Annotated in this window: 106 protein-coding genes and 1 tRNA gene (2 of these 107 only partly in view); 10 read left to right on the top strand and 97 right to left on the bottom strand. The window is 51.9% G+C overall.

All coding sequences use genetic code 11. From position 1 onward, the window contains the following. From MCJ35_RS09695 to MCJ35_RS09895, 41 genes are all read right to left on the bottom strand, one after another. Window positions 1–14 carry the 5' portion of a YggS family pyridoxal phosphate-dependent enzyme gene (locus MCJ35_RS09695; RefSeq protein WP_008725867.1) on the bottom strand. The gene continues 667 nt to the left of window position 1, outside the view, so only the first 14 of its 681 coding nucleotides appear in the window; its start codon is at window positions 12–14; its stop codon lies beyond the left edge, outside the window. 32 nt (window positions 15–46) lie between these two features. Further along, the gene (locus MCJ35_RS09700) at window positions 47–1,447 is read right to left on the bottom strand and encodes a biotin/lipoyl attachment domain-containing protein (RefSeq protein ID WP_008725869.1); all 1,401 of its coding nucleotides are present in this window, start codon (window positions 1,445–1,447) and stop codon (window positions 47–49) included. A 168-nt stretch (window positions 1,448–1,615) separates the two neighbouring features. Further along, window positions 1,616–2,035 carry a hypothetical protein gene (locus MCJ35_RS09705; protein WP_008725872.1) on the bottom strand — a complete coding sequence of 140 codons (420 nt, stop codon included), beginning with the start codon at window positions 2,033–2,035 and terminating at the stop codon, window positions 1,616–1,618. 89 nt (window positions 2,036–2,124) lie between these two features. Next, window positions 2,125–3,090, bottom strand: a complete 966-nt coding sequence (locus MCJ35_RS09710; protein WP_025487282.1) for a D-alanyl-D-alanine carboxypeptidase family protein — start codon at window positions 3,088–3,090, stop codon at window positions 2,125–2,127. Window positions 3,091–3,116: 26 nt separating this feature from the next. Beyond that, window positions 3,117–3,512, bottom strand: coding sequence for a methylglyoxal synthase (gene mgsA / locus MCJ35_RS09715; RefSeq protein WP_007864855.1), 396 nt, complete (start codon window positions 3,510–3,512; stop codon window positions 3,117–3,119). A gap of 20 nt (window positions 3,513–3,532) precedes the next feature. After that, window positions 3,533–4,654, bottom strand: a complete 1,122-nt coding sequence (locus MCJ35_RS09720; RefSeq protein WP_025487281.1) for an FtsW/RodA/SpoVE family cell cycle protein — start codon at window positions 4,652–4,654, stop codon at window positions 3,533–3,535. Further along, entirely contained in the window at window positions 4,655–4,936 is a 282-nt protein-coding gene (gene minE, locus MCJ35_RS09725) for a cell division topological specificity factor MinE (RefSeq protein ID WP_008725880.1), read from the bottom strand. It abuts the gene before it with no gap. Between the two features lie 16 nt (window positions 4,937–4,952). After that, the gene (gene minD, locus MCJ35_RS09730) at window positions 4,953–5,744 is read right to left on the bottom strand and encodes a septum site-determining protein MinD (protein ID WP_025487280.1); all 792 of its coding nucleotides are present in this window, start codon (window positions 5,742–5,744) and stop codon (window positions 4,953–4,955) included. Between the two features lie 77 nt (window positions 5,745–5,821). Next, a complete protein-coding gene (locus MCJ35_RS09735) occupies window positions 5,822–6,490 on the bottom strand; it encodes a septum site-determining protein MinC (protein ID WP_008725885.1) in 669 nt (222 codons plus the stop codon). A 21-nt stretch (window positions 6,491–6,511) separates the two neighbouring features. Then, the gene (locus tag MCJ35_RS09740; protein ID WP_025487279.1) at window positions 6,512–9,430 is read right to left on the bottom strand and encodes a penicillin-binding transpeptidase domain-containing protein; all 2,919 of its coding nucleotides are present in this window, start codon (window positions 9,428–9,430) and stop codon (window positions 6,512–6,514) included. Next, window positions 9,423–9,956, bottom strand: coding sequence for a rod shape-determining protein MreD (gene mreD / locus MCJ35_RS09745; RefSeq protein ID WP_008725889.1), 534 nt, complete (start codon window positions 9,954–9,956; stop codon window positions 9,423–9,425). The genes MCJ35_RS09740 and mreD overlap by 8 nt, the downstream gene beginning before the upstream one ends. Then, the gene (gene mreC / locus MCJ35_RS09750; protein ID WP_008725891.1) at window positions 9,953–10,798 is read right to left on the bottom strand and encodes a rod shape-determining protein MreC; all 846 of its coding nucleotides are present in this window, start codon (window positions 10,796–10,798) and stop codon (window positions 9,953–9,955) included. Before mreC ends, mreD begins: the two co-directional genes overlap by 4 nt. 14 nt (window positions 10,799–10,812) lie before the next feature. Next, window positions 10,813–11,508 (bottom strand): RadC family protein, encoded by a 696-nt coding sequence (gene radC, locus MCJ35_RS09755; RefSeq protein ID WP_008725893.1) that lies wholly within the window; start codon window positions 11,506–11,508, stop codon window positions 10,813–10,815. A gap of 52 nt (window positions 11,509–11,560) precedes the next feature. Continuing rightward, complete coding sequence (locus MCJ35_RS09760) at window positions 11,561–11,812, bottom strand: DUF4321 domain-containing protein (protein WP_008725895.1); 252 nt, start codon at window positions 11,810–11,812, stop codon at window positions 11,561–11,563. Between the two features lie 159 nt (window positions 11,813–11,971). Then, a complete protein-coding gene (locus MCJ35_RS09765) occupies window positions 11,972–13,273 on the bottom strand; it encodes a methionine gamma-lyase family protein (protein ID WP_008725896.1) in 1,302 nt (433 codons plus the stop codon). 506 nt (window positions 13,274–13,779) lie between these two features. Continuing rightward, the gene (miaA, locus tag MCJ35_RS09770; protein ID WP_025487278.1) at window positions 13,780–14,739 is read right to left on the bottom strand and encodes a tRNA (adenosine(37)-N6)-dimethylallyltransferase MiaA; all 960 of its coding nucleotides are present in this window, start codon (window positions 14,737–14,739) and stop codon (window positions 13,780–13,782) included. An 85-nt stretch (window positions 14,740–14,824) separates the two neighbouring features. Further along, a complete protein-coding gene (mutL, locus tag MCJ35_RS09775) occupies window positions 14,825–17,140 on the bottom strand; it encodes a DNA mismatch repair endonuclease MutL (protein WP_240299460.1) in 2,316 nt (771 codons plus the stop codon). A 75-nt stretch (window positions 17,141–17,215) separates the two neighbouring features. After that, window positions 17,216–17,872, bottom strand: coding sequence for a YcxB family protein (locus tag MCJ35_RS09780; RefSeq protein WP_025487277.1), 657 nt, complete (start codon window positions 17,870–17,872; stop codon window positions 17,216–17,218). Between the two features lie 95 nt (window positions 17,873–17,967). Next, window positions 17,968–18,480 carry a ribosome maturation factor RimM gene (rimM, locus tag MCJ35_RS09785; protein WP_025487276.1) on the bottom strand — a complete coding sequence of 171 codons (513 nt, stop codon included), beginning with the start codon at window positions 18,478–18,480 and terminating at the stop codon, window positions 17,968–17,970. Window positions 18,481–18,564: 84 nt separating this feature from the next. Further along, window positions 18,565–18,792 (bottom strand): KH domain-containing protein, encoded by a 228-nt coding sequence (locus tag MCJ35_RS09790; RefSeq protein WP_002567740.1) that lies wholly within the window; start codon window positions 18,790–18,792, stop codon window positions 18,565–18,567. A 20-nt stretch (window positions 18,793–18,812) separates the two neighbouring features. Continuing rightward, on the bottom strand, window positions 18,813–19,055 hold the full coding sequence (gene rpsP / locus MCJ35_RS09795; RefSeq protein WP_008725910.1) for a 30S ribosomal protein S16: 243 nt from the start codon (window positions 19,053–19,055) through the stop codon (window positions 18,813–18,815). A gap of 76 nt (window positions 19,056–19,131) precedes the next feature. Next, window positions 19,132–20,508, bottom strand: a complete 1,377-nt coding sequence (gene ffh, locus MCJ35_RS09800; protein ID WP_008725911.1) for a signal recognition particle protein — start codon at window positions 20,506–20,508, stop codon at window positions 19,132–19,134. 32 nt (window positions 20,509–20,540) lie between these two features. Beyond that, window positions 20,541–20,885 (bottom strand): YlxM family DNA-binding protein, encoded by a 345-nt coding sequence (ylxM, locus tag MCJ35_RS09805; protein ID WP_040382500.1) that lies wholly within the window; start codon window positions 20,883–20,885, stop codon window positions 20,541–20,543. Window positions 20,886–20,975: 90 nt separating this feature from the next. After that, window positions 20,976–21,839 (bottom strand): MerR family transcriptional regulator, encoded by an 864-nt coding sequence (locus MCJ35_RS31635; RefSeq protein WP_025487275.1) that lies wholly within the window; start codon window positions 21,837–21,839, stop codon window positions 20,976–20,978. Between the two features lie 184 nt (window positions 21,840–22,023). Then, complete coding sequence (locus MCJ35_RS09815) at window positions 22,024–23,106, bottom strand: BMP family protein (RefSeq protein ID WP_025487274.1); 1,083 nt, start codon at window positions 23,104–23,106, stop codon at window positions 22,024–22,026. A 28-nt stretch (window positions 23,107–23,134) separates the two neighbouring features. Continuing rightward, window positions 23,135–24,076: an ABC transporter permease gene (locus MCJ35_RS09820; protein ID WP_008725916.1), complete on the bottom strand. Its 942-nt coding sequence runs from the start codon at window positions 24,074–24,076 to the stop codon at window positions 23,135–23,137. Then, window positions 24,073–25,146, bottom strand: a complete 1,074-nt coding sequence (locus tag MCJ35_RS09825) for an ABC transporter permease (RefSeq protein ID WP_025487273.1) — start codon at window positions 25,144–25,146, stop codon at window positions 24,073–24,075. The genes MCJ35_RS09820 and MCJ35_RS09825 overlap by 4 nt, the downstream gene beginning before the upstream one ends. Beyond that, complete coding sequence (locus MCJ35_RS09830; RefSeq protein ID WP_025487272.1) at window positions 25,133–26,665, bottom strand: ABC transporter ATP-binding protein; 1,533 nt, start codon at window positions 26,663–26,665, stop codon at window positions 25,133–25,135. The genes MCJ35_RS09825 and MCJ35_RS09830 overlap by 14 nt, the downstream gene beginning before the upstream one ends. A 14-nt stretch (window positions 26,666–26,679) precedes the next feature. Then, window positions 26,680–27,426: a 5-formyltetrahydrofolate cyclo-ligase gene (locus MCJ35_RS09835; protein ID WP_008725919.1), complete on the bottom strand. Its 747-nt coding sequence runs from the start codon at window positions 27,424–27,426 to the stop codon at window positions 26,680–26,682. A gap of 221 nt (window positions 27,427–27,647) precedes the next feature. Next, entirely contained in the window at window positions 27,648–27,971 is a 324-nt protein-coding gene (locus MCJ35_RS09840; RefSeq protein WP_008725920.1) for a PH domain-containing protein, read from the bottom strand. Between the two features lie 88 nt (window positions 27,972–28,059). Beyond that, the gene (locus MCJ35_RS09845; protein WP_025487271.1) at window positions 28,060–28,266 is read right to left on the bottom strand and encodes a DUF4177 domain-containing protein; all 207 of its coding nucleotides are present in this window, start codon (window positions 28,264–28,266) and stop codon (window positions 28,060–28,062) included. Window positions 28,267–28,532: 266 nt separating this feature from the next. Then, a complete protein-coding gene (locus MCJ35_RS09850; RefSeq protein ID WP_008725922.1) occupies window positions 28,533–29,891 on the bottom strand; it encodes a citrate/2-methylcitrate synthase in 1,359 nt (452 codons plus the stop codon). 95 nt (window positions 29,892–29,986) lie between these two features. Next, window positions 29,987–33,370 (bottom strand): ATP-binding protein, encoded by a 3,384-nt coding sequence (locus tag MCJ35_RS09855; RefSeq protein ID WP_155858528.1) that lies wholly within the window; start codon window positions 33,368–33,370, stop codon window positions 29,987–29,989. Between the two features lie 40 nt (window positions 33,371–33,410). Then, complete coding sequence (locus MCJ35_RS09860) at window positions 33,411–34,217, bottom strand: DUF4194 domain-containing protein (protein WP_008725926.1); 807 nt, start codon at window positions 34,215–34,217, stop codon at window positions 33,411–33,413. Beyond that, window positions 34,217–35,596, bottom strand: a complete 1,380-nt coding sequence (locus MCJ35_RS09865) for a Wadjet anti-phage system protein JetA family protein (RefSeq protein ID WP_025487269.1) — start codon at window positions 35,594–35,596, stop codon at window positions 34,217–34,219. The genes MCJ35_RS09860 and MCJ35_RS09865 overlap by 1 nt, the downstream gene beginning before the upstream one ends. 83 nt (window positions 35,597–35,679) lie before the next feature. Then, window positions 35,680–37,200: a DUF4846 domain-containing protein gene (locus MCJ35_RS09870; RefSeq protein WP_240299461.1), complete on the bottom strand. Its 1,521-nt coding sequence runs from the start codon at window positions 37,198–37,200 to the stop codon at window positions 35,680–35,682. A 262-nt stretch (window positions 37,201–37,462) separates the two neighbouring features. After that, window positions 37,463–39,178 carry a carbon starvation CstA family protein gene (locus MCJ35_RS09875; protein ID WP_025487267.1) on the bottom strand — a complete coding sequence of 572 codons (1,716 nt, stop codon included), beginning with the start codon at window positions 39,176–39,178 and terminating at the stop codon, window positions 37,463–37,465. Between the two features lie 133 nt (window positions 39,179–39,311). Then, window positions 39,312–40,850 (bottom strand): uroporphyrinogen-III C-methyltransferase, encoded by a 1,539-nt coding sequence (gene cobA, locus MCJ35_RS09880; protein ID WP_025487266.1) that lies wholly within the window; start codon window positions 40,848–40,850, stop codon window positions 39,312–39,314. A 1-nt stretch (window position 40,851) separates the two neighbouring features. After that, a complete protein-coding gene (hemC, locus tag MCJ35_RS09885; RefSeq protein WP_008725934.1) occupies window positions 40,852–41,757 on the bottom strand; it encodes a hydroxymethylbilane synthase in 906 nt (301 codons plus the stop codon). Then, window positions 41,750–42,400, bottom strand: coding sequence for a precorrin-2 dehydrogenase/sirohydrochlorin ferrochelatase family protein (locus tag MCJ35_RS09890; RefSeq protein WP_025487265.1), 651 nt, complete (start codon window positions 42,398–42,400; stop codon window positions 41,750–41,752). Before MCJ35_RS09890 ends, hemC begins: the two co-directional genes overlap by 8 nt. Window positions 42,401–42,578: 178 nt before the next feature. After that, window positions 42,579–44,027 (bottom strand): D-alanyl-D-alanine carboxypeptidase family protein, encoded by a 1,449-nt coding sequence (locus MCJ35_RS09895; RefSeq protein WP_240299462.1) that lies wholly within the window; start codon window positions 44,025–44,027, stop codon window positions 42,579–42,581. 212 nt (window positions 44,028–44,239) lie between these two features. On the opposite strand from MCJ35_RS09895, the gene MCJ35_RS09900 reads away from it, so the two are divergent. Then, window positions 44,240–45,148: an AEC family transporter gene (locus MCJ35_RS09900; protein ID WP_025487263.1), complete on the top strand. Its 909-nt coding sequence runs from the start codon at window positions 44,240–44,242 to the stop codon at window positions 45,146–45,148. On the opposite strand, the gene MCJ35_RS09905 is transcribed toward MCJ35_RS09900, so the two are convergent. The 5 genes from MCJ35_RS09905 to MCJ35_RS09925 all read right to left on the bottom strand — a co-directional run bounded on the left by MCJ35_RS09905 (window position 45,117) and on the right by MCJ35_RS09925 (window position 52,337). Further along, window positions 45,117–47,291 (bottom strand): transporter substrate-binding domain-containing diguanylate cyclase, encoded by a 2,175-nt coding sequence (locus MCJ35_RS09905; RefSeq protein WP_240299463.1) that lies wholly within the window; start codon window positions 47,289–47,291, stop codon window positions 45,117–45,119. The two genes, MCJ35_RS09900 and MCJ35_RS09905, sit on opposite strands and share 32 nt — an antisense overlap. 237 nt (window positions 47,292–47,528) lie before the next feature. Continuing rightward, window positions 47,529–48,428 carry a dihydrodipicolinate synthase family protein gene (locus MCJ35_RS09910; protein ID WP_008725945.1) on the bottom strand — a complete coding sequence of 300 codons (900 nt, stop codon included), beginning with the start codon at window positions 48,426–48,428 and terminating at the stop codon, window positions 47,529–47,531. A 23-nt stretch (window positions 48,429–48,451) separates the two neighbouring features. Continuing rightward, window positions 48,452–49,336 (bottom strand): 2-hydroxy-3-oxopropionate reductase, encoded by an 885-nt coding sequence (gene garR / locus MCJ35_RS09915; RefSeq protein WP_008725947.1) that lies wholly within the window; start codon window positions 49,334–49,336, stop codon window positions 48,452–48,454. Between the two features lie 172 nt (window positions 49,337–49,508). Continuing rightward, window positions 49,509–51,431, bottom strand: a complete 1,923-nt coding sequence (locus MCJ35_RS09920) for a sigma-54-dependent Fis family transcriptional regulator (protein ID WP_025487261.1) — start codon at window positions 51,429–51,431, stop codon at window positions 49,509–49,511. 30 nt (window positions 51,432–51,461) lie between these two features. Then, window positions 51,462–52,337 carry a DUF368 domain-containing protein gene (locus MCJ35_RS09925; RefSeq protein WP_329602482.1) on the bottom strand — a complete coding sequence of 292 codons (876 nt, stop codon included), beginning with the start codon at window positions 52,335–52,337 and terminating at the stop codon, window positions 51,462–51,464. A 143-nt stretch (window positions 52,338–52,480) separates the two neighbouring features. On the opposite strand from MCJ35_RS09925, the gene MCJ35_RS09930 reads away from it, so the two are divergent. Beyond that, the gene (locus MCJ35_RS09930; protein WP_025487259.1) at window positions 52,481–53,374 is read left to right on the top strand and encodes an MBL fold metallo-hydrolase; all 894 of its coding nucleotides are present in this window, start codon (window positions 52,481–52,483) and stop codon (window positions 53,372–53,374) included. A gap of 66 nt (window positions 53,375–53,440) precedes the next feature. Here MCJ35_RS09930 and MCJ35_RS09935 read toward each other — a convergent pair whose 3' ends face one another. The 12 genes from MCJ35_RS09935 to MCJ35_RS09990 all read right to left on the bottom strand — a co-directional run bounded on the left by MCJ35_RS09935 (window position 53,441) and on the right by MCJ35_RS09990 (window position 67,206). Then, entirely contained in the window at window positions 53,441–55,135 is a 1,695-nt protein-coding gene (locus tag MCJ35_RS09935) for an ammonium transporter (RefSeq protein ID WP_025487258.1), read from the bottom strand. Window positions 55,136–55,404: 269 nt separating this feature from the next. Further along, a complete protein-coding gene (locus MCJ35_RS09940) occupies window positions 55,405–55,698 on the bottom strand; it encodes a hypothetical protein (RefSeq protein WP_008725957.1) in 294 nt (97 codons plus the stop codon). 32 nt (window positions 55,699–55,730) lie between these two features. Then, complete coding sequence (locus MCJ35_RS09945) at window positions 55,731–56,300, bottom strand: hypothetical protein (RefSeq protein ID WP_025487257.1); 570 nt, start codon at window positions 56,298–56,300, stop codon at window positions 55,731–55,733. A 25-nt stretch (window positions 56,301–56,325) separates the two neighbouring features. Continuing rightward, complete coding sequence (locus tag MCJ35_RS09950; RefSeq protein ID WP_025487256.1) at window positions 56,326–57,906, bottom strand: ClC family H(+)/Cl(-) exchange transporter; 1,581 nt, start codon at window positions 57,904–57,906, stop codon at window positions 56,326–56,328. Between the two features lie 19 nt (window positions 57,907–57,925). After that, entirely contained in the window at window positions 57,926–59,158 is a 1,233-nt protein-coding gene (gene ilvA, locus MCJ35_RS09955; RefSeq protein WP_025487255.1) for a threonine ammonia-lyase, read from the bottom strand. A gap of 77 nt (window positions 59,159–59,235) precedes the next feature. Beyond that, window positions 59,236–60,180: a signal recognition particle-docking protein FtsY gene (ftsY, locus tag MCJ35_RS09960; protein ID WP_008725965.1), complete on the bottom strand. Its 945-nt coding sequence runs from the start codon at window positions 60,178–60,180 to the stop codon at window positions 59,236–59,238. Window positions 60,181–60,236: 56 nt separating this feature from the next. Next, complete coding sequence (gene smc, locus MCJ35_RS09965; protein WP_240299464.1) at window positions 60,237–63,797, bottom strand: chromosome segregation protein SMC; 3,561 nt, start codon at window positions 63,795–63,797, stop codon at window positions 60,237–60,239. A 14-nt stretch (window positions 63,798–63,811) separates the two neighbouring features. Next, window positions 63,812–64,519 carry a ribonuclease III gene (rnc, locus tag MCJ35_RS09970; RefSeq protein ID WP_008725968.1) on the bottom strand — a complete coding sequence of 236 codons (708 nt, stop codon included), beginning with the start codon at window positions 64,517–64,519 and terminating at the stop codon, window positions 63,812–63,814. A gap of 111 nt (window positions 64,520–64,630) precedes the next feature. Then, window positions 64,631–64,861: an acyl carrier protein gene (acpP, locus tag MCJ35_RS09975; RefSeq protein ID WP_008725969.1), complete on the bottom strand. Its 231-nt coding sequence runs from the start codon at window positions 64,859–64,861 to the stop codon at window positions 64,631–64,633. A gap of 49 nt (window positions 64,862–64,910) precedes the next feature. Continuing rightward, the gene (gene plsX / locus MCJ35_RS09980) at window positions 64,911–65,918 is read right to left on the bottom strand and encodes a phosphate acyltransferase PlsX (RefSeq protein ID WP_008725971.1); all 1,008 of its coding nucleotides are present in this window, start codon (window positions 65,916–65,918) and stop codon (window positions 64,911–64,913) included. A 113-nt stretch (window positions 65,919–66,031) separates the two neighbouring features. Then, window positions 66,032–66,625, bottom strand: coding sequence for a nitroreductase family protein (locus MCJ35_RS09985; RefSeq protein ID WP_025487254.1), 594 nt, complete (start codon window positions 66,623–66,625; stop codon window positions 66,032–66,034). Next, on the bottom strand, window positions 66,625–67,206 hold the full coding sequence (locus tag MCJ35_RS09990) for an AAA family ATPase (protein ID WP_025487253.1): 582 nt from the start codon (window positions 67,204–67,206) through the stop codon (window positions 66,625–66,627). The genes MCJ35_RS09985 and MCJ35_RS09990 overlap by 1 nt, the downstream gene beginning before the upstream one ends. A 142-nt stretch (window positions 67,207–67,348) precedes the next feature. Between MCJ35_RS09990 and MCJ35_RS09995 the strand changes: the two genes are divergently transcribed. From MCJ35_RS09995 to MCJ35_RS10005, 3 genes are all read left to right on the top strand, one after another. Next, window positions 67,349–68,125, top strand: a complete 777-nt coding sequence (locus tag MCJ35_RS09995) for a MerR family transcriptional regulator (RefSeq protein WP_025487252.1) — start codon at window positions 67,349–67,351, stop codon at window positions 68,123–68,125. A gap of 113 nt (window positions 68,126–68,238) precedes the next feature. After that, on the top strand, window positions 68,239–68,979 hold the full coding sequence (locus tag MCJ35_RS10000; protein WP_025487251.1) for an ABC transporter ATP-binding protein: 741 nt from the start codon (window positions 68,239–68,241) through the stop codon (window positions 68,977–68,979). After that, window positions 68,954–69,697, top strand: a complete 744-nt coding sequence (locus tag MCJ35_RS10005; RefSeq protein WP_025487250.1) for an ABC transporter permease — start codon at window positions 68,954–68,956, stop codon at window positions 69,695–69,697. Before MCJ35_RS10000 ends, MCJ35_RS10005 begins: the two co-directional genes overlap by 26 nt. Before the next feature lie 45 nt (window positions 69,698–69,742). Here the strand turns inward: MCJ35_RS10005 and MCJ35_RS10010 are convergent, their stop codons facing one another. The 4 genes from MCJ35_RS10010 to MCJ35_RS10025 all read right to left on the bottom strand — a co-directional run bounded on the left by MCJ35_RS10010 (window position 69,743) and on the right by MCJ35_RS10025 (window position 75,800). Next, window positions 69,743–69,931: a hypothetical protein gene (locus MCJ35_RS10010; RefSeq protein ID WP_040382511.1), complete on the bottom strand. Its 189-nt coding sequence runs from the start codon at window positions 69,929–69,931 to the stop codon at window positions 69,743–69,745. Between the two features lie 87 nt (window positions 69,932–70,018). Beyond that, the gene (locus MCJ35_RS10015) at window positions 70,019–72,544 is read right to left on the bottom strand and encodes a heavy metal translocating P-type ATPase (protein WP_240299465.1); all 2,526 of its coding nucleotides are present in this window, start codon (window positions 72,542–72,544) and stop codon (window positions 70,019–70,021) included. A gap of 55 nt (window positions 72,545–72,599) precedes the next feature. Continuing rightward, window positions 72,600–72,902: a metal-sensing transcriptional repressor gene (locus MCJ35_RS10020; protein ID WP_025487249.1), complete on the bottom strand. Its 303-nt coding sequence runs from the start codon at window positions 72,900–72,902 to the stop codon at window positions 72,600–72,602. A 267-nt stretch (window positions 72,903–73,169) separates the two neighbouring features. Next, a complete protein-coding gene (locus MCJ35_RS10025) occupies window positions 73,170–75,800 on the bottom strand; it encodes a PAS domain-containing hybrid sensor histidine kinase/response regulator (protein ID WP_240299466.1) in 2,631 nt (876 codons plus the stop codon). A gap of 200 nt (window positions 75,801–76,000) precedes the next feature. Between MCJ35_RS10025 and MCJ35_RS10030 the strand changes: the two genes are divergently transcribed. Beyond that, complete coding sequence (locus MCJ35_RS10030; protein WP_227794801.1) at window positions 76,001–77,455, top strand: GntR family transcriptional regulator; 1,455 nt, start codon at window positions 76,001–76,003, stop codon at window positions 77,453–77,455. Window positions 77,456–77,489: 34 nt separating this feature from the next. Here the strand turns inward: MCJ35_RS10030 and MCJ35_RS10035 are convergent, their stop codons facing one another. The 19 genes from MCJ35_RS10035 to MCJ35_RS10125 all read right to left on the bottom strand — a co-directional run bounded on the left by MCJ35_RS10035 (window position 77,490) and on the right by MCJ35_RS10125 (window position 99,012). Beyond that, window positions 77,490–80,276 (bottom strand): PAS domain-containing hybrid sensor histidine kinase/response regulator, encoded by a 2,787-nt coding sequence (locus MCJ35_RS10035; protein WP_240299467.1) that lies wholly within the window; start codon window positions 80,274–80,276, stop codon window positions 77,490–77,492. A 161-nt stretch (window positions 80,277–80,437) separates the two neighbouring features. Further along, window positions 80,438–81,199 (bottom strand): hypothetical protein, encoded by a 762-nt coding sequence (locus MCJ35_RS10040; RefSeq protein ID WP_025487248.1) that lies wholly within the window; start codon window positions 81,197–81,199, stop codon window positions 80,438–80,440. A gap of 91 nt (window positions 81,200–81,290) precedes the next feature. Beyond that, the gene (rpmF, locus tag MCJ35_RS10045) at window positions 81,291–81,473 is read right to left on the bottom strand and encodes a 50S ribosomal protein L32 (RefSeq protein ID WP_002564324.1); all 183 of its coding nucleotides are present in this window, start codon (window positions 81,471–81,473) and stop codon (window positions 81,291–81,293) included. Between the two features lie 3 nt (window positions 81,474–81,476). After that, a complete protein-coding gene (locus MCJ35_RS10050) occupies window positions 81,477–82,004 on the bottom strand; it encodes a YceD family protein (RefSeq protein ID WP_008725997.1) in 528 nt (175 codons plus the stop codon). 95 nt (window positions 82,005–82,099) lie between these two features. Then, window positions 82,100–83,296 carry an acetate/propionate family kinase gene (locus MCJ35_RS10055; RefSeq protein WP_008725999.1) on the bottom strand — a complete coding sequence of 399 codons (1,197 nt, stop codon included), beginning with the start codon at window positions 83,294–83,296 and terminating at the stop codon, window positions 82,100–82,102. 24 nt (window positions 83,297–83,320) lie between these two features. Continuing rightward, window positions 83,321–84,316 carry a phosphate acetyltransferase gene (gene pta / locus MCJ35_RS10060; protein WP_025487247.1) on the bottom strand — a complete coding sequence of 332 codons (996 nt, stop codon included), beginning with the start codon at window positions 84,314–84,316 and terminating at the stop codon, window positions 83,321–83,323. A 222-nt stretch (window positions 84,317–84,538) separates the two neighbouring features. Continuing rightward, entirely contained in the window at window positions 84,539–85,597 is a 1,059-nt protein-coding gene (locus MCJ35_RS10065; RefSeq protein WP_025487246.1) for a LacI family DNA-binding transcriptional regulator, read from the bottom strand. 131 nt (window positions 85,598–85,728) lie between these two features. Further along, a complete protein-coding gene (locus MCJ35_RS10070; protein ID WP_025487245.1) occupies window positions 85,729–86,823 on the bottom strand; it encodes a lactonase family protein in 1,095 nt (364 codons plus the stop codon). 14 nt (window positions 86,824–86,837) lie between these two features. Next, a complete protein-coding gene (locus MCJ35_RS10075; protein ID WP_025487244.1) occupies window positions 86,838–87,944 on the bottom strand; it encodes a DUF362 domain-containing protein in 1,107 nt (368 codons plus the stop codon). Between the two features lie 6 nt (window positions 87,945–87,950). Further along, on the bottom strand, window positions 87,951–88,727 hold the full coding sequence (locus MCJ35_RS10080; protein WP_025487243.1) for an SDR family NAD(P)-dependent oxidoreductase: 777 nt from the start codon (window positions 88,725–88,727) through the stop codon (window positions 87,951–87,953). A gap of 8 nt (window positions 88,728–88,735) precedes the next feature. Beyond that, window positions 88,736–89,527: an SDR family NAD(P)-dependent oxidoreductase gene (locus MCJ35_RS10085; RefSeq protein ID WP_025487242.1), complete on the bottom strand. Its 792-nt coding sequence runs from the start codon at window positions 89,525–89,527 to the stop codon at window positions 88,736–88,738. Window positions 89,528–89,545: 18 nt separating this feature from the next. Continuing rightward, window positions 89,546–90,946 (bottom strand): mandelate racemase/muconate lactonizing enzyme family protein, encoded by a 1,401-nt coding sequence (locus MCJ35_RS10090; RefSeq protein ID WP_034578516.1) that lies wholly within the window; start codon window positions 90,944–90,946, stop codon window positions 89,546–89,548. A 19-nt stretch (window positions 90,947–90,965) separates the two neighbouring features. Beyond that, the gene (locus tag MCJ35_RS10095) at window positions 90,966–92,480 is read right to left on the bottom strand and encodes a sugar ABC transporter ATP-binding protein (protein ID WP_008726014.1); all 1,515 of its coding nucleotides are present in this window, start codon (window positions 92,478–92,480) and stop codon (window positions 90,966–90,968) included. Between the two features lie 18 nt (window positions 92,481–92,498). After that, window positions 92,499–93,488 carry an ABC transporter permease gene (locus tag MCJ35_RS10100; RefSeq protein WP_008726016.1) on the bottom strand — a complete coding sequence of 330 codons (990 nt, stop codon included), beginning with the start codon at window positions 93,486–93,488 and terminating at the stop codon, window positions 92,499–92,501. Between the two features lie 37 nt (window positions 93,489–93,525). Beyond that, on the bottom strand, window positions 93,526–94,569 hold the full coding sequence (locus MCJ35_RS10105; RefSeq protein ID WP_025487240.1) for a sugar ABC transporter substrate-binding protein: 1,044 nt from the start codon (window positions 94,567–94,569) through the stop codon (window positions 93,526–93,528). A gap of 61 nt (window positions 94,570–94,630) precedes the next feature. Continuing rightward, the gene (locus tag MCJ35_RS10110; RefSeq protein ID WP_025487239.1) at window positions 94,631–95,416 is read right to left on the bottom strand and encodes an RraA family protein; all 786 of its coding nucleotides are present in this window, start codon (window positions 95,414–95,416) and stop codon (window positions 94,631–94,633) included. A gap of 39 nt (window positions 95,417–95,455) precedes the next feature. Then, window positions 95,456–96,835, bottom strand: coding sequence for a mandelate racemase/muconate lactonizing enzyme family protein (locus MCJ35_RS10115; protein ID WP_040382522.1), 1,380 nt, complete (start codon window positions 96,833–96,835; stop codon window positions 95,456–95,458). 412 nt (window positions 96,836–97,247) lie between these two features. Beyond that, window positions 97,248–97,580 (bottom strand): cyclic-di-AMP receptor, encoded by a 333-nt coding sequence (locus MCJ35_RS10120; protein WP_008716104.1) that lies wholly within the window; start codon window positions 97,578–97,580, stop codon window positions 97,248–97,250. Between the two features lie 73 nt (window positions 97,581–97,653). Next, window positions 97,654–99,012 carry a S1C family serine protease gene (locus MCJ35_RS10125; protein ID WP_420315209.1) on the bottom strand — a complete coding sequence of 453 codons (1,359 nt, stop codon included), beginning with the start codon at window positions 99,010–99,012 and terminating at the stop codon, window positions 97,654–97,656. Window positions 99,013–99,380: 368 nt separating this feature from the next. Here MCJ35_RS10125 and MCJ35_RS10130 point away from each other — a divergent pair, with 368 nt between their 5' ends. After that, a complete protein-coding gene (locus MCJ35_RS10130) occupies window positions 99,381–100,655 on the top strand; it encodes a nucleotidyltransferase (RefSeq protein ID WP_240299468.1) in 1,275 nt (424 codons plus the stop codon). A 44-nt stretch (window positions 100,656–100,699) separates the two neighbouring features. On the opposite strand, the gene MCJ35_RS10135 is transcribed toward MCJ35_RS10130, so the two are convergent. The 10 genes from MCJ35_RS10135 to MCJ35_RS10180 form a co-directional block, all read right to left on the bottom strand. After that, window positions 100,700–101,908 (bottom strand): class I SAM-dependent methyltransferase, encoded by a 1,209-nt coding sequence (locus MCJ35_RS10135; RefSeq protein WP_025487238.1) that lies wholly within the window; start codon window positions 101,906–101,908, stop codon window positions 100,700–100,702. Window positions 101,909–101,918: 10 nt separating this feature from the next. Next, entirely contained in the window at window positions 101,919–102,554 is a 636-nt protein-coding gene (locus MCJ35_RS10140) for an HAD family hydrolase (RefSeq protein ID WP_025487237.1), read from the bottom strand. Between the two features lie 24 nt (window positions 102,555–102,578). Further along, window positions 102,579–103,220, bottom strand: a complete 642-nt coding sequence (locus MCJ35_RS10145; protein ID WP_008716114.1) for a histidine phosphatase family protein — start codon at window positions 103,218–103,220, stop codon at window positions 102,579–102,581. 58 nt (window positions 103,221–103,278) lie between these two features. After that, on the bottom strand, window positions 103,279–104,643 hold the full coding sequence (locus tag MCJ35_RS10150; protein WP_120056006.1) for a PFL family protein: 1,365 nt from the start codon (window positions 104,641–104,643) through the stop codon (window positions 103,279–103,281). A 32-nt stretch (window positions 104,644–104,675) separates the two neighbouring features. Beyond that, window positions 104,676–104,948, bottom strand: a complete 273-nt coding sequence (locus MCJ35_RS10155) for an ACT domain-containing protein (protein ID WP_008716117.1) — start codon at window positions 104,946–104,948, stop codon at window positions 104,676–104,678. Between the two features lie 206 nt (window positions 104,949–105,154). Further along, a complete protein-coding gene (locus MCJ35_RS10160; RefSeq protein ID WP_008716120.1) occupies window positions 105,155–105,952 on the bottom strand; it encodes an MBL fold metallo-hydrolase in 798 nt (265 codons plus the stop codon). Between the two features lie 31 nt (window positions 105,953–105,983). Continuing rightward, on the bottom strand, window positions 105,984–106,595 hold the full coding sequence (gene coaE / locus MCJ35_RS10165) for a dephospho-CoA kinase (protein WP_025487236.1): 612 nt from the start codon (window positions 106,593–106,595) through the stop codon (window positions 105,984–105,986). Between the two features lie 37 nt (window positions 106,596–106,632). Beyond that, the gene (gene polA / locus MCJ35_RS10170; protein WP_025487235.1) at window positions 106,633–109,395 is read right to left on the bottom strand and encodes a DNA polymerase I; all 2,763 of its coding nucleotides are present in this window, start codon (window positions 109,393–109,395) and stop codon (window positions 106,633–106,635) included. A gap of 18 nt (window positions 109,396–109,413) precedes the next feature. Beyond that, window positions 109,414–109,767, bottom strand: a complete 354-nt coding sequence (locus MCJ35_RS10175) for an anti-sigma factor family protein (RefSeq protein WP_008716127.1) — start codon at window positions 109,765–109,767, stop codon at window positions 109,414–109,416. 165 nt (window positions 109,768–109,932) lie between these two features. Continuing rightward, a tRNA-Leu gene (locus MCJ35_RS10180) sits at window positions 109,933–110,015 on the bottom strand. A 99-nt stretch (window positions 110,016–110,114) separates the two neighbouring features. Here MCJ35_RS10180 and MCJ35_RS10185 point away from each other — a divergent pair. Then, window positions 110,115–110,648 carry a DUF3298 and DUF4163 domain-containing protein gene (locus tag MCJ35_RS10185; protein ID WP_025487234.1) on the top strand — a complete coding sequence of 178 codons (534 nt, stop codon included), beginning with the start codon at window positions 110,115–110,117 and terminating at the stop codon, window positions 110,646–110,648. 22 nt (window positions 110,649–110,670) lie between these two features. Here the strand turns inward: MCJ35_RS10185 and MCJ35_RS10190 are convergent, their stop codons facing one another. Continuing rightward, window positions 110,671–111,312 (bottom strand): cell wall hydrolase, encoded by a 642-nt coding sequence (locus MCJ35_RS10190; RefSeq protein WP_025487233.1) that lies wholly within the window; start codon window positions 111,310–111,312, stop codon window positions 110,671–110,673. 207 nt (window positions 111,313–111,519) lie between these two features. Further along, a complete protein-coding gene (locus tag MCJ35_RS10195; RefSeq protein ID WP_008716134.1) occupies window positions 111,520–111,843 on the bottom strand; it encodes a hypothetical protein in 324 nt (107 codons plus the stop codon). A 151-nt stretch (window positions 111,844–111,994) separates the two neighbouring features. Between MCJ35_RS10195 and MCJ35_RS10200 the strand changes: the two genes are divergently transcribed. Next, window positions 111,995–112,351 carry a hypothetical protein gene (locus MCJ35_RS10200; protein ID WP_008716136.1) on the top strand — a complete coding sequence of 119 codons (357 nt, stop codon included), beginning with the start codon at window positions 111,995–111,997 and terminating at the stop codon, window positions 112,349–112,351. A 130-nt stretch (window positions 112,352–112,481) separates the two neighbouring features. Here MCJ35_RS10200 and MCJ35_RS10205 read toward each other — a convergent pair whose 3' ends face one another. The 4 genes from MCJ35_RS10205 to MCJ35_RS10220 form a co-directional block, all read right to left on the bottom strand. Continuing rightward, window positions 112,482–112,640 carry a hypothetical protein gene (locus MCJ35_RS10205; protein ID WP_008716138.1) on the bottom strand — a complete coding sequence of 53 codons (159 nt, stop codon included), beginning with the start codon at window positions 112,638–112,640 and terminating at the stop codon, window positions 112,482–112,484. Window positions 112,641–112,956: 316 nt separating this feature from the next. Next, a complete protein-coding gene (locus tag MCJ35_RS10210) occupies window positions 112,957–113,808 on the bottom strand; it encodes an ATP-grasp domain-containing protein (RefSeq protein WP_025487232.1) in 852 nt (283 codons plus the stop codon). Between the two features lie 94 nt (window positions 113,809–113,902). Next, on the bottom strand, window positions 113,903–114,142 hold the full coding sequence (locus MCJ35_RS10215) for a hypothetical protein (RefSeq protein ID WP_008716142.1): 240 nt from the start codon (window positions 114,140–114,142) through the stop codon (window positions 113,903–113,905). 45 nt (window positions 114,143–114,187) lie between these two features. Continuing rightward, on the bottom strand, window positions 114,188–114,430 hold the full coding sequence (locus MCJ35_RS10220) for a hypothetical protein (protein ID WP_025487231.1): 243 nt from the start codon (window positions 114,428–114,430) through the stop codon (window positions 114,188–114,190). Between the two features lie 283 nt (window positions 114,431–114,713). Here MCJ35_RS10220 and MCJ35_RS10225 point away from each other — a divergent pair, with 283 nt between their 5' ends. Further along, window positions 114,714–115,343, top strand: partial view of a YczE/YyaS/YitT family protein gene (locus tag MCJ35_RS10225; RefSeq protein ID WP_008716146.1) — the 5' portion only. Its footprint extends 15 nt past the window's final position; 630 of the gene's 645 nt are visible here — the first part of the coding sequence; its start codon is at window positions 114,714–114,716; its stop codon lies beyond the right edge, outside the window.

Here is a 115,343-nt window from a genome sequence, read left to right on the forward strand (position 1 = left end):
TGTTCTTTTATCATAATCCTATCCCTCCGTGTAAAGTTCAGTCTTATTATTGGTATAACAGCTGCCCCTCTTCCACCATGGAAGCATCCAGCACAATATGGTCATAAACAGAAAGGCCATAGGTTGAATTGCGGCGCACCGTATAAAATTCATTGTTGGAATCCAGTATCTCAATCCGTTTAAAAACAGTGTATCCCTTATTGATATTATAAACGCCTTTTAAGGATGCGGTACGTCCGATCTGGTAACGGTCCGGTGAGTCGGGTTTCACAATATAGTCCCCTGCCTTGAAGCCATTTTCCTCACCCATGTCCACGTAATAGAATTCCTCGTCAGAAGAATATATATCCGCAGGGACAAATACCACCGAAGGCCCGTTTTCCGTGTAAACCTCCTTATTGAAACCATTTTCCGAGGTATCCCCGCCCTGGGTGAGATACTCCAGCGGCACCAGGTAAAAGCTTTTTTCCGTCACAGCGCTGACCGGTATCTTTAACCCGTCAGACTGCTCCGTCACAATCTCGAAATTGATGAAACGGTCTGATATGAACTGTTCCATATATTTTGTGAAATCCAGCCTGCCATAGGTGGCGCCGTCCTTTCCGGTAAAGGTGGAATAGGCGGCCGGCGTGTTCATGGAATAATCGCTGAACACGACCCTCAGCCTGTCCTTGCCCGCATACAGGCCTGCATCCTCCTCGGTCAGGGGGAATACGATGGACCAGTTCTCCGAGGTTACGATCTTGTAGGCCGGCATGCCGCTGTCAATCAGGTCACCGGACTTTTTAAGTGTCTTGCTGTACGTTTCCCGGTTAAAGCTTTCGGCTTCAATATCAGCCGTGGTCATGTCCTCGTAGGAGTCAAATCCATAGGAGACCACACCTGATACATCCGTGCGCACCTGCTCAAAGACAGCGCCTGATTCCTGGGCCAGCTTGTCTAACTGGTCCAGAGCGCTGAAACTGGAATACTCCATCACCGCTGCCTCCAGGGAATATCTTGCATCATAAATGGAGGAAAAGTCCTGGTCCTTAAATGAAAGCACAAAGGATGTAAGCTGTTTTTTCAGGTCGGACAGGCTCTCATCCGTAAGTCCGTTACCGTCCTCGGCTTTATCTTTTAATAACTCCTCCAGATTACCTGTCTCATCCAGGGAATATATCCTGCTTCCCACGGAGGCCCGTTTTCCTTCCCTCAGATAATAGTTAATATATCCTGAACGGTCCGCTGTCTTTACCTGCTCTTCCCTGAGGATCAGACCGTTATATGTCCTGTTGTTAACAATTCCTCCGTCTACCACTTCATAGAATTGTATCTTCTCCCTTTTCAAATATGTATATACACTGAATATCAGATAGAGGAAAATGATTGCAAAGATAATCATACCCACATTGATATTAAGCGGCCGCCTGTAGCGGACAACCTTCTTGTTCTTTTTTTTAGCCATGGAACAAGGCCTCTCCTTTTACTGAAATGGAACGATAAACCGGCAGATCTTCCTGCAGGTCCAAATAGCAGCCAACAAATAACTGCCCGCCGCGCCAGGCATCCAAATCCCGGCACGGCAGGCAGCCCTATCACTCCTGTCACCTATCTTATCACAAAAAATGTATCATTACAATGAAATAATCACATCGCCCTTCGCGCAGTCCGGAAGCTCGGCGGCATCCATGGAAATACTCAGGACAAAGGTTACATGATACTTTTCACCGATATTTTTCAATGTCATATATGTATCGGAAATCTCTTCGCCTTCCAGGCATGACAGCTTTAAAAAGCTATCCAGGTACATTGTCTCCAGATCGTGATCCTGGGAAATGATACCACAGATAAATCCTAAAAATCCTTCACTGCTTTTAATTGGGAATTCATTGACATTAATGAGACGGATCTTATTATTTAACTCATACATATGCTGGGCACTCTTATCCAGATATACGACAGTGCCGTTGGCCCCCTTGATTGCTGCATTGGCCATATCTAACAGATGTTTGGTCTTGCCCTTACCCTTTTTTCCCGCAATAATCTGAACCATATGAATCTCCTCCTTGAGTTATATATGTTGTATAAAAAATCAATTAAGATTACTCTAATTATAGTATAACTTCATAGAAAGCGCAATCACTATTTGACGATTTTAGAAATTATATTTGTCATATTGTCATAGAGATGGGGACGGCTGTCTGCCTTCAATACAACCGATATATACTCCTTATCAGAGTCATCCCTGGAAGCCATGATCAGACAATAGCCCGCCGCCTTGGTGGTGCCTGTCTTGCCTCCGAATACCTTTAAGCCATCCGGGGTCTCCCTTTCCCCTGTCATGAACCAGTTGCTGCCCTTCCAGGTCTTTGACACCGGTTCACTGTTTTTGTTGTGGTAATTGGCAGTGTACGCCGTTGTCCCCACAATCTGGCGGAATACAGGATACTTAAGGGCCTCATTGAATATAAGGTATAAGTCATAAGCCGTGGTATAATGGTCCGGATCATTCAAACCATGAGGATTCACAAAATGGGTGCCGGTAGCGCCCAGTCTGAGGGCCTCTTCGTTCATCATATCCGCAAACGCGTCAACACTGCCTGCTATATGGACTGCGATGGCAGCCCCCGCATCATTGCCCGAAGGAAGCATGAGACCATAAAGAAGCTGCTCCAGTGTCAGAGTGTCTCCTGGTTCAATGCCGCACAGCGTTGCGCCCGGTTCCGTGATGACAGCATCATCCGTCACAAGGACACGGGACTTAAGGTCCCCTTCCCTGATGGCTACCAGGGCAGTCATTATCTTTGTGATGCTGGCCGGATACATACGCTCAAACGCATCCTTGCTGTAAAGGACTTCCCTGTCATCCAAGTCAAAAAGCGCTGCTGCTTCCGATGTGGCAAAACCAGGGTCAAATGAAGCCTCATCCGTGACAACGCACAGATCAGAGGCAAAGGCATCTGAAAAACGTGTGGTTGCGGCCTCCTCTTCCAGCGCCGGAATCCGCTCCGCGGCAACATAGGCATCCTTAAGACCGCCGGAACAGCCGGTCAGCCCCATGGACGCTGCGATTAAAAGTGCACACAAAAGGGCAGATGCCCGTTTCATGCCCTTCACTCTGCCCCTGACAGCCATTATCTGGCAACCTCCCGCCATTCCATATCGCCTCTGTCCAGAGCCTTGATTAAAAGCTCTGCAGAAGCCAGATTGGTGGCAAGCGGTATATTATAGATATCACACAGACGGACCACATTGTTCACATCCGGCTCATGTGGCTTGGGATTGTTGGGATCCCTTAAGAAGATGACCAGATCCATCTCATTGTGCTCAATCTGGGCAGCCATCTGCTGCATTCCGCCAAGATGGCCGGCCAGATACTTGTGGATGTTCAGGTTGGCAACCTCCTCAATCAGGCGTCCCGTTGTCCCTGTAGCATACAGGGTATTCTTGCTCAGGATTCCCCTGTATGCGATGCAGAAGTTCTGCATCAGCTTTTTCTTTGCGTCATGTGCAATCAAACCAATTGTCATATTATATAACCCTCCTTGGATTAGAAATGTCTTGTCTCTCTTTGAAGTCCTACGTTCAGCACCAGCCCCATCCCAATGAAAATACTGATCAGGGAACTGCTTCCGAAACTGATGAAAGGAAGCGGAAGACCCGTGTTGGGGAAAATACCCGTGGCAACCGCGATATTGGCAAAAGACTGGAACGCTACCAGGGTAGCCATGCCAACACACAGGAGCCTGCCGGACAGATCCCTGGCCCGGGCAGCCATCATAAGACATTCATATACTATCAGTAAAAACAGGGCAATCACCACCACACAGCCGATAAACCCCAACTCCTCGCCAATAACGGCAAAGATGAAATCGGTCTGCTCCTCGGATAGGAAATTACCGTTTTTTACAGAAGCAATCGTAGTGTTGAACAACCCCTTGCCCTTTAACTGGCCGGAGCCAATGGCTATGATGGAGTTATTCTGCTGGTAGCGGGCCTCTCCGTACTGTTCCGGATAAAACCATGCCAGGATACGGCCTGCCTGGTATTCCTTGATAAAAGGAATCATACCATGGAGCAGCAGGTAGACGAATGTGGTAACGACCGGTATTGTAACAGCCAGGGTACCCATGATCCATCTGTAACTGATGCCGCTGGCAAACACGATTCCAAGGACCATTACCATGATGACGAGACAGGTGGACAGATTCGGCTGCTCAAATATCAGGGCGGCCGGAGCTGCGAACAGGGCAGCTGCAATTGCTACCGTGCTGACCTGATTGATTCTTTCCTGATACTTCATGAAATACCAGGAAAAAGTCACAATCAGGCCAATCTTTACAAATTCGGACGGCTGAAGCTGTCCGATTACCGGCACCTCAATCCAGCGTTTCGCATTATTGACCACATTCCCCCATATCAGCACGGCCACCAGACTGGCGATACATACGCCGTATATGACCATGCTGAAGTTAAGGATCCTGTGATAATCAATAAGTGACAACCCTATCGCCACTGCGAGTCCAACTAAAACACCCAAGAGCTGTTTGTTGACTGCATCCGCATTCATGTTGGTGGCGCTTCTGATGACCAGTACACCGATGATGTTGAGTGCAATCATATAAAAAACCAGCCGGAAGTTAAAATGTCTAAAATCATAATCCAAAAACATTTAATATAGCCCCTTGTTCGATATGGAACGAATCGGTATGTTGGCATGAAGCACAGGCAGGGCCCGGCTGTTGCCGGATAAAGGACTGTCTGTTTCCATCTGTATCTGGACCTTGTCCTTTTCTATCTCCATGTATTTTGAAATGGCATGAATCATGTCATCCCTTATCATCAGTATCATCTCCGGTGAGCAGCCTGCCTTGTCGGATACCAGCAAAAGTTTAAGCCGCATCTTAGCTGTCTCTCCGGAACGCCGGGTATGAAACCTTAAAAACCATCTCACCTTGACACCATCCCTTCTAAGCACGCCGTAATATGCTGCGCAGCCTGGCGAACAGAGTCTCAGACTGTCCGGGATTAGCCATGGGAACACTCTCCCCTAACAGCCTCCGGCAGATGTCCAGGTAAGCCTGTCCAGCCGGGGAACCCATACCCACTAACGGTTCACCCTGGTTGGTAGATACGACGATGTACTCGTCATCGGGGACTGCTCCGATAATGTTTACTGCCAGAATGTCCGTGACGTCGCTGAGGGACATCATGTCTCCCCTGCGCACCATGTCGGCCCGGATACGGTTAACGATAAGGTCCACCTCGTCAATCTCCGCATGTTCCAGAAGCCCGATGATACGGTCCGCGTCCCGGATGGCCGAAACCTCAGGTGTGGTAACCACCAAGGCACGGTCTGCCCCGGCAATGGCATTGTAAAATCCCTGTTCAATGCCTGCAGGGCAATCCAGCAGTATGTAGTCAAATTCTTCCCGTAAATCCGCTACCAGCTTCACCATCTGTTCCGGATTCACGGCAGTCTTGTCCCGCGTCTGTGCAGACGGCAGTAAATAAAGGTTCGGATATCTTTTGTCTCTTATCAGGGCCTGCTTCATACGGCAGTTGCCTTCCACCACGTCCACAAGATTGTAGACAATGCGGTTCTCCAGTCCCATGACCACATCCAGGTTGCGCAGGCCGATATCCGTATCAATCAGCACTACACGTTTACCCAGTATAGCCAGTCCTGTTCCCACATTGGCAGAAGTAGTCGTTTTGCCTACCCCGCCTTTTCCAGAAGTAACCACAATGACCTCACTCATAATGAAATCCTCCTGAAAAATACTTTACCTTCCTATTGTACATTAAATTTCGTAAATTTACCAGTATTTTTTTGGCATTAAGCAAAATTTAACATATTGTTTAGGAATGTTTTTTTGAGCGGGCGAACCTGGATTTCTCCATCCTCCACAAAAGCAAGCATGGGACCACGTCCCAGACGCTTGTTCCGCTCATTGAACCGGCTGCTCCTGCTGCCGATCCGGATCTGCAGCGGGGCCATCTCAAAGGCCATGATGACCGCATCCATGTTGCCGGCAACGCCGGCTGTCACGGTCCCCTTAAGGTCCCCCAGTATGATGACATTGCCTTTGGCCGTCACCCTGGCCCCATGCTCCACATCCCCTATGATGATGATACTGGCCTCCGACTCCAGGCAGTCCCCCCGCCGGAGCGTCCCGCGGTAAAACTGCCCTGTCTGGGAGCTTAGTTCCATCAGCTTATCATTCAGTGCTTTTTCACAGCGCTCAATCCGCTCTGCATCCGTGTCAAGGAGACAGAGGATCTCAATCTGTGAGTTCCTCGTAATCGTATCAACAATCTCGAATTCCTCGGCTGCAGTAAGGCTCCGTCCTTCCAAGGTAAGGGTCATCTGTACGGATCCCCAGAACCTGGCGCTTTCACTGAACTTCTTGGCAATGGCCTCCAGGAGTTCTTCAAAGGGAAGCCCAGGGTCCAGGATTACGGTCATTCCCGCTTTACTGCTTTTGATTACTACCGCATTGTGCATACAATCACCTCTTTTGCTGGTTTAATCACCAATAGTTACATTTGATACACCTAAGGCGCCGGAACCCATGATCTGCTCCAGTGTCGTATATCCATAATAATACTCATATACCTTTTTGCCAAGGGTAGCCGCGTTAGTACCCGCATAACCGTAAGGTATGTTCACGGTAACGGCAACCTCCGGATGGCTGTAGGGCGCAAAGGATATGAAAAAGGCATGGTTGGCACGGTTCCTGTTCTCCTGTGCCGTACCTGTCTTGCCTGCCACTTCCACCGGCAGGTCTGAGAAAATCTTTTTGGCCGAGCTGTCTGTAATCACACGGCGCATACCGGTCTGCACCGCATTCCATGTGGTGTCGGCCGCTTCGATATGGGAACTGGCTGCAGGCGAGTAATCGGTTATCAGATTGCCGTCCGAGTCAGTAAGTTTGTCTAAAAGGCTCAGTTCGAATACGGTTCCCCGGTTGGCAAGGGCCGCCACGTAGCGGGAAAGCTGTACATTGGTATAGGAATGGGTACCCTGTCCCATGGCGGAACGCTCCGGGTCCTCCGATGAAATCTGGGGATCGTTTTCAGGAATCTCCACCCCTGAGGTGTGGTCCAGTCCAAACATGGCCGCATATTTGCGAAGGGTGGTAAGACCCTGGTCCGGTGAATAGGTACCGTCAGGCTTGATGCACAGCCTGTGGGCCAGTTCCGCAAAAAAGTAGTTACAGGAATTCTGTATGCCTTCCTCTATGTTCTCGGCGTTATGGCGTCCGGGCCATATCCAGCACTTAATCGGATTGGATACCTGGTCATAGATACCGGTACATTCAATGGTATCCGTAAGGCCGATTACCCCCTCTTCCAGCGCTGCCACGGCAGTGATTGGCTTAAAGGTGGAACCAGGCGCTTTTAATGCCTGGGTGGCATTGTTGTATAACGGTCTTGAAAGGTCATCCTGAAGCTGGGCAAAGTAGGCCGCGTCCACGCTTCCGGACATCTGGTTATTATCATAGCTTGGATAGGTCACAAGGGCTCTTACCTCGCCTGTGCGGATATCTGTCACCACCACGCCTGCCGTACATGGATCCAGGGCCAGCTGCGCAGGTGTCAGTTCCAGGTTGGATATCTTTTCACGGATGAACTGGAACGCATAAGCGCTGCCTCCTGTCCTGAGGGCGGCAATCTCCTGGGGATTATCATCCAGGACCCCCTGGGCAAACAGGGCCAGGCACAGCTGGTTCCCGGTAATGACCTCGTCATTCACCAGATAGCGGAACATACGCTTGGTAAACTTATTGTCATTCTTAAGGGATTCTATCACATAATCCACCAGCTGTCCGAATATATCATCCGCATCCGAATACTTACTGGACACATCCAGCCGTGTGGTATCCACCCAGTTGCCCGCAATCCCGCTGTAAATGTAATCCCTCAGGCTGATGGTACCGTCCCGCCATGCCTGGTACTGGGGGGAGGACTGGTCAATCTTATCCTTCTGGATGATACCAATGGATGATTCTGATAAAAAGCTATAGATATAATTCATATAGGTAGACATATCATCCGGCAGGTCGTTCATGGCCATGGCATGTCCGCTCATAAGTTCGTTGCGGATGGAATTAAGGATCTGTTCCCTGGAGGCCATATAGGTGCCGTATATCTCCTTTTCAATGTCCGAGGCATCCTCCCTGGCCATGTCCGCCAGGGACAGGACATTGTTGTTGATCAGCTGGTAATAGGCGTCCTTGACCGGAATCGGGATTTTGGAGGAGTCATAGGTCTTATCGGGATCCAGGTCGTCTATCTGAAGGTTATAGCTTATGATGCCGGCCAGCTGCTGTTCTATCAGCTTATATATGGCAATCTGCAGGTCATGGTCAATGGTAAGGTACACATCATCCCCTGCCCTGGCATCCGTCTTTTCAATGATTTCACGGGGACGCCCCATATTATCCACATACATCCTGGAATGGCCCTTTTCACCCTGAAGCTCCAGCTCCATGGACTTCTCAATGCCGGTGCGGCCCACGATGTCGTTCAGGTCATATTTCCTGGCATCCTCGGGAAGGCCTGCGGCTTCTTCTGTATCACGCCACTGGTCATTGAGTTCGTCCAGCTGGTCCTCCTGGACCTTGCCCGTATAGCCGATGATGGGGGCAAAATACAGACTGTCCGCATATTCCCGGATATAGGACTGTTCCACGGACACACCCTTCAGATAGGCCAGGTTCTCGTTGATTTCAGTCATGGTCACATCGCTGACATTGGAGGACACCGTAGTGGTTTCATACTTCTGGTATTCGGTCAGCTTCATGGTGAAGATGATATTGACCATGTCAAGGGCAATGTTATCCGGAAGTACAAGGGGATTCCCCTTGTCATCCTTCATCTCATCCAGCTTATAGCTGTGCTTTTTGATTTCAAATGCCTCCCTGGCCGTGATGTTGGTTGGGTATCTGCCCTTGGGGTCATCCAGTTCACTGGAGGAGGAACGGCCGTAAAAGTTCAGGAAAAACCTTGTCCTTGCCGCGTCCGAGGTAAAGGTGTAGAACATTTCCCCATTCTGGTCCATGGCTATCTCAAGCTTGCCTTCCACCTTCTCACCGCGCCGCTCCAGGATGGTGACCAGCCTGTGGAGCATCTGGTTGCGGTCGGCTGTCTTGGGGTAATCCCCGGTATCCTGGATTACCACGGAATAAGCCAGTTTATTGTAGGCCAGTTCAAAACCGTTGCAGTCATATATCTTGCCCCTGGTTCCCGGCGTGTCCACGCTGCGCTCTGTCTTCTGCATGTACTTTTCCTGATAATCACTGCCGTCCAGGATCTGCATGCGGAACAGCTTGCCCACAAGGCCCGCGAACATCAGGGTAAACATGACAGAAAGGGCAAAAAGCCGGGAACTGAACAGTTTTTTGAAAAATTCTCGTACTATCTCTAAAAGCTCATCAAACAAGGTTCTTGTCTCTCCTTTTCCCTATATCCTCCACACGTCTGCTGGCGGATAAGAACAGCCGGTAAATCAGAAGGGTTGTCACTGCCGTAAAAATGATTTCCGGTAGGATGATATTCCTGAAATAGTATGGAAGGTTCAGCCTTCCACGGATCAGGAACCGGAATACATAGACATACAGGCTGTACCACAATCCGTTGACAATGCTCAGGATCAGGGGCAGCGTGATGTAGTCCTCATAGTAATATTTGGTGAATATGCCGTTGACATATCCGATGTATACATAAATCAGGGTATAAAACCCAAAGGGTCCGCTGTAGAACAGGTCCAGCAGCAGCCCGGATAAAATCCCATAAAGCATCCCCGCATTCTTCCCATGGATGAATCCGAAGGAGAACGTAAGGATTAAAAGCAGATTGGGCGTTGCTGACAGGAAGGGCAGTAAAGGGAATACGCAGTTCTGCACCGTAAATGCCAGTACGATGAACAATATATTGATAAGAACCTGTTTTACCTTTGCTTGAATCACTGGGCAGCCGCCTCTCCTGTATCTTTGATATCCGTGATGATGAGTACCTCCTGCAGGTTATCAAAATCCGCAATGGGTATCAGGTACCCGGATTGGGTCAGATGGTCCGGGTCAATGGTCACATCCGACGCATACCCGATTAAAATGCCGGGCAGGAACTTGGTGCTGATGTTGGAGGTGACAATCTGGTCACCGTCCCGTATCTGGGCATCCTTTGAAAAATCAGTAAGCTTAAGCCTTCCCTCCTCATAGAGGGTCAGGTCCCCTGCCACGATGCAGGTGTAGGAAGAATCCAGCTTCATGGCGCCTACACGGTTGGAGTCATCGATGATGGAGCGGACCGTTGCATAGTTGGCGCCCACATCGGTCACGATTCCCACCAGGCCCCCGTCGGCCACCACGTTCATGTCCACAGCCACCCCGTCCGCGGAGCCTTTGTTGATCCGGAATACCTGGAACCACTTTTCAGAGTCCCTGGCAATGACACGGGCCCCAATCTTGTTGTACTGCATATATTCCTGGTCCAGCTCATACAACTGTCTGAGACGGTCCAGTTCAAACTGTTCGGCCTGGAGACGGTTATTATCCTCGGTCAGCTGGGCAATCTGGTCTTTCAGCTCCTCGTTCTGGGCAAGGGCATCCTTCAGGGTGCCGTAATTTTTCATCTCGTTGTAGATACCGGTACCCACCGCGTTGACCCCGGACTGGATTGGAATAAGGAAATATCCCACTCCGGTGCGCAGCGGATCCATGACACCGTCTTTCAGGGAGGTGATGCAGATTAACAGTACGCACAGTACCGTAAGGCCTGTAAGTATATATTTGCTGTGTTTAGATTCCATGGATTGACTTCCTCTTACAATATTTTCTGTTCACGGAAACTGAGATACCGTCTGTCTCCGATGATGATATGGTCGATGAGGGTGATGCCGATAAGCACGCCCGCTTCCTTTACACGTTCCGTGAGCATAAGGTCTGCACGGCTGGGGCTGGGGTCACCGCTGGGGTGGTTGTGCACCAGCACCATGGATACGGCGCAGCACCTGAGGGCCTCTATCAGTATCTCCCTGGGCGTCATCACGGAAGCATTGACCGTTCCTCTGGATATGAGCAGATCCTTTATCAGTCCCTGCTTTGTATTCAGGAACATGACCCGTATCTCCTCCTGCTCCAGATGACGCATATCTTCCATATAATAGTCAGATATCTGGCTGGGATGTTCAAAGGAAATGCGGTTGATGCCTGTCTGCTTCTTCCAGATGCGCCGGGACAGCTCACCGATGCAAAGGAGCTGTACACCTTTCACCTTACCCACCCCTTTGATTTTCATGAAATCATTCAGGGAATGGTGTAAAAGCCCCAGCAGACCGTCACCCGGGCTGCCAAGGGCCAGAAGCTTTCCTGCCAGGTCCAGGGAGGAATGATCCCTGCTGCCTGTACGTATGATGACCGCCAGAAGTTCCGCGTCCGTCAGGACGCCCGGACCAAAACAGAGACACTTCTCATAAGGGCGGTCCACACTTGGTAAATCCTTCATTCTTATTCTTTCCATCTCTCTCCTAACTACGCACCTCTCCAAGCACAAAGTTAAGAAAATCAGGAAATCAGATAAACCGGTAAATAATCAGGGCAATGGCCACTCCGATGATACTGGCCATGGTGATTTTAATCGTAAGCCCAAAGGTGATGACCAGGATACCGAAATTAATGACAAGAGGCGAATCCAGTCCAAAGGATTGTCCAAAATTCAGCCAGCCAAGCCATGAAATCCCCTCAGCCATCTGTCCCATGAAGCCGCCCAGGACAATACCTGCCAGCAGCATGATTAAAAGTATCCAGAAATTCCTGTAATGCATATGCCTTGTCCTCCGGTCCCACCAGCAGGACAGCAGAGTGTACGCACTCCCCTGCCGGATTAGTATATATTACCATAAGTTATCTGAGGTGTCATCTTAAAATTTTCGTAACAATCCAGACTGCGCGAAAATCAGCACACATCCCTTCAGGATGACGCCCTACGGACAGTTATGGATATTCACGACACCGTCATCCAAAAGCTGCTGCAAAGACTTAAGGATTCCAAGCTTTGCATGGTACCAGGTAAGCCCGCCCTGGAAATAAACAGCATACGGCGGCTTAATCGGCCCGTCCGCAGACAGTTCAATGGATGATCCCTGTACAAAAGCCCCTGCCGCCATGATGACCGGGCTGTCATATCCCGGCATGTCCCAAGGCTCCGGCGTCACGAAGCTGTCCACAGGCGCAGCCGCCTGAATCCCCTTACAGAACGCAATCACGCCCTCAGGCGTGCCAAAGGTAATGGCCTGTATGATATCATGGCGTGACTCCCTTCCATCGGGAACAACCCCAAAGCCCAGCCGTTCATAAACATTCGCCGCAAAAATAGCCCCCTTCAACGCTCCAGCCACAACCGTCGGTGAAAGGAACAGCCCCTGATAAAGCTGCTGGTTAATCCCCAGGCTGGCCCCCACCTCCTTGCCAAGGCCCGGCGCGCTAAGCCGGTAGGAAGCCTTATCCACGCACTCCTTCTTCCCCACAATATACCCGCCGATGGGAGCCAGGCCGCCGCCCGGATTCTTAATCAGCGATCCCACAATCATATCCGCGCCAACATCCGTAGGCTCCAGCTTCTCCACAAACTCGCCGTAGCAGTTATCCACCATACAGATAACCTCCGGCTTCCTGCTCTTAATAAAAGCAATCAGCTCCCCAATCCGTTCCACCGAAAGGGTAGGCCGTGTAGCATACCCTTTGGACCGCTGGATTGTAACCAGCCTGGTCCTCTCATTCAGCGCCTTCTCAATCCCCTCAAAATCAAATCCCCCGTCCTCAAGCAGGTCCACCTGCCTGTAAGTCACCCCATACTCCTTAAGTGACCCAACGGAATCCCGGATTCCAATGACTTCCTCCAATGTATCATAAGGCTTCCCCACAGGGGAAAGCAGTTCATCCCCCGGCCTGAGGTTCCCCGACAACGCCACATGCAGCGCATGTGTCCCGCTAATCAGCTGCGGCCTCACAAGGGCGCTCTCCCCGTGAAACACGCTGGCATACACATCCTCCAGCGTATCCCTTCCCAGATCATTATATCCATACCCTGTAGTAGCGGCAAAATGTATATCACTGACCCTGTTAACCTGCATCCCCCGTATAACCTTCATCTGATTATACTCCGCAACCGCATCAATCCCCGCAAACCGTTCCCGAAGCCCCTCTTCTATCTCAGCGCCAAACCCCAGCACCTCATCCCCAATCCCCAATTCCCTATACATATCCTTTAACTCAATATTCTCCATATCCCTTCCGTATCTCCATTCCCATTCATCTACTTAATAACACAAACCTAACATCCCAAACACAAACTATAAATCTAATATCTATATAATCCTTAATATGATTACTAACAAAACACCATGATTAACAAAATATCATTCCCCAACATCCTAATCACTATATCCCAGACATAAACCACCCATATCAAACCATATATCTCCCACCCAAATCAGGGCATGCAGATGGAGGAACTAAATCTGCAAACAGGCCCCGGTACTGCCTTATGCAATTAACGTTGAAAACAGCACCCATTAATTACGCAAGGCAGAACCAGGCCCTTCACGACACATCCATTTCCCCTTGCGAATGCCCAGCGCCGGATGGTCCATACACCCTGTGAAGACCATTTTTGTACGCCGGCACTTAGGCGCGGTCCCTCACGCGCCTTAGTACCGCTGCGTACAAAACCGAGCGCGAGCGTGTCTGAACAGGGTGTATGGACCATCCGGTGCGGACCTTCGCCGACTCACTATTGTAGCACAATCCCCGCCCCAACGCAATCCTCTATTATCCGTTCCACAACCAACGCTGCATCATTCCCAAAATCAGGCAGGTTCAGCCAGCGCACATCCCGTTCCCGTTTAAACCAGGTCAGCTGCCGCTTGGCAAAATGCCGGGTATCCCGTTTGAGGATATAGACCGCCTCATCCAGGGTGCATCTGCCATCCAGGTAATCCAGGATTTCCTTATATCCAAGGCCCTGCATGGAGGTCTGTCCACGATGGCAGCCCATTGCCTTTAAGGCCTGCACTTCCTCCACCAGGCCGTTTTCAATCATCTGGTCCACGCGCCGGTCAATCCGTCCATAGAGGACAGGGCGCTGCGTGTTCACCACGTAATATAGGAAATTATATGGGGATTCCTTTACCCGCTCTTCCTGATTATGGACCGATATCCTCTCACCTGTCAGGCGGTAATATTCAATGGCGCGGATGACCCTTTTTACATTATTGGCATGGATCCGTGCAGCGGATTCCGGGTCGATTTCCTCCAGCATGGCATGCAGCACAGCAGGAGCAGCCTCACCTTCCCTGGCAGCCAGTTCCTCCAGTTCCCGGCGCACAAGGCTCTCATCGTCATTCTCCTTAAAATCAATGTCATAGAGAAGGGCCTGTATATAGAAGCCGGTACCTCCTGCAATGATAGGGATGCGGTGATGGCTGTAAATCTCCTCCAGCGCCTCCTTTGCCATATGCTGGAATGTGACAACATTAAAATCCTGATCCGGTTCCAGCACATCGATGAGATGATGGGGGACTCCCTCCATCTCATGGGCCGTAATCTTGGCCGAACCGATATCCATGTGCCGGTATACCTGCATGGAATCGGCGCTGATGATTTCACCTCCTATGGCCTTGGCCAGTTTGATGGACAAGGATGTTTTTCCGACGGCTGTCGGGCCGGTCAGTACAATAAGCGGCTGCTTCATATGCGGGCTGCTCCTTTCAGTCATATCTTGGTCGTTCCTATTGGGTCATGTCCAGGTCATGTCTTGGTCATGTCTAAACCATGCCTTACACAATCCGTTTGAATTTCTTTTCCAATTCATATTTGCTCATGGAAATGATGGTGGGCCGGCCATGGGGGCAGGCATATGGGTTGTCCAGCCCCAGCAGCTGGTCAATCAGTTCATTGGCCTCCGAGAAGGACATGGAATGATGGCCCTTAACCGCTGCCTTACAGGACATGGAAGCCACCTTCTCATAAATGATATCCGGGTTATGTACCGACATATCATCGGACAGCCCGTCTAACATCTCAATGAGCAGGTCCTTCTTGGCAATGGAAAACAGGTTTGCAGGAACCCCGCGCACCGCATATTCCCTGCCGCCAAAAGGCTCTATCTCGAATCCCATTCCGGTAAAGTATTCCATGTATTTATTTAACAGCAGTTCCTCGTTCATATTCAGGGTAAGGATGATGGGAGGTTCTACCATCTGTGTGTCATACTGCCGTGTCTTCAGGGTTTTGATGGTCTTTTCATATAGTACTTTTTCATGTGCGGCATGCTGGTCAATGATGAACAGCTGCTCATTGTACTCCACCATCCAGTATGTATCAAACAGCTGTCCGATGAGTTTGTGCTTCAGACGGGCTTTGGGGTCCAGCAGTTTACCGTCAAAGAAATCCAACTGCTGAGGATTTTCCTCTATCATCTCAGGAGTACCTAAAGGCGAGTCTGTATCGGAAGTGGAGGAAATTCCTCTTTTAATCGCCCTGGAAGGAATATCGGTGGAGGAAAATTCTCCAGAAACACAGGAATCTGTTGCCGTCGTGGGGCTTGGACCGGTTATTTCCTTCTGTTCATTTTCGATGGAACTTCCCAATCCGGCTGGTCTTTCTGAGGTGGTTGGCCTTCCAAGTCCAGCCGGACTTTCCGTCATCACCGCAGCCCCGGTTCCCTCTTCTGTGGATATTCCTCCATGTTCCGGCTGGCTGCCAGCCTGTCCAGTCCCAGCCTTTGCAGCGGCTTCTGCCTGTTCCCGCCTTCTCTCCTTCAGCCAGTCCGGCATCAGGTCATTTACATAGGACGGTTTTGGCGGCGGGGTCTGGCTGTAGGATACTGCCTGGCTGCCGGATTGTGGTGTCGATGGTACGCCCCCCGGTGCCGCGGCTTGGGATGGCCTGGCTCCCAGCGCCATGGCCTCCGGTGCTGCGGACTGGGATGGCCTGGCTCCCAAGGGCCTGTCCCCCGTCGCTGCATTTTGCAGGGGCCTGTCCCCTGGCGCCATGGCCTGGCGCCTGCGCACTTCGAAGGGTTCCGGTCTGGGGGCCAGACGTTCCGCCAGTTTGGCGGCCTCTTTTTCCCTTTTTTCAGTCAGGCTTACCTCGGGAATCAGTTCCTTATGCGCAAGGGCATCGCCCACCGCCTTTACCACCGATTTATATACGCTTTCCCCGTCGCTGAAACGCAGTTCCATCTTGGTGGGATGGACATTCACGTCCAGGGTATCCGGCTGTATGGTAAAATGCAGCATGGTGAACGGGTATTTGTGCTGCATCATGAATGGCTTGTACGCCTCTTCTATGGCCTTTGATATGATGTTGCTCCTTATATAACGCCCGTTGATGAAATAATTTTCATAATTGCGGTTGGAACGGGCGATTACGGGCTTACCGATGAATCCGGTTACCTGCATGCCCGGCTGTTCAAAGTCCACGGACAGAAGGTTGGCTGCGATTTCCCTTCCGAACACGGTATAGATTAAATCCTTCAGGTTATGGTTGCCTGAGGTGTAAAGCTTATTCTGATTGTTCTGGATAAAGCGGATGGAGATGTCAGGATGGGACAAGGCAATCTTTTCCACCAGCGCAGCCACATGGGCGCCCTCTGTCATGGGCGTTTTGAGGAATTTCTTCCTGGCCGGGGTGTTATAAAACAGATTCCTGGCAATGATGGTGGTGCCTTCCGGGGCGCCAATCTCCTCCAGCCCCTTTTCCATACCGCCTTCTATCTGATACCGGGTGCCGGTGAGGCTGTCCGATGTCTTGGTAATCAGTTCCACCTGGGCAACTGCCGCGATGCTTGCCAGCGCCTCACCCCGGAACCCCAGTGAGGATACGGTGAAAAGGTCTTCCACGGATTTAATCTTACTGGTTGCATGGCGCAGGAATGCCAGGGCAATCTGGTCTTTTGCTATGCCGCTGCCATTATCCGTAACCCTGATCATACTGCAGCCGCCGTCCTTAATCTCAATGGTCACCGCGGTTGCCTGGGCATCGATGGCATTTTCAAGAAGCTCCTTGACAACGGAAGCCGGGCGCTCGATTACCTCCCCTGCTGCTATCTTGTTGATTGTATTCTGGTCTAATACGGTTATATTGGCCATAAATGCTTCCTTTCTGTATGTGGCTTGCCAACTCCAAAAACGCCGGCCCCAAACCTTTGCCAGGGCCGGCTTTTATTAATTGTTCTTCTCTGGGGTAAATTCCCTGACCTGCACCCACTTAACCGTCTTGCCTGAGCGTTCCGTAAGTAAGGTGCGCAGGCCGCTTAAACAGGCTGCGCCTATCTGCTTCTTATCCAGCAGATAGCCTCCATGGTCCCTTGTATAAAGCACAAGGCACTGGTTTGTCTCGCAGATGCGCGATATCTGGCTGTACTCAAGGGTCCCTCGGCCGCCGGAGGTACTGAAATAATTCCGGTAAAACTCATAGGTCACCGTGCGGGGCTCCCCGTTCTTGATGAGGAACCGCCTCCATGCCGTATCCAGCTGCATCCGGTTGGAACGGTCCGAGTTAAAGAGTCCGCTGCGTATGAACCGCGGGCCAAGGGTGCGGATGAAAAAAGTAAGGCTTAGGAATACGGAGGCCGCCATCAGGCTGCCGCGTATCCTGTATTCACCCATGGATACCTTGATAACACACATGATAAGGGCTGCCAGAAAGCATATAAAGCATAGACAAAGCAGAAAACCGAATGTGGTCCACACCCTGAGCGGGGCGGAGGGGTTCAGCTGCTTTTCCACTGATACCATGTGGTACAGTGATTCCTGGGTCATCTTCATGTCAATGGTATAACAGGCCGGATGATTTCTGTCCAGCGTTCCTTCTGCACTCATACAGGCTTCCTTTTCCTTGCCACACAGGCGGCCTTCCGCCTGACAAATCCCCCTTCTTTATATACAACAAAACCACGTAAAAAACAAGCCCTTTTTTAAAGATCCATCAAACCGTCCAGGATGTGCACCGTCATGACCCCCTGCTCCAGGTCCACATTGAGGATGCAGTCGCCGATGGCCGGAAGGAGGAGTTCCTTCCCGTCCTTCATCTGGACCACATACACATCGTTGGCCCCTGTCTCGAGGACATCCTTCATGGTGCCCAGGATTTCCCCGTCCTCCGTGCGTACTTCAAGACCAATCAGGTCCGTGATGAAGTATTCATCCGGCTCCAGCTCCACTGCCTGGTCCCTGGGGATTAACAGGTCTTTGGACTTGTATTTTTCGATGTCATTTATATTATCATAGCCCTTGAATTTAAGGATCACCATGTTCTTAAAGAATTTTACCTGTTGGATTTCAAGGGGCAGATGCTCTTTTCCCGTGTCAAGAATTACCTCTTTTAACTGTTTAAAACGGCCGGGGTCATCGGTGGTGGGGAACACCTTCACTTCTCCACGGACCCCGTGGGTAGATGCGATGACGCCTACTCTCAGCATGTCTTCCATATATTATAACCTTTCCCTGTGAAATGTGTGAAAAAACCTCAAGTAAGAAACAAACCGCCAGCCTTGGGGCCAGCGGTCTATCAATTACTGAATCTCAACAATTACTTTCTTGTCTTCTTTGGATGCAGCGGCCTTGACTACGGAACGGATTGCTTTTGCTATCCTGCCCTGTTTGCCAATGACCTTGCCCATATCGGCAGGAGACACCTTTAGTTCAATCAATGTATCTTCGCCTTTCATTGATTCGGTAACGACAACTTCTTCCGGGTTATCGACCAGTGCTTTTGCAATCACTTCGACTAATTCCTTCATCTCTCCACCTCATTTGCGTCTTACTGAATGCCGGCGATCTTTAAGAGCTTTCCAACAGTCTCAGTGGGCTGTGCGCCTGTTGCTAACCACTTCTTAGCTGCTTCCTCGTCGAATTTGATTACGCTTGGTTCCCTGGTGGGGTCATAGTAACCAACTTCTTCGATGAATCTTCCATCTCTTGGGGATTTGGAATCAGCAACTACGATTCTATAGAAAGGAGCCTTCTTCTGTCCCATTCTTCTTAATCTCATCTTTACTGCCATGTAATTTTCACCTCCTTGTGATTGTTCTTATATTAGACATACAGGATAACCTGTTTGACTAGCTTAACCATACCGGCTAGAATGGCAGTTTCATCTTGCCGCCCATAAGGCCGCCCAGACCGCCGAATCCGCCCCGCTTCTTGCCGCCGCCCATAAGTCCGGGCATCTGCTTCATCATTTTCTTCATCTGGTCAAACTGCTTGACCAGACGGTTTACCTCGCTGATTTCCACGCCTGCGCCCCTGGCAATGCGCTGCTTCCTGGAGGGGTTCATCAGGTTGGGATTGGCCCGTTCCTCCTTGGTCATGGAAAGGATGATGGATTCCACCCTGTGCATGGACTTCTCGCCCTCATCCATATCCACGCCGGAGAGCTGGCTGCCCATCCCCGGCATCATGGAGAGAATGCTTCCCATGCCGCCCATCTTCTTAATCTGCTGCATCTGGGTCAGGAAATCGTTGTAGTCGAATTCCGCCTTGCGCAGCTTCTGGCTCAGTTCCCTGGCCTGTTCCTCATCCACTTCAGCCGCGGCCTTCTCAATCAGGGACTGGATATCCCCCATCCCCAAGATCCTGGAAGCCATACGGTCCGGATAGAACTGTTCCAAATCGGACAATTTCTCGCCCATACCAACATATAGAATCGGTTTGCCTGTGACTGCACGGATGGAAAGGGCTGCGCCGCCACGGGTATCGCCATCCAGTTTTGTAAGGATGACACCGTCAATACCAACTTTATCATTAAATGAACCGGATACATTAACCGCATCCTGGCCCGTCATGGCATCAACCACAAGAATGGTCTGATGCACATCCACATTGCTCTTAATCTCAATCAGCTCTTCCATCATATCTTCATCAATATGAAGGCGGCCGGCCGTATCAAGGATAACCACGTTCATGCCGTTCTTGGCCGCATGTTCCACCGCTGCCTTGGCAATGTCCACTGGTTTGTTCTTATCACCCATGGAGAAAACCGGGATTCCTACCTTTTCCCCGTTGACCTGCAGCTGTTTAATGGCTGCGGGACGGTATACGTCACAGGCTGCCAGCAGTGGTTTCCTGCCTTTGGCCTTAAGCTTGGCTGCAATCTTGGCAGTGGTCGTGGTCTTACCGGCGCCCTGAAGACCAGCCATCATGATGATGGTAATCTCATTACCTGGCTTAAGGGCAATCTCTGTTGTCTCGGACCCCATAAGCTTGACCAGTTCCTCGGTTACAATCTTGACCACGGTCTGTCCCGGTGTCAGGCTGCCGAACACGTCCTCGCCAACCGCCCGCTTCTGAAGGTCGCTGATGAACTGTTTCACCACACGGAAGCTTACGTCCGCTTCCAGAAGGGCCATCTTGACTTCCTTCAGGGCTGCCTTGACATCTGCCTCGGTCAGCCTTCCCTTGCTGCGCAGGTTCTTAAATACATTCTGTAATTTATCGGATAAGCTTTCAAAAGCCATGGATAACCTCCTAAGGGCGCACCTCTGTCAACTTACAGGGTGCCGGTGATTTTTCCCGCCAGGCCATGAATCTGCTCTATAAGAGCCATATCCCTGGTCCGGGCGCATTCGTCTGCCAGCTGCTCTACTTCCCTGGCCATATCACGGATTTTCACAAACTTGGCCACCAGATGAAGCTTGGCCTCGTACTCTTCCAGTATCTTGTCGCACCGTTTCATCAGATCATGGACACCCTGACGGCTGATTCCCAGCTCCCCGGCTATCTCGCTGGGGGAAAGGTCATTGAACACCACGTCTTCATATACCTTGCGCTGGTGCGCTGTCAGCAGTTCCCCATAAAAATCATACAACAAACCTTGTTCCACAATCTTTTCCATTTCAACCACCTGTGATATCATACACGATGACGGGATGAATGTCAAGCATTTTTACTTGACAATAAAAAATATTTGTATGATGGTACTGCTTTAATCGTGGTAACGGATATTCCTGCTGCTGGAAACCAGGAAGAAGGAACCCACGAAGCAGGCCATGGGCACGAACTGGTACAGGTGCGGATGTCCTGGGAAATATGTGTTCCCAAAGATATTGAATGCAATCCCGCCCATGATAAGCAGCAGGGGCAGGATACTTAAAAAGATGAACTTCCCCAGGGAAACCCGTTCCTTTGGCGGCTTGCACCTGGTCAGCTTCACCATGGGTATCTTGGCAAAGCGGAAACGGATGCATGTATAGGATGCCAGATATTGGATTCCCTCCAGCTTTACAATGGCATACGTCTGGTCCAGGCGCACCGTTTCATAGGCCATATGGTGTTTCTGGGCATAAATTGCAGTCTCCCTCGCAAAATCATGGGGGTTCAGCAGCTCTCCCTCCGCTTCAATATAAATGAAGGTCTCATGGAGTTCCTTATTATAATTGGTCCAGTCCCTCCGGATGTTCTGGAACAGGGACCCCTTTTTCTCCTCTTCACTGATTTCCTTCAGGCATTGCTCCACATTGCCGGGATCCAGTTCCGGCTCATCCTCCAGGCGGAGGCACAGCTGTCCCATTTTCCTCAACTGTTCCAATTCCTGGTCAATCTGGGACCGCCGTCTGGCCATGATTTCCCTCAATCCAAGGGAACCTTCAAAATATTCCCGTATGTCCCTGATGGGGACACCCAGCTGCCGTAACAGCTTTATCTTCAGGAGGCGGCTTATATCTTCCTCGCTGTAATTGCGGTATCGGTTCCCCTCTTCACGTCCAGGCGTCAGAAGTTCCTCGCTTTCATAGTACCGGATGTTTTTCCGGACCAGCCCGGTACGGGCTTCCACTTCCTTTATCTTCATAAGGAATACCTCCTATCTCTTTCTGTACCTCCATTTTAAACCATACAGGAACTGGACAGTCAAGGAAATCCCGGGATATTAAGAAAAATGTCAGCAAAAAAGCAGTCCCGGGGAGGTAAATACCTTCCGGGACCGCGTCTGTGTCCGGCATGCCTTTTTGGCAGCGTCCGGTTTTATCTGACTGCTAGTTGCTGTTATAGTTCGGTGTCAGGACAATCTCACCGCTTATGATTTTTTCCCTGGCCTCATCCGCAGCCGCGGCGGCTTCTTCCGTTACCTTGCTGCTGTATGGCGCGATGCTGATGACGCCTTCCTTTAAACCGGGATTCTCAAGTCCGCCGAATTCACCGGATTTGATGATGTCAATCTGGGAGGTGATCATGGTTGGGATGCTGACCATAAGGGAGGTCAGGCAAAGGTCATCCTTTACAAGGGATGCCTGGTCGGAGGTATATCCGATACAGAATACACCCTTTTCCTCACATGCCTCAAACGCGCCCAGCCCGGTTTCATCACAGGTCTGGAGGATTACATCCACACCCTGTTCAATCATTGCCAGGGCAGTCTCCTTGCCCTTGGATGAGTCGTTAAAGGTTCCGGTTATGACTGTCTTCACCTCCACGTCAGGCCTTGCTGCCTTGGCTCCCTCGACAAATGCGTTCTTGTCAGATGCCTGGGTGGTATTGTCACCGCCGCCGATATAGCCGATGACCCCGCTCTCACTCTGGATGGCTGCCAGGACGCCGCACACATATGCGCCTTCATATTCCTTATAGTCATAGAATGCAATGTTTCCAGGGGTCTCCTCGCCCTCCGGCGGGTTGCCTGTGATGAAGAAATATTTCTCAGGATAATCTTCCGCCACCCGGACGCATGCATCCCCGTACTGCACACCGTGACCAATCACGAAATCATAGTCCTCCTCACAGTAGCTTCTGAAGGTGGATTCCATGTCGGCGGCCTGTACGTCCTCGGTATATGCAATCCCATAGCCCTGGGCCTCCAGTTCCTTTAATCCCTCATAAGCGCCCTGGTTCCAGGACTTGTCCGTGATAAAGCCCGGAAGGAGGATGGCAATCCTGGACACTTCCCCTGCAGGAGCCTTTTCCCCTGTGGTGTCAGCGCCGGCACCGGCTGCCTCTGATTGCTCTGTTTTGGCAGCGTCCGCCGCCTTGGTCCCCTCTGTCTTGGAACCGCAGCCTGTCATGGCGGATACGGTCATGGCTGCGCACAGAAGGAATGATAATACGCGTGTAGACTTTTTCATAACTGTTTTCTCCTTTTAGAATATATTGTTATCTGCTCTCCTTATTGTATATCTGGCCCAGATATCCGGGGGCGTGGATGTTGCGCCCGAATATGACGAGGCTGAGCAGGGTTACTGCATAGGGCAGGGCCACGAAAAACTGGTATGGAAGGGTTGAACCAAGGGCCTGAAGCCGCAGCTGCAGGGCTTCCACTGTTCCGAACATAAAGGCCGCACACACGGCAAACACAGGATTCCATCTGGCAAGGATGGTAATGGCCAGGCAGATGAAGCCGCGGCCCGAGGACATGTTTTCCGTAAATGTTCCCACAATGCCGCAGGACAGGAAGGCGCCGCCGATGCCGGCCATGAAGCCGCTGAACATATATGTCTTATACCTGATTTTCACAACATCAATACCTGCTGCCGCGGCTGCTTTGGGATTCTCCCCTGCCGCGTCCACCTTTAATCCCAGGTTGGTATACTTTAACAGGAACCATACCACGGCGGCAGCTATGAGGGCACAGTACACAAGGGCATTGTGCTTAAAGAAAATATCGCCGATGAACGGTATTTTTGAAAGCACGGGGATTTCTATGTTCTTAAGGATATCCACCTTGATCTTATCCGTGCTGACGCCGTACACGGCGCGGTACAGGAAGTTGGTGAAACCAAGGGCAAATATGTTGAACATGATTCCCACCACGGACTGGTCCTGCTTCCTGCTGACACCCCAGAACGCAATGAGAAGGGCGCCTGCAAGCCCGGCCATGCCTCCGGCCAGGATACCGAGGAAAAGGCTGCCCGTGTGATAGGCTGCCATGAAGGATATAAGGGCGCTGACTAACATTTCCCCTTCCAGTCCGATGTTCATGACGCCGGAACGCTCAGACACCACATCTCCCACCGAGCCGAATATCAGGGGTACGCTCATGCGCACGCCTGCCGTAAAAAGAGGAACTAAAAATGCGGCTGTTAAAATCTCACTCATTTTTTCACCTCTCTTTTGTCAGGGCGTTTCTTTTTGCCTGCGGTTCCGAAAAAGCTGAAGCCCAGCAGGATGAACAGCACGATCAGGGCCTGCAGGACGTTGAGGAACAGGGAGGACACACCTGTCTTCACCTGCATGGTCTCGGCTCCCGAGGACAGGGCCGCCAAAAGGATGGAGGACACCAGGACACCAACGGGATGGAGCATGCCGAGAAGGGCTGCCACCACACCGTCAAAACCATAGGAACCCGCCAGGCCCTCCAGAAGACGTGTCTGGGTGCCTGCAATCTCCACCGCCCCTGCAATGCCTGCAAACGCGCCGCTGACAAGCATGGCGGACAGATAGTATTTCTTTTCACTGATGCCGCCAAAGGCCGCTGCCCGGATGCTGCCGCCAAGGACCCGGAGACGGTACCCGAAGCTGGTCTTACGGATGACGATCCAGTAGATGAGGAGTCCGGCCAGGGCAATCAGGATGCCTGCGTTCATACGGGAACCTTCAAACAGCTTGGGAAGGGTGGACGCCACCTTTGCGGACTGCGGGATGTTGCCTTTGGAGTCCCGCAGGGGATAATAAACACAGTAACTCAGGAACTGGACCGCTATGTAGTTTAAAAGCAGTGTGGTGATGATCTCGCTGGCCTTGAACTGTGTTTTAAAAAAGCCTGCAATCCCGGCCCACAATGCGCCGGACAAGGCTGCCACAAGAAGCCCCGGGAAAATCCACGCCGGACCCATGGCCCTGGCAAAGGGCGAGATGCCCACAACGGTCATTCCGATGGCGCCCAGGCATATCTGCCCCTCTCCGCCCAGGTTGCTGAGCTTTGCCTGGAAGGTAAAGGATACTCCCAGGCCCACAATCAGGATGGGCACCAGTTTTACGGATATTTCCCCAATGCTCCGGAAGGAACGGAAGGGGCGGATCAGAAGGTAATAATAGGCTTCCAGGGGATTGACATGGAGGATGCTGATGAAGATGCCTCCTATTAAAAGGGCTGCCGCCACGGCAATCAGTGTAATGAGGCATTTAGCAGCCGCCCCTGCTTCATGGATGGAATCAAGTAGTTTCATTGGCAGTCACCCCCATCATCATCATTCCCACTTCACGCACCGTTGTTTCCTCGGGAAGGACCTCCCCCACGATCCTGCCCCGGTAGAGCACCACAATCCGGTCGGAAAGGGCGAACAGTTCTTCAAAATCACCGGACAGCAGGAGCAGTCCCATTCCTTCATCCCTGGCCTTAATGATTTTTTCACGTATGAACCAGGTGGCCTTGATATCCAGTCCCCTGGTGGGATAGGCGCATATCATGGCCTTTGGATGTTTGCTCAGCGCCCTGGCCAGTATGAACTTCTGGAGGTTACCGCCGGAAAGGTTGGCGCTTCTGTCCGTGATTCCCCTGGCCCTTACGTCAAAGTCAAACATGGCCTTTGCTGCCTGGGTCTTAATAAAACGGTAATCCAGGAAACATCCCTTTTTCGGCGGCCTGCGGTTGCGCAGTATCCAGTTTTCATAAAGAGGGAAGTCCGGCACGCTGCCAACGTGATTCCGGTCCGCAGGCACGTAGGAAATCCCCCGGTCAATGAAATCCTTGGCATTCCTGGTGGAAACCTTAGCGCCGTCAATCAGGACCCGGCCCCCGGCCGCCCTTCTTACCCCGGCCAGTACTTCGGCCAGCTCCATCTGTCCATTTCCTTCCACGCTGGCAATCCCGACCACTTCGCCGGGATACACGGACAGGGACACGCCGTTTAAGGTCATGACCCTGCGGTCGTCCTCCGCCTTCAGGTCCTGGGCGCAGAGCACGGGCACCCTGTCCCTGTGGTCACCGCGGATTTTGTCAAATTCCGGCGGCGTTACTTCCTCCCCCACCATCATCCTTACAATGGTGGACTTGTCCGCATCCTTTGTGTCAATCTGGCCCGTTACCCTTCCTTTGGTAAGGACCGTGATGCGGCGGCTGATTTTCAGCACCTCATCCAGCTTATGGCTGATGAAGATGACGCCTTTGCCTTCACTGACCAGATTGGCTATGATTTCAAACAGGCCGTCGCATTCCTGGGGAAGCAGGACCGCTGTGGGTTCGTCAAAAATCAGCACATCCGCGCCGGTATACAGAAGCTTTAATATCTCCACCTTCTGCTGCATGCCGATGCTCAGCTGTTCCACCGGGCTGTGCAGGTCCACGTCAATGCCGTATTTCTGCTTCAGCTGTTCCAGCGTGTCCTCAATCTTCCTGCGGTTTGTGATGGAAAATGTCTTCACATCCCCCATCAGGCCGATATTCTCAATGGCCGAGAACACATCCACCAGCATGAAGTGCTGGTGGACCATACCGATGCCATGGCGGAGGGCATCCTTGGGAGAGTGGATCCGGACCGGTTTCCCGGAAAGGAATACCTCTCCCCTGTCCGGCTTATAGATACCGTAGATTACATTCATCAGCGTGCTTTTACCGGCGCCGTTCTCCCCCAGCAGGGCATGGACTTCTCCAGGATACACGGTAAGGTTGATATCCTCATTGGCAGTAAAGCTGCCGAAGGTCTTTGTTATTCCTTTTAATTCAAGTAACGGAGTCTGGTTGTCCATGTATGCCCTCCTGCTTATTTGCAATGTACCTTACACCACAGTTCCTGTACCGGAGGAATCTGCTCCCTCATGCCTGGGGCAAGGCGGCACCAGATGATTCCCTTGGTGGGCCTTGGGAACTCATGGCGCGTCTCGATGATGCGCGTAGGTGTCACGATGTAGTCAATGGCGGTGTCATACTCTTCCACCGTAACGTCCACGTCAGCCACCTGGCAGTCATGGCCGGCCCCCACAATCACAGAGGTTTCATCCACAATGCCCATGGTATATAACATGGCCCACTCCAGATCAAAGTACCCATGTCCCTTGCCGAAACGGATGCCGCTGGGCGTGATGGCAGATGCGCCGGTCACCAGCATATCGATGTGGCCCACGGACTCTTTTAACTGCTCCAGGGTCTGGTGCTTCCAGTAACGGGAGACCCCGTCAAGCAGGGAGGCAACCTCTTCCTTCCCTTCCGGGATGTACTCAGGACGGATGAGGAAAAATCCCCTGGTAATCCCGTAGTTGGTCATGACAACTGTCTTCCTGTCACGGAATGCTGTTTCACGCAGCGTTTCCAGGTTATTGTCCGGCGTTATGAAAATCACCTTGGCGTTCTTATACATATCCGTGGACGCCAGCAGTGCGGCGCCCTTGTCACTGCCTTCATAATCCGCGATAAACTCTGAAAACTGCCAGCTGAATTTGGAATCCGGCCTTGCCACCTTAAGTAACTCTTCCCAGATTTTTACCCTTGCTGTTTTTGCATCCATTTTCATGCCCCTCTCTTCTCCTTTGTGTACTTATTCTTTTTCCTCATATTTTTCACGTTTATTATTAACACAGCTAATATTAGTATGTTTTTTATTGTTTGTCAATCATTAATTAAGAGGATTGCAAAATGTCCCTGGGAGGGGGAGATATGGTCCCATGGGAAATAAAAAACGGAGTCCCCGGACATATACAGGACCCCGTCAATAAATGCGGCTTATTCTTATTCTTAAAGTTTGGACTGAATCAGTTCAAGTACTTCCTTCCTCTTAAGGACAGACAGCTTATATGTTTTCCCGTCCTTCATGGAAACCTTGATTCCGGTGGGAAGGAACTGAAGAAGCGGTCCGACCTTGCAAAGGCCTGCGGATTCCATCTCTGAATATGGAAGGTCCAGGGCCGCCACAAACCCGCCCCTAAAGATGATCCGTTCATTCGTGAACCAATATTTACCGGATTTCTGGCTGTAAAAACAAAGGGTTTTTTCCCAATAATCACCTTTCAGTTCTTTTTCAATCTGTTCACCTTCATGTAAATCCAATGCATCTGCCATGATTCGGCCTCCTTTGTATGTTGTGATAACGCTAATCCATTATACACTAGGTATACCGGAAATGGAATACAAAAAAAGGAAAACCTCCTCAGTTTTCCTTTTCCAATACAATTTCATAACTGCCGCCGCTTATCATCCTGCGCTCGCCGGCCGGGCTGATGATCTGTATCAGCCGCCATCCCTGGGCAGCCTCGCTCATGATGATTTCCTTACACCGCTCCAGAGTCTCCATATTGCCATTTTTCAAGTTTCCGTCTAAGGGAACTTCCACGAATTTATAATCAAATTTTCCCATAACAACAACTCTTTCTCTTATGATATTTGCCTTCATTATAATGGTATTGCTCATAAAGATACCATTGGAATTTGCAGGGCGGGTATAAAGATTGTATATAGATTCAGGAATGATTCCTGTTTTTATGTAAAAAAATGGGGATATGGAACGTCCGGCGCCCAAATCCCCATCCATGACCCGTTCCGCCCACAGGGCAGACGGACCTCTTCTTATTTACTTTTTACAACGGATAACCGCACCCTATTACAGAGCATGATATACTATGCTCACCGCTCTGACAATGGCTTATAAACTTCTTCCTGCATTACGCTGGTATATGCGGGACGGATAATCTTATCCATATTGATTAACTCTTCGATGCGGTGTGCGCTCCAGCCCACAATCCTTGCAATTGCAAAGATAGGTGTGAACATCTCTTCCGGGATATCCAGCATGCTGTAAACAAAACCGCTATAGAAATCAACGTTGGCGCTGACGCCTTTGTAGATTTTACGCTCTTCGGTGATGACCTTTGGACCCAGCTCCTCAATCATGGAGTACAGTTCAAAATCATCCTCACGGCCTTTTTCCTCTGAGAGCTGCCTTACGAAGCGTTTGAAGATTTCAGCTCTTGGGTCCGACTTGGAGTATACGGCGTGGCCCATTCCGTAGATAAGGCCTTTTTTATCAAATGCCTCCTTGTGGAGAAGCTTCTTCAGGTAATCTTCCACTTCCTCCCTGTCCTTTAAATCCTTTACATTCTTCCTTAAGTCAGCCATCATCTCCACTACCTTGATGTTGGCGCCGCCGTGCTTTGGTCCCTTTAAGGAGGCCAGGGCCGCGGAGACAACGGAATATGTATCGGTTCCGGAAGAGGTGACCACGTGGGTGGTGAAGGTGGAGTTATTACCGCCGCCATGCTCCATATGAAGGATCAGTGCAAGATCCAGCACATGTGCCTCCACTTCGGAGTACTTCATATCCGGGCGCAGCAGCCTTAACAGGTTCTCTGCCGTGGACAGGTTCTCGTCCGGACGGTGGATATACATGCTGGCATCCCTCTCATAGTGGTTGTAAGCATGGTAGCCGTAAACGGCCAGCATGGGCATGACACTGATTAACATCATGCTCTGCCTGAGCACATTGGGGATGGAGATATCCCATGCCTTGTCATCATAGCTTGCCAGGGTCAGGATACTCTTGCTTAAGGATATCATCATATCCCTGGATGGGGCCTTCATCACAACGTCCCTGACAAAATTCGTGGGAAGGGTGCGGCTGAATGCCAGGCTTTCCCTGAACTTTGTGAGCTGGCTGTCACCGGGCAACTCACCAAAAAGAAGCAGATACGCAATCTCTTCAAACCCATACCGGTTGTCTCTCACCACTCCGCCTATTAAATCATAAATGTTATAACCCCGGTAGAATAGTTTTCCTTCACAGGGCACCTTTACCCCGTCCACAACCTTGTTGGACTCAATTTTGGACACTTTCGTCAGTCCTGCCACAACACCGTTACCATTCTTGTCGCGGAGCCCCCGTTTCACCTCGTACTTCTCGTAGAGCCCCAAATCAATCCTCTCATCATTCAGGCAGATATCTGCCCACTGACTTACATTGTCCATAAATTCCTTTGTCTGAATCATGCAAATCTCTCCTTTCCGTTTTCGATATAGTTTCCTCCTATGAAATCAGTAATGGTACTATTTTAATATATTTTACCGATTATTGCAATACTTTCCTATTCTTCTTCCAAATCTTTTACCAGTTCCTGGAAACGGTCCCGTTCAAATTCCTGAATGGAAATGGACTTTTTATTGGGATTTGCAAACACGAATGTCTTGTCCACGTTCTCCACATAGTTCTGTATCTTATCATTGGTGGCGCTGATGATGGCCTGGAACCCAAGGCCCCGGATCAGCTCGATGCAGCTTGCCACCTTTTCGGCATCCATTTTGGAAAATGCCTCGTCCAGCACCACCAGGCGGATGGTGGGATTGCGCTCCATCCTGGGGGATAGGTTGATGCGGTATGCCTGGGCGAAGCTGGCCAAAAGGGCCACATACAGGGGATTCTGGCCCTCCCCTCCTGAATTTTTCTTAATCATCCGGCTCAGGCGGATTTTAATCACCTCATCCTCATTCCGGATCAGCTGCTGCATGTCAAAGGACAGATAGGTGCGGTAATCCGCATATTTATCCATATTGCGCTTCGCCTCCTCCAGCTCCTGGGGCGTGGCGTTTTCCGGCGGTATGAAGATGCCGATCAGGTCATTGATTAAAACCCCGTACTGGTTTTCGTGCTGGGTGGTGAAAAGGTCCAGCTGGTTGTCAAAGGAATCCGTCAGCTGGGACGGGTTTACCTCCAGGGATTCGTCCATGAACATATCATAGTACCTGCCGTCCGCGCCCTTGTTGCGCCCGATGACAAACTGGTATTTGTCCTTTCCGAAATCCAGGCGGCTGATGATGCGGTTCAGCTCATCCCCGCGGAGCATGGCTTCCCGTATGGCGCTGCGGATTTTATACATGAAGTCATTTTTAAAATGCTCCACGGCGGCCCGGGCCTGGTCCGCTGCCTTCTGCCTGTATTCCTCCAGATGGTCGCAGGACAGGCTTTTAAGGAGGTGGTCATATGCCTGGTTATCCTTATGGTTCACCGGGAAATTCCGGTTGGGATAACGGCGCAGGTAGTCGGTCCTTGCGGTCATCAGGTCCTGGAAGGCCGTGTCACGGCTTTCTGAAATCCGGCTGCACCTTGTGCTGTAGCTTTCCTTTTCCCGGTCATACCTTGGATGGTCCTTGGCCGACAGGTATCCGGCCAGTTCCGTGTCCAGCCCGCTGTTGCTTACCCAGCCCCGTTCCTGATCCGTCAGGGCCGCATTCAGGCTGATGGCTGTATTCTGGTACCGGCTGATTTCATTTTCCTTGTCCCGGATCAGGTTCATCAGCCCGTCCCGCTCCCGCTTCTTGCCGTCGCAAAGGCTTACCACCGCCTTCCTCTCCTGCTCCAGCTGGTCCACGTCCTGGGTCTTCAGCTTCTCAAGCTTTGACAGAAGCTGCTTCTTTTCACGCTGCTTTTCATTCCAGGCGCCCATATCCCTTAACCATTCCAGATATTCCTCCGGCTCACCGCCAAGGCGCTCAAGGCTGAGGATGCGCTGGCACTCACGTACGATTTCCTCCAGAGGTTTTTTCTGTTCCTCCATGGACTTAAGCTCCTGCTCCAGAAGCCGGATGCGCTTCCTCACACTGTCCTTGCCGATGTAAGCAAACTTACTGTAGTTTTCAGGATTGATGTGCTGGAGCCGGAAGCTGTGGTAGAGCAGGCAGCTGTCGGTGATGCCGATCCGGCACTGGCGGAGTTCCTGGGTGGTGGCGCATTTGATTACTTTTCCCAGCAAAAGGTCGATGTAGGGCTGGATATAGGACTCACGCACCGACACCTCCTCGGACAGGGCGCCCTCAAGGACCGTGGGCTGGCTTTGGGACAGTTTTTCCGTGTCCAGGACAGCTGCGTTATAATACTCTTTTTTATCCAGTTCCCCATATATTTCCAGGGCAATACGGGCATATTTAGGAGGGACCACAAGGCTCAGCTTCTGGCTGCCAAGATACCCCTCCACCGCATTGCGCCACTGGTCCTTTTTGATGTCCAGCAGGTCTGCAAGGATATGGACGTCCACACCCTTTCCGGTTTCTTCCAGCAGGCGGCGCTGCAGGAAGCTTCTGGCATGCTCCAGGTATTTAGGATATGCCTTGTTGCCGGAACGCAGCTTTTCCAGTTCGTCTTTTGTCTGTTTTTCCCTGTTTTTCAGGTCCCTAATCTCAGCGGCAGCCTCCTGGCGCTGCTTTTCCGTGTCCGCGCACATGGAGGCAATGGATTCCTTCAGGCGGCAAAGGGTTTTATTGTCAATGGTGCGGTTTTCAAATTCCTCAATATCCCAGAGGGTCTGGTTGGAGGTGATATCCTCGTCTTCCCATGCCTTGAGGGACTGGGTGGTCTGCTGCCACCTGGCCTCGCTTTTGCCCAGGCGCTCCAGAAGCTGGTTCAGGGCCTCCGCCTGCTTTTTCAGGTCCTCATAGCCGGTTGAGGCAATGCGGCGCAGCAGATCGTCCCCCTGTTCGGTCAGGTCCGCAATCTGGGTTTCCACTGCTGTTCGCGTATCCTCCTGGCGTTTCAGGTCCTCCTTTGCCAAGGACAGCCGGTCGGCCAGTGTCCTGACCTGGGACTGAAGGTCCAGGATTTCCAGCTTTTTCACGAAGTAGGCATATTTCTCCAGCTGCTGTTCCTTTTCCTGGTAAACACCGTATGCCTGCCGGATACGGTTCAGTTCCTCTATCTCCGCGCAGGTGTCCTCTATCTTTTTGCGCATGCGTCCATACTGCATGACGCTTTCCTGCATGTCCTCAATGTGGATGTCCTGCTCCATGCAGATGTATTCTTTTACAAAATCTTCCAGTTTTATGTTCATGCGGAAGGGGATGGCCCGTTTGAACAGTAAGGGGAATTTCTCAGGATCCAGTCCGCCCAGGTATGTGTCATACAGCACCCTGCGGAACCGTTCATTGTGGGAGGTGGCAAAGCATTCCTCCTTGTTGAAATGTTCCTGGAGGTAGGATTCCACCTCCGCTATGGACATGGTGCGCTTCCCTGTGCGGTATGCATTGTCCCACATAGGGCCTTTGTGCCAGAAAAAGCGGCGGGAAATGTCGTTGGCGGATGTCTCCACGTCAAACACGATTCCCACGCACTGGCATTCCCCTGTGTCGCTGCGCTTCAGTTCCAGGACAATGGTGGAGGAAAAATTCTGGTTCCTGAGATAGGAAAATTCGTTATTCTCCCCAATGTTCACCATGCCCCGCAGGTATTCAATCAGGCTCCGGTCCGAGTCATCGGCCGCTGCCTTGTTAAAGAATCCCCTGCCGTCCGTGTTGGCGTACAGAAGGATCTGCATGGCGTCAATCACAGTGGATTTCCCGCTGCCGGAATGTCCGGTAAAGAAATTGATGTCCTCATTAAACGAAAGGATACGTTTATTGATATAGTGCCAGTTGTTCAGGCAGATCCTGGAGAGGGCCAGAAAACGGCCTTTATTCTCCGTCCGCTTCTGCGGTATTTCCATCTGGGGCATTTCCATCTGATTCATCTTCGTCTGGTTCAGTTCAATCTGGTTCATTTTCGTCTGGTTCATTTTCATCTGGCTCATTTCCGCCTGGTTCGGTTCCAACTGATTCATATTCATCTGACCCATATTCATCTGTTCCATCGTCCTCATCTCCTCTGTCGTCCAGTCCGGGGGGCTGTATCAGGCGTTCCCGGTCCACCTCATCCAAATCCGCCTTTACCTGTACGCCTTCATCCTCCGCGCTTTCGTCAAAGAAAGCCAGCAGCTGCCGGGCGTCATCGCCCATCAGGACCACGTTGATGCAGGGATAGATAATCATGCGGCTCTCGCTGTTTAAATCCTCCAGCAGATCCAGGGGTTCCAGTATCTGGTACTTTTTCAGCAGTGTCACGGCCCGCCTGATATCCGTGGGCGAGGGCTGCTTCTTAAAAAGACGGTAATTCCCCAGCTTTTCGTGTATCTCCCTGAGGGTGGTATACACATTCACACTGGTGGACACACTTTCCATCTGTTCATCATAAATCAGCTTCAATACCAGCAGGTACAGGGTTGCCAGCTTGGGCAGCTTATCCCCCATCAGGTTCCCGCCCTGGATATAGATGATTCCTGTCTGGGTATTTTCCATGACCTCAATCCCGCTGACAGCAAAGTAACTGCGGATGAATTCCAGATGCTTGTTGCAGTCCCTGAAATCCGGGTTATACTGGAACCGCCCCGAACGGCGGTCAAATTTGTGTTCCAGGATAAAGGTCTGGTGAAGCAGGAGGCGTATGGACGCGGTGAGCCGCGCCTGTTCCTCCTGCAGCAACGTATCATAATAGGCAATGCCTTCTTCAAGGGCCATTATCTCTTCCTCCTTGCAAATACAAACCTGGGATAGCTGTACCTGCCGTTATGTATCATCTCAGGCTCCGGATTTTCCACCGTGTACGGGCTTTTCTGCCTGGTGGAATAATCATAGGCCAGGATCAGCTTCTCAAACTCCTCATCGCTGCGCGCCGTGTCCTTGTCAACTTCCATGATCCCGTTTTCCATCCTGCCCTCGATGAAGTCCTCGATTTCCTTTTTGCTGTAACGGTTCCTTACCTTGTTCAGGTTCAGCACCTCTTCCATGGACAGTTCCTCAGACACGTCCTCGTCCTTTAGCTGTTCCTTAAAATCTGATTTTGTCCTGCGTTTCTTATACAGGGATTTCTCCGACAGGATGTTTAGCTGGGACAGGTTCATTTTCCCGCCTATTACCTGTACATCCTGGTCCGTGCAGTCATATTCAGAAAGGTGGTTCAGCAGCTGGATCACAAGGCCCTTCATGTTGTCCTCCTGGTTCAGGAGGTAATTAAGCCGTGTGACCGTGGCGCGCACATACCGGGTATGCTCTTTGTCCATATTGGCAATGCGGTGTTCAATATCATCAAAGCCCCGCTCCAGCTGGTCCAGCTTCTCCATGACCTGGGCCTCCGTCACATCGGGCGGCCTGCGGCCAAAGAAGCCCGTGGCCCTGGAACACATGTGCCTGGTCCATTCCTCGTCCTGGCGCATGGCGGTGATCCAGCGCTTAATATCTGTTTTGTACAGATAGAAATTGTCCGAGGTTTTCAGGATGTGGTATTTTTTATTGACGATTTCCTCCACATAACGGTCCAGATGCTCCTTTAACAGACTGCTGTAATTCTTCTGCTCCAGCAGGCTTCCAAAGAACTTATCCATATTGTGCAGCATGTCCTGAAGGGATTTGTTCAGCTTCTTGGTATTGACAAGGGCTGTATTCAGGAGGGTTATACTGGAACGGGGGTCATTTTTAAGAGAAAAAAGAATGGCATAGACATTCTGGATGTATACTTCAGTCTCATCTTCCTCATCGCTTGCCAGCCTTGCAAATGCTTCAATCATCACGGCCGCGTAATCGGGTATGACGATGTTCACGGTCATATTGGCATAATCGTCCACCTTCCTGAGCCAGCCGTTCCTCAAAAGCCAGTTGAGGACGCGTGTGGCGGGCGGTTCCAGGGTGTCCCAGTCATCCTCTGTCTCGTCCTGCCAGAGCACATACTTCTTCCTGGAAAAATATTCGCCCAGAAGCTGGATACACATTTCCCTGCTCAGGAAATAGTTGCTGTACTCGTATTCCTCGTTGATTTTCAACAGTGCCTCAATATAAGTAGACCGGTTAATGGAGCGGAATAAGCTCCAAAACCGGTCCGGTATCTCATTCATAAGTATCATCCTAAGCCTCCGGAAACAACCTGCTTTTGGCAGCGGTTTTCCGTACTATTATAACAGGAATCAGGAAATGTGACAATCAGAAATCAAAATCCTCCCCAGCGTTTCAGGCTTCCCTCCTGGAACACGTATTCCGGGGTGAGGAAGGGGTAGGATAGGTCTTTGGTAAAATACCAGGGATTCCCCTCGCTGTCCGGGTTCTTCAGGACATGGAATTCCTGGGCAGGCATATAGCCCTGGGCCAGAAGGAAGCAGGTCTCCCCGTCCCCGTTCACGGCCACATCCGCAACCATGACGCAGTGCCCGGGGCTGCCGCCTTTGATGAACATGTCGCCTGCCTTTAGCTGGTCCGGGGATATGGGTGAACCCTCCTCATCCAGGGAGAGGGTTCCCGCATACATCATCACATATTTCAGATACAGGAGGAAGGTTTCATAGGAATCATCATAGGACGCCTTCTTTACCCACGACACCTGGTTCCCGTCCACCTGAAGCCGGTTCCCTTCCCTCCATGAGGGATAATCCATCAGAAAACCATTGGTCAGGTGGAACGCAATCCTGTCCTGGTTCCCTGTGGACCAGAAATATTCCGCATAAACGCGGATGATGCTGTCCGCGCATTGCTGAAGGTCGCTGTCAAAGACAGGCAGGTCAAATACGGCTTCGTGGGCGCCCTGATTCCCCTTCTCGCTGCCGTCATAAAGCAGGACAGGGCTTTTATCCGCTTTCAGGGGAAACCTTCTCAGATACTGCTGGAAGCTTCCTTCCGGCGCAGCCTCCCTTGTGTATCCGGCAGGGGCGGGAAAACGTTCCTCCAGGCAGGTTCCGTCCGGATTGATGGCTATGCTATCCGTACCGCTGCCAGGATTGTTGTATGATCCATCCGTTGGTTGATGGCCGGAATCACCGCCCGTATCACCACCAGCAGCACCAGCATCATCTGCTTCCCCTGCAGATGCCTGTCCTATACCCTTTTCTGCGGATACAATCCTGACCCCGTAAATCAGATTGGAGTAGTCGCTCAGATGGACGTATCCGTCAATGGGGTCCATGGCCGTGATGTCAAAACCATCCTCCTCCGTGCCGGTCAGCATGATCCAGTGCACTGCCCCGCTTTTGCGTTTCACTTTGACAATGGGATACCTTCCTTCCCTTATCATGCGGTTGACGGACGCGGCGGATGTATCGTCAGACAGATCCACATAGACCCCTGGCAGGGCTTCCTCAAGGGCCGCCCACAGGATGGCGCCGTTTTCATTGTAAACCCCGTTTTCATTGAATATCCGGTTCAGTTCACCAGGCGTATGGTCATATATCCCCTGGGCTTTTAAAGACGCTGCGATACAGCAGGTCAGGCAGCCGGAGGACGCCATGGTATCCCCGGACCCGCCCAGGGTATTGCCGGCCCAGTCATCGTCCCTCTGGCTGTAGTCAAAATATGCCTCCAGAGGGAACCGGCCCGCATAATAGGCGTCCCCTGTGACCTGGCTTGCCCCCTTCCCTCTTCTGGTCAGCCAGACAGCTGCCGCTGTCAGTATGCAGGCCAGCACCAAAACACCCACCAGGATTCCCTGCCTCACCGTATGGTTTCTTTTTACATCTCCCAAGACCCTGCCTCCCTGTTCTTAATTGTTTGCTTACTATTTTAGCAGATGTTCCTTAGGAAAATATTTCATTTGTTTAACGATTGTTTTAATCTAGTGCTCCATCCAGCCAGAAACCGTACTTCCAGCACTGCCTATTTTGCCATCTGCCGCGTTGTCGTCAGTCAGCGGAGGACCCACTCCGCTTCCCTCCTCCGCCTTGCAGGCTGACAAAATATCCAGCACTGGCAGTACGGTTTCTGACTGGATGGAGCACTAGGCCGTGTTAAGCGGTCACCTCTTTACCGGACGCACCATCTGCTGCCTCCGTATCCTTTTCCAGAAGTTTCCTGATTCCCTCAAAGGCCACAATCACACCAAGGACCAGAAGGAGGACTGCAAATACAAGCTGGAGCGCATTGCCGAACACAAACTGGCTGGAAAGGGCGGATACCAGGTCCCGTATCTTAAGGGCCAGGGCCGTAAAGGTAACGCCCAGCATGATGACCATGGGTCCCCAGAGCATCACGCCCTGTCTGTGGGTCCTCTTTAAGAACACGGCGCATGCAATCAGCGCCAGTGCGGACAGCAGCTGGTTGGCAGAGCCGAACAGGGGCCAGATGCTTGCATAGCCTGCCCTTGACAGCGCATAGCACAGGGCCAGGGTCAGTATGGTGGAAAAGTACTTGTTGGTCAGCACCCGGTTTAAGGAACCCTGGTTTTCAGGAGCAACATCATCGTTTGTAAAGAATTCCTGGAAAGCAATGCGTCCCACACGTGCCACTGAGTCAAGGCTGGTCAGGGCAAAGGCGGAAATGGACAGCGTGATCAGGGTGTAGCTGACGGAATCCGGCAGGCCCAGGGAGGTAAGGAACATGGCAATGGCCTTGGCAAATACCTGGGGAGGCGTGCCGGTTGGCAGCGTCCCGCCCGTGGCCAGGGCACCCACTGCAATCAGCGCGGTGATGGCCAGCAGGCTCTCCAGCAGCATGGCGCCGAATGAAACCGGAAGCATGTTCTTTTCATTCTTAATCTGCTTGCTGGCCGTTCCCGAGGAAACCAGTGAATGGAACCCGGATACAGCGCCGCAGGCAATGGTCACGAACAGGGTTGGGAACAGATAGGAAATGTTGCCGTTCCCGTCCATGAACGCAAAGGATGTAAAGGAGGGCAGGTTCATGGATGGATTGTAGACACAGATTCCAAGGACCGAACCGATGATCATGGCCAGCAGCAGGTAGCTGTTTAAGTAGTCCCTTGGCTGGAGCAGCGCCCAGACCGGGGTGACACATGCCACGATCACATACAGGAATACAAAGATAAGCCAGCTGCCCTGGGGAACATATACCGGGAATGCCAGCCCCAGCGCAACAGCGAGGACTAAAAGCCCGATGGCCGCCAGTGTATTCATGAGTTTGCCGCATTTCCCGAACTTCAGGAAAAAGCCAAGGGCCACTGCAAACAGGATGAACAGCAGGGATGTGGACGCCACTGCGCCGTTGGCAGCGATGCGCCCTCCTGTGGCGGCATCGAATCCATTAAAGGTACCGGCCACGATATCTGCAAAGGCGGCTACCACCAGGATGGAAAACAGCCAGGTGAATAGCAGGAACAGCCGTTTTCCCAGCTTGCCGATATAGAGTTCAATGATATAGCCGATGGAACGCCCCTTGTTCTTGACAGAAGCATACATGGATGCAAAATCCTGTACCGCTCCAAAGAACACGCCTCCCAACAGGATCCACAGCATCACGGGAAGCCAGCCGAACATGGCTGCCTGGATGGGACCGTTAATGGGACCGGCTCCTGCAATGGATGCGAACTGGTGTCCAAACACAACATTGGTATCAGCAGGGACATAGTCCACCCCGTCCTCCATCTCATAGGCAGGCGTCTTTGCATCGGGATCCACGCCCCATTTCCTGGCAAGGTATCTGCCGTAAATCAGATAAGCGCCGCCTAAAACCACTACAGCTAACAACATCATCAATAAACCGTTCATATTCAGGTCTCCTCACATTAAGTATTTATCATCAAGTCTTGATGACAAGGAGTTTATCACTTCAGCGTGAAGATGGCAATGGAAAATTAACGATTTGTTTATACTTTATTTATATATTTTTAATAACTTCAGGTTATACAAATGAATCCTTTATGATTGCCTTAACAAGACCTTCAATATGATACTGTGCTGCGGTGATGTCCGCCTTATATCCCTGGCGCTCCAGTTCGCGGGCAGTGACCGCTCCGATGCAGACCAGTTTCGGATTCTTTGGATGTACTGCAGGCCCCTGTATCCCAACCGCCTTATCCCCGGTTCCCCCTTGGGGCAGACAGTCGAAAAATGCCCTGACCCCGGACGCGCTGGCAAATGTAATGTAGTCAAATCCCATTACCTCCTCCGGGATAAAGGAAGCGGACGGCTGGCCCGTCACTTCATAGAGGACAATGTCGTCAAAGTGGATCCCCGCATTGAGGAGTGTCTGCGCAAGTATGGGGGAACCGCCTGCGGACCTGGCAATCAGCAGCCTGTCCCCCGGGCTTACCGCATGGACCAGGCCGTCTGCCAGGGCTTTCGCACAGTATGTGTCCGGCATATAGTCCGCGTTGAATCCATACCCGGACAGTTCCCTGCCCGTACCGTCCCCGATTACCGCAAACTTCACATGCCCCAGGCAGCGGCAATCCCTTCCGTCTTTGAACAGCCCCTGGAAAAAAAGCCTTACACCGTTGGCGCTTGTAAACACAAGCCAGGTATAGGAAGGGAGGTTCCGGTACGCGGCCTGCATGGGGGCTTCCTCTATGTGGTCCTCCACCTTCATGTTTACCAGCCAGGAAACCTGCGCCCCCTGTTCCGAAAGGGCTGCTGCCAGTTTCCCGGCAAACTGCTCTGTTCCGGTAATCCCCACCCGCCTGCCCGCAAGGGGGCCTGCGGTCCTGTACTTCATCTCATATGCGGCCGTATCCCCGACCACGATGATGGCCGGGGTCCCAAGCCCGGCTTCCCTGACACGGCTGCTTATCTGGGACAATGGGGCCCGTACAACCCGCTCGCCCGGCAGCGTCCCGTTCTCTATGACAGCCGCCGGTGTGTCAGGAGACTTTCCGCTGTCAATCAGCTGCTTTGCAATCAGTGGAAGCTGCCCCAGCCCCATAAGGAAGACCAAGGTGCCGGGTAATGTCCCATATACCCCAAAATCAGGCGGAAGGCATTCCATTCCGGCCTGGGTATGTCCTGTGATGACATGGAAGCTTCGGCTGACAGCCCGGTGGGTCACCGGTATCCCGGCGCATTCCGGTACGGCAACTGCGGAGGTCACGCCGGGCACTGTCTCGTAAGGAATGCCGTGTTTTTCCAAGGCCAGGATTTCCTCCCCTCCGCGTCCGAACACAAAGGGGTCCCCGCCCTTCAGCCTTACAACCGTATGGCCGGATAAGGCCAGCTCCACCAGGACGTCGTTAATCTCCTCCTGTTTCATGGAGTGATGCCCTGCCTGTTTTCCCACATAGATTTTCCTGCAGGTTTCAGGAACCCAGTCCAGAAACCGCTTCGACGCCAGATGGTCGTAAACCACCACGTCGCAGGAGGACAGAAGTTCCCTGCCCTTTATCGTCATCAGCCCGGGGTCTCCCGGGCCTGCTCCTACCAGATACACACATCCCAATCTATCCATCTTACATCAGTCCCCTTCCTGCCTGCAGGGCAAGCGCTTCCAGTTCTTTTTCCGTGACCGCTCCCTCCAGGCTGATCCGTCTCGTGACACGGTCCGGCCTGCTGATTCCCCATACCTCCATCTTTCCATCCATGATATTGGAATAGATGCCGATGGGTTCATGGCAGCCCGCGTCCAGAAGCTTCAGCACCATGCGCTCCAGGGTCAGGCACAGACGCCCCTCCCGGCTGTCAATGGCCTGGCAGAGCCTGGCGGCGTCACTGCCCTCCCGGGCCTCCACCGCCATGATTCCCTGGCCCCCGGCGGGAATGAACACCGTGGGGTCCAGATATTTAAAATCATAGGAAGGGTTTCCTAGAAGGTCCAGACGTTCCAATCCGGCCGCGGCCAGGATGATACCGTCATAAAGCCCCTCCTCCAGCTTCCTGAGCCGTGTGTGGACATTTCCCCGCAGGGTGGCACAGGTTAGACTGGCGGCCCCCGGCCACAGCTGCCCGCGGTATTCCACTGCTTCCAGCTGTCTTCTGGGACTGGAGGTGCCGATTACAATATGTTCCCTGTCCTTAGGGGAGCCTTTCATGGTCACCAGCACATCCCTGGGGTCCCCGCGCCCGGATACGGCTGCAATCACCAGTCCCTCACCCAGTTCCATGGGCAGGTCCTTGGCGCTGTGCACGGCCAGGTCAATGGCGCCTTCCTTCATGGCCTGTTCAAATTCAGAGACAAATACCCCCTTACCTCCGAATTCCTGCAGCGGTTTATCCAGGATTTTATCTCCCAGTGTCTCCTTGGTGACCAGTTCCACCTCTATGTCAGGCCATGCCCGTTTCAGTCCGTCTGCAATCAGATGGGTCTGGATCAGGGCCAGGGCGCTTTTCCTTGTGCCGATACGGATGATATTACTCATGTTCTTGTTCCCGCTTTCTGTTTATGATAGTCTCTGCCTGGGTGTCCGTGAGATGGCAGCCATGTTGAAGGCCTTCTTGTGCCAGCTCATAGAAAACAGCAGAACGTATGGCAGGGGAATGGGGAAACCGTTCCTTGACCTGCGCCCTGTATCCGCCCAGCCTGGCGGCCAGACCTCCCAGCCCCTCAGGCATTGCCGCCTTTATCCTGTCCTTTAAGTACCTGGCTATGACAGGACTCATCCCTCCTGTGGATATGCCCACCACCACAGGATCATCCCTGACAATGGAGGGAAAGATAAAGGAACATTCCTCCTTCACATCCACCACATTGACCGGGATTTTCTTAATCTGGCAAAGGCTGGATATGTGGCTGTTTAATGCAGTGTCGCTGGTTGCTGCAATCACAAAATCAGCGTCCTCAATATCACTGTCTTCGAACCCCCGCCGTGCCACGGACAGGGCATCCCCGTAAACGCCGCCCTGCACCATATCCAAAAGTCCCTCACAAAGGCAGGGCGATACCACCTGGATAAGTGGACCGTAGGGAATCAGGTCGCGCACCTTGCGGCAGGCCACCTCCCCTCCGCCTGCAATCAGCCACTTCCTTCCCTCAATATCTGCAAAAAACGGAAAATAAGCCAAATCCATACCTCCTTCAATTCATGCCTGTACCCGGTCTGTCAGGCCAAAGACACTGAATGAGACGCAGACAGACATTTTCATCTGCCCGCGTCTCATTCCAGCATATTATCCAGTATCCTGTCTTTTCATCCGTGCCTTTTGGCATGACTGCGCACCCATTCTTTGGACGCTGCTTCAGTCAGCGCATGTCGCGCTGCTGTCTGCGCTCTTCCAGGATCCGTTCAAAATCCTCTTCCGTGAACCCGATATCAGCCAGCCTCTGTCTGCGTTTCTCGCGCAGCTGGCGCTGGCGCTCACGCTCTGCGTCCCGGCGCTTTTTAAGCCAGAGCCAGCTCCCTGCAATGACCGCTGCCAGGCAGAGGACTCCAATCCCAGCCATGAGAAGGGGGGTGGGCAGTTTGAAGCCAGGGGCCTCCTGGCCCGTTCCATCCCCGGACGGTTCTGTTCCCGCAGGGGACTCCCCTTCCGAAGGAGGGGCAGCCGCGTCCACGGACTGGGCCCTTGTGGTGAACAGCCATCCCTCGCCTATCTTCCTTTCGTTATAGGTATAGACCAGTTTTGCCACGGCCTCCTTGGGATGGTCCTTTGGCAGTTCCGTCACCAGTTCCCTTTCAGCATCCGTGAACCCGGCCTCATTGGGAATGGTGATGACGGCCGTCTTATCGATATAAAGCTCAGACGGCTGATATGTCTCACCGCCAATGGTGACCGGCGTATCACCTGTCACGTATTCTGTCTCATTATCAGCTATGTTGACATTCTGGAACCGGGCAAAGCCGAAATCCAGAATGGTCTTTGTGTCTGAGTAATGGGTTTTCTGGGTGCTTCTTAAGGTGACTGCAATCTCTCCCCTGCCGCCGCGTCTGGCATAGGTCACAAGGGTCTGGCCTGCCTGGGAGGTCCAGCCCGTCTTTCCAGCCACGGCGTCCGGATAATACTCCACGCTGTTCTCGTCTTCCGTGATCAGAAGCTTATGTTCCATGGAAAATGTCCTTCCATCCGGATTGTTGATGGTAGCCGGGATGGATGCCTTCCTTGTGGAACTGATTTCTAAAAGCTGCTGGTTCTGGAACGCGGCCCTGGCAATCAGGGCCATGTCATAGGCGGACGTGCGCTGGGTGTCGTCATTCAGCCCGGAAGGGTTGGCAAAATGGCTTTCCTGGCATCCCAGGTCCGCCACCTTCCGGTTCATCATGTCCACGAACCCGGAGCGGCTGCCCCCGATGTATTCCGCCAGGGCATTGGCCGCCTGGTTGGAGGACTGGAGAAGCATCACATAGAGGCATTCGCGGACGCTCAGCACGTCCCCTTCCTCCAGGGCCAGCTTGTTGCCGCTTCCAGACTCCACGTTGTATACTGCATCATGGGAGAAGGTAACCTTATCGTCCAGATCATCACAGTTCTCAATGACCACAAGGGCGGTCAGCAGCTTGGTGATGCTGGCGGGGATCTTCTGCTCATGTATGTTCTGGGCAAAGAGCACAGCCCCCGAATCCATATCCATGACAATGCCTGCTTCCGACTGCACCCCTGTGTCCGTGGGCCAGTCAGGCCTTGCAAAAGCGGTTATGGAAGACATGGTTAAGACCATGATTAAACTTACTATGATGTATGATAAGCGACGCATATGTACCTCTTCTATATTTTAAGAATCAAACAGCCTACCCATGATTATATTTTAATCCGGGTCCCCTGTCAATCAATTAAAGGTCCTATTAAAATTTCTTATCCTATCTCTCAAAAAAACTTATTGGCTTTCCTGCATGAACTGAGGTATACTCTTATACGGTATGCAATGACAGAGCATGCCGATGAATGATACCGCGGAGGACCCACATCATGGATAGTTTCACAAAAATGCTGAATGCCCAGCTCATCCTTTTAGTTTATATGGCAGTAGGAATGTACTGCATGAAAATACATCTCATTGACCAGGATACCAAGAAGAAACTGGTGGACCTGATTCTTAAGATAACCCTTCCCTGTATGATCTTCAATTCCTTTAACAAGCCCCTGACCCCCCAGATCCTGGTCCAGACCGCCATGATCCTGGCAGTGGCGTTCTGCATCTCCATCCTCTCCTATCTGCTGGGAAAGGTAATCTACAACAGATATCCCCAGGACAAGAAAAGCATCCTCCAGTACTGCACCCTGGTGAATAATTCAGGTTTCCTGGGAATGCCCATGGTATCCTCCGTATACGGGGCAGACGGATTGTTTGCAGCGTCCATTTTCATCATCCCGAACCGTATCTTCATGTGGACCGCAGGACTTGCCGTGTTCACCACCGCCGACTTTAAGACAAAATGCAGGAATATCCTGCTGAATCCATGTATCATCACCGTATTCCTGGGCCTGGCGCGCAGGATCAGCGGTTTCCCTGTCCCCGGTTTCCTGGACACTGCCATCGGCAACATAGGCGCTGTCACTTCCCCGCTGTCCATGATGGTGATCGGCACCATGATGATTGGCGTCCCATGGAAAAAGTTACTGGAGCCCAGCCTCTTCTACCTGGCCTTCATCCGTCTCATAGCCCTGCCCATGGTGGCGCTTCTCATCCTTAACAGCATCCGCGTGGAACCAATGCTGGCAGGCGTCTCACTGATCCTTACCGGTATGCCGGCAGGCAGCACCAGCGCGCTTCTGGCAGCCAAATACGGGGCCGATGAGGACTACGCATCCCGGTGCATCGTGACGACTACCATCCTGTCCCTGGTCACGATTCCCCTTCTGATGCTGTTTCTGTGATGTGATACCAGTTCTTACCGCTGTCCTTTGCAGCATACAGGGCAGCGTCTGCTTTCCGGAACATTTCCTCATAAGGCATCTGACCGCCTTTGGCAAGTACGATTCCCATGCTGCAGGTGGCATTAAAGTCAGGATTCTCCTTAAGGGCCGTGTAAATCCGTTCTGCCGACCTTGCCACCTGCTCCTTATCCTTTACCCCTGACATGAACAGCATGAATTCATCGCCGCCGATCCGGCCCGCTATATCGTCCTGGCGGATGCAGCCCTGAAGGGTGGCGCCGAAGGCTTTCAGCACGGTATCGCCTGCCTGGTGTCCCCGTTCATCGTTAATATGCTTAAAGTCATCCAGGTCCAGGATGAAGAGGGCAAGGTTCTTTCCATCTGCATCCTCAATGCAGGCACGGCAAAGTTCCTCTGTGGTGGTTTTATTTGTAAGGCCTGTCAGCTGGTCTGTCTGGGCTTTGCGGCGCAGGAGCTTCTGCATGGCAATGGCTGCCTTCAGTTCCTCATTCTTTTTCTGCAGGATCAGGTTCTGCAGCTTCTGGTGCCTGCTGTCATAGCTTATGAAAATGATTCCCATGACCATAAGCGATATGGCTATGACCGTGACCGCGAACTGTACCGGATAGGTGCGCACAAAGTAACTGAACCCTTTGCGTTCCCCGGCGGACAGGACGGTCCTGTAAACCGCCTCATCAACGGGACTGGAACCGGCCTTGGCAATGGTCTTTGAGAGGACATGGACTAACAGCGGGTCCGCCTGTTCCGTCACTGCCATATATACCGAGGCACTGGCCGTGCTTCCATCCACCACCAATAGCCTGGCGCCCAGCATGTTCCTGTCCGCTGAAATCTTGATTGAGGAAACCATGGCACAGTCCGCTGTCCCGTCCTCCACTGCCTTCAGGCAGTCCTCCGGAGTCCCAAAGGTCAGTACCTCCCACAGTGGGTATTTCTTCTTCAGCAGTTCCATCAGGCCTTCCGCCTGTCTGACCACGGCAATCCGCTGATGGGCGGAAAGGTTCAGCGCCTCATCCCGCTTGCCCACCAGACTGAAGCTGCAGCTGTAAAAAGGCGAGGTATAGGACAGGCCTTCATCATCACTGTCCAGACGGTTCCTGAATATACTCATGATTACCTGGGCATCTTCATCGGCAATGTCATCCTTAAGGGAACTGCCTGAACTGCCTGGAACGAAATCAAACCGAAGGCCGCTTATCTTCCCAAGGTATCTCATATAATCCACAAATGCGCCCCTGCACGTTTTAGAAGGCCTGTCATACCATTCAAAGGGATAATCGTCAGGCGAAATAAGCACGGTCACCGGGCCGCTGCCTTTGATGAATTGGATTTCCTCACGGGTGAACTCCGCAAACTGGCCTTCCATGTCCCCGTAATATTTGTCATAGAGGGAGGCTGAGTAGTAGGGATTTTCAATAAAAACCTGTTTCAGCGCCTGGTCCAGCTGTTCCATCAGGTCCGGCCGTTTCACCGAGGTTATGAAATAAGCCGGCATATAGTCAATCTTGGCCAGCAGCTTCTGATTGACATTGAACTCCATGTTGCCGTTTATGATGGCATCTACTTCTTCCCTGTCCAAGGCATTGAGAAGCTTTGTACCGGTGTCATACAATACGGTTTCATAGGTAAAACCGTGGCTTCCCGCATATTCCTCAAACAGGCCGTTGAGATAATTGCCCTTTATCATGCCCACACGCATACCGTCAAATCCGGCGTAATCATCATAATACAGACGGTTGTCCGTCCTGCGCCCCACAAGTGCAACGAAATCAAAGCAGCATTCGTAGCTGCTGAACAGATAATCCCTGGCCCGCTCCTCACTGTACTCGGCCGGAAGGAGAAGTTCAATCTCCCCTGTCTTAAGCATCTTAAGGCACTCTTCCCATGAGGCCTGTACATACTCGTATTCCCATCCCGCATATTCCGCTATCTTATCCAGGTACTCTGCCCCATAGCCATAGGCACGGCCGTCCGGATTCATCTGGATAAAGTTCCCAATATCCACACAGCCCACACGTACCTTGTCAGCGGCCCTGGCCGGAAACAGGAACAAGGCACTGATGGACAGTGCCAAAAAGACAGTTAACCATATATATTTGATGTATCTCCCACACTCCCTCATACCGCCCACCCAGCATGTTATAATTTTTTCTCTAAATCATTAAATAGATTATAACATGACACCAGGGGGGATGCCAGTATTTCATACAAAAAGGCATAAAATAACAGTCTGTCAAAGTGAACAGGGACAGCAGACAGGCCGTCAGCTATGTAACCAGCGCTGACGGCCTGTCTGCATTTAAACTATGGAGTAATCAAATCCGCACCAGGCGGTGGTAAATAATCAGTAAATAGCCGGTCAGATAAGGCCTGCACCCTTCATCTCAGCCTTAATCCTGTCCAATACAGGACCTTCGGGAGTTGCCAGGTTGGGCGTATAGGGAAGCCCGATGTTCCTGCCCCTTAAGTTAGCCATATCCTTGGCTGCCACAGGGAAGCTTGCGCCGTCCATGGAAAGCCTTACGGGATTCAGCTTGAACTGGGCTTCCAGGGAACCGGCAAGGTCACCTGCAACATACTTGTTGTACACATCCACTATCAGCTCAGGCATGAAGTTGGCTGCGGTACAAACCCCGCCCACGGCGCCGTGGCACATAGATGCATATAACAGGGTATCCTTTCCGCCAAATACCTTGAAGCCTGTGTCACGCGTCCTGCGGATGAATTCAGATGTCTGGGTGATATCGCCGCTGGTATCCTTCATTCCCACGATATTGGGGATTTCGCGGGCAAGACGCTCTACCAGCCTGGCGGACATGGTATAATTGACACGGCCCGGATTATTGTAAAGCAGCACAGGGGTCTCCGGCACAGCCTCCGCAATGGTCTTAAAGTGGAGGAACAGCTCGTCTTCCGTGGGCTTTAAGAACATGGGCTGGAGTATGGAGATACCGGCAGCGCCATTGGCGGCAGCCATTTTCGCAAGCCTGCAGCATTTCTTAGTGCTGATTGCACCGATGCCGAAGTATACGGGAACCCGTCCGCCGGCCTGGTCAATCATGATCTTCAAGCCGCGCTCCATCTCATCTTCTTCAATCATATAGAACTCGCCGTTGCTGCCAAATGCCAGGATGCCCAGCACGCCGCCGTCAATCACATAATTAACCTGGTCTCTTAACTTAGCCTCATCAATGAATTCGTTCTCATTGATCGGGGTGAGGATGGGGACAATGACACCCTTGATAAAATCTGTATTCATGACGCTTCTCCTTTTAGGCCTGATTATGACTCTACTGTGGTATTGGCAATCTTCTCATAATACTTGACAATGCTGGAATGGTCTTCTTTCTCATAGCCGTCTGCTTTTAATCCCTGCATGATTTCCATCAGCTGTCCTGTTAATGGAACCGGTGAACTGATTGCATGCGCAGCGTTCAGGGCATTGTTCAGGTCCTTGATATGCAGTTCGATGCGGAATCCCGGCTTAAAGTTCCTGCTAAGCATCATGGGAGCCTTTGCATCCATGACAGTGGAGCCGGCCAGTCCGCCCCTGATGGCCTGGTATACCAGTTCCGGGTCAGTGCCTGCCTTCTTGGCAAATGTAAGCGCTTCAGATACAGCCGCAATGTTGACGGCAACCACGATCTGGTTCGCCAGCTTGGCCACATTGCCGCTTCCCAGCTCGCCCACGTATACAACTGAGCCTGCCATTACCATCAGCATGTCATAGTACTTGTCAAACAGTTCCTTTTTGCCGCCTACCATGACGGACAGTGTTCCGTCGATTGCCTTTGGCTCCCCGCCGGATACAGGGGCGTCCAGCATGTCAATGCCCTTCTTGGCCAGCTCAGCGCCAATGGCCTTGCTCTCGGTTGGGTCGATGGAACTCATATCAATTACAACCGTGCCTGGCTTTGCGCCGTCGGCAACGCCGTTCTCACCTAATACAGCCGCACGCACATGTGGGGAGTTGGGAACCATTGTGATGACGACCTCACACTGCTCTGCAACCTCCTTACCGCTGTTCACTGCAGCAGCGCCGCATCCAACTACTTCGTTCACAGCGTCCTTATTAAAATCAAAAACAACCAGTTCATAACCAGCTTTTAATAAATTCTTGCTCATTGGCTTTCCCATGATGCCTAATCCGATAAAACCTACTTTCATCTCGTTACCTCACCTTTCAGATTCAATTATTAGTGACTTGTCATTGTGAATGACCTATGACCACATTATAGCGGAGCCTGCCCTTTCCCACAATTGGCATTGTCAATGAAAAAGGCGGCTTTTTTTATACAAGCCGCCCATTGTTTCAAATATGATTTCATAATTGAAATATTTATTTCATTTTTGTCTCAAAAGAATCAATACCATACTTCTTCATCTTCCTCCAAAGGGTTGCCTTGCTGATGTTAAGGCTGTCAGCGGTCCGTTCCCGGTTCCCGTTAAACCTTCCAAGGGCCTGGCGTATGAGCCGTTCCTCTTCCCCGCGGATGGGTCCTGACAGGCCTGAAGCAGCATCACCATCCTGTGTCTGTCCGCGGTCCGGGTACAGCTGGTCATGGAGCCTGCGTACCATTATCTCGTCGATACTTCTCTTTTCCGCTGTCAGCACCAGCCGGTTCATATAGGTTTCCAGCTGCAGGCGGTTGCCTGGCCAGTCATATTCCATGAGGCATTGAATGGCGCCCCTGGTCAGCACATGGTATCTTGCATATTTGTCACAGCATTCTTTTAATAATGCCTCTGTCAGGAATTCCATGTCTTCCGGGCGTTTCCTTAAGGGCGGGACACACAGCATCAGCCCGCTGATCAGATACAGCAGATCCTTCCTGAACCCGCCTGCCCCGGCCAGGTCCCATAATCCCTTAAGGTCCATTGTAGTGGATGCCATGATTCGGACATCAAAGCGTACGGTCCTGGCAAAATCCCTGCTGCTGCCGGTTTTATACCGTATGAGCTGGTACAGGCCGAACTGGTTGGACAGGGACATCTGTTCCACGTCTTCTATATAGATGGTGCCCTGGTTGGCCAGGAATACGGCGCCCTTGTCCCCGAAGATTATGCTGTGCTGTTCTGTTTCCGAAAGCCCGTTGCAGGAAAGGGAGAAAAATGCCCCGTCATTATATAACCCTGCATTGTGCATACTCTCTGCCAGCAGTCGCTGTTCCGTTCCGGTCTCCCCGAGAATCAGTACAGGCAGTCCTGACTGGGAATACAGCCTGGCCAGATGTACACAGTCCTGCATTGCTTTTGATTGCTGCAGGACGGACTGGAAACATCCCCTGGCAATCAGGCCGTGGTGCTTCAACTGCCCCTCCGCCACGGCGCCCTGCCGGTCCCTGGTCTGTCCCTGGCGCTTGACTTTATGGCAGGTCAGGATTGCGCCTTCTGTCTCATCCCCCACCCTGACCGGTGCCAGGATTGCAAAAACAGCAGTGCTGCCCGCCTGCATGAAGGAGGAATAACTCTCCTGCTTTCCCTCCAGTACCTCTGTCAGCTTGCCGTGGTCAATGTCCTTAAATACATCCTCCATCTTCCTGCCGGCCACCTGTCCCCCGTCCGGTCCCAGGATATCCTTCATCACAGGATTCACGGCAGTGATCACGCCATCCTTGTCCATGTTGACCACGCCGTTAAAGGAGTAATCCAACAGCGCCTCAATCTGGGCATTGCTCCTTTTCTCTGCCCCCATGGCAAAGTCCATGCTCTCCGCCATGGCAAAGGCGGTGCGCAGGGAATCCTCTGTCATGGACAGGAACAGGGACGGGCATCCGGCTTCCTTCGCAGTCCCCACAGCCACATCCCCGCCAATCACCAGGTCAGCCCCCTCCTCAATGGCCAGCCTGGACTGTTCCTTAAGCCCTGCGCCGTTGGAGGCAAAGTAGGTCCTCAGCCTGATATCATAGATGCTTTCAAAGTATGACATGTCACAGAACATGTTCTTCACGCCCACCACCGCGATGACCGGCATGTCCCTTCCCACAATCTGTTTTGCCTTCACCACAAGAAGGGCCATCTCCTGGGCCGTGACAACAATCTCAACCACGGGTATGTCCGTGTACTGCTTGATGACGGAGGCCTGAAGGCCCCTGGCAATCAGGATGGAGGCCCCTGCCGCAATGGCTTTCCTGGCCTCCACCACGGCATTTTCAGTCTGGATGACGCGCATGTCGCTGATGGCATACTTTTTTTCCTGAAGAATATTATGGGCCTGGTAAAGCATTTCTTCCCTTGGCACCAGAAGGACAATCTTTCCCATGCATCCCCCTCCCGTCTGATGGATATCTGTTTACTTCTCCAACCTTGTCTTTAACAACTCCAGCCCGGCCAGGATCAGGCCGCCAAGCAGGAAAAACAGTATGCTGAAGGTCTGAAGCCCCAAAGGCTCCATGGGTACATCCAGGGTAGTCGGCCCCTTGGTAATGGCATACAGCGAACCGATCATCAGACCCAGGATGGCGTAGATGGTCTGGGAACGGTAACGCTCCAGGCACATTTTAATGATTTTGATGATTCCCACAATCCCGGTGATGACACCCATGCCAAACACGAACAGGATGGGTACGTAATTCAGGTTCATGTGAAGCAATTCCTTCACAGCCCCGATAATGGGCACATAAATGCCGAATATGAGAAGCAGCGTGGAACCGGATATGCCGGGCAGCACCATGGCGGTGATGGCCACCATGGCAGTGAGGAACACATAGGCCACCAGACCCATCGACAGATGTTCCACCGAGACATTAATGCCCTGTCCTCCCGCCGGATTAAAATAGGAGATGCAGAACACCAGCCCAATGCCGAGAACCGTGAACACCAGGTTCCCATATCTTCCCCGGATGGAATCCTTCTCCTCCCGTATGACCATGGGCACAGCAAAAAAGGTAAGTCCCATGAACACGGAACTGATTTCATATATATGTTCCTGGAACAGTCCCGACAATACAAGCACGGACAGGCAGAATCCGGCCACCCATCCCACGCCTAATTTAAAAAGAAAGAAGAATGCCTGTTTCCTTCTGGCATTGTCCTTTCCCATCAAATCATTTAACGAGTTAATGAACTCATCATAAAATCCAAGTAGAAAAGCAATGGTTCCGCCTGACACGCCCGGCACGCTGTCCGCCATGGCCATACAGAACCCTCTGATTCCGTTTAAAAGCACACAAATTCCCTCCTGTCGATTTCTCCCCACAATTATACATGAAATATGGGGAATTTCAAGTAAAATATAAACCTGTATTTCATTTTTCCCTTTTATGTGATATCATAGTGCTAATTTAACTCATAAAAGCAAGGAGGTATAGTATGTATGAACTGATACAGACAGGCGCCAGGAGCTTCTATATTAACTGCCCTGCCAAAATCGGCGTATTTAAGATTGATGATACCCGGATATGTCTGATTGACAGCGGCAGTGATAAGGATGCCGGAAGGAAAGTACGCCAGATCATGGACCGGGAAGGATGGAGCCTGCACGCCATCGTCAACACCCACTCCAATGCAGACCACATCGGCGGCAATAAATACCTGCAGCAGCAGACCGGCTGTAAGATTTACGCCAAAGGCGTGGAGGCGGCATTTACAAGCCATCCCCAGCTGGAACCCGCTTTCCTGTACGGCGGCTATCCCTTCAAAGACCTGCGGCACAAATTCCTCATGGCCCCGGAAAGCCAGGTATGTGACATAAGCGCCATGGAGGAGGATACGGCGCTTTCGGAACTGGAAATCATCCCGCTGCCGGGCCACTTTTTTGAGATGATCGGAGTGCGGACCCCGGACAGAACCGTTTTTCTGGCAGATTGTCTCAGCAGCCGGGCAACCCTTGACAAATACAAGGTATCATTCATCTATGATGTGTCCTCCTACCTCCAAACCCTGGACCGGGTCATGGAAATGGAAGCCCCGCTTTTTGTCCCGGCCCACGCCGAAGCCACGGACAGCATCAGGGACCTTGCCATATACAATAAACAATGTGTCCATGAAATTGCCCTTAAGCTGCTGGACATCTGTACCATTCCACAGACCTTTGAATCCATCCTTAAGATGGTTTTTGATGATTATGGCCTGACCATGAGCTTCCAGCAGCATGTCCTGGTAGGTTCCACCATCCGTTCCTACCTTTCCTGGCTGAAGGACGAAGGCAGGCTTACTGCATATGTGGAAGGAAACCGGATGTTCTGGTCGGTATCCGAGGAGTGAGAAGGCGCAAAACAGGCAGGGGCTGCACAACCCAAGGTCATACAGTCCCTGCCTGAATGCAATCCCCTATTCGCCCTGGAGCGCATCAAAACCCTGCTCTCCCGTCCGCACCTTAATCACGTTCTCAACATCATATACGAAAATCTTCCCATCTCCGATATTTCCCGTATAAAGGACTTTTCTGGCAGTTTCAATCACCTCGGACACAGGAACCTTGCTTACGACCACCTCCAGCTTCATCTTTGGCAGGAAGGCCACTTCCTCCACCTTAATGCCCCTGTAGTAATTGACATGGCCCTTCTGGGTGCCGCAGCCCATGACCTGGGTAACCGTCATCCCGGTCACGCCCAGCCCCGACAGGGCATCCTTAAGCGGGACGAACCTGGCCTGGTTAAACACCATGACAATCTTGGTCAGCTTTGTTGTACCGGACACTGGTACGGAGGCTGGGAAATGTTCCACTGCAACAGCCTTCTCAACGGACATATCACGTGTATCTTCTTCCGTTTCCTTACCCGTGAATACCATTGGCATGAAGTCCGCATAAGAACTGGAAAGGTTGTGTTCGGTTGCATCCAGCCCCTTTGTCTCCTCTTCCCTGCTGGCGCGCAGTCCGATTGTCTTCTTCAGCACGGTAAAGGTAATGGTCATGGTTACCGCGACCCAGACAATCACTGCCGCCACGCCGATTAGCTGTATACCCAGGAAATGAAAGCCTCCCCCGTACACCAGTCCGCCATCCGCTGCAAACACTCCGGTCAGCAGGGTGCCTGCGGCGCCGCACATCCCATGGACCCCGATGGCGCCCACCGGGTCGTCAATCCTGCACACCTTATCAATGAACTCAATGCCGAATACAACCACAAAAGCAGCGATCAGACCAATGAAGAATGCGCCGGCCGGCGTTACCAGGTCACAGCCGGCCGTAATGGCTACCAGACCTGCCAGGGAACCGTTCAGTGTCATGGATATGTCCGGCTTCTTATAACGCAGCCAGGTGATGATCATGGTTGCAACCGTTGCGGTTGCGGCAGCCAGATTGGTTGTCACGAAAATATTTCCGGCTGAATAAACAGATGCGTCATTATCCATGGATACCGTGGAACAGCCGTTAAACCCAAACCAGCAGAACCAGAGGATGAATACGCCCAAGGCCCCGAGCGTGAGGCTATGGCCCAGGATGGCGTTGGGTTTTCCGTCCTTATCATACTTTCCGATACGGGGACCAAGGATTTTGGCTCCCACCAGCGCAGCCACGCCCCCGCACATATGTACTGCGGTTGAACCTGCGAAATCATGGAAGCCCATCTGGGCCAGCCAGCCGCCGCCCCAGATCCAATGCCCGGATATAGGATATACAACCGCGCTGATGACAGCGCTGTAGATGCAGTATGATATGAATTTCGTGCGCTCCGCCATTGCTCCTGAAACAATGGTTGCTGCTGTTGCACAGAAAACCGTCTGGAAAATCAGGAAAGCCGGAAGGGGAACACCGGAAGGAAGGATACTGCTGTAATCACCCCTTACCAGGGGGTCAAATCCTCCAATCAAGGCGCCTGCCCCGCCAAACATGATGCCAAATCCGGTAAGCCAGAACAGCGGGGTGCCGATGGCAAAATCCATCAGGTTCTTCATGATGATGTTGCCTGCATTCTTAGCTCTTGTAAAACCGGTCTCCACCATGGCAAAGCCTGCCTGCATGAAGAAGACAAGGGCTGCGCCCAGCAAGACCCAGATTGTGTTTACTGCTGAAAATTCCATAGAATGTTCCTCCTTGAGTTTTGTAATGGGGATGTCTGAAATACAAAAGGGTGTATTGCCGCCGGTACCTGACGATTGCAATACACCCCTTTGTGTACTCTGTTACTCACGTAAGAACAGGAAAAGCGCCGGGTGTTAAGCACCAGCGCTTTTCTTTATGTGGCTTATTATAGTGTCCCATGTTTTAAAAGTCAACCACAAATAAATATTTCGTTAATAAATTATAAAAAAACCATAAAATATATCCTATTTTCAGCAAAACGCAGAAATCATCTTCTGCTTGCAGCTTTCCAGCGGCTGGCCTGGGCCACAAACTGTTCATTCAGCCAGTCCACGCCTTTGGCGATTCCATCCGCGTCAAATTCCAGGAGGATTTTTTCTTTCTCCTCTTTTGGGGTAGCATCGTATCCATATGGCTCCGGCCACACGCAGACACCCAGCTTAGGCTTTTCCTCACCTTCCACCTCTGTCTTTTCCATCCGGAAACGCATTCCCTGATGGCTGCCCGTAAACTTTTCCTTCTTCAGGAAATTAACAGGCATGAAATCTTTTAATTCCAGCATAATACACACCTGCCTGTCTGAAGTAATCGGGATTATTTCTCGTTCTCACCCAGTTCTGCCAGGGTGAGTGCAAGGCTGCTGATATCCCCGTCCTCCACCTGGCTGGCCGTGTAAAGGGTGTATTTCGTACTGCCCCATTCCCAGGCAGCCAGACGTCCGCCGCTTTCCGTGGTCTTGATCTGTATCTCAGCCGTCTGTCCGCCGCTTCCGGCTGTTTCGGTCAGGACGCCGTCCTTAAAACGCTCAAATATTCCAGCAAAATCCTCTGCCGTATCCGATGCCCGGTAGGTATACCCTATATCATTGAAGGTGAAATGGATATCAGCCACCTCTCCGTTAATAATAAAATAGGACGGCTCCACTGCTTCCTTTGGCAGCACCATATGAACCCCGATTTTCTCAAAGGCCAGGACATTGTCCACCTCCTCCATGGGGTTGGGTATGCCCGCATTCCCAGTGGATTCCTCCGCCCTGGCAGACGTCTCAGCCGGCGTGGCTTCGGTTGGCGCAGGTTCCTTGCCTGCACACCCGCCAATTATGCATGATGCCAGCACTGCAGTGAGCAGGACTGCCCTTTTACCGGTCTTCATATAAAAATCCATATACATTCCTCCCTTCGATGCAATCTTAATTGCGCTCCAGCCCAACTGTCTCACAATACTCCTGGAGGGTCCGGTGCAGCTGGCCTTCTGAAGTCTCATCGCACAGTACGACAATCTTATCCCCGGCACGCAGGACCGTATCCCCCCTGGGTACGAACTCGGCGTCGCCCCGCATCAGCGAAACCACCAGGCAGGTCCTGGGCCATGCAATGGCAGCCACCTTCTGTCCTTCGGCGGCGCTTCCGTGATAAATCATTCCCTCCACCAGGACCTTTTCCCCTGTGAGCGTGGCCTTCTTATCCGGGTTCTGTTTGGCCAGCAGACGGTGTAACAGCTGGTCATATACCGGCGCACAGCGCAGGATATCAGGCACCAGATAGGCTGCCAGGGACACCATGGACAGGGTCAGCAGGTGTGAGAAAGAACCTGACATCTCGCTGATCAGGATGATTCCTGTAATGGGCGCCCTCACAATGGCTGAAAAGTACCCGGCCATGCCAAGGATGATGAAGTTGACCAAAAGCCCTGAAAGCGACGGGCTTAAGGGTTCCGCCAGACGGTAATAGATGCTTCCGATGATGGCCCCCAGCACCAGCAATGGCAGGAATATGCCTCCCGGCGCCCCGGAGCCGAAGCTGACCATGGAGAAGCAGAATTTGACCACCAGCAGAAGACAGAGGGAACCAAGGACAAAATCACCGGCAGACATCTCTTCCACCAGCGCATGCCCGCCGCCCAGAACGCCGCGGTACAGAAAGCCGAACACGCCTGCAAGAAGGAAGGGTATCAGTACCCGCACCAGGCGCCAGGGAATCCTCTCGTACAGGTCCTGGGTCTTTGACAGGACCGTGTTGTAGACCACTCCCATGGCCCCAATCAGCACACCGAGAAGTAGCACATGCCCGTAAGTGTTCAGGGGCATCATGTGGGTGATGGTAAAGGTAAATACAGGTTTCAGGCCAAATACGTTCCTGGATACAAAGTCGGATGTGATGGAGGCCGCCATGGAGGATAACAGCAGTTCCGGTGAAATGTGCTTATGTACCTCCTCCAGGGAGAACAGGATACCTGCAATGGGTGCGTTAAAGGCAGCTGAAAGGCCCGCGCTGGCCCCACAGGTGATGAGCAGCTTCTCTTCTGTCCTGACCCTTTTTGTCAGTCTTGAGAATCCTTTGGCGGCCATGGCCCCCAGCTGGATGCTGGGGCCTTCACGGCCAAGGGACAGGCCGCATCCAAGGGACAGTATCCCGCCGCCCAGCTTGGCAAGCAGGACCCGCCACCAGCATTCGTCAATCTCGCCTATGATCTCGCCTTCCACCTGGGGTATGCCGCTTCCCGAGATCAGGGATTCCCATTTAAGCAGCCCGGCCACCACAAAGGCTGCCGCTGCCAGGATAAGGAACCAAACCGGGATGAACCAGGTGTTGGCCTTCCCGTAATCCAATATGGCATTTAAAAGTGTATCCGCATATCCGATCAGATACCTGAAAGCCACCACCACCGCGCCTGCAATGGCACCCACTGCCACTCCTTCCAAAATCAGTTCATAGCGAAAACTCCGGTACCTGTTGATTGTATGGGTAACCGTATGTTGTTCCGGCTGCATGATATTTCCCCCCTGTATCTTACATCTCGCTGTATGTGCCTTTGAACTTAACCAGCTTTGGACGGTAGCCTGCGCCTGTCAGCGCGGCAACAATCTGATTCTTGTGTTCGGTGCCGAACGCCTCCATGGTGATGCGCAGTTCCACGGCAGCGTTCCGGTTGATGCTGATGAACTGGTTGTGTTCCAGCTTGATGATGTTGCCCTGTTCCCTGGCAAGCAGGGAGGAAACCCTGGCCAGTTCGCCCGGCTTATCAGGAAGCAGCACGGAGACAGTGAATACCCGGTCCCTCTGAATCAGGCCGTGCTGTACAATGGAGGACATGGTGATGACATCCATGTTGCCTCCGCTTAAGATGGAAACAATCTTCTTTTTCTGCACATCCATGTGCTTCAGCGCGGCCACGGTGAGCAGCCCTGAATTCTCAACTATCATCTTGTGGTTCTCTACCATGTCGAGGAAGGCCACAATCAGCTCGCTGTCATCAATGGTGATGATATCGTCCACATTTTCCTGGATATAGCAAAACAGCTTCTCACCCGGCCGTTTGACCGCGGTGCCGTCCGCAATGGTATTGACCTCGGGAAGGGTGGTCACCTGGCCCTGGCGCAGGGATTCCTGCATGCAGTTGGCTCCTGCCGGTTCCACGCCGATGATCTTAATCTTGGGATTGAGAAGCTTGGCCAGGGTGGAGACGCCCGTACACAGGCCGCCTCCGCCGATGGGGACTAATATGTAATCCACGGTCGGGAGTTCTTTGATGATCTCCATGGCAATGGTGCCCTGTCCCGTGGCAACGGCCAGGTCGTCAAATGGATGGACAAAGGTCAGGCCCTGCTCATCCGCCAGTTTATAGGCATAATCACAGGCCTCATCAAACACATCCCCCTCCAGGACCACCTCGGCGCCGTAGCTCTTGGTACGGTTCACCTTCATGAGGGGGGTCGTGGTCGGCATCACCACCGTTGCCTTGACGCCGGCCAGCTTGGCTGCATATGCAACGCCCTGGGCATGGTTGCCGGCTGAGGCGGTAATCAGGCCCTTTGCCTTCTCCTCCTCATTCAGGGTACTGATTTTATAATAAGCGCCCCTTACCTTGTATGCGCCTGTATACTGCATGTTCTCCGGCTTAAAGTATACCTTGTTGCCGGTCTGGGATGAAAAATATTCGCTGTATACAAGTTTTGTTTCTGTCGTCACTTCCCTTACAAGGTCGGACGCCTCCTCAAATTTCTCCAGTGTCAGTTCTTCCATAATCAGTCCTTCTTTCCCTTTAATATCCTTTACTATATCACGTCAATTCATTAAATTCAAGGATGGATTGGGCGCCATTACTCTGCTGTCTTCCTCTGTACGTTGAAAAGTGCATTGACAAAATCGTCTGCATTGAACTTCTGTAAATCATCAATCTGCTCGCCGATCCCAATGTATTTGACCGGAAGCCCCAGTTCAGACTGGATGGCAACCGCGATGCCGCCCTTGGCCGTGCCGTCAAGCTTGGTCAGTATGATGCCTGTGATATCAGCCACCTCCATGAACTGGCGGGCCTGTGCCAGGGCGTTCTGTCCCGTGGTGCCGTCCAGGACCACCAGAGTCTCCCTGTATGCATCCGGATATTCCTTGTCAATGATCCGGTTGATTTTCCTGAGTTCCTCCATCAGGTTCTTCTTATTGTGGAGCCGTCCCGCCGTGTCACAGATCAGCACATCCGCCTTCCTGGACTTGGCGGCAGCCACCGCGTCATAGATGACGGCCGCAGGGTCAGAGCCTTCCTGCTGGGCAATGATGTCCACCCCGGCCCGGCCCGCCCATTCGGTCAGCTGCTCGATGGCAGCCGCACGGAAGGTATCCGCCGCCGCCAGGATCACCTTGTGTCCTGAATCCTTAAGCTGTCCGGCCAGCTTGCCCACGGACGTGGTCTTGCCCACGCCGTTGACGCCGATGACCAGGACCACGGACTTCCTGTGTTCAAACTCATAGGCGTTCTCGCCCAGGTCCATCTGCTCCTTGATGCTGTTTATCAGAAGCTCCTTGCATTCCTCCGGCTCCTTGATGTGCTGCTCCTTTACCTTGGCCCTTAAATCCTCCACGATGGACATGGTGGTCTGGATGCCCAGGTCGCCCATGATCAGGGTTTCCTCTATCTCCTCATAAAAGTCGTCATCAATGGCGGAAAATCCGCTGAAGATAGAGTCAATTCCAGATACGATATTGTTGCGGGTCTTGGCAAGTCCTTCTACCAGACGTCCGAAAAAACCCTTTTTTCCCTCAGCCATAACCTTTACTCCTTATCTGTCATATCAATTTATCAATCATCATATCATATTCCGTTTTAATTTTCCAGGTCATCTGCAATCAGGTTCACGGAAACCAGGGTGGACACGCCCTTTTCCTGCATGGTGATACCGTACAGGCGGTCGGCCGCCATCATGGTTCCCCTTCTGTGGGTGATGACAATGAACTGTGTATTCTTAATCAGCTTATGCAGGTATCCGGCAAACCGGTCCACGTTGGAGTCATCCAGCGCCGCCTCAATCTCGTCCAAAAGACAGAAGGGCGAGGGCTTCAGGTTCTGGATGGCAAACAGCAGGGATATGGCTGTCAGGGCCTTCTCGCCGCCGGACAGCTGCATCATGTTCTGCAGTTTCTTGCCCGGGGGCTGCGCGATGATCTGGATGCCTGCTTCCAGTATATCCTCATCCTCCATCAGTTCCAGTGTTCCCCGGCCGCCGCCGAACAATTCCCTGAATACCTTGTCGAATTCAGCCCGGATTTCAGCAAATTTCTCCTGGAACTGGCGGCGCATGCCCATATCCAGCTCCTCGATAATCTTCTCCAGCTCGGCCTGGGCCTGGATCAGGTCATCATACTGTGTCTTCATGAATCCATACCGCTCAGACACTTCCTTATAGTCCTCAATGGAATTGACATTGATGTTGCCAAGGCCTTTAATCCTGGACTTCAGTTCATCAATCCGCTTCCTGACCTCGGAGGCTGACTGGTATTCTTCCTTCTTAAGTTCCAGCGCAGTGGAGAAGGTCATCTCATATTCGGTCCACATGTAGCTGGTGGATGCCTCCAGTTTCTCCTCCAGCTTTTCCTGGCTGGCCTGTACGCGGAACATATCCTTATCCAGTTCGGCAAGACGGGCGGTCAGTTCCTCACGCTTGGCAAAGAACCCCTTCTGCTCCGCCGCCATCGCATCCTTCCTGGCTGTATGTCCTGCAATCACTGTCTCCAGTTCTTCCATCCTGGCCTGGGCGCCTGCAATCTGTTCCCGGATCCGTTCAATCTCCTGCTTCTTCCCAAGGATGATCTGTTCCGAACTGCCGCTGCCAGCTTCCAGGGACTGGAATTCTTCCTCCAGCTTGCGGATTTCCCCGCGCACACGGATTGTATTCTCCTTGATGAAATCCTGTTTCTGGGTCAGGTTGGCTGTTTCCATCTGAACCGCGGACAGGGACGTGGCGGCTGTCTCCCGCTCCTTCCTCGCATCCTCCAGGAGAAGGCTCTTCTCCTCAATCTCCTCATTGGCCTGGATGTTCTTAAGCTCCAGCCCGCGGGTATCGTCCTCCAGGGTGGAACGGCTCTGGGCAATCTCCTTTACCTGTTCCTCCAGCTGTCCATGTTCCCTGACAAGGTCGCTGGAAGAATCCGCAATCTCAGCTTTCTTGTCCTCCAGCTGGGAAATGTTCATGCGGATCGTATTTTCCTGTAATGCCAGCTTCTGTATCCGGGCTTTTAACTGCTCCAGCTCGCCCTTCTTCTCCTGGGCAAGGCTTTCCTTTAATGCCAGTTCATTCTGGATCTTCTCTATCTGAACCAGGGCCTTGCTGCAGGTTTCCTCCAGCTCCTCAATCTCCCTGCGGCGTCCCAGCAGGTTACTGCTGTTCTTAAAGGCGCCGCCTGTCATGGAACCTCCGGCGCTTAAAAGCTCACCCTCCAGGGTGACGATGCGCAGGCTGTACCTGTACTTCCTGGCAAGGGCAATGGCGTTGTCAATGGTATCCACAACAACCACCCGCCCCAGAAGATACCGGGCCAGCCCCTTATACTGTCCGTCCACCTGGACCAGGTCGTGGGCCAGTCCCAGGACGCCCTTTTCCTTAAGGGCCGCCGGCTGTGAAAAGTTCTGGCTGCCGTTGATGCTGGTCAGGGGCAGGAAGGTGGCCCTTCCGTACCGGTTCTTTTTCAGGTATTCAATCAGCTGCTTGGCGGTTGCCTCTGAATCCGTGACAATGTTCTGTATACTTCCGCCCAGGGCTGTCTCGATGGCAATCTCGTATTTCTGTTCCGTGGAAATGATGTCGGCCACCACCCCGTGGATTCCGTGGACCCGGTCCCTGACCTCCATGACGCGCCGGATGCTGTTGCCGTATCCGTCATACCGTTCCGCCAGGTTTTTTAAGGACTCCAGCTTGGTATAGGCCATATGGTATTCCTGCTGGGTGTCGTTCTGGTTGCGGTTTAACCGTTTGGCATCGGCTTCCGCCTCCATCATGGCGTCTTCCGCCTCCTGGGCCTTAAACTGCCTGTCTTCCAGCTGCTGCCTCACCTCATCCAGGGCCGCCTGCTCCCTGGCAATCAGTTCGTCCTGGACCGATTCATCGCTTTTATATTTAAGCAGCTTCTGGGTCACTTCACTGCGCCTCAGGTTTACCTGCTCCAGCATGGTTTCATAGCGCTGCTGGCGCGCTGTCAGGGATGCCTTCTCGTTGAGGGACTGGATGATGATGCCCTTTGCCGCCTCAATCGACTCATCCAGGCTCCGTATAAGCCCATCCTTGCTGTTCAGCTGTTCCTGAGCCTGTTCCTGGCGCTGCCTGGCATCGGTTACCTGTGTTTCCATCCTGGCATATTCTTCCTCATAGGAGGAAAGCTGCCCTCTCCTGGACTCCAACTCCCCGGTGATGACGGTCCTGCGGCTTTCCAGGTGTTCCTCATTCATCTCCTCGGTATGTATCTGTTCGTTCAGGACATTAATCTGGCCTTCCAGGCTGCCCTTTGACACGGTCGCCTGGTTCAGCTCCTGGCGGTCTGATGTAATCTGTCCTTCCAGACCAGCAAGTCCCTGCTCCAGCTTCTCATATTCGTTCTTAAGACGTTCGGATTCCTTTTTGGTATCCTCCATGTCCCCTGACAAAAGGCTGCGCCGCCTGCCCACCTCTTCCAGCTGTCTGCTGATGTTATCTGTATCCATAAGGAACAGGTTGGCGTCGCAGACCTTCAGTTCCTCTTTTAACTGAAGGTATTCCCTGGCAGCCTTGGACTGGCGCTCCAGGGGGCCTACCTGCTTCTCCAGTTCCGACAGGATGTCGCTTACACGGACCAGGTTGGCCTGCTCGTCCTCCAGCTTTTTCTGGGCAATGTTCTTCCTGCGCTTGAATTTAACAATACCGGCAGCCTCGTCAAACAGCTCGCGCCGTTCCTCCGGCTTGCCGCTTAAGATCTTATCAATCTGACCCTGGCCGATGATGGAATATCCCTCTTTACCGATACCCGTGTCATAGAACAGTTCGTTGATATCCTTAAGGCGGCATGCGCTTCCGTTAATCATGTATTCACTTTCCCCGGAACGGTACAGGCGCCGGGATACGGTGACCTCGTCATAGTCAATGGACAGCTGATGGTCGCTGTTGTCCAGGGTAATGGCCACATAGGCAAAGCCCTGGGGCTTCCTCATCTCTGTCCCGGCAAATATGACGTCCTGCATGCTGGCGCCGCGCAGCTGCTTAATCCTCTGTTCGCCCAGCACCCAGCGCACCGCGTCCGCCACATTGCTCTTGCCGCTTCCGTTAGGGCCTACAATACCCGTGATGCCGTTGTGGAACTCAAACAACAGCTTATTGGCAAAAGATTTGAACCCCTGGATCTCAATACTTTTTAAATACATACTTCACCTGCTTATTATTTTGCGTCTGTCTCAATGTCCTCAGCCCTGAGTTTCAGGATACCGTTATAGGCAGCCACCTGTTCCGCGGCCTTCTTGGTGCGTCCCATGCCGCGGCCGATCTCCGCATCGCCGATTTTCGCGCAGACCTCAAATGACTTGTTGTGGTCCGGTCCTTCCTCCCTGAGGATTTCATAGGACAGGGCTTCTGCCTGCCGGCTCTGCACCATTTCCTGTAAGATAGTCTTGCTATCATAAAAGAGCTGCTTATGTTCAATATCGTTCAGGATGAAACGATGAATGAACTCTTTTGCATTAGCAAAACCACCGTCCAGGTAGATGGCCCCAATCAGGGCTTCCATTGCGTCGCTTACCACGGAATTGCGTCCCCGCCCGCCGGTGGCATCCTCGCCCTTGCCCAGGAACAGATACTCCCCCAGCCGGATATCCCCTGCGCAGTATGCCAGTGTGGGTTCACACACAATGCTGGCGCGGATTTTCGTCAGGTCGCCTTCAGGCAGCGTGGCATACTTGTGGTACAGGAAATCGCTGGTCACGATTTCAAGGACAGCATCCCCCAGGAATTCCAGACGCTCATTGCACCTGCTGTGGTCCAGGCGGTGCTCATTGGCATAGGAGCTGTGGGTCAGGGCCTGGGAAAACAGGCTCTGGTCCTTGAACTGATAATCAATCCTTTCTTCCAATTCTTTCAAATGGCCGTTCATACTATCCCTTCTTTCTTACATGATAGGCAAAATGCCAGAACCGGATTGGTCCCATGCCCTGGCTGTAAAACGCACAAAAAGGGCTGTGCTCACACAGCCCCTGTGCCATCATTAATTTAATGCGTTCTTAATCTGCTCTACTGCGTCGCCAACACTCACAATCTGTTCTGCAGCTTCATTTGGAATCTCAATGTCAAACTCCTCTTCAATTCCCATGATAATCTGGAAAATGTCCAGTGAGTCCGCACCCAGGTCATCTACGAATGTAGCTGCCATTGTCACTTCCTCCGGTTCAATGTTCAACACTTCTGCGATAATACCCTGTAATTTCTCAAATTCCATCTCTTAGCTCCTCTTTCTTAAATCTTGTTTTTATATTCGTCCTTCGGACTTATTCCACGCGGTCCGTACCTAAGGATCCACGGATCTTGTCGTTAATCCCCTGTTCCTTAAACGTCACGCACTGAATAATGGAATTGCGCACCTCTGTGCGCTTTGAGTTGCCATGGGTCTTGACCACCAGGCCGTTAAGGCCCAGAAGCGGCGCACCCCCATACTGGCTGGCGTCAAAGGCCTTCAGCGTCTCCTTCAGGGCGGGCTTAACAAGCAGCGCCCCGATCTTACTTCTTAAGGTGGACATCATGCCGCCCTTGACCATGCCGATTAAAGTGGCCCCAACCCCCTCATAGAGCTTCAGGATCACATTGCCCACAAATGCTTCACAGACAATGACATCCGCCGCGCCATGGGGAATCTCCCTGGCTTCAATGCTGCCGATGAAATTGATACCCGGACATTCCTTTAACAGAGGGAATGTCTCCTTCACCAGCGCATTGCCCTTTTCTTCCTCCGCACCGATATTGACGATTGCGACCCGTGGATTGCGGATTCCCATCACATGTTCCATATAGATGGAACCCATCTGTGCAAACTGTACCAGATGGGATGGCCTGGCATCCACATTGGCTCCGCAGTCAATCAAAAGTGATACGCCTTTTTCCGTTGGGATCAAGGGAGCCAGCGGCGGTCGTTCCACCCCTTTTATGCGTCCCACGATCACCTGTCCGCCCACCAGGATGGCCCCGGAGCTTCCGGCGGAAACAAAGGCATCAGCCTCCCCCTTTTTTACAAGGTTCATACCTACCACTATAGAAGAGTCCTTCTTCTTCCTGATTGCATTAACCGGCGGTTCATCCGTGGCAATTACCTCGGTGGCGTTTACCACCTGGATCTGTTCCTTATTGTAGGTGGATTTGCTTAATTCAGCAGTTACTGCCTGCTCCTGCCCCACAAGAAGCACCTGGATTCCTGGTTTTGCGTTCACGGCGTCTACGGCACCGGCCACCATTTCGCCCGGCGCATAATCCCCGCCCATGGCGTCTACGGCTACTTTAATCATAATGACTCTCCTTTCGGTCCTGCATACAACTTATAATATACTAGATATCATTCTATAAATCAATATGTTTTTTATCCGGTTTTCTGAAAAGAAGGGGGTGTTAAAAAAAGGCCCTAAGACCTCCACACCGCCAGTTCCTCCATGGATTTTCTCGGCCTTGGCCCAGGGGCTTCATCCGCATATCCCAATGCCATGGCTGCCGCCAGGGTCCCCTTAACGCCCAGCCACCTGTTCAGTTCCTCATAAGCAAAGAAGGTGTCGCATATCCACAGGCTGCCCAGCCCCAGTTCCGTTGCCGCCAGCGTCATGTTCTCCATGGCGGCGCCGATTGACTGTGCATTGCAGATTTCGTAGATGCGCTGTTCCGGCGTGGCTGGTGAATCCAGGTCCAGGCCCAGGGGATTGATGACGAACAGGGTCACGGGCGCCTGTTCCATGATGCGCAGGGTGTACCCTGCGCCGCCTATGTGCTGCCTGCTTTCAGGAAGCAGGGCATCCCTTCCCTCCTTTTCCCGCAAAAGGCCCTGGCCCATGGCTTTTAGCATTCCCTTTTTTGCTTCCCCTGAAACCACGATGAACTTCCAGGGCTGGCGGTTCTTGGAGGAGGGCGCAAGGCTTCCGGCATAAAGGATTTCCCCGATGGCTTCCCTGGGAACCGGCGTATCTTTGTATTTCCTTATACTGCGTCTGTTTAAAATGGATGGTATCAAGTGTTTTTCCTCCTATGTTCCATGTTTGTGCCGCATGCCCCTGCTTCAGCTTCCAGCCGGCTGACCAGCGCGTCTGTATTCCGGATATAGTCATCGTTGATTAAGGTATAAGGGCAGCCGGATTTCCTGCACTGTTCCAGGTACCTGCTGTTTTCCTTAAGAAGCCGTTCCATTGTACAGTATGAATCATCCATCCGCTGTTCGATGATTCCGGCATATGACAGGATATCCTTAAAATGGCTGCGGATATAGGTACTGGTCATGATAAGGCAGCCGTACAGGATTTCCTTCTGATACTCCGGTCCAAAGCCTTCTTTCCAGTCAAAAGGGATGTAACAGCCTTCCACAATCAGGTTCTGGCGGTTTTCTATGGCGGTCTTGATGATTTCCCTGACCATTGGCCAGAGATACGAAACCAGCCCTTCGTCATCCGCCGGCGTAAGGTTTGTCATGCCGCTTCGGATCAGGCCCATTTTCAGATGGTCCATGGACAGATAGGGATATCCAAGCCTTTCCAACAGCCGCTGTGCCAGGAATGTCTTCCCTGTATGGGAACAGCCTGCAATTAATATTATCATGGTTCCGTTACCTCCTGTCCTCCCATTATATACGCATTCATGGCGCCCGTCCAGGGCGATTGGACGGTTTTGGCAATCCAGATGCATGAAAAATCCATCTGTGTCATACTCTGTGCTATACTATACCCAGGAGGACATGCCCATGGAACGGACTTATACAACATCAGAGCTGGCGGGTATCATAGGAATCCATCCCAATACAGTGCGCCTGTATGAAGAACTGCACCTGATAACAGCGCCAGAGAGAAAACCAAATGGCTACAGGATTTTCACGGACCTTCACCTGGACCAGTTCATCAATGCCAGGCTGGCATTTCAGGTGGAAATCCTCCAGAATGGCCTGCGCCGTCTGGCGGTCGATATTGTCAGGGCCACGGCTGAATGTGATTTTGACAAGGCAATCCATCTCTCCCAAACATATTGCCGCCAGATTGAAACCGAGACAGGTCATGCGGAAGAAGCCATTGGAATTGTGAAGGACATGCTGGCCGGAAGGGATGAGGGGACCGGAAGGGATGAGGGGGCCGGGACACTCTGCCTGGGCAGAAGTGAAACAGCCGCATATCTGGGAATCACCATTGATACCCTTCGCAATTGGGAGCTTAACGGACTATTAAGGATTAAGCGGAAGAAAAACGGTTACCGCATCTATACGGATGCTGACATCAGACGGCTGAAGATCATCCGCTCCCTGCGGTGCGCCAACTACTCCCTTACCGCCATCCTGCGGATGCTGACCGCCCTGTCCGCTGACCCGGATACGGATATCCGCGCCGTTATCGATGCGGCCGATGAAACGGTCATAACTGCCTGTGACAATCTGCTTTCCTCACTTTCACGCGCAGCGGCAAATGCGGACCGGATTCACCATAACCTGTGCAGGATGAAAGAAAAATATCATTTAAACCCTCCACTTTAACACCAGGCTTTGTCCTGGTGTTATTCTTTTGTAGAAAAAATCAAGGAGGTCATGTCATGAAAACAGACATTGGTTCAACGAATATGAATCCGGCCCAAACGGATCCGGCCCATATGGATTCAGCCATCCATGTGGAAAAACTCTCAAAATACTATGACGGGATAGCTGCCCTTCTAAACCTGTCCCTGGATGTAAGGAAAGGGGAAGCCTTTGGGCTTCTGGGGGCTAACGGGGCAGGAAAAAGCACATCCATCGAGTGTATCCTTGGAACAAGAAAGGCTGACAGCGGTTCCGTATCCATCCTCAGGATGGACCCAATCATGAACCGCAGGGAGCTGTTCCAAAGGGTAGGCGTCCAGTTCCAGGAATCCAGTTATCCCGACCGCATCCGGGTCCGTGAACTGTGTGAGGAAATAATGTCCCTCTACAGGCATCCGATTCCCTATGGGAACCTGCTGCGCCGGTTCGGCCTGGAGGAAAAATCAGGGAGCATGATAAACGATTTATCCGGCGGGCAGAAACAGCGCCTGTCCGTTGTCCTTGCGCTTATGATGGACCCGGAAGTGGTTTTCCTGGACGAGCTTACAACCGGCCTGGATGTAAAGGCTCGGCGTGATGTATGGGAACACCTGCTGGAACTGAAACAGAATGGCACCACCATTTTCCTGACATCCCATTTCATGGATGAGGTGGAGGCGCTGTGCGACCGCATCGCCATCCTGGCACATGGCCGTGTCATCTTTCAGGGCACGGTAAAAGAAGCAATTGATGCAAGTCCATACAGGACCATGGAGGACGCCTATATCTGGTTTACGGAGGAGGAAGAAAATGAACACATTCAGAACAATGCTTAAAACAGAATTAAAGCTGTCTGTCCGCGGTATGGACATGGTCATCTTCGGGCTGTGCCTGCCCGTGGTCATGGTTGTGATCTTTGGCGCGGTATTTGGGAACAGGCCGGCCTTTGAGGGCGCTTCCCATACCTTCCTTGAGCAGTCCTTTGGCGCACTGTCCGCCATTGCCATCTGCGCAGGCGGTGTAATGGGGCTTCCACTCCTGATTTCCGAATACAGGCAGAAAAAGATACTGAAACGTTTCCGGGTTACCCCGGTAAGCCCTGCCCTGATCCTGGCGGTCCATGTTGTCATCTATGCCATCTATGCCCTGGTCTCCCTGATCCTGGTCTATGGGACGGCGGCTGTATTCTTTGGTTTCCGGATGCAGGGTCCTGTCCCGGCTTTCATCCTCAGCTATCTGCTGGTGATGCTGTCCATGTTCAGCATAGGCCTGGTGGCAGGCGGTCTTGCGCCTGATACAAAGACAGCAGGTATCATTGCCAGTATCCTCTACTTTCCCATGCTCCTGTTTTCCGGCGCCACGCTGCCTTATGAAATCATGCCCGGCCCCATGCAAAGGGCAGCCGGCCTGATGCCACTTACCCAGGGAATCAAGCTGCTTAAGGCAGCCTCCCTGGGACAGCCCCTGGACCAGGTGTGGTTTCCTGTCCTGATACTGGGGGCCGTCTTCGTCCTTTGCAGCGGCGTTGCGCTCCGGTTCTTCCGGTGGGGGTAAGGCGGGGGCATGGCATGACACTTCCCCACCCCCATCCCCTGCGTCTCACCCGCCCATGAAATCCATAAGGCTTAACTGCTCCCCTTCCCTCTTGTCCTCAAATTCATGGATGTAGGAAAACAGCGGGCTGATATCTGTCTTCAGCCCGCTGTCCCTGCACGCGTCCTTGAACAGCTTCATCAGTTCCTTCCTGTGGGGAGTGCCCACCGCATAGGCATTTCCATAGGTATCCATGTACTTTTTCTTAAGTCCAGGGAAATGCGCATCCAGCTGCTGATAAAAATACTGCCTGTCGCCTTATCTGTATTTCATCCGTCCGGTTTACTGGATGGAAATCACCTTGTAATCCTGGTCCTCAACGGTTTTCTTCAGTACCGAATCATCCACCGGCGCATTCAGTGTGACCACCGCGCTTCCTGATTCATGGCTGACAGCGGCGGCAGTTACTTCGGGAAGTTCCTCCAGGCACTTTTTAACCCTTGCCTCGCAGTGGCCGCACATCATACCTTCAACTTTCATTGTCTTTTCCATCTTTTTTCCTTCCTTTCTCTTTCCTTTGATTTTCTTATCCCTTTTAGCATCATACATCTTAAAAAGATTCAGCCGGAGCGCATTGGTCACCACACAGAAGCTGGATAAGCTCATGGCCGCCGCCCCGAACATGGGATTCAGTTTCCATCCAAAGACAGGATACCACAGTCCTGCTGCCAGGGGAATACCCACGGCGTTGTAAAAAAATGCCCAGAACAGGTTCTCGTGTATGTTCCGTAAGGTGGCGCGGCTTAAGCGGATGGCGGCCGGGACATCGCTAAGGCAGCTCTTCATAAGGACCACATCCGCCGCATCGATGGCAATATCAGTTCCTGCTCCGATGGCAATGCCGATATCAGCCCTGGTAAGCGCAGGCGCATCGTTAATCCCATCCCCCACCATGGCTACCCTGCCCTTTTGTTTCAGGCTGCGGATCACGCTTTCCTTTCCATCCGGAAGCACGCCGGCAATCACTTCGTCCACACCGGCCAGCTGTCCCACGGCCCTGGCCGTCCTCTCATTATCGCCTGTAAGCATGACCACATGGATTCCCATGTCCTTAAGTTCCTTAACCGCCTGTGGGCTGTCTTCCTTTATAGTATCGGCAACTGCGATGATTCCAATCATCCGGCTGTCCATACTGAAGAACAGCGGTGTCTTTCCATCTTCCGCCAGCCGTTCGGACTGGGCTTTCATCTCAGGCGTTACCGGCGCCTGGCTTCTGATGAAGTTGAAGTTGCCGCCGCACAGCACGACGCCATCCATGACAGCGGATAATCCATTGCCGGGCAGCGCCTTAAAATCAGATAGTTCCCCGGCTTCCAGCTTCTCCTCCTCCGCCCTGACCATAACCGCCCTTGCCAGTGGATGCTCACTTCTCTTCTCCAGGGTAAATGCAAGTTCCAGAAGACGTGTCTCCGAGATACCCTCAGCCGGTATGATGTCGGTCACCCTTGGCTCTCCGTTTGTGATGGTCCCTGTCTTATCCAGGGCCACAATCTCCATTTTGCCTGCTTCCTCCAGGGAAACAGCGGTCTTAAACATGATGCCGTGTCTGGCGCCCATGCCGTTGCCTACCATGATTGCCACCGGCGTGGCAAGGCCCAGGGCACAGGGGCAGCTGATGACCAGCACGGAAATCCCGCGCGCCAGGGCAAACCCGATGCCCTGCCCTGCAATCAGCCATCCAATGATGGTGACCGCCGATATGGCAATCACAGCCGGAACAAACACACCCGATACCTTATCCGCAACCTTGGCAATGGGGGCCTTTGTAGCCGCCGCATCGCTGACCATCTGGATGATCTGGGACAGAGTGGTGTCTTCCCCCACCCTTGAGGCCTGGCACTTAATGAAGCCTGACTGGTTAAGGGTTGCCGCCGACACGTGGTCCCCCTCCCCCTTATCCACCGGGATGCTCTCCCCGGTGAGGGCTGATTCATTCACCGCGCTGCTGCCTTCCAGAACAATACCATCCACGGGTATGTTCTCCCCTGGGCGGACCACAAAAACATCCCCCTTTTTCACCTGGTCAATGGAAACCTCTGTCTCCACCCCGTCCCTTAACAGGGTGGCTGTCTTCGGAGCCAGCTTCATCAGGCTCTTCAGGGCGTCCGTGGTCTTTCCCTTGGAACGCGCCTCCAGCATCTTGCCCACGGTAATCAGGGTCAGGATCATTGCCGCGGATTCAAAATAGAACTCATGCATATACCCCATGACCCCGGCCATATCCCCGCGCGCCTGGGCGCCAGTCATGGCGAACAGGGCATATACGCTGTAGACAAGGGAAGCTCCCGACCCCAGGGCCACCAGCGTATCCATGTTGGGCGCCCTGTGTATCAGCCCTTTGAAACCGTTGATGAAAAACTTCTGGTTAATCACCATGACAATGGCTGTCAGGATCAGCTGCAGCAATCCCATGGCCACATGATTATCAGCGAAAAATGCCGGGACCGGCCAGCCCCACATCATATGTCCCATGGAAAAATACATGAGTACAATCAAGAATCCCAGGGATGCATACAATCTCTGCTTTAAAACAGGCGTTTCCCTGTCCTTTAACATATCCTCCGTATCATGGGCCGCCACATTCCCGGCTGCCGTGCCTTTGGGTTCCTCTCCTTTGGCCGCTGCCCCGTATCCTGCGTCCTCAACCGCCTTTACAATGTCCTGGGGGGACGCGGTCCCTTCCACTCCCATGGAGTTGGTCAGCAGGCTGACGGAACACGAGGTAACCCCCGGTACCTTGGATACCGCTTTCTCCACACGGGCGCTGCAGGCAGCGCAGCTCATGCCTGTCACTGTATATTGTTCCATATATCTTCTCTCCTTCCTCTTTGTCCATAAAGCATTCTCCGGATGGATGCCTGCATCAGCGCATCAGCTTCTGGATAGTGGCCACCAGTTCGTCAATGGTTTCATCCTTTCCTGCGCGGATATCATCCACCACACAGGTGCGCATGTGATTGGCCAGCAGTACTTTGCTGAAACTGTTCAGCGCGGCATTGGCCGCAGCTACCTGTACCAGGATATCCGTACAGTAGGCATCCTTTTCCACCATGTTCCTGATTCCGCGGATCTGTCCTTCAATACGGTTCAGGCGGTTCAGCAGATTTTTATATTCTTCTTGGGAACGCTCCTTTGTCTTATGGCAGCAGCATTGTTCTTTTTCCATATCCATCCTCCTCATATACCCATATGGGGTATATCTGATGGGTTTATTATATACCCCATACGGGTATATTGCAAGGACTTTTTATTCGTTTCATTCTTTTTTAGGATTGGGCAAATAAAATACATCTGCAAAAATCCCGGCTCCCCATCATATCGGTTAATGCTCCTGATGATGGCGGCGGATTCCTGTAGATGTATCCTTATTTATAGTACGTATAGGTCTTTCATCCCTGAACCGGCATATGGATGTCCAGGTGTTCTCTTAATTTCAGGCATCCTGTTTGCGGATGCAGTCCACAAGGGTCTTACAGAGCTGGGTGATATCCAGAGGTTTGCTGACATGGGTGTCCATCCCGGCTGCCAGGGCCGCGGAGATATCATCATTAAAGGCATTGGCTGTTGTCGCAATGATGGGGATCGTGAGGGCCAGCGGATGGCCCGAGGCACGGATACGCCTGGCTGCCTCATGCCCGTCCATGACCGGCATCTGCACATCCATCAGGATGGCATCATAATCACCTGGTTTTGAAGCGAGGAAGGAATCCAGCGCCTGCTGTCCATCCTCCACGCAGTCCACGTCAGCCCCATTCATGCGCAGCAGTGTTGCCGCGATTTCCTGATTGAGCGCATTGTCCTCGGCCATCAGCAGATGGAAACCATCCAGCGGCTTTCCGCCGTTTTTTCCTTCCCCGTCACAGGATGTCCCTCCCTTACCCCCCAAAGCCGACTTGATGGCATTATAGACAGAGGTACGGTAAAGGGGTTTGGGAAGGAAACCATTCACTCCGGCCGCCCGTGCCTCTTCTTCCACTTCTGAAATATCGTATGCCGAAATCATCACGATAGGAATGTCATTGCCCACTTCCCGCCGGATGCGGCGGGTCACCTCAACGCCATCCATGTCCGGCATTTTCCAGTCGATAAGGCATAGGTCGATATCCCGGCCTTCCCGGTGCATTTTTTTAACATGGTCAACGGCGTCCGCGCCGGACAGGCTCCACTTTGCGCTGATTTTTATTTTTTCCAGCAGAACCGCAGTCTGTTCACAGACCTGCTGCTCATCGTCCACAATGAGCGCCTGGAGGCCCTGTTGCGCAAAATCAGGCTCCGGCAGGCAGCTCCCTTCCCCTTTCTTAAACGGAATATCCACAATACAGGTTGTTCCAACGCCGGATTCGCTTTCTATCTGGATCTGGCCGCCCATCAGCGTTATCAGGTTCCTGGTAATGGACATCCCCAGTCCCGTGCCTCCGTAACGCTTCGAGATGGTGGCATCGGCCTGTTCAAACGGTTGGAAGATTCTTTCCATTGCATCTTTTGTCATACCGATTCCGGTATCGGAGAGGATGAAGCGGAGCACATCCGCCGCATTCCCGTTCCTGTGGCGGGAAACCTCCAAACGGATACAGCCCCCGGGCGCGGTGAACTTCACTGCGTTGGAACTGAGGTTTAAAAGAATCTGGTTAAGCCGCAGCGAATCGCCGATAAAGACGGTATCCTCCCCGAATCCCTCCATCGTTTCCCTGAACTCAATGCCTTTTTCCTTTGCCTGGGCGTATACCGTGGATACGAACCCATTGACAAGCTCAAATATATCAAATGGTTCGTCCTGCAGAACCATTTTGCTGCTCTCAATCTTTGACATATCCAGCACATCATTAATCAGCATCAGCAGATGCTTGGATGAGAAGGTGATTTTGGCAAGACAGTCTTCCGCTTTGGCTGTATCCCTGATTGAGGCCGCCGCAATGGTGGTCAGGCCGATGATGGCATTTAACGGCGTGCGGATTTCATGGCTCATCCTGGAGAGGAATTCGCTTTTCGCCATATTGGCCCTCTCGGCGGACATCATGGCCTCCTGCAGGGCCTGGCGTGAGCGTACCTCTTCCGTACGGTCGGAAAATACGGTAATCAGCTGCGGCGTGTTCAGGTCATCCGCCCGGTAGACCCGGACCAGCATCCAGAATTTTTCCTTATTCGGTTTTGTATATTCCACCAGTCTTTCATAAGGGGAACTGAAGCCGGGATTCCTGATTCCCTCCCGGATTGCCAGGGCATCCTCCTCTTTCAGGCCTTTATAAAAGTTTTCTACTTCCGCCATGCTGATTCCCAGTATCCGTTCCAGGTTCAGCCCGCGGTAGCTGATATATCCGGTATCGGCATCCCGGATGATGAACGCGTCATCGATGCTCAGCGATAGCTTATCAAAAAGCTTACTGCGGTAAACCAGTTCCCTGCGCTGCCGGTGCAGCACATACTGGGATACCAGGAGCACGGCAAGCATCATTCCCATCAGTACAATGGAACCGGTCAGGCTGGTAACCCTCAGCCTTTCAGCGGTGACGCCATATCCCACTTTCTTGGCCTGGGCAATGCTTATGATCTTCCCGGTCTGTTGAAGGGCCTGGTCATAGAGGGGTTCAAGATGTTCCTGATCGTAAGCCTCGATTTCCTTTTCCGTTATATGCCGGTTTGTGCAAAAAGCCAGGTAACCGTCCTGCTCCGCCTGTAAATGTACCAGGGTATCCTTAAGCGCCTGCACATCTTCTGCATCCCCTAGATACAGTTCCTCCATCCGCGCAACCGGTTCTTCCAGGGAGAGGACCAGTTCCTTCAGCTTGGCGCCTGCAATCTCCACATCCTCGCTGTCATGGTGGCGCTTCAGGCGTTCGGTGCGCAGGCCCATTTCCGATACATAAAGTTTAATATCGCCAGCAGCAATCACCACCTCAAACGGGTGGGTTGATATGACCTCTGTCTGATCTGCCAGCTTGGTGGAATTCACGATGGTCATGGCCAGATAACAAAACATCAGCAGAATCAGGATTACCGTGCTGACAACACTCATCTGCAGGCTGCGCCCTACAAAATTCTTCCGTTTCTTCTTCATCCTACGCATCGGTCCTGGCTCCTCGCTTTTCCGTCTTTACTGGGTAACCCCTAATTGTCCACATACATATGTATGCTAAGTATAGCAAAGAAAGATGAAAATAGCAATCTCTTGCTGAAAGCCGGAAAAAATCGTGGAAACGCAGTCCCAGAAATGGTATACTACCTATATAGGAAATTTTACATTAACATTACAATGGAGGAAAAAGTTTGGAAAACAGCACAGAATTGCGTACGGTCGTTTACAATGTCCTGCTTACCCAGATACAGTTTGGAGTCTATCATTTCCGTGAAAAGCTCCCCACCATAGAAGAAACCAGCGCACGGCTTTGCGTATCCGTGGATACGGCGCGGTCCGCATACCTTAAACTCAAAGAAAAAGGATATATCACCCTGTCGAAAAACGTGGGCGCCACGGTTAAAGTGGATTATAATGCCCAAGAGACAGAGGAATATATCCAAACTTTTTTTTCTACACGTAAACATGCAATCATTGATTTAGGCCGCTCCATACAGCCTCTGTTTTGCAATGCCCAGTACCTTGGGCTGAAAAATGCTTCCCCGGAGATGCTGACGGCCATGGAAGGGATTTTTGGAGGGATAAATCAGATGGCGCCTTATGCCATACTGAAACACCTCAACCAGAAATATGATGCCCTTGGAAATAACCTTCTCATGCGCCTTGTCTGGCAGTCCTTCATGTTTTTACATAATCCCTTTTTCAGCATTGCGGAAAACAGGCAGTACTTTGACCACTCTCTTGATTATCTGCCGAATATCCTGCGTATCTGCCAAAACAGGGACTGGAAGGCGTTGCGCGCCGCAGTGGAACAGCCGGTTGAAAACCTGTCTACTGCCATTTCACGGTTTTACAGGGACAGGATTACCATGCCAGCCCCGGAAGAGGAGATGGCTTTTGCCTGGAGTTCCTACAAAAAAAGCCAGCAGATGTGCTACTCCTTTGCCATGGAACTGCTTATCTCAATCAGCAGGGGAATATATCCTGCCGGAAGCATTCTCCCTTCCCAGAAGGAGCTTGCCAATCAAAAGGGGATTTCGCTGAGCACGGTCCGCAGGGCACTTGAACTGCTGGCCAGCGTGGGGGCAATCAAGGCTTCCAGATATGTGGGCACGCAGGTACTTCCGTTTGAAAACGCCACGGAGAACAGCGATTTTACCAAACCGGTCCTCCAGCGCAGGCTTTTGGATACGGCTGACAGCCTCCAGATGCTTGCATTATCCTGCAAAGACGTATCCACGCTCACCCTCTCCTCCCTCTCCCCTGATTCAATCGAACGGATGTGCCAGGAACTGAAGGCACAGAAAAAGGCAGGGCACGGGGAGACCCTGTCTTATTTCATACTGAATCTGATTGCGCAACACGCTCCCTATCAGACCATACGTACCGTTTATTCAGAACTGCTCCGTCAGTTTTTCTGGGCTTACGCGCTCCGGGGCATGATGGAGAAAAACCAGGAATCCATCAATGCCATATACGCCCCGTATCAGGAAGCATTGACCGCGTCTTTGGAAAAACGGGATTTTGTCCGGTTCTCCGCCCTTCTGGAAGAGTTTATCATTGATGAATTCCACAGGACCATGGAGTCCATGTCCCAGCTTCATATTCCGGGAACAAGGAACATCCTGCTTCCAGACTGCCCCTGATTCCGGACTGCTTCGGGAATCCCCATTCCATCCCCTATCGGATCCATCTTTGCAGGGTCTCCATAAGCAGTTTGACTTCAATGGGTTTTGCCACATGGTCATTCATGCCCGCGCTGTGGGCCTTTCCAATATCCGTGGCAAATGCATTGGCTGTCAGCGCAAGGATGGGAACCGTTTTGGCATCTTCCCTCTTCAGCGCCCGTATGGCCTCGGTTGCCTCATAGCCATCCATGACCGGCATCTGGATGTCCATCAGGATGCAGTCGTATTCACCTGACGCGGATGCCTCGAATTTCTCCACTGCAGACTTCCCGTTCTCTGCCTCATCGAGAACAAGGCCAAACATTATCAGCAGTTCCGATGCGATTTCCCGGTTAAGCCGGTTGTCCTCCACCAGCAGGATTTTCTTCCCTTCCAGACTGGAACCTGCTTCCGCGGCAGGGTATGCCGCTGCGTCAGAGCGCCCGCTCTGGCAGAACTGGTGGAAGGTGTGGGATATCTTGGACTTAAACAGTGGTTTTGTAATAAAGGCGTCTGCACCTGCCCGCCGGAACTCGTCTTCAATATCGGAGTAATCGTAAGCCGAAATGACAATGACAGGAATATCCATCCCCAGCTTCTTCCTGATTATCTTAAGGGTTTCAAGGCCATCCATTTCCGGCATCTTCCAGTCCAGGATTACAGAAAAGAAGTCCTCTTTTGCCTCGTGGGCTTCCACCACGCGGCACACAGCTTCCCTTCCGCTCAGCACCCAGCTGCTATGCATGCCCAGCTCGTCCAGGATTTCTGCTGCACTCTCACAGATGATCTGGTCATCGTCCACCACCAGCACTGGCAGGCCGGTCAACTCCCCCAGGTCATCCTCCGCCTCTTCACACAGTTCAAAAGAAACAGCCACAATGAAACGGCTCCCCTGTCCAGGATTGCTCCTGACCTCAATGGTGCCATTCATCATCCGCACGATATTCTGTGTGATTGCCATGCCAAGCCCTGTACCCTGTACCTGATTGATTGTAGGATCCTTTGCACGGGCAAAGGGTTCAAAAACATGAGGAAGGAACTCTTCAGACATCCCGATACCATTGTCAGTGACAATGAATTCATACTGTCCCCGTCCTTTGGCAAAAGACGGCACTTCCCGGATCCATAATCCCACACATCCGCCATCAGGAGTATATTTAACTGCATTGGAGAGAAGGTTAACCAGCACCTGACGCAGGCGGTTCTGATCTGTTATCACGTTCTCATGCCGCACATGGTCGGCGTTAACCTGCAGCTCCTGATGCTTTTCCGCAGCCAGGGGACGGAATACATCCATAACATCTTCAATCAGTTCCGGCAGTGAGATTGTCTCGGAGATAAGATCAATCTTCCCGCTTTCGATTTTCGACATATCCAGGACCTCATTGATGAGGCTCAGGAGATGCCGGCTGGAAACATTAATCTTGTTCAGGCAGTCCTGTATCTTTTCCGGGGACTTAAGGTTTGCCTGGGCAATGACCGACATACCGATGATGGCGTTCATGGGCGTACGGATATCGTGGGACATGGAGGAAAGGAAGTTGGTCTTGGCATCATTGGCAATCTGCGCAGTCTTGCATGCATCTTCAAGGGCCTGCTTCTGCCGGGCCTGCTCCCTGCGCTCCGCCGTCACATCAACGCCTACACTGTAATAGGAAGGAACCCCATCCCAGCTCTTGTCTTCGCTGACATAGCTGTAGGTTACCATCAGGATCTTAACGGTACCGTCATGGGTCACGATACGGATTTCCGCAGCCGTGGCCCCGCCTGTTATCCTGGACTGCTCCATGACACCGGCTATGCGCTCAATGTCATCCGGGTGAATGTAGTCACATTGGGAACACAGCTCCTCCTCAAATTGTTCTTCTGTATAACCGATCAGTTCCAGGAAACCGCCGCTGTACCACAGGACGGTCTGCATATCGCGGCCATCTATCCTGGCCAATCCGCCCGGGATGCTGCGAATCAGCGCCTCTCTTTCCTGATCCTTTTTGGCCAGCTTATATTCCGTACTGTACATGTCATGGGAAAGTTCAAGCCGCGCCCTGTGCCCCTTCCAATCGATGATCCGGTTCTTAATCCAGAACGTCTGTTCCAGGACCGGGTTTTGAAATTCCCACTCGTAGAAGTCATCCTCAGTCAGTCTGTTATTGGTACAGAAGGGGCAGGGAGTTGTCCTGCCCTGTATCACCTCATAGCACTTCCGTCCAACCAGCTTAACGGCAGGCATTCCCAGCACATCACAGGAATGCTGGTTCACATACAGCAACTCATAGTCATCCATATCGCTTACATAAACATTACCCTCGTATGTATCCAGCATCCAATGGAAATACTGCAGTTTCTGCCGGTAAAGCCGTTCCTGCTCCTCTTTCACGGCAACCAGCGTATCCACGCCCGCAAACTCGGCCTGCAGCACCGGCGCTCCTGTTGCAGGGTCTATCCGGATGGTTCCGCTAAGATTGGCCCAGGCATGTCCCCCCTCTCTCTGAGGCAGACGTACGGTCATCCCGATATCGCATCTTCCACCCTCATCCGCCTTCGTCAATTCACTGCGAATCAACTCAAACTCATCCGGCAGCGCCGCATAGTATTGCCGCAGGCTGCAAAAACTGCTGTGGAAACTTTCCCTGGAATGACCGATACTGCTGAAAAAACCGGAATTCCCCCACTGGAATGTCATGTCCTTATCCAGAAAACAACAGATAATACCAGTTTTCAGCATATCCAGCGCGGCCGGACAGCTCCCCCCTGCATCCTGAAACAATAAATCCCCGCTTTGCCCTGCCAAGTTTACCATGATTCAACCACCTATTCCTGATCTGATATATCGAATTGCTTTTTACTATCCCTATACCTATATCCAAACACTGCCAATTGACAAAGCAGTTAATTGTTCACATACATATATGTTCTTCAGTATAACAAAAGCAGTCGAAAATAGCAATAGCGCGGCCCGATTTACAAGGGATGTTCCCAAAAAACCGGAACAGAAGCCATTTCAGCGCCGTCAAGCCGCATCACATAAGGCTGGTTCCAGTAAAACGCCGCGCCATGGAACTTCAGCGTTACTTCAGTGTCGCCTTCGTCATAATAAATATGGAAGCCGCTGAGATTACCCTTCCCGTCAAAGTCATACTGCTCACGCTCCCATCCTCCCCTGCTTAACTTCCGTTGGCAGAGCAGGCCTTTTAATGTAAGGTCCCTGTCTTCATGCACTGCCGTCACATTGATGTATACCTCCGGTCTGCCCACCGCTTTAACTTCATCTCTTTCACCCCCTGTTTCCGCCGGACGGGGTTCCTTCAACCTTGCAATGCCAAGGATACGCACAGAACCGTCCTGCCAGGGAATGAGTTCGTTTAATCCTTCCCGGTCCTCCGGGATAGGCAGCGTGACAGGCGCGGATTCCTCACGGTTCAAGAACGTGATTCCGGGAATATTAATCTGGAAAGACCCATCCTGCTCTTCCTGTGGAACATCGAACAGGCATCTGGTACGCCGTCCATATTGTCTCACATCTGACAGCCGGTAGTGGCCAAGATTGTCCCAATAGGGATTGGCAGACAATTCCCTGATTGCATACTGTTTCCCGTTGCCGGATATGGTTGGCAGGTCCATATCCAGGGAAGGCGGTTTATATGCAATGCTTATGGGCGTTTCCCCAGCTTCACTGTATACATACCAGGATATGAGGATTCCCTCCCTTACCTTTTCCCCCATGCTTATGATAGAAAAAAATATGCGGTCCCGGGGGAATCCCCCAAAGACCGCATATTGACTGGCTTTTCACAGAATTTTAATTTGTCTGGAATTAATCCTCAACGCTTACAATTTCTCTCTTGTTATAAGAACCACAAGCCTTGCAAACTCTGTGAGGCATCATCAGGGCGCCACACTTGCTGCACTTTACCAGATTTGGAGCGCTCATCTTCCAGTTTGCCCTGCGGCTGTCTCTTCTTGCTTTAGAAGATTTATTCTTTGGACAGATAGACATGGTTTACACCTCCTTCAACTGTTTAAAAATATCCTGGATAACTGACATTCTTGGGTCCAGTGGGCCGTCTTCACAGTCACCTTCCCCAGAGCCCGGATTTGTACCATATCTATTAGAAATTCCCTTACAGTCTTCACTGCAGAGAACCTTCATAGGCAGGTTCAAGGTTAACTCGTTACCAACCAGCTGGTCGACATCCAGATTATAACCATTAATATAGAACTGTTCATCCAAATCAGCTGCCCTTTCCTCATCCGTCTGCTTCATGTCCACTTTCTGGTCAATCTCCAGATGGAATGGAACCTTTACCGGCTCAAGGCATCGGCTGCACGGCATCTCAAGACACACATCAGCTTCACCTGTCACGGTCAGCACCTTATCCCCCTGGTTGGTAATCACCAGGGTAACGGGATGCTTCTCCACAACCTCATAAACACCATCCGATGCATGAAACTGCGTCATCTCCAATTCCAGGGTATATGTTTTAGATTTTCCCTCAACGGGAAACAGTTCCGATAAATTAATCAGCATATCATACTCCTTGATATGCACCTATGCTATTATACATAGGCGCAAGGGGTTTGTCAATAAAAAGTTTCCAAAATTACGCAAATTTATATGGAAATTTACTGAACAAGTTCCAGGGTCTCTCTTGCAATTGCCAGCTCTTCGTTGGTCGGAATCAGCATTACCTTTACCTTGGAATCAGCAGCGGAAATCACCCTCTCCTCGCCGCGTACATTATTGGCCTCATCGTCAATCTTAACGCCCATGTAAGCCAGGTTGGAGCAGATTGCCTTTCTTCCGGTCTTGTCATTCTCACCAACACCTGCTGTAAATGCAATTGCATCCACGCCGTTCATTGCAGCAGCATATGCACCGATGTACTTGGTCACACGGTAGATGAATGCATCCAGCGCAACCTCTGCCAGATGGTTCCCGTCAGCCTTGGCGTTTTCAATGTCGCGGAAGTCGCTGGAGATTCCGTTGGTCATGCCGTAAACGCCGGACTTCTTATTTAAGATATCCAGCATCTCGTTGATATCGATGCCTTCCTTGTTCATGATGAACTGAAGCACAGCCGGGTCCACATCACCGCTTCTGGTTCCCATGATCAGACCTTCAAGAGGTGTTAAGCCCATGCTGGTGTCCACGCACTTGCCGCCGATGGAAGCAGATACGCTGGCGCCGTTGCCCAGGTGGCATACAATGACTTTTGCAGTCTCAGGATCCAGGCCGCCGAACCTGATTGCCTCGCCGGACACGAACTTATGGCTGGTTCCGTGGAAGCCATAGCGGCGGATGCCGTACTTCTCAAAGTACTCGTGGGGAATTGCATACATATAAGCCTTCTCTGGCATGGACATACCAAATGCAGTATCAAACACAGCAACGTTAGGCGTTCCGGGCATGGCTGCCTCGCAGGCCTCGATACCCATCAGGTTGGCTGGATTGTGCAGGGGGCCCAGGTCGAAGCATTCACGGATGACCCTCTTCACATCTTCATTGACAACGATGGAATCACTGTAAACAGTACCGCCGTGAAGTACACGGTGTCCAATGGCGGAAATCTCGCTTGTATCCTTAATCACGCCATGGTCCGCATCCTGAAGGGCTTCCATGACCATCTCAATTGCCGTCTTATGGGTAGGCATCGGTTTCTCAATAATGAACTTGTCCTTCCCGGCCGGCTGATGTGTCAGCTTGGAGCCTTCAATCCCAATCCTCTCGCAGAGGCCCTTTGCCACTACGCTTTCATTCTCCATATCGATTAACTGATACTTTAAGGAAGAGCTGCCGCAGTTAATAACTAAAATCTTCATATTTGTAATTTCTCCTTAATATTATTAATTATTCTGGCACTGTACAGCGGTAATGGCCACAACGCCTACGATATCATCTGCAGAGCAGCCTCTGGACAGATCGTTAACAGGCTTTGCAATGCCCTGGCACATGGGACCGTAGGCCTCTGCCTTGCCAAGCCTCTGCACCAGCTTGTAGCCGATGTTGCCTGCATCCAGGTCCGGGAATACCAGTACATTGGCATGTCCGGCCACCTTGCTGCCCGGTGCCTTGGACTCGCCGATTTCAGGAACAATGGCTGCATCCAGCTGGAGTTCGCCGTCCAGTTCCAGCTCAGGAGCCATCTCCTTGGCCAGTCTGGTTGCCTCAACCACCTTGTCCACGTCCGCGTGGCTTGCGCTGCCCTTGGAGGAATGGGAAAGCATCGCAACCTTGGCATCCCTTCCCGTAAGCAGCTTAAAGCTCTCAGCAGAGGATACTGCAATGGCAGCCAGCTCTTCCGGGTTCGGGTTCTGGTTCAGACCGCAGTCAGCAAATACAAAGGTTCCGTTGTCCCCGAACTGGCAGTCGGGAACTTCCATAAGGAAGAATGCGGATACCAGCTTGGTGCCTGGCTTGGTCTTGATGACCTGGAGGCAGGGGCGCAGTGTATTGGCAGTGGAGTGGCAGGCGCCGGATACCATGCCGTCGGCATCGCCCTTCTTAATCATCAGGCAGCCGTAGTATGCATAATCGTTCAGGATGGTTTCCCTGGCCTTTTCCTCGGTCATTCCTTTGGCTTTCCTCAGTTCCACGAATAAATCAATATATTCCTGTGTCTTCTCATATGTCTGCGGATTGATGATGGTTGCTCCGGACACATCCAGTCCCTTGCTGTGCTCGCCGATATCCTCCGGTGTTCCGATAATGACCAGATTTGCCAGATCCTCTTTTAAAATCTTTTCAGCAGCAACCCATGTCCTGCGGTCCATAGACTCCGGAAGAACAATGGTCTTCTTATCTGCTCTTGCTTTTTCTTTAATAACATCAATAAATCCCATGGTATACCCCTTTCCTTATTGTAAATAATGCATATAGGCTTATTATATACGTTGTGAATGGGGGAAACAAGTTGTATTTCACAAATTCTTGCATTTTTTTAAGTACCCTGCATAAGTATATTTATTGGATTATCTATATTATATCCAAATAAAAAGAGATGACACCTGCCATCTCCTTTCTTTTAACCGCTATCCTGCCCGGTAAACCTTATTCCATCTTTATCAGCCGTCCGTCTCAAGGTGCCCGGGTCCTGCCGTTGTCTCGCCTTCCACAAAGTCCAGCTGCACCAGCTGGGATTTAAAATGCTGCTTGGGGTTATCGATATTCCGGAGAAGCTTTTTGAAGGCAACGCCCACCACATCGGCTATCTGCGTGGGGCTGTTGGTATACTTAAGACCCAGCGTGCCGTTATTCTGGTAGTTCAGGACAATGACGGATAACTCTTCCGGTATCCTTATATGGAACTTGGGAACCGCACGCTCTATGATTCCCAGCGCTGACTGTACCACGATGACAGCCGTTGGGCGCCGCGGGCTGTTCCAGAGATGTTCAAACCTCCGGCTGTCAGCTTCCCTTCCCTCTTCTGTTATATAATCGCTTTCCATGATGTAATCCGGTTCAAAAGGAAGCCCTGCCTCCCTTACCGCCTCCTCGTACGCTGACAGGCGGACATCGTACACGATATTACCCAGGCCCTCTGCTATGAGGAGTATTTTCCTGTGTCCCAGGCCGGCCAGATACATGACTGCTTCTTTTGTCACCTTTCCATGGTCGGAAGCCACGTAGTGGTAGTCCTCCATATTACGGTATTTGCCGATACAGACATATGGGATCTGTTCTGCTTCAAAACACTGGAAGTAAGGGTCTGATTCCCTTAAGTCATAACAGATGAACCCATCGATGATGGAGGCCGACATGCCTCTGATAAAATCAATTTCTTTCTGTATGTCATGCATGGTACGGACGTATACCAGGATATGGTACTCCTTTTTCATTGCCAGGCTGCTCAGGGCATGGATCATGGCCCCATAACCATTGTCATACAATCCATTATTAAATAACAGGGTCGGCACTATGACACAGACCGTCTGCCCCTTCCCTTTTGAGGAAAGCCTCCTGGCGCTTAAGGACGGGACATAATCAAGTCTGGCAATGGCCTGTTCAATCTTTTCTTTCGTGGGGCCGGACATTGTATGGAAACGGCCATTCAGATAATTCGATACGGTTGATGTGGAAACGCCTGCTGCCTCTGCGACATCGGCTATTTTAGCTTTTTTCACATGAACTCCTTTCTGGCACCGGCAGCCCATCCTGCCGGGTAAATTACATTATTTCTTATTATATAATGTCCTGCGCCGGAATTCAACGTTTCAAATCATATTCCCACATCCATTTTCCAATCCCGGATGCTTTAAAGAAGACTGTCCCGGTCAGCCATCCTGGCGCAGACCGGCGACGGTATCCTGATTTCCTCCACGACTTCCCCTAAAAGCCCGTCCTGCGCATTCCTCCTGAAGATTACCAGATTACCGGAATCCTGGTTCGCTGCCACGATATACCGCCCGCAGGGTGAAAGGCAGAAATTCCTTGGACTCTTTCCCCCGCACAGCTGGAACCTGCATGTTCCCAGAAGTCCTGTCTCCCTGTCCACCTGAAACACGCTGATGATATCCGCGCCCCGCTCCGAGACATACAGATACCTGCCATCGGATGACATATGGATGTCGGCCGCAAGATTGAACCCCGTGTAGGAAGCCGGCAGGGACGGGACCTTCTGGACAAAGGTAAGGTTCCCGTCCTCACTGTTATATTGATAGCAGAAAACACTGCCCTTCAGCTCCGTGACCAGGTACAGGTACCTTCCATCCGGTGAAAAACACATATGGCGGGGTCCTTCCCCCGGACCGACATAGGTTTCAGGACAGGCTTCACAGGGAACCGGTCCCTGGCTGGCTTCATCCCATCTGTAATGATACAGCCGGTCCGTCCCCAGGTCCGCCACAAAGAGGGTCTTCCCATCCGGCGACAGGATGGACGAGTGGGCATGGGGACCCTCCTGGCGCACAGGGTCCTCCCCCCTTCCTTCATATTGGAAAAAACCGTTCCTGGCTCCGATGAATCCGTCCGGCAGCAGCGCATGGTTTACCATGCTCCCGGACAGGTAATTGGTTATTACAAGGCAGTTCTTTTCCTTCCAGATAAGGACATGGCAGGCAGCCGAACCCGGGATGGGCATCTCATTGACATAGGTAAACCTGCCCTGGCCCGCATCATACCGGAGGGCCGTGACGCAGCCGCCCTCCGCCATCTCGCTGACAGCATACAGCATATTGCCGGATACGGCCAGGAAGGAAGGGTTGCGGCACCCTTCATAGATGGAACACAGCCTGGCCCTTTGGGTTTCATCGTCAAATTCAAAGGCATAAATCCCCTGCCCGTCCGTGCCGCGTCTTTCACCAGACTCCACATCACATGTATAAGTCCCCACCCATAAACAAGTCTTCATCGATGCCTTACCTCCTAAACCGTAATGAGTTCATATTCCCTGCTTCCCAGGCCCAGCTTAACCGCATGGTCAATGGCAACCTTCCAGTTGGTATCGGGATGGGTATCCGTAAAATGGTCCCCATGGCAATGGTTTCTGCCGGACAGCACGCTGCCCTCTATTACGGGCTGACGGTTTACCGCGTCGGCACACGCCAGGTCCAGGGCTACCGGGTCAAAGGAAGCGAACATGCCCACGTTTGGGACAATGGGGATATCATTTTCCGAGTGGCAGTCACAGTATGGCGACACATCAACCACAAGGCTTACATGGAAATGCGGACGGCCCTGAAGCACGGCCAGCGCATATTCCGCTATCTTCTTGTTCAGGATGTCATTGGCCTCATTGTTATCCGCAGCCACCGCGTCCATGGGACAGGTTCCGATGCATCTGCCGCATCCGGCGCACACTGCGGTGTCAATGGAAGCTTTACCGGATTCCAGGGTTATTGCACCATGGGCGCACTGCCGGACGCAGGCCCCGCATCCGACGCAGAGTCCCGCATCCACATGGGGCTTGCCGGAGTTATGCATCTCCATCTTGCCTGCCCTGGAGCCGCAGCCCATTCCGATGTTCTTAAGGGCGCCGCCAAAGCCTGCCGCCTCATGGCCCTTGAAATGGGTCAGGGATATGATGATATCCGCGTCCATGACAGCCCTTCCTATCTTGGCTTCCCGGACATACTCCCCATCCACGGGCACAAGGATATCGTCCGTACCTTTTAACCCGTCGCCGATGATTACATGGCAGCCCGTGGCAAATGGATTATAGCCATCCTCATACGCACTGTCCAGATGGTCCAGGGCATTTTTCCTCCGGCCCACATACAGGGTATTACAGTCCGTGAGGAAAACCCTGCCGCCCTGTGAACGGATCAGGTCCACCAGCACCTTTGAATAGTTGGGACGGAGATAGGCCAGATTTCCCGGCTCCCCGAAATGAAGCTTAATGGCAGTGTATTTATTGGAAAAATCAATCTGCTCCAGCATTCCCGCCTGTTTCACAAGTCTTGCCAGCTTCTGCAGCAGGTTCTCGCTCAGCGTTGTATGCATATTGGTATAATAAACTTTAGACATCCATATATCCTCCTATGCCAGAATTGTTCCTGAATCAGCCCTTATGGCTGTGCCGTGGATCATTTCCGCCTCGTCGGAGGCAAGAAATGCCACAACATGGGCCGCGTCCTTTGGCTCGTTGATACGGTCAGCCAGGCTCAGCTTTGAAAACGGAAACAGACGCTCCTCATCAGCCAGGCCGCTTTCCACCACGTCCCTGGGCTTGCCGGATTTAACCCCGATATCGACATAACCATATTCCACGGAATTAACATTAATGTGGTAATCCGCCAGTTCCAGGGCGCTTTCCCTGGTCAGCATCTTGATGGCCCCTTTTGTCATGCTGTAGCCCGGGTCAAAGTTGGTGGGCCGTTTCGCATGGACCGAGGAAATGTTAATGATCTTGCCATATCTCTTTTCCTTCATATAAGGCAGCACGCCCTGCATACACAGGATATAGCCGTACAGGTTCGTATGGAAAATCCTGGAAAGATGCTGGTCATCATACTCATCAAAGGGGATATTACACTGGTATGCCGCATTGTTGACCAGGATGTCAATACCGCCGAATGCATCCATTCCCTGCGCAATCATGGAATCCACCTGCGCTTTATCCGTCACGTCCGCCTGCACCGCAATGCACTTTGCCCCCAGGCTGTTCAGTTTTTCACATATGGCCTTTCCGTCAGACGATGTATGATAATTGACAATCACGTTAGCGCCGCATCTGGCCAGTTCCATGGAGATTCCTTCCCCGATTCCTTTGGCCCCTCCTGTTACCAGCGCTGTTTTACCCTTTAAATCAAACATACGTATCCCTACCCTCTCATCAATCCCCTGTGGTTTGCTTTTTCGTCAATATAATGCAGCAGCAGTCCGCCGTCCATGCGTATTTCCGTGCCATTTACATACCGGCAGCGGCTATCCAACAGAAAGCCGCACAGCTGGGCGGTATCGGACGCGCTCCCCACCGTACCGGACGGTATCTTGTACTGGTATCCCTCATATAAGGTGGTGTAACTGCTTTTGGGGGCAAATACCGCCTCTTTAATGGGGCCAAGTTCAATGAATACTGAGGATACATTTTTCACCCCCAGGCCCAGGGCCGCTTCCCTGGACAGGTTCTTCACCGCTCCCATTGCCATGGAGAAAAGCGGATAGGCCCCAGACGGCTTATCATCATGGATGGAGCCGATGAAGATGAGCTTACCGTTCATCTCCCGGTCCATGGCAGCGCCGAATACCTGGGCAGCCGTCATGGGGGATTGGATGTTTTCCTTATAGTTTTTCTCAAACTGTTCCTCTGTAAGATTTGAAACCGAACCTTCCACCACTGTAAAATAATTATAAATCACCCCATAGGCCGGCCCAAGGGCCTCCTCCGCCTCCCTGACAGCCTGTTTTAAGGCCTCCCTGTCAGAAAGCCCTGCATCCGTAACCATATAGGCTGCATGGCAGGTGTCCAGCTCTTCTTTTAAAGCCTGGTCCATGGGTTCCCCGTGCATGAATATAAGGATACCGGCCTTCTCCCTGCAGAGCATGGTGATGCATTCCCTGCCAACGGCCGTCCTTCCATCAGTCACAGCAACCATTTTATGTTCTAATCCCATAACACACTCCTCTTTTCATCAGCTCCACAGCCTGTCGCTGGAATATTCACGGTCCCACTGCCCGGTAGGCGCCCAGATTTCAGGATGCCCGGGCCATGTATGCTGGCGGATTACCTCGTCATTAAAGCCTTCGGCCCCAAGACCGGGAGCTTCCGGCACATGCAGATACCCGTCCCGGATTAACGGCTCAGGAAGGCCTGTCACCAGGTCCTGCCAGTAATCGTCATCCGGCGCATTGAACTCCATGGCAATGAAGTTCTCTGTTGCCAGTCCCACATGCCCGGTTGCCAGGGCCGCCACCGGCGTCTCACACATGTGCATCGCCATAGCCGTATGGTACTTCTGGGCCATATTCCCAATCTGCTTGCATTCCAGGATCCCGCCTGCGGAACAGATGTCCGGATGGATGACGGCCACGCCGCCCGGTGCGCACAGTGCCTCATAATTTTCCACATAGGTAAGGTCCTCCCCGCATGCCAGCGGGGTTGATGTGTAATCACGGAGCGCCCTGTATTCCTGTGCCATGGTGCATGGAAGGACGTCCTCGCACCACATCAGGTTGTATTTCTCAAGGCGTCTTAACAGCCGTTTGGCGTCATCCAGTCCCAGATGACCCAGATGGTCGATGGCGATTGGCACCCTGTATCCCAGTTCTTCCCTTATCTGGGCCACATGTTCCTCGTAGCGGTCAAGGCCCCGTTCCGTTGGACGTATGAAGGTATAGGGATGCTGCACCATGCCGTAATCCTCCATCCTCCGCTTAAACGGCTTATCATCTATGTCCGCCAGTCCTGTCACCGGATCCTCCTTCAGCAGGTTCTCATGGCCTGCCAGGATCTGGTCAATGTAATCCTGAGGCCCTGACAGAAGTTCTTCGTCCGGGTACAGGTACTGGATTTCTTCCATGCCCACGATTACTTTACACATCTTCATCCCGAACCGGTCCATGCGCTCCCTGATGGCCCTGGCTTTCAGGGTTCCGTTCACCCTTTGGGAAGGCGGGGTCCGGCCAAGGTCGCAGTACACCCTGACCTGTTCCCTGAACCGTCCTCCCAGCATCCTGTACACCGGGACACCGTATGCCTTGCCGGCCAGGTCCCATAAGGCCATCTCAATCCCACTGACGCCCCCGCCCTGCCTGGAAGGACCGCCGAACTGTTTTATCTTGCGGAACAGACGGTCCACATCACACGGGTTTTCGCCTATGAGCCTGCTTTTTAACATGGCGGCATAGGTGGCGCTGGCCCCGTCCCGCACCTCCCCCATTCCCACCAGGCCCTGGTCCGTGTCTATCTTCACCAGGATGCAGTGCATGGATGAGGCTTTTACATGGGCAAACCTGATATCCGTTATCTTCAGTCCGCCTGGGGCGGAGCAGGTATTGATGCGGCCCTGCAGGCATTCGTTCATACTCTCCATTTTAATTCCAATCCCCTTTCTATTCTGCAAGCGCTGCCTGCATCACACGGTCCTGGGTAATCTCCTCGTTGTTGAATTCACCTGTAATCCGGCCATTGCTGAGCACGATACAGCGGTCGCTCATGGATATCAGCTCCGGCATGTCGGAGCTGACCATGACGATTGCAACGCCCTGTTCCGTCAGTTCATTCATGATTTTATAGATTTCCGTCTTGGCGCCCACATCGATTCCCTTGGTAGGCTCGTCGATGAATAATATCTGCGGTTCCTCCAAAAGCCATTTTCCCAGCACCACCTTCTGCTGGTTGCCGCCTGAAAGGTTCACGATTACGGTCTCAATGGACGGGGCTTTTACGCGGAGCCGGTCAAACATCTTCTTGACCCATTGTTTTTCGTACTTTTTATCGATAAAGCAGCCTTTTGATATATTCTTAAGGCTGGCCAGGGACAGGTTTTCCCTGATGGTGAATACCCAGACAAAACCGGATTTCTTCCTCTCCTCCGTCACAAAACCGATTCCATTGCGGATGGCGTCGCCGGGGCAGTTGATTTCAACCTTCTTTCCGCCGATGTACACCTGTTTCTTCACGCCTTTTGTGATCTGCCCAAAGACAGCGCCCAGCATCTCGCTTCTCCCCGCTCCCACCAGGCCGCCGATTCCAAGGATTTCGCCTTTCCTCACATGAAAGCCTACATTTTCAACTATGTTCTTATTCTTCATCGTCGGATGGGGGACGGACAGGTTCTCCACGCGCAGGATTTCCTCGCCGATTCTTGCCTTTTCTTTGGGATACATGTTTTCGATGGTACGGCCCACCATCTCCTCAACCAGCTGCTTCTCACAGACACTTCCTATCTCGCGGCAGGATATGAAGGCCCCGTCACGCATGACCACCACCCGGTCCGCTATCCGGAAGACCTCGTCCAGACGATGGGAAATGAACAGGCAGGAAACGCCACGTTTCCTCAGATCGTCCATCAGCTTCATCAACAGCTCGGTTTCCTGGTCCGTAAGCGCGCTGGTGGGTTCGTCCAGCACCATGATCCTGGGATTCCTGCTGAGGGCCCTCATGATGGACAGCATCTGCATCTGGCCGCTGTTCAGGCTTCTGGCCTTTGTGTCCGGTTCAATATCCAGTCCGATATCATCCAGTATCTTCCTGGTGTCCGCATAGAGCCTGCGGTAATTGACAAAGCCGTTTTTGCCGGGAAGGTTTCCCACAAAAACATTTTCCGCTATGGTGGCATCCAGCATCATGTTCATCTCCTGGTAGACCATCTCAATCCCATAGCGCTCGGCTGAGGCCACAGAGGTCATCTCCGCCGGTTTGCCGTCGATGAGGATTTCCCCTTCATACTCCCCGGCCACGTAGCTTCCGCTCAGGACCTTCATAAGGGTGGATTTCCCTGCGCCGTTTTCCCCGCACACTGCCAGGATTTCCCCTTTCCTCAGCTCGATGGATACATCTTTCAGCGCGATTACACCGGGAAAACGCTTTGTAACCTTACGCATCTCCAATATCGTTTCGCCCATATGTATGCCTCCTTTCCCTTACTCTGCGCCTCCTGCTTTCCTGCGGTACTTGTCAATGAATATGGCGGCAAGAAGAATCACGCCGAATATCAGGTTCTGCCAGAACGTGGATACCTTCATTACAATCAGGGCATTGGTGATGGTGGCCAGCAGGATACAGCCAAGGGCCGACCCCAGGACGGTCCCGGTACCGCCAAACATGCTTGTGCCGCCAATGATGACCGAAGCCATGATTGTCAGCTCGGTGCCTGTTCCGGCTGCCGGCTGTGCGCTGGCAAAACGGGAAGCCATCAGCACGCCGGATAAGGCTGCAAGCATGGAGGTGGCGATGAAAACCGTCAGGCACTTGGCGCGTACGTTGATGCCTGCAAGATAGGCAGTCTCCCTGTTTCCGCCGATGGCCAGGATGGCGCGGCCGTACTTGGTCTTTACCAGTATGATATGTCCGATGATACCGATGATCAGCGCATAGACAACAGGCAGAGGGACCATCCCGAACAGTTTATTCTGTCCTATCATCTTAAAACTGCTGGAAAAACCGGATATTGCCAGGTTTTCCGTGGTGATTGCGATGATTCCGTTAAACGCATACTGGGTACCCAAGGTGGCGATGAATGGAGGCAGGTCAAAATACACGATTACAATGCCGTTGATGACCCCCACCACTGCGCCGGCCCCAAGGGCCAGCACAATGGAAACCGGGATCGGCATTCCTGCCTTCAGTGCAAAGGCGCAGACAACACCTCCGAAACTGGTGGCGGCGCCTATGGAAAGATCCATTCCGCCGGAAGCCATCAGAAATGTGATAGGTACGGCGACAATAAACGAAAAGCTGGATGTCTTCAGTATATCAAGGATGTTGTTCATTGCAAAGAAGTTGGGATTCACACAGCCCACCACAATCAGCAGAAGACACAGAGGCAGGATTGTCCCTAATTCGTTTTTGTTTAAAAGCGCATGTAGGACCGCACTTTTCTTAACCTGGGCATTATCCGGTTGTTTTTCCATTTTCCTTCTCCTTTCCGGCGCAGCCGCCGCAGCCAGCCTACTCACCCATGTCAATGCCGCGTTCTTTTACCCAGCCGTCAATATCGTCGATGAACAGGGTTGTTGTTCCTGAGTCATTGCCGCGCTCGTACTGCCCGCCGTCACGGACCGCCTTGGCCAGATATGCCCCGTCATATCCCACGTTGTACCAGTGCTGTGCTACCGTACATACCATGCTGCCGTCCTGCACGCATCTTAAGATTTCAGGCGCATCATCAATCCCCACCACGCAGAAGCTGTCCTGAAGCCCGTTCTCCTGTACGAAGGCAGCGCCTCCAAGGCCTGCATAGCTGTCAAAGGAAACCATGCAGTTGATATCCGGGTCCGCCAGATAGGAGGCAGATATCTTATCCTGTGCCGTGGCTGCATTGGACATACACTCCGTCTTATCCGCCACAATGGCATCCGGCCTCAGTTCCTTCAGTTTTTCCTCAAATGCAGCCACCTGGTCATTCTGCTGTTCCATGGTCAGGTTGCTCTGCATGGTGAGCACCTTAATGGGTTTGTCGCCCATGGCCTGGATCAGGGCCTCTGCAACGGAGTATCCCAGGTTAACCGGGTCAGTGCCTATGTATGCCGCGGGAATATCATTATCCGTGGCAATACCGATCAGGGTTACGCCCTGCTCTACCGCGCGGTTCATGACATCCTCTGCAGCGTCCTCCTGGGTCAGCACGATCAATATGATGTCCGCCCCATTGGTCAGGGCTGTTTCCGTATTATTGACCATGTCCTGGGTATTACCCGGTGTCTGGGGCGCCAGGTAGTGGCCCTCCCACCCAAGCTCGGCACACGCGTCATTGAATCCTTTTTCCGCCTGGCCCCATGCAGCTCCCCCTGCCATCCCGCTGCTGAAATATACAACCAGCTTATCCTCACCGCTGCTTTCAGCCTGTGCTGCGGATGTGCCTGTCTGTTCTGCCGCCGTTGTATCTGCTTTTGTGGTTCCCTGACATCCGGTAAGCATGGCTGCCGCTGTCATGGTTGCTGCCAATAATAATGTACCTATCTGTTTTCTGTAAACCTTATTTCCCCGCTTCATGTTATTCCTCCTCATATACAATCTGCTAACATGTACCTTCCATTATAAACGGTATTTCTTTTTACAGCACCCCAAATTCTGCATATACCTGGTCAATGGGCATTCCGTCCGCCAGCATCTGACGCTGCTTATTCTCTTTTTCATAGATTGCCTCCACCCTGAGAAGCACTTCATCCACGATATCCTTCGGGATTACCTGCACGCCGTCATTATCCCCAAATATGAAATCCCCCGGATAAATGGTTACGTAATGAGTGACATGGCCGGGCAGCATGGCCGGGACATTGACATCGGTGACAATCCATCCGCCGAACGCGTTAGGCGCAGTCCCAAAGGAATACATTGGGAAATCCTGCATTTTCAGCACATACTGCGTATCCCTGCAGTTCCCTGCAAGAAGCATTCCGCGGCATCCGTGGGCATAGGCCAGCTGGCAGCTCATTTCCCCAAAATGAGCGGGCTGCATATCCCCTCCGCAGTCAAAACATAAGATGCTCCCATCCGGCTCAGAGGCAACCGTGCGCATCATGATTTTCTGTGGATGCTCCCGGCCGTCCAGATAGTCCTCATAGAACTTATCCAGTGATTCGCCCGGAAGGTAGGAAGTGTCAATGGACAGGGTATGGAGTTTGACCGGCAGGGCGCGGCCCACCAGCTGCATTCCCTGGCGAAGCGCCTTAAAACGCTGCGACAGGACTGTGTCGCACACGCCAAGGGACCAGAGTGAGTCGGAAACATTGCCGCCGTACCCGGCTTTCTTAAAACGTTCAATGCGCTCCAGGTCCGTGATGTCCAGATGGCGGATTTCCTCTCTTGGTATGGTGTACTCCCTGTTTTCTGGTAACATAATCGTATTCCTCCTTTATATTTTTATTTGATATGATGCTCAGCTCCACAGACGGTCGTGGCTGTAGCTGTTATTCCAGTCATCGGTAGCCTCCCAAAGGCCGGGGATTTTCTCATTGTCAATATGTTCCCGTATCACATCGTCCACCAGTCCTTCAATTCCCAATCCGGGGGCATCCGGTACTTTGATATATCCGTTCTGTATCAGGGGTTTCCTGGTTCCGATGACCAAATCATCCCACCATGGAACATCGTTGGAATGGAACTCCAGGGCCAGGAAGTTCTCTGTGGCGGCTACGCTGTGCACGGCAGCCAGACAGGCCACAGGACTCTCCGCCATATGTACGGCCATGGCCACCCCGTATTCTTGGGCCATGTCGCCGATTTTCTTGTTCTCCAGGATCCCGCCGGATGTGAGCAGGTCCGGATGTATGACAGAAACGCCGCCTGCCTCCAGAAGGGGACGGAAGCCTTCCTTCAGATAGATATCCTCGCCCGTGCATATGGGGACATTGACGGACTGCTTTAAGATGGCGTACTGTTTCGTATAATGCCAGGGCAGCGCGTCCTCCAGCCAGGCAATATTGTATTTCTCCAGCATCCTGCCCAGCTTGATGCACTCGGTCAGGCCGATATGTCCGATATGGTCGATTGCCAGGGGAATCTCATAGCCGATGACAGAGCGCACATCCGACATGTACTGGTCCAGATATTCCAGGCCCTTCTGCGTAATCTGCACAGCGGTCATCCCATGTTCGATGTTCTGGACTTCCCTGACACGGTTCATGTGATACCGCTCATCCAGGGTCCCCTGCTTCCACATGATTTCATCACAGTCCTCTGCTTCCCTGAGCTTATCAATGAATCCCAGGGGAGCGCTGAGGGCGCCCGGCACGTCGTACAAAAGGCTGATGCTCAGGTCCATCTTAAGCATGGTAAAGCCTTTTTCCATCCTTTTTTTTAGGGCCTCACCCATCTTCTTCCCGCTGTTTTTCCCTTCCACATCCGTGTCACAGTAGCAGCGGATCTCATCCCTGAATTTGCCGCCCAGCATCTGGTACACCGGTACCCCATATGCCTTGCCGGCCAGATCCCACAGGGCAAGCTCGATTCCGCAGACCCCGCCTGCCTGGCGTGACAGTCCTCCGAACTGTTTCATCTTGCGGAAGATGCGGTCCACATTACAGGGGTTCTCGCCAATCAGCTTGCTTTTCAGCATCAGCGCATAGCGCTTATCCGCAAAGTCCCTGACCTCCCCGTATCCCACCAGTCCCTGGTTGGTGAACACCTTAACCAGGATACAGTGCATGGGGGCATTCCAGATATCTGCAAAGCGGATATCCGTAATCCTCAGTTCCGACGGCGAGGAGCATGTCTTTACATTGTTTAAGACCTCGCCTGCTTCCATTCTCTCTTTCATTGCTGTCCCTCCTAGATTATATGATTTTTGTATTTACTGTTAATTTTTTCCTATTGATTGTTAATTATTTAGTGTTTTATTATAATAAATCGGTTTAGTAAATCGGTTTGTATTATATATAGCACCTAATGTCAGTTATGTCAATACCTCTTTGAACATTTTCACTAAGAAACCTCTTTTTAATTCCTTTTTATTGTCTGAAAATGCATTTAGAGGGCGCGAATGATATTATAAACAGGAATCCTTGTGTTTCTGCATCAAAAAAAGGCATCTGCAATTGATACGATATGCCCCTTGTCTGCAGGACAAGGGGCATATCGTATAGCGCAGATACCTCTTTCATACCGTTAAGTTTGTTTTTGGCAATTCATCTCACCACCTTAGAGGATGGGAGAAACCTTGCTAATTTTTGTTAAATTTTCTCGTACCGGTCCACATCAATTACAAAGATTGTGGCGCCGCCCACTTCCACGTTCATGGGCATGGTTGCGTAGTTCACCATGGTGGTTCCGGAAATATATGGCATATTCACCGTAAGCTTCTGGTGCTGCCCGCACTCCTGCTTAATGATATCAATCACTTCCTGTACCTTATCATCCTCCGCACCGATCATCAGTGTGGTATTGCCCTTTTTCAGGAATCCGCCGGTGGTGGACAGCCTGGTTACGCTGTAGTGCTGTTGGGTTAACTGGCTTACTACGTCATCTTCGTTGTCGTTCCTTACGATTGCATATACTAATTTCATAAGCTGAACCTCCTTAATTGATTGTCTATTAGGTCCAGTATATCATATTTTCCATAAAATAGGTGTTAATATTTTATGAATTAGCTGCCGGCTTTGTTCCCAGGGTTATCTGTATATCATGCTCCACGTAAGCGCCGTTGACCAGGGACTGGACGGTCAGGGTAATGGTGGATCCGCCCTCATAATACGTAAGCATCTGTTTTAATTCTTCCATGTTCGTAACAGACTGTCCGTCAAACTTAGTAATGATATCCTTTTCCTTTAAATCAGAGGATGCGGCTGCCCCGCCTTCCACGATCTTATAGACATAGATGCCTACCGGCATGCCGAATTCCTGTGCCGCGGATGCGTCAATGTTGGTTCCCTGGATACCCAGATACCCCTGGGCGCCCTCAGATACGGCCACACGGGTCTTCTTGGTCATCAGGCTGTTTAAGATATCCTGCGCCTTGGAGATGGGGATTGCAAAGCCCATGCCCTCAACCTCCGTGGAAGCTGTCTTGGCCGCATTGATACCGATTACATTGCCGTTTAAGTCAATCAGGGCGCCGCCGCTGTTGCCTGGGTTGATGGCTGCATCGGTCTGGATGAAGGTCCTTGTGATTCCGCTGCCGTCCGTGATTTCCCTGTCAAGTGCGCTGACATAGCCGACAGTTACGGACTGTCCATATCCAAGTGCGTTTCCGATTGCCACCACCTGCTGGCCTACCTTTATGTTGTCGGAATCTCCCAGGGAAGCCACCTTAATCTTGCTCATGGTGTCGGACGGGATATCCTTTAACTGGACTGCGATGATTGCCAGGTCAGAGGCGGAATCCGTACCCTTGACAGCAGCGCTTACGTCGTTGTTGTCAACAAATGTAACCTTCAAATCCTGCGCCCCGTCAACCACATGATTGTTGGTGGCAATCAGCAGCTCCGTATCGCTCTGGTTGATGATGATGCCTGAACCGCTGCTCTGGGCCTGGTAGGTCTGTGGCATTCCGAAGAAGTCCCGCTGCTGAACGGTCATGGTATCATTGATGGCCACAATGGACGGCATCACTGTTTCCACGATTCCTGACACATCGGTGACCGCGGTCACCGTGGTCGCTCCCTGTCCGCCGTTCTGCGTGGTCACGGCGGGCGCCACCTGCTGGATCTGCGGCTGGACCTGTGCCTGTGCCTGGGCGCCTGCATTGCCGTACATGCCTGTCATCCTGGCTCCCAGATAATTAACGCCTGTCATCACCCCGCCGGATACGGCGCCGAACAGGACCGCCGCTGCCGTGATTCCGGCTGCCCGTTTCATCCACATGCCTTTCTTTGGTTCCCGGTTCCCGCCGCTGCCGCTGTTCCCGGACTGCTGTGAATACACATTGTATCCCTGCTGGCGGCTGCCTTCATGGGATGGATTGAATCCGCTGTTCCTGTTTCCCTGGCCCTCATCCATATTGGGGGTGGTCCAGTTAACGGTTGTCTCCGGTATGTTCCTTTCCGGTATGTTCCTCTCTGTGCTGTTATCTCCATTTAAATTCCTGTTTTCATTCCCGTACATAAAAAAGTCTCCTTTCATACAATTCTCTATGTTTTGGATATTTCATCTATTTCCTTTTGACAGTTATAAATATACCCTTGATTTATGGTGGAATTGTGAAGCGATTGTGGAGAAATTGTGTTCGAAATATTATAGATTTATAAACTGGAAATAAACGGATCCAGGGCAGGCGGGGCCGGACCGGACGATTCAGGCTGGACGGATTGACTGATTCCCGATATAATGGACATGATAATTTGCAGAGAGAAAGAACGAGGTATTCCATGAGACTGACCGGAATCATAGCAGAATATAATCCCTTCCACAGCGGACATGAATTTCATATTAAAAAAGCAAAGGAACTGACAGACTCCGGCTTCTGCGTGGTTGTCATGAGCGGCGACTTTGTGCAGCGCGGGGAACCTGCGCTTTATAGCAAATATCTGCGGACCCGCATGGCCCTGTGCTGCGGCGCGGACCTGGTGGTGGAACTGCCCTCCGCCTTTGCCGTCAGCAGCGCTGAGGATTTTGCGGCCTGCGGCGTGTCCCTCCTTACTGCCCTTGGCGCCGTGGATACCATATGCTTTGGCAGTGAGGACGGGCAGGTCCGGCCAATCCTGACAGCCGCCTCCCTGCTGGCCGAGGAAAGCCCGGCCTTCTCCGGACTCCTGGACCAGGGGCTGAGACAGGGCTTAAGCTGGCCCCAGGCCAGGAACCATGCCCTGATCCAGATGGCAGGGACCGTGCCGGACTTTCCCCTGCAGCCTGAAAGCCTGGACCGTCTTCTTGGCTCCCCCAACAACCTGCTGGGGATTGAATACTGCAAAGCCATCATCCGCAGTAACAGCAACCTGAAGCCTGTGACCATCAAACGCATGGGCCAGGGCTACCACGACAGGGAACTGGACCAGGGCCAGGCTTCTGCGTCCGCCCTGAGGCGCCTGCTGACAGAAGGCAATGCACACACGGACCCGTTATCCAGCCTTTCCTCCCGTCTCTCAGCCCATGTGCCCCCGGCTGTCCTGTCCATGTATGGTACGGAACCGGCCGTGGGGGTGAATGACCTTTCAGGGCTGCTGAACTACACACTGCTTACCATGGCCAGCCAGGAGATTGATTTTTCCTCTTATGCGGATGTGTCAAAGGAGATGGCTTCCAGGCTGAGGACGCGGCTTCTTGAATACGAAAACTGGGAAGGACGGATCCGTCAGCTCAAGACGCGCCAGTATACCTATACAAGGATCAGCCGCGCCCTGCTCCACATCCTTTTAGGCATGACAGACCAGGATATGGCCCAATATAAAAGCGCAGGGTATGCACCCTACGCCCGTATACTCGGTTTTAAAAAGGATTCAGCAGGGCTGCTCTCCATGATAAAGAAGCAGTCCTCCATCCCGCTGATCACAAAGACGGCCGACGCCCCGCGCATCCTCACGGGCACCTCCCTCAGCATGCTGAAAAAGGATATCTATGCCACCCATATCCGCCAGGCCATCCTGGCCCACGCCTATGGGTACAGGTGCCGCAATGAATACACCCAGCCCGTATGCATCATCTAGTGCATCATTTAATACATCATCTGGTGCATCATCTGGTGCATCCTCTAATGCTCCATCCAAAGTTCCGGAGCCAGCAGCTTCACAATGGCAGGCGTCACCCCCAGGAACCCCAGCAGTTCTTTTAACTGCCCTTCATTCCCGGCCTTCTTCCCCTGGCGGATGCCCCTGATAAGGATATTCTTAGGCGTGTGTTCCATATCGATAAATTCCAGTATCTGGGTCCTGTATCCGCAGCGTTCCAGCACCTGCGCACGTATGGCGTCGGTGTACAGGGCCGCCATCCTTTCCTTAATCAGACCATACTGCAGTACCGGCTTCTGTATGTCACAGCTTATCTGCTTTGCCAGTTCATGCTGGCAGCAGGGCACGGACAGGATTACCTTCGCACCCCAGTTCACTGCCTTTGCCAGCGCATGGTCAGTGGCCGTGTCACAGGCGTGCAGGGTCACCACCATATCCACATGGTCCACGCCCTCATAGGAAGCGATATCCCCGTGATAGAAATCCAGCCTGTCATATCCGTACTGCCTGGCAAGACGGTTGCAGTGGTCTATCACATCCTGCTTCAGGTCCAGCCCGATGATGCGCACCGGGTATTCCTTCAGCACCTTCAGGTAATAGTACATGGCAAAGGTAAGATAGGACTTGCCGCATCCAAAGTCAATGATGGTTGTCTCCTCTTCCTGATTTAAATTGGGGAGGATGTCCTCAATGAACTCCAGGAAACGGTTAATCTGGCGGTACTTATCATACCGGCTGTTAACAATCTTCCCTTCCCTTGTCATGACCCCCAGGTCCACCAGGAACGGGACGGCACAGCCCTCCTTAAGGATATAGCGTTTCTGGCGGTTATGGGACATAAGCCCGGATGCAGGCTGTATACGGGCGGGCTGGGCCTCCGCTCCCCCGCTGTGCGCCTTCCTCTTTACCTTGACCGTGACCTTTCCCTTCCTGCTCACAAGAATCAGCCCGGTCCCATGGCCTGACACAATCTCTGCCTGCCTGAAGCTTCCGTCCAGCAGTTCCCTGATATAGGACAGGGCCTCCTCCCGGGACAGGTTGCGGTGGAATGCCTGTCTGCCCACCTGCTCCTCTGCCTGGAACACCAGGCTGCCTTTCATGAGCAGCGGACGCAGCCTGGATTTAGCAATCCGTTCCCGGTCCACCGGGTTGCTGAAAAGTATCCGCTCCAGGGCCTCGTCCAGGAACAGGTCCAAAGCCTGTCCTAATTCCCTGCATTCTTCCTGATCCATATATCCACTCCTAACCTAACATCTGCCTTGCGGTTCCGGGCAGCTGTTCCATTGATTCAATGATGCCTTCCGGCGCATCCGCGGTGCCATAGCCATATGCGGCATGGACAAAGGGAACCCCTGCCATGGCTGCCGCTTCCTGGTCCATGGACGTATCCCCCACATAGATACACTTATCCAGATGGTTCCTCTGGACCACCATCCGTATATTGTCGCCCTTGGGCAGGCCCGTATTGCCGAAGCATTCCGTATCCCTTATGTATTCCCCAAGGCCGCAGCTTTTAAGAAGCACCTCAATATAACCGCACTGGCAGTTGCTTACAATGAACAGTTCATAGTCCCGGGCCAGCCGGATGATTGTCTCCTTTACCCCCGGATACAAGATTCCGGGATGTGTCTCAAGATACCGGTTCTCGTACTCCATGCACTCTTTCATGAACCTGGTCCGCTCCTCATGGGAAAAGGAAGGGAAGAAAGCCCGGCCCAGCTCATCCATGGTCTTTCCCATGTTATTGTTCATGTCCTCTACCGTTATGGTCACATTCAGTCCCGGATGCATGGACAATACCTCATTCCAGGAATCCACCACCTGGACCGCCGCATCCCACAGTGTCCCATCCACATCAAATATGATACCCTTTTTCATTCCTGCCCCTCTCTCATCACAGCATTAATTTTCAGTACCCACCCATGCCCTTCTGAGAAGGTCGGGGCAGGCTTCCAAATGCGCGTAATCATTAAACCGTTCCAGTAAAAAACGGCTGTTCTCCTCATCCCAGTCCAGCTGGGTTATACTGCAGTTCTCAAGGCTGGCGCCCAGAATCCTCCACCTAGCCATGGGTATGCCCAGGTAATGGGCAACCATGGAGCGGATGACGCCGCCGTGGGTCACCACGGCAATCCTGTCGTATCCGCTGTGGACCATTTCCATAAAAACAGGTTCTGCCCGGCGCACCACATCCGCAGCGCATTCGCCGCCCGGGTACGGCAGGTCCTCCTCCATCCGGCCCTGCTGCGCCTTAAAGTCCTTATAGGCCGCTGCAATTTCCTCATCTGACATTCCTTCCATGTCCCCAAAGGAAATCTCTCCCAGTTCAGGCCGGATAAAATGCTCCACATTCCAATACAGATTGGCTGCCTGGGCTGTTTCCACCGCCCGCAGGAGACTGCTGGAATACACTGCCTGTATCTTTTCACGAAACAGGCGTTCTCCTAAGAGAGACGCCTGCCTGTATCCTTCTTCACTTAAATCCACGTCCACATTGCAGAGCCTGCTGCACTGGCGTCCGTGGCGGATCAGATAAAGCTTCATCCATCCTCCTCCGGTTCCAACACGCCGTAAGTCCGGTTGAAACCTTCCTTCCCATCCCTTAGTTCTTGAAGCTGTGGATCGGCGCAGGAATCCTTCCGCCTCTTGTCACGAACTTCTCACAGGAAAATGTATTCACAGGGATAATGGGCGCGTATCCCAAAAGTCCGCCAAATTCCGCCGAATCGCCCACCTTCTTGCCGATAACCGGAATCAGGCGGACCGCGGTGGTCTTCTGGTTAATCATTCCGATTGCCGCTTCATCCGCAATGATGCCCGCAATGGTGGTGGAAGGCGTATCCCCGGGAATGGCAATCATATCCAGCCCAACGGAGCAGACGCAGGTCATGGCTTCCAGCTTCTCGATGGTCAGCGCGCCAAGGCTTACCGCATCAATCATCCCCTGGTCCTCACTGACCGGGATGAATGCGCCGCTAAGCCCTCCCACATAGGAGGAGGCCATGACGCCGCCCTTCTTGACCTGGTCGTTGAGCATGGCAAGGGCTGCCGTTGTTCCCGGCGCGCCTACGCGCTCCAGGCCGATTTCCTCCAGTATCTCGGCCACGCTGTCCCCAACCGAAGGAGTGGGGGCCAGGGAAAGGTCGATGATGCCGAACGGGATTCCCATGCGTTTGGATGCCTCCTGGGCAACAAGCTGGCCCACGCGGGTAATCTTAAACGCAGTCTTCTTGATGGTTTCACAGAGCACCTCGAAGTTTGCCCCCCGCACCTTCTCCAGGGCCACCTTCACAACGCCCGGGCCGCTGACCCCTACGTTGATGATGGCATCCGCCTCCGTGACGCCGTGGAACGCGCCGGCCATGAATGGATTGTCGTCCGGCGCATTGCAGAACACCACCAGCTTTGCACAGCCCAGGGAGTCGTTATCCCTGGTGGCCTCTGCCGTCTCCTTTACAATCCTTCCCATCAGCTCCACCGCATCCATGTTAAGGCCTGTCTTGGTGGAACCTACATTGATGGAACTGCAGATACGCTCGGTCTGTGCCAGCGCCTGGGGAATGGAAAGGATCAGGTTCTTATCCGCAGCCGTCATCCCCTTGCTTACAAGGGCAGAATAACCGCCGATGAAGTTCACGCCTACTTCCTTCGCAGCCTTGTCCAGGGTCTTTGCAATGGTCACAAAATCTTCCGGGGACTTGCAGGCAGCGCCGCCCACCAGGGAGATAGGTGTCACGGAAATACGTTTATTGACAATGGGAATCCCGAAATCGCGCTCAATATCCCGGCCCGTGGCCACCAGGTTGCTGGCAAGGGTGGTGATTTTATTATAAATCTTATCATTGAGGGCGTCCAGATTGCTGTCCACACAGTCCAGGAGGCTGATGCCCAGGGTGATGGTACGCACATCCAGTTTCTCATGCTCAATCATATTATTGGTTTCATTTACTTCATATATATTAATCATGTCCGCTTGTCCCTTTCTTATGTGGTGCTGTATTAGATTCTGTGCATCTTGATGAAGATATCCTCGCGCTGGATCTTAACCCTTACGCCGATTTCCTCTCCTGCCTGCTCCAGTTCTTCCGACACCTGTCCAAAGGACTTGGTCATGCTGCTGACATCCACAATCATCATCATATTGAAATATCCCTGTACGATGGTCTGGGAAATATCCAGGATGTTAATCTGGTTCTCAGCCAGATATGTACATACTTTTGCGATGATTCCTACTGTGTCTTTTCCTACTACAGTGATAATTGCTTTGCTCATTTTCATTCTCCTCATACCATTGTTTTCCCGGAAATACATGGGTGTAAATTTATCTTTCGTACATTGTAGCATATGTTCCCCAAAATGTCTGCATTGGTTTTGAGATTTTTTATTTTAAAACACTGACCTTAAAGCACAGACATAAAAATACCGGCCAGGTATATTACCCGGCCGATATGATTAAAACATATCTTATCCTTCATCCTTTACAGATACACGACCTCGCTCATACAGTCCCTGCCAGCTACCGATATGGAAAAATCAGAAGCCCCGTAAGGACAGTCGCCCTCGTCAATCTCAAGCCTTACTGTTTCATAGGCCAGTTCCTCGTAGTTGTTCTCCTTGCTGAGATGGCCCAGGAAAATCTTCTTAAGCTTGTCGTGCAGTACGCAGTTTAACAGCCTGCCTGCATTTTCATTGGACAGGTGGCCGTGGTCGCCCAGAATCCTGCGCTTCAGGTAATATGGATAAGGACCTGTCTCCAGCATGCGGACATCATGGTTGGATTCCAGCAAAAGCGCATCCAGCCCCTGCAGGTTGTCAATTATGTACTGGTCAAAATGACCCATATCCGTGGCAACCGCAACCGACTTGCTGCCGCATCTTACCCTGTATGCAACCGGGTTGGCGGCGTCATGGTCAATGCTGAAGGGCTTCACATGCAGGTCGCCCAGCATGAAATCCACGTCCGGGCAGACAGGCGTAAGCAGTTCCCTGTCAAACTCCCCAAGACTGCTTGAGCATGCAATCTCATCCAATGTCTCCCTGGTCCCGTAAACCGGGATATGGTACTTCCTGGATAATACGCCCAGCCCCTTAATATGGTCTGAATGTTCGTGGGTAATCAGGATACCGCTCATATCATTCCCGGTCAGCCCGATTTCATTGAGGCCCTGCTGGATCCGCTTGTTACTGATACCCGCGTCCACCAGGATATGTGTGTCATCGGAACCTATGTAAATACAGTTCCCGCTGCTTCCGCTTGCAATGCTTACCATTCTCATGTCTGTACAGTCCTCTTCCTAATTAGTCCTCTTACGGGGATATGTGCCGCATCAGCGCGGCAATCTGCATCCTTGTCTCTTCCAGGCTTTTATCATTATCAATGACCGAGTCACAAAAGGACCGGAACACTTCATCACTGGCCTGATTGTCCATGATGCTTAATGTCTTCTCACGGGTATATCCGCGGCCCGTCTTAAGACGCTCCATGCGGTTCTCCCTCGATGTATAAACATACCACATTTTGCTGCACTTGTCACGGAATTCTTTTGAAGGGATGGCGGCCTCTATGACCACCCGCCCTTCCCTGGCCTCCCTGGCCTCCTTCATTGCAGCCTTCCATACAAGGGGATGGGTCAGTTCATCCACCCGTCTCCTCTTTACCGGGTCATGGAAAATGATGTCGGCCATGACGGCCCGGTCCAGGCTTCTGTCCTCGTTTAAAACAGATGGCCCCAGATAATCCACCACCGCATGGTAGCCCTCCATTCCCGGCTCCATCAGCCCTTTGGCAACCTGGTCTGCCTGGATTACATGAAATCCATAATCCCTTTGAAGGATATCCAGGATCCTGCTTTTCCCGGAACCTACCCCGCCTGTGATGCCTAAAATGAATTTATCCTTAACGTTCCCACATTCTTCCAATTCTGATTGCTCCTTTTACATCCCCGGCCATGCCTTTTTACTTTGCATCAAACCAGGATCTGCCCACCTCGGCCTCCACCTCCAGTGAAACCTTGAGTTCAGCCGCATGTTTCATCTTATCCACCAGGATTTCCTTTACCGTCCCAATCTCGTCCTCAGCTGTCTCAATGAGCAGTTCATCGTGGATCTGAAGCACAATCCTGGACTTTAAGTTCCTGGCCCGCAGTTCTCGGTCCACTGCAATCATGGCAATCTTCATGATGTCCGCCGCAGAGCCTTGGATGGGCGAGTTCATGGCCACCCGCTCGCCGAACTGGCGCTGCATGAAGTTGGCGGACTTAAGCTCGGGAATCGGCCTTCTCCTGCCGTAAAGGGTGGTCACATATCCCTGTTCCTTGCCCTGGCTTACAAGGCCGTCCAGGAATATCTTTACCCCCGGATAAGTCTCAAAGTATTTATTGATATACTCCACTGCCTCTTTTCTGGAAATGCTCAGGTCCTCACTGAGCCCGAATGCGCTGATTCCATAAACAATACCGAAGTTCACGGCCTTGGCATTGCGCCGCTGGAGGGGCGTGACCTCCCCAAGGGGCACATGGAATACTTCAGAGGCAGTGATGGCATGGATGTCCTGGGCGGAACGGTACGCCTCAATCAGGCGTTCATCCCCTGACATATGGGCCAGGATACGCAGTTCTATCTGGGAATAGTCCGCATCCACAAACACACAGCCATCTTTTGGCACGAAAACCTTTCGGATTTCCCGTCCCAGTTCCATGCGCACAGGGATATTCTGAAGGTTAGGCTCCGTGCTGCTGATCCTTCCAGTGGCGGTGATGGTCTGATTGAACTTACCGTGGATCCTGCCGTCCTCACCGATATAGGCAGCCAGGCCCTCCGCATAGGTGGAGTTCAGCTTTGTCAGCTGGCGGTAATCCAGTATCTTCTGGACCACCGGATAATCAGGCGCCAGCTTATCAAGCACATCCGCTGCCGTGGAATAGCCGGTCTTTGTCTTCTTGCCCCCAGGCATCTTCATGTCCTCAAAGAGGATTTCCCCCAGCTGTTTCGGGGAGTTGATATTGAATTCCTTTCCCGTGTCGCGGTAAATCTCCTGCTCCAGGTCCACGATGCGCACCTTCAGGCGGTTGCCGTACTCTTCAAGCTCGGCCCGTTCCACCTTGACGCCTTCCTGTTCCATGTGGTAAAGACTGTAGATCAGCGGCATTTCAATCTCTTTGTATAAACCGTACATGCCGGTATCCTTGAGCTGCCGCGTCAGGGGCGCCGCTGCCTTCCATACCGTATAAGCCATATAGCAGGCGCAGGTCACTGCCCTGGCATCTTCATTCCAAAGGGCGTCCCCCAGATCCGCCTTGGCCAGCAGATCTGCCCTGGACGGCACGGTCAGGCCCAGGTAATCCCTTGCCAGGTCATCATACCCATAGGTGTCCTTAAGGGGATTTAAGAGGTATCCGGCCACCCCGCCGTCATATACCGGAGCGGTATCCCCTGTTTCCAGATAAGGCAGCATTTCCTTAAGGTTCAGCACCCATACCTCATGGCTGGAGCCAGGCTTTAAGGCGCACAGGGCTTTCACCTGCCGGATCAGGAACTCCCCGGACAGCTTCTCTCCGGCCGCCATACAATAGATATCCTCTTCCCCCAGGCACAGGGCCAGTCCGGTAACCGGATTCAGGCCGGATTTTGCCTTCTTGCCTGCCTTTACCTCCCCGTTTTCATCAAAACTGAAGGACAACTGTTCTGCCGCCTCCGGCTTTGCCGCCTTGGCGCCTGCCTGGGTTCCTATGATAAGCTGAAGTCCTGTCACGCCACTGGCAGCCGCCCTGGCAAACACATCCGCAGCAGACGTTTCATCCCGGATAAGGGTAAAATGGTCTTCCAGGCTGGAAGCGGACGCATCCCCCATGGCGGAGGCGTCAAAGCGGGAAAGGATGGACTTGAATTCCAGACGCTTCATGTACTGGTACGCTTCCGGCGTATAAAGATTGTCAATCCTGGTATCCTCATAGTTAAATTCCACCGGACAGTCCGTGCATATGGTGGCCAGTTCCTTGCTCATACGGGCCATGTCGTAATGCTCCTCAAGGGCTTTCCTGGCCCTGGGAGGCTTAATCTCATCCAGGTGGGCATAGGCGTTCTCAATGCTTTTGTAGGCAGCAATCAGGCTGGTGGCCGTCTTTTCACCAATGGAGGGAACACCCGGTATATTGTCCGAGGAATCCCCCATCAGGGCCTTTACATCAATGAATTCCGTGGGTGTAACCTGGTATTCCTGTTCCACGTCCGCAGGATAATAATCCTTGACCTCGGTCCCTCCCCTGCTGGTTTTGGGGATGCGGATCTTAATGTGTTCATCCGACAGCTGGAGCAGGTCCCGGTCGCCGGAGACCACCGATACGTCGATGCCCTGTAACTGGCTTTTCCTGGCAACCGTGCCCAGTATATCGTCCGCCTCATATCCTGCAAGGGTCAGGATCGGCACGCCCATGGCTGTCAGGACCTCCTTCATCAGGTCCACCTGCTGGTGGAGTTCCTCCGGCATGGGTTTCCTGGTGCCCTTATAGGCATCGTACATCTTATGCCGGAAGGTGGGTTCCTTAAGGTCAAAGGCAACCGCCAGATGGTCTGCCTTTTCCTCCTCCAGGATTTTAAACATGATATTTAAAAAACCGTACACCGCGTTGGTATGAAGGCCCTCCGAATTGGTCAGGTCCGGTACCCCGTAAAATGCCCGGTTAAGAATACTGTGTCCGTCGATTAAAACTAATTTATCCATCCTTTGATAGTCCTTTCTCTATAATCCCAAAAAGCCGCTTTGCCCCCACATCCTGAACTGGAGCACCAATATCATGAGAAGCGCCCAGAAACACAGGGTATTCACTGCATATCTGGCTGTCTTAAGGAGCATAAGTGTATGGATACGCTGCCTGGACAGCTCCAGCGCGGTCTCCAGGGCGCCCTTGATATTATAGGTCCCGGTCCCTTCATCCAGCTGCCGTATGCCCACGTCCACCGTGAAATAAATCTCCAGCTCTTCCCGGCATTCCCCGCACCCTTCAATGTGCTTCAGGAATTCCTCCAACTCTTCATCCGTAATGCTGCCGTTGATATAAGGCATTACCAGACGTTCCGCTTCCCTGCAGGTCACAGCCGCACCTCCTGTCTGTCCCAATCATCAAATCTTCTTACATCATACAATAAATCATTTGCTTTTTCAACAAAACATATGCACCGTCGGACGCCTATAAAAGAAAAAGTCCCAAAAGTGACGCAAACACGTCAATTCTGAGACTTCTCCCTGCCAAGGGTGTAGTGCCGGCAGTGGGACTTGAACCCACACGATGTCGCCATCAACGGATTTTGAGTCCGCCTCGTCTGCCATTCCGACATGCCGGCTTATCTTAGCAACGTTGATTATTTTATCACAGGATGGGGACTTTGGCAAGTATTTTTTGCATATAATGTATAACAGATAAACGATCTTCTGGAGCCTATATGCAGACCATATCCCCTGACACCTTAAGCAACATCCTGTATTATAAAGATATCCCTGTTTTCAGATATACCATCCGCTACCCTGTCTTTACCTCTGACTGCAGCCAGACAGCGGCAGCATTTATCAACGGATATTATGCGGACCTTGCCGCAGGGAAGGAGGATTATTGCCGTACCGTACTCTATCCCCAGGCCGTGGAAGCCGCCCGCTATATCCCGGACAATCATCCGGCCTTTGAGATGTACGGGTTCACGTCAGACTATACGGTGACATTTAACTCCAGCTGTATTAGCAGCTTATACAGGGATGAATCCACCTATATGGGCGGGGCACACGGTTCAGTCATGCGTTATTCCGATACATGGGATTTTACATCCGGAAAGCGGCTGCAGCTGGAAGATTTCCATCCCGGGAACTTCTTCTTAGTGCCGGACGGTATCATTATCTATTACCAGCAGTACGATATTGCCCCCTATGCGGCGGGTATCCCTGAATTCCTCATTCCATTCAGCCAGCACGGTCCCCGGATATGAAGCATCCGGCTGCCGGAAACAGTCAGTAACAATAACAGTGGTATCTGGTCCTTATATATACCCCGCTGCCCTGCCTGCCTCCTGACTGCCATACCACATTGCCGGGCAGGACGCTTCCATGCTCCAGTAAATACCGGGCATTGGCCCAGTTCTGCGGCGTTGGTTCCCTGTAATAGTTCCCATCCCAGGTACATGCATACTGCCCGCGCTGGAACACCACTGCGCTTACCGAATCAGGAAATGACGGGTGGCTGACCCGGTTAAGGACAACAGAACCCACGTAAAGCTGCTCATCATCCGGGTAGGACTGTGCCTCACCACAGATTACATGGGCTAAAATATATAAATCATCCTGTGTGTAGGAGGATAATCTGGCGCCTGCAGGCGCCTGGGCCTGGGCTGCCTCCATGATGTTCCTGCTCATGGAAAATGTTCCTGCGCCCAGCTGCCAAAAGGAAGCATCCCCGGCGCTGCCTTCATCCATCCTCCCTGTCTTCAGCACATCCACCACACGGTGGATATCCTCTGTTACTGCCATGGCCTGTACTGACAGCGCTGTTCCATCTTCTGTCCGGCCGTCCATATATTCCTCTGCATATACTGCACAGGGAACCGCCAAAGAAAGGATAAAGGCTGCCATACCGGATATCAATATTTTTTTCATGTAAACTCCTTATATTTTGTATACAGATTTCCATTTTCTGCTTTTCTTTATATTTTATCCCAAAATACAGAAGTCTAAACATGACCATATATGGATAGGAATGACCGTATATGGCAGAACCTGTATGGATAAAAAAAGAGACAAAGCCATGAACGGTTTTGTCTCTCTTGCCATATCCTGCCATTATATGATGATATGGTTCCGGTTCTATTTTAATCCAAGTATCTGGTCTGCATCCGGTTTGATTTTATTCCAGGCAGCAGTCAGTGCTTCCCTTAATCTGTCCTCGCCTGCAAATTCCATCTGCTTTTTCAGAATATACATTTCCCGCTCTTTTGGCGGCATCTGATAATATTCATCGTCATCGCAATATGTATCACTGAGAAAATTATACTTGTTCACCATAAGCTTCTTATACGCTATCTCCGCAATGCTCCACCGCTTTGTATGTTCACCGCTGAGCACATCAAAGTCCACAAAAATAATGATATCCAAATTGTTATTACGGTATTTTAAGGCTTCTATTCTCATAATCCCTCCGCTTTATTCCTCTGTGCGACTCTTTCATTATAGCAAAGTTACATCCATAAAACCATAGGATTTTATTTCTCTAAAGAAAAGTGGTGAAATTTTTGTAGATTTGTGATAGAATAAGAACATACATTCGGCGGGAGGGGTAATAATGGAACTACAGCCAATCTGGTTCATCATTCCACTTATATTATTAGGCGGGATTGTCTATTCGGTTGTACGCGGCTACATAAAGGGCTGCGTCCTGGCCGTTATTTCCATACTCACATCGCTGTGTAACCTTCTTTATTATATAGCTGGTTTCTTCCTGCACAGGCCCATGGATTACCTGCCTTATCTGGCTGTCATTCCATTTTTAGGCTTTTCTTTTATTGTCTGGCTGTTGATTGGCGGTATCTGTGCATTCAGACAGTGGCCGCGGCGGCCGTCTGTGTCCATATGCCTGATTGTCAATATATTCCTGATCCTTACCTGGAACCTACTGGTTTATACGTCCTATTTCCTGTGATGCCTGTCCCATATGCCTGCATACAGAAGACCTGCGGCAATGACAGCAATTACAATGATTCCCTTCAGTTCTTCCATGGTATCTCCCTCTCTTGATATTGCATGCGGATTTCCTCAATATTATACCACATTCATACCGCACAGTCACTTACATATTGATGTATCAGCATTGCCTTTCTTTCCCCCAGTATATTAACCAGCTCCGTCAATGTCAGCAGGCCCTCAACGTATATCCATGCAAGCCTGGCTGCCTCTCCCCCCACTTCTGCCACTAATTCCAATTGTGTCATGTTTCCCCCTCTTTCAACATGTTTTCCCCAGCCAATATAAATGCCGGCCTAATATTATATTCAATGACACAAAGAAAGATTCCATGAAAGTAAACGGAAAATGGTAAAATTAAAATGACCAGTCGGGGAACTGGTCATTTTAGGAGAAGGTATTTCGTTTCTTATGGGGTGTAGCAAAAACTATATAATGTATTGGGGGGGTTACGTCTATTATAATAGCACAGGCTTTAAAAAAAGTGTGCACAAACTTTAGGATGGATGAAAAATAATTTTATGCACTTTGCAGGTATGGATGATGTATCAAACGCCTGTGGAACTACCCGCGGTTCGCTATCCCCTCATAGAATGGAAATACCAGCTGATTCGGAGACAGGCCTGATACCTGCCCATCCCCTGTTTCTATGATTGTCCATGAACCGTCTTCCAGTTCTGCAAAGTCCACTGTATAGAAATGGCTGTTCAACCCGGTGAACTGACGGACCAGGGACATGGGCACCCTGGGCCGTGAAGCGTCCTGGTTGGAGTTGGCTGTTACAGACAGCACATTCCCATCCAGGATAAATGCCCTGTATTCATTGGTCCTGCCCTGTACCTTTGCAAGATCCACATATTCCTTTATCACAATCCCGCCGTCAAAAAGACTTCCTCTCAGGTTTTTAAAACGCTCCAGATATCCATCCAGCTGCTGGTCCGTATAGCTGGCATCAAAATACGCGGGAAAGTCAGACCCTTTCACTGACTTGACATAATCCTTTATCAGAAAACGTCCATACTGCTTCCTTATCTCCTGCCAGTCTACCGGTTCATCCTGCCTGAAAACAGTCATCCTCGGCGTACTCCCCTTTATATATGGGTAAACATTGGGAAATTCATGACAGAGCCTGTACTCTTCCGGTGAATTAACCAGCCTGACATCCTGTTCCAGCAGGGTGTCATAAAGGTAGCCGTACTGATCTGGTTTAAGCATCCAGCCCCGGTAAATACAGGGGCCAGGCTTAAGGTCCACAGGATAAAACTTAAGCCGGCCGGTTACCGCAAATTCATCATAATTATAAAAAACAGCCATTAAATCAGGGAAGCGGACTGCTTCCCTATATTCATATTCATAATCCGGATCCGGCTTCCTTATATTAAAATAATCAGACGGATATAAAATAAGTGTCCTCATCGCTTTTCCTCACACATGACCTGGGGCCTGTTTAAAAATTCATTCCCTGGTATCCTAATCTTACCACGTCAGGTCAGGACATACAATATGGCACTTAAAAATGAAAGGAATATCCGCACGGACACTCTATCTCTCCCTTATTGTAAATCTCCCCCTTTATCCTTCTGATATGCGCCCGGCTGCCGCACACCGGACACACGAAATCAGCTTCGCCGAATCCGTCCGTGGGCTGCAGCGCCACCAGCGAGGCACGGATAAAATGATATAAATTGTCAAAGCTGATGTCCCCGCCCGCCCCGGGGCATCCGGCAGTCCCTCCCGTGTAGTTTCCCATCTGTCTTCCTCCATGATAATCAGTTTTCTGCCATGATACTATATATTATGCAAAAAGCGGCTCCAGGCGCAGCCTATTGGAAAAATCAAAGAGCGGGACAGGCCTGTCCTCTTCTTCCTCAGCGCCCATGGCCTTGTACCAGATATCCAGCGCCCTCTGAACCGTTATCTCCATATCATGATAGTAATAAAGACTTGCACCTGTATGGGTCACCACGTCCTCGATGAGCAGTCTGGCATCCTGATTTTCAAACATGACTTCATTGAGATTGTTCTTTGTGATTTTCATCGGGTACCTCCTTACTCCATTCCTTATCCACAGCTTCTCTCAAATTGACATATATTTAAATGACATATGCTCCTGTCATCACATCCCTGAAATGCTCATTAAGAACATATGTTCTTTATACATACATAATATCACGAACGCATGTTCGAGTCAAGCCTTATCTGCTATTATTACATGATTTTCCATATCCTCTCTTGCTTTTATAGTTGCCATATAATATAATGTGGAAGATATTCTAATTTATAATTTCCACTTATGCAGGAGCATGGAAGGGTTACGGATCATGTTAACAGGCTATTTTAAGAAAATAGGAATGCGCCGTTTTGCGGTCATGACAATAGGCAATGTTTTTCTCGGAATGGGCATCAGCATATTCAAATTATCCGGCCTGGGCAATGACCCGTTCAGCGGCATGGTCATGGCGCTTTCTGACAGGACAGGCATCACATACGCCCTTTTCCTTGTGATGGTCAATGCAGTCCTGTTCCTGTATGAAATCGCCGCAGGCAGGAAACTGATCGGCGCCGGTACGCTTATCAATGCCTTCCTGTTGGGGTACATAGCAACCTTCTTTTATGATATATGGCTTACCTTCATCGGCACTCCGGAACAGATGATCCAACGTGTCATCACTGTTTTAACCGGGGTCATCATAACCAGCTTCGGGGTTTCCCTGTACCAGTATCCCAATGTGGGTGTGGCGCCTTATGACAGCATTTCCCTGATATGGTGCGGTAAGAAACCTCATGTGCCATATTTCTGGTACAGGATTAGTACGGATACCTTCTGCGCCCTTATATGCTGGCTGTCCGGAGGTATCATCGGCCTTGGCACCCTTCTGGCGGCATTTGGCCTGGGGCCTATTGTCCAGTTCTTTAATGTCCACGTTTCTTCCAGGATTTTAGACACCGGC

Origin of the sequence: Enterocloster sp. OA13 (assembly GCF_022440595.1) — a bacterium.
In the GTDB taxonomy this organism is placed as follows: Bacteria; Bacillota; Clostridia; order Lachnospirales; family Lachnospiraceae; genus Enterocloster; species Enterocloster hominis.

Coding starts and splice junctions, on each gene's coding strand:
- MCJ35_RS09700 (WP_008725869.1), bottom strand. CDS start 1,447: ATGGCTAAAAAAAAGAACAAGAAGGTTGTCCGCTACAGGCGGCCGCTT.
- MCJ35_RS09705 (WP_008725872.1), bottom strand. CDS start 2,035: ATGGTTCAGATTATTGCGGGAAAAAAGGGTAAGGGCAAGACCAAACAT.
- MCJ35_RS09710 (WP_025487282.1), bottom strand. CDS start 3,090: ATGAAACGGGCATCTGCCCTTTTGTGTGCACTTTTAATCGCAGCGTCC.
- mgsA (WP_007864855.1), bottom strand. CDS start 3,512: ATGACAATTGGTTTGATTGCACATGACGCAAAGAAAAAGCTGATGCAG.
- MCJ35_RS09720 (WP_025487281.1), bottom strand. CDS start 4,654: ATGTTTTTGGATTATGATTTTAGACATTTTAACTTCCGGCTGGTTTTT.
- minD (WP_025487280.1), bottom strand. CDS start 5,744: ATGAGTGAGGTCATTGTGGTTACTTCTGGAAAAGGCGGGGTAGGCAAA.
- MCJ35_RS09735 (WP_008725885.1), bottom strand. CDS start 6,490: ATGCACAATGCGGTAGTAATCAAAAGCAGTAAAGCGGGAATGACCGTA.
- mreC (WP_008725891.1), bottom strand. CDS start 10,798: ATGGAATCTAAACACAGCAAATATATACTTACAGGCCTTACGGTACTG.
- radC (WP_008725893.1), bottom strand. CDS start 11,508: ATGGAAAGAATAAGAATGAAGGATTTACCAAGTGTGGACCGCCCTTAT.
- MCJ35_RS09760 (WP_008725895.1), bottom strand. CDS start 11,812: ATGCATTACAGGAATTTCTGGATACTTTTAATCATGCTGCTGGCAGGT.
- MCJ35_RS09765 (WP_008725896.1), bottom strand. CDS start 13,273: ATGGAGAATATTGAGTTAAAGGATATGTATAGGGAATTGGGGATTGGG.
- miaA (WP_025487278.1), bottom strand. CDS start 14,739: ATGAAGCAGCCGCTTATTGTACTGACCGGCCCGACAGCCGTCGGAAAA.
- mutL (WP_240299460.1), bottom strand. CDS start 17,140: ATGGCCAATATAACCGTATTAGACCAGAATACAATCAACAAGATAGCA.
- MCJ35_RS09780 (WP_025487277.1), bottom strand. CDS start 17,872: ATGAGTGCAGAAGGAACGCTGGACAGAAATCATCCGGCCTGTTATACC.
- rimM (WP_025487276.1), bottom strand. CDS start 18,480: ATGGAAGACATGCTGAGAGTAGGCGTCATCGCATCTACCCACGGGGTC.
- MCJ35_RS09790 (WP_002567740.1), bottom strand. CDS start 18,792: ATGAAGGAATTAGTCGAAGTGATTGCAAAAGCACTGGTCGATAACCCG.
- rpsP (WP_008725910.1), bottom strand. CDS start 19,055: ATGGCAGTAAAGATGAGATTAAGAAGAATGGGACAGAAGAAGGCTCCT.
- ffh (WP_008725911.1), bottom strand. CDS start 20,508: ATGGCTTTTGAAAGCTTATCCGATAAATTACAGAATGTATTTAAGAAC.
- ylxM (WP_040382500.1), bottom strand. CDS start 20,885: ATGGAAAAGATTGTGGAACAAGGTTTGTTGTATGATTTTTATGGGGAA.
- MCJ35_RS31635 (WP_025487275.1), bottom strand. CDS start 21,839: ATGAAGATAAAGGAAGTGGAAGCCCGTACCGGGCTGGTCCGGAAAAAC.
- MCJ35_RS09815 (WP_025487274.1), bottom strand. CDS start 23,106: ATGAAAAAGTCTACACGCGTATTATCATTCCTTCTGTGCGCAGCCATG.
- MCJ35_RS09820 (WP_008725916.1), bottom strand. CDS start 24,076: ATGAGTGAGATTTTAACAGCCGCATTTTTAGTTCCTCTTTTTACGGCA.
- MCJ35_RS09825 (WP_025487273.1), bottom strand. CDS start 25,146: ATGAAACTACTTGATTCCATCCATGAAGCAGGGGCGGCTGCTAAATGC.
- MCJ35_RS09830 (WP_025487272.1), bottom strand. CDS start 26,665: ATGGACAACCAGACTCCGTTACTTGAATTAAAAGGAATAACAAAGACC.
- MCJ35_RS09835 (WP_008725919.1), bottom strand. CDS start 27,426: ATGAAAATGGATGCAAAAACAGCAAGGGTAAAAATCTGGGAAGAGTTA.
- MCJ35_RS09840 (WP_008725920.1), bottom strand. CDS start 27,971: ATGGCAGATGCATTGGATTTACATGAAGGTGAACAGATTGAAAAAGAA.
- MCJ35_RS09845 (WP_025487271.1), bottom strand. CDS start 28,266: ATGGGAAAATTTGATTATAAATTCGTGGAAGTTCCCTTAGACGGAAAC.
- MCJ35_RS09850 (WP_008725922.1), bottom strand. CDS start 29,891: ATGATTCAGACAAAGGAATTTATGGACAATGTAAGTCAGTGGGCAGAT.
- MCJ35_RS09855 (WP_155858528.1), bottom strand. CDS start 33,370: ATGGAAATACCGCAGAAGCGGACGGAGAATAAAGGCCGTTTTCTGGCC.
- MCJ35_RS09860 (WP_008725926.1), bottom strand. CDS start 34,217: ATGGCCCTTGAAGAAGGCATTGCCTATTATGATACGTTGCTGCAGGAG.
- MCJ35_RS09865 (WP_025487269.1), bottom strand. CDS start 35,596: ATGATACTTATGAATGAGATACCGGACCGGTTTTGGAGCTTATTCCGC.
- MCJ35_RS09875 (WP_025487267.1), bottom strand. CDS start 39,178: ATGAACGGTTTATTGATGATGTTGTTAGCTGTAGTGGTTTTAGGCGGC.
- cobA (WP_025487266.1), bottom strand. CDS start 40,850: ATGGATAGATTGGGATGTGTGTATCTGGTAGGAGCAGGCCCGGGAGAC.
- hemC (WP_008725934.1), bottom strand. CDS start 41,757: ATGAGTAATATCATCCGTATCGGCACAAGGAAAAGCGCCCTGGCCCTG.
- MCJ35_RS09895 (WP_240299462.1), bottom strand. CDS start 44,027: ATGCGTCGCTTATCATACATCATAGTAAGTTTAATCATGGTCTTAACC.
- MCJ35_RS09900 (WP_025487263.1), top strand. CDS start 44,240: ATGGATAGTTTCACAAAAATGCTGAATGCCCAGCTCATCCTTTTAGTT.
- MCJ35_RS09905 (WP_240299463.1), bottom strand. CDS start 47,291: ATGAGGGAGTGTGGGAGATACATCAAATATATATGGTTAACTGTCTTT.
- MCJ35_RS09910 (WP_008725945.1), bottom strand. CDS start 48,428: ATGAATACAGATTTTATCAAGGGTGTCATTGTCCCCATCCTCACCCCG.
- garR (WP_008725947.1), bottom strand. CDS start 49,336: ATGAAAGTAGGTTTTATCGGATTAGGCATCATGGGAAAGCCAATGAGC.
- MCJ35_RS09920 (WP_025487261.1), bottom strand. CDS start 51,431: ATGGGAAAGATTGTCCTTCTGGTGCCAAGGGAAGAAATGCTTTACCAG.
- MCJ35_RS09930 (WP_025487259.1), top strand. CDS start 52,481: ATGTATGAACTGATACAGACAGGCGCCAGGAGCTTCTATATTAACTGC.
- MCJ35_RS09935 (WP_025487258.1), bottom strand. CDS start 55,135: ATGGAATTTTCAGCAGTAAACACAATCTGGGTCTTGCTGGGCGCAGCC.
- MCJ35_RS09940 (WP_008725957.1), bottom strand. CDS start 55,698: ATGCTGGAATTAAAAGATTTCATGCCTGTTAATTTCCTGAAGAAGGAA.
- MCJ35_RS09945 (WP_025487257.1), bottom strand. CDS start 56,300: ATGGATTTTTATATGAAGACCGGTAAAAGGGCAGTCCTGCTCACTGCA.
- MCJ35_RS09950 (WP_025487256.1), bottom strand. CDS start 57,906: ATGCAGCCGGAACAACATACGGTTACCCATACAATCAACAGGTACCGG.
- ilvA (WP_025487255.1), bottom strand. CDS start 59,158: ATGGAAGAACTGACACTGGAGAAATTTGAGGAGGCGTCCGACCTTGTA.
- ftsY (WP_008725965.1), bottom strand. CDS start 60,180: ATGGCTGAGGGAAAAAAGGGTTTTTTCGGACGTCTGGTAGAAGGACTT.
- smc (WP_240299464.1), bottom strand. CDS start 63,797: ATGTATTTAAAAAGTATTGAGATCCAGGGGTTCAAATCTTTTGCCAAT.
- rnc (WP_008725968.1), bottom strand. CDS start 64,519: ATGAACGGCCATTTGAAAGAATTGGAAGAAAGGATTGATTATCAGTTC.
- acpP (WP_008725969.1), bottom strand. CDS start 64,861: ATGGAATTTGAGAAATTACAGGGTATTATCGCAGAAGTGTTGAACATT.
- plsX (WP_008725971.1), bottom strand. CDS start 65,918: ATGATTAAAGTAGCCGTAGACGCCATGGGCGGGGATTATGCGCCGGGC.
- MCJ35_RS09990 (WP_025487253.1), bottom strand. CDS start 67,206: ATGATAATATTAATTGCAGGCTGTTCCCATACAGGGAAGACATTCCTG.
- MCJ35_RS09995 (WP_025487252.1), top strand. CDS start 67,349: ATGGAACGGACTTATACAACATCAGAGCTGGCGGGTATCATAGGAATC.
- MCJ35_RS10000 (WP_025487251.1), top strand. CDS start 68,239: ATGGATTCAGCCATCCATGTGGAAAAACTCTCAAAATACTATGACGGG.
- MCJ35_RS10005 (WP_025487250.1), top strand. CDS start 68,954: ATGAACACATTCAGAACAATGCTTAAAACAGAATTAAAGCTGTCTGTC.
- MCJ35_RS10010 (WP_040382511.1), bottom strand. CDS start 69,931: ATGGATACCTATGGAAATGCCTATGCGGTGGGCACTCCCCACAGGAAG.
- MCJ35_RS10015 (WP_240299465.1), bottom strand. CDS start 72,544: ATGGAACAATATACAGTGACAGGCATGAGCTGCGCTGCCTGCAGCGCC.
- MCJ35_RS10020 (WP_025487249.1), bottom strand. CDS start 72,902: ATGGAAAAAGAACAATGCTGCTGCCATAAGACAAAGGAGCGTTCCCAA.
- MCJ35_RS10025 (WP_240299466.1), bottom strand. CDS start 75,800: ATGCGTAGGATGAAGAAGAAACGGAAGAATTTTGTAGGGCGCAGCCTG.
- MCJ35_RS10035 (WP_240299467.1), bottom strand. CDS start 80,276: ATGGTAAACTTGGCAGGGCAAAGCGGGGATTTATTGTTTCAGGATGCA.
- MCJ35_RS10040 (WP_025487248.1), bottom strand. CDS start 81,199: ATGGGGGAAAAGGTAAGGGAGGGAATCCTCATATCCTGGTATGTATAC.
- rpmF (WP_002564324.1), bottom strand. CDS start 81,473: ATGTCTATCTGTCCAAAGAATAAATCTTCTAAAGCAAGAAGAGACAGC.
- MCJ35_RS10050 (WP_008725997.1), bottom strand. CDS start 82,004: ATGCTGATTAATTTATCGGAACTGTTTCCCGTTGAGGGAAAATCTAAA.
- MCJ35_RS10055 (WP_008725999.1), bottom strand. CDS start 83,296: ATGAAGATTTTAGTTATTAACTGCGGCAGCTCTTCCTTAAAGTATCAG.
- pta (WP_025487247.1), bottom strand. CDS start 84,316: ATGGGATTTATTGATGTTATTAAAGAAAAAGCAAGAGCAGATAAGAAG.
- MCJ35_RS10070 (WP_025487245.1), bottom strand. CDS start 86,823: ATGAAGACTTGTTTATGGGTGGGGACTTATACATGTGATGTGGAGTCT.
- MCJ35_RS10080 (WP_025487243.1), bottom strand. CDS start 88,727: ATGTTTGATTTAAAGGGTAAAACAGCGCTGGTAACAGGAGGGGCCAAA.
- MCJ35_RS10085 (WP_025487242.1), bottom strand. CDS start 89,527: ATGGGATTAGAACATAAAATGGTTGCTGTGACTGATGGAAGGACGGCC.
- MCJ35_RS10090 (WP_034578516.1), bottom strand. CDS start 90,946: ATGGAGAGTATGAACGAATGCCTGCAGGGCCGCATCAATACCTGCTCC.
- MCJ35_RS10095 (WP_008726014.1), bottom strand. CDS start 92,480: ATGGGCGAAACGATATTGGAGATGCGTAAGGTTACAAAGCGTTTTCCC.
- MCJ35_RS10100 (WP_008726016.1), bottom strand. CDS start 93,488: ATGGAAAAACAACCGGATAATGCCCAGGTTAAGAAAAGTGCGGTCCTA.
- MCJ35_RS10105 (WP_025487240.1), bottom strand. CDS start 94,569: ATGAAGCGGGGAAATAAGGTTTACAGAAAACAGATAGGTACATTATTA.
- MCJ35_RS10110 (WP_025487239.1), bottom strand. CDS start 95,416: ATGTTACCAGAAAACAGGGAGTACACCATACCAAGAGAGGAAATCCGC.
- MCJ35_RS10115 (WP_040382522.1), bottom strand. CDS start 96,835: ATGAAAGAGAGAATGGAAGCAGGCGAGGTCTTAAACAATGTAAAGACA.
- MCJ35_RS10120 (WP_008716104.1), bottom strand. CDS start 97,580: ATGAAATTAGTATATGCAATCGTAAGGAACGACAACGAAGATGACGTA.
- MCJ35_RS10125 (WP_420315209.1), bottom strand. CDS start 99,012: ATGGATGAGGGCCAGGGAAACAGGAACAGCGGATTCAATCCATCCCAT.
- MCJ35_RS10130 (WP_240299468.1), top strand. CDS start 99,381: ATGAGACTGACCGGAATCATAGCAGAATATAATCCCTTCCACAGCGGA.
- MCJ35_RS10135 (WP_025487238.1), bottom strand. CDS start 101,908: ATGGATCAGGAAGAATGCAGGGAATTAGGACAGGCTTTGGACCTGTTC.
- MCJ35_RS10140 (WP_025487237.1), bottom strand. CDS start 102,554: ATGAAAAAGGGTATCATATTTGATGTGGATGGGACACTGTGGGATGCG.
- MCJ35_RS10145 (WP_008716114.1), bottom strand. CDS start 103,220: ATGAAGCTTTATCTGATCCGCCACGGACGCCAGTGCAGCAGGCTCTGC.
- MCJ35_RS10150 (WP_120056006.1), bottom strand. CDS start 104,643: ATGATTAATATATATGAAGTAAATGAAACCAATAATATGATTGAGCAT.
- MCJ35_RS10155 (WP_008716117.1), bottom strand. CDS start 104,948: ATGAGCAAAGCAATTATCACTGTAGTAGGAAAAGACACAGTAGGAATC.
- MCJ35_RS10160 (WP_008716120.1), bottom strand. CDS start 105,952: ATGAGAATGGTAAGCATTGCAAGCGGAAGCAGCGGGAACTGTATTTAC.
- polA (WP_025487235.1), bottom strand. CDS start 109,395: ATGGATAAATTAGTTTTAATCGACGGACACAGTATTCTTAACCGGGCA.
- MCJ35_RS10185 (WP_025487234.1), top strand. CDS start 110,115: ATGCAGACCATATCCCCTGACACCTTAAGCAACATCCTGTATTATAAA.
- MCJ35_RS10190 (WP_025487233.1), bottom strand. CDS start 111,312: ATGAAAAAAATATTGATATCCGGTATGGCAGCCTTTATCCTTTCTTTG.
- MCJ35_RS10195 (WP_008716134.1), bottom strand. CDS start 111,843: ATGAGAATAGAAGCCTTAAAATACCGTAATAACAATTTGGATATCATT.
- MCJ35_RS10200 (WP_008716136.1), top strand. CDS start 111,995: ATGGAACTACAGCCAATCTGGTTCATCATTCCACTTATATTATTAGGC.
- MCJ35_RS10205 (WP_008716138.1), bottom strand. CDS start 112,640: ATGACACAATTGGAATTAGTGGCAGAAGTGGGGGGAGAGGCAGCCAGG.
- MCJ35_RS10210 (WP_025487232.1), bottom strand. CDS start 113,808: ATGAGGACACTTATTTTATATCCGTCTGATTATTTTAATATAAGGAAG.
- MCJ35_RS10215 (WP_008716142.1), bottom strand. CDS start 114,142: ATGGGAAACTACACGGGAGGGACTGCCGGATGCCCCGGGGCGGGCGGG.
- MCJ35_RS10220 (WP_025487231.1), bottom strand. CDS start 114,430: ATGAAAATCACAAAGAACAATCTCAATGAAGTCATGTTTGAAAATCAG.